Source organism: Salmonella sp. SAL04162, from assembly GCF_046551535.1.
Taxonomy (GTDB): Bacteria; Pseudomonadota; Gammaproteobacteria; order Enterobacterales; family Enterobacteriaceae; genus Salmonella; species Salmonella enterica.
Window position 1 is genome coordinate 565215 of record NZ_JBGDVX010000001.1, and the last position, 115343, is coordinate 680557.

Sequence of the window (115343 nt, forward strand, 5' to 3'; positions counted from 1 at the left end):
CTTTTAGAATAAGCGATTTAACAGAAAATGCTTTGCATTGTTATTAATAACAAGCGTGACTATCTGCGGCAATAGAAACGTTAATGCATTGTTTGTTGACATTTCTTTACATAAAGGCAGGGGAAATTGACGTGAAAACGCTAAATTTTTCGGCGTGATTAGGAGTTTTCTTAACAAAAATTGACTTCAGACTTTTTGAAAGCTGGACAGGGAATAACACCAAAAAGATTGATGATGTATGTCTGAATCGTGATTCTGGTTCGGCGCCAACCTCTCATTAAGCCGCCAGCGTTATGCTGACGGCTTAACCCGTTATGCGCGGCTGGCGGCTTTCATCGCTGAGACAAAGGACCTGAGCTCCGCCAACATCTGTTCGGGAGAAGCGTGGTTTTTCTCGATAATGTTGACAATGGCTGAGCCGGAGATAGCGCCAGCCGCCCCGGCACGCACGGCCGCAGACACCTGTTCCGGCGAGGAGATACCGAAGCCCTGTAACGCAGGCGCGGCGTGGTACTCTTTAAGCTTCTCAATGAGATGATGCAACGGCAATGCGCCACGGTTTTCCGCGCCGGTGACGCCCGAACGCGAAAGCAGGTAGGTGTAACCGCGGCCGTAAGATGCGACCTGGCGCAGAAGATCGTCATCCGCATTTGGCGGGCAGATGAAGATCGGCGCGATATTATGCCGTAACGCCGCCTGGCGGAAGGGGGCCGATTCTTCAACCGGGACATCTGCGACCAGCACGGAATCTACGCCAACCTGTTCACAACGGGCATAGAACGCATCTATGCCGTTATTGAACACCAGATTCGCGTACATTAGCAGGCCAATCGGAATGGTCGGGTGTTTTTCACGAATCAGCGCCAGCATTTCAAAACACTGAGCCGGCGTGACGCCAGCGGCGAAGGCGCGTAAGTTCGCATTCTGGATAGTAGGGCCATCGGCCAGCGGATCGGAGAAGGGAACCCCCAGTTCCAGAGCGTCGGCGCCAGCGTCAATCAGTGTGTCGATAATTTTCAGTGACTGTTCAATGCCAGGGTCGCCCAGAGTCACGAAGGGGACAAAAGCGCCTTCCCGGCGATCGTTGAGCTGTGCAAATAAATTTTCGTAGCGTTCCATCAGATTTCCCCTCGCGCTTTCAGGATATCGTGTACGGTAAAGATGTCTTTATCTCCGCGGCCAGAGAGATTGACCACCAGCAGTTGCTCTTTTTCCGGCTGCTCGCGCATCATTTTCAGAGCGTGCGCCAACGCGTGGGAGGATTCCAGCGCCGGGATAATTCCCTCATGGCGGCACAACGTTTTGAAGGCTTCCAGCGCCTCATCATCGGTAATGGAGACATAATCCGCGCGTCCGATGCTGTTCAGGTACGCATGTTGCGGCCCAACGGACGGGAAATCGAGCCCGGCGGAAATGGAATAGGACTCTTCAATTTGCCCGTCCGCTGTTTGCATCATCGGCGCTTTCATCCCGAAATAGATGCCAACGCGACCATGTTTAAGCGGCGCGCCATGCTCGCCGGTTTCAATACCGTGACCGCCAGGTTCAACGCCTATTAGCCCGACGCTGGTATCATTAATAAAATCCGCAAACATCCCGATAGCGTTTGAGCCGCCACCGACGCAAGCGATAACGGCATCTGGCAGACGGCCCTCTTTGTCGAGGATTTGCGCTTTCGTCTCTTCGCCAATCATGCGTTGGAACTCGCGAACGATGGTGGGATAGGGATGCGGTCCTGCCGCCGTGCCGAGCATATAGTGCGCGGTTTCGTAACTACCGGACCAGTCGCGCAGCGCCTCGTTACAGGCATCTTTTAGCGTAGCGGAGCCGCTATGAACCGGGATGACCTCAGCGCCCATCAGACGCATACGGAAGACGTTCGGCGACTGGCGCTCAACGTCTTTGGCGCCCATATAGATACGGCATTTCAGACCCAGCAGGGCGCTGGCGAGCGCAGAGGCGACGCCGTGCTGACCGGCGCCGGTTTCAGCGATAATCTCGCTTTTCCCCATCCGTTTGGCCAGCAGCGCCTGACCCAGTACCTGATTGGTTTTGTGCGCGCCGCCGTGCAGTAAATCTTCGCGCTTTAAATACAACGTGGTACGCGTACCGGCGGTAATGTTCTGGCATTTCGTCAGCGCAGTGGGGCGTCCCGCGTAGTTTTTTAGCAGATCGGCGAATTGCGCCTGAAATTCAGGATCTTTTTGCGCGCTGACGAAGGCCTCTTCAAGCTGGTTCAGCGCAGGCATCAGGATCTGTGGCACATACATGCCGCCGAATTCACCAAAGTAGGGGTTGAGAAGTGTTGTCATGTTTTTTCCTTAATATGCGCGCAGTGTCTGAAAAACCGAGGCCAGAAGACGAGCATCTTTGATGCCCGGCTGTGACTCCACACCTGAATTAAAATCGAGACCGGCACAGCCGACTTGCGCCGCCTGGACGCAGTTATCGGCCGCCAGCCCGCCCGCCAGTAACACATTATCCAGCGGTTGCCCCTGTAGCAGTGACCAGTCGAAGCGCTGCCCGCTGCCGCCTTGCCCATTGTCGAAAATGTATTTATCGACATGGTGGTAATCGCGTGCGGGAAGGGCATCGCTAACGCTCAGCGCCTTCCAGATTTGCACCTGTTTGGGCAACGCCTCGCGCAGCGCGTTGACATACGCCTGGTCTTCGCTGCCATGTAGCTGTACGGCAGAAAGCGGCAGGACGGCAGCTTTCTGGCAAACATCGGCGATATCAGCGTCCTGGAAAACGCCGACATACTGCAATGGCGCGGCGCTTATCACTTCTCGCGCCTGCTCAACGCTCACCGCGCGCGGAGATGAGGGTACAAAAATCAACCCGCCATATATTGCGCCAGCGTCACAGGCAGCTTTAGCGTCCTGGGCGCGGGTCAGGCCGCAGACTTTATTCTCGCCAAGCAGCACGCGACGGACGGCGGCGTTAAGATCGTCATGCGCCATTAACGCGGAGCCAATTAAAAAACCGTTGGCGAAGTGGCTCAGTTCGCGTACCTGACCATAGGTGTTAATCCCGGACTCGCTGATGACAGTCACGCCGTGGCCCAGTTTTGGCGCCAGCTGGCGGGTGCGATTCAAATCAATCGACAGATCGCGCAGATCGCGATTGTTGATACCTACCACTTTTGCGCCTAACGCTATCGCGCGCTCCCGTTCTTCGTCATTACTGACCTCCGTGAGCACGCCCATTTTCAGACTGTGCGCGACGGCGGAGAGTTGGCGATACTGTTCGTCATCCAGAACCGAGAGCATCAGTAAACAGGCATCGGCCTGATAGTAACGGGCAAGGTAGATCTGATAGGGATCGATAATAAAATCCTTACACAGAATCGGCTGCGGCGCGCTTTGGCTAACGACCGGCAGAAAATCGAAGCTCCCCTGAAAATATTTTTCGTCGGTGAGCACCGAGATTGCCGAGGCGTAATGTTGATAAATACTGGCAATACGCGCCGGATCGAAATCATCGCGAATCACGCCTTTTGATGGCGATGCTTTCTTACACTCCAGAATAAAGGCGGTACGCGCGCCCTGGAGCGCATCATAAAAATGGCGTGTACTTGGCTGGATCTCATTTTGAAAACTGGCCAGCGGCTGTTGCTGTTTGCGGGCTTCTACCCAAATCGCCTTGTCTGCGACGATTTTCGCTAAAACGGTTTGCATTATTTACCCTCTTGCCGCCAGTGCGGTGACTCTGTCATATGCGGTGCCGTTGCGCAGAACATCAAGCACGGTTTGCGCGTTGGCCTTGAGATCTTCCTGACCATGCAGACGCATCAGCATCGCCACGTTGGCGGCGACGGCGGCCTCATGCGCGGCATCGCCTTTACCTTGTAATAACCGCGTCAGAATGTCACGGTTTTCTTCCGGCGTGCCGCCAGCCAACTGATCCTGATGGTAAGGCGTCAGGCCAAAATCCTCCGCCGTAAGTTGATAGCTTTTAATTTCGCCGTCATGCAGCTCCGCGACAATCGTCGGCGCATGGAGCGAAACCTCATCCATGCCGCCGCTATGTACTACCGCCGCGCGCTGATAGCCCAGTACCCTTAAGGTTTCCGCAATCGGCAGCACCAGTTCCGGACTATAGACGCCAATCAATGCCAGCGGCGGATGCGCCGGGTTGATCAGCGGGCCGAGTACGTTGAACAGGGTTCGCGTTTTTAACTGTTGGCGAACCGGCATCGCGTGACGGAATCCGGTGTGATATTTCGGCGCGAACAGGAAACAGACGCCCAGTTCATCTAACGCCTGACGTGATTTATCGGCGTTCATATCCAGATTAATACCGAATGCCGCCAGCAGATCGGATGACCCCGATTTGCTGGACACGCTGCGGTTGCCGTGTTTCGCCACTTTCAGTCCACAGGCCGCCGCGACAAAGGCGCTGGCGGTAGAGATATTGATACTGTTACTGCCATCGCCGCCGGTACCAACGATATCCGCAAACAGATACTCCGGGCGCGGGAACGGGGCGGCATTTTCCAGCAACGCAGTGGCGGCGCCGGCAATTTCATTGGGATGCTCGCCGCGAATTTTCATGCTCACCAGCGCGGCAGCGAGCTGTTCAGGCTTAAGTTCGCCGCGGACGACCGCCGAAAACAACTGATGGCTCTCTTGTTGCGTCAGAGTTTGCGCCTGATAGAGTTTCTCCAGAATCGGCTGTAGGGTGTTGGTCGGTTCCAGCTTTTGCTGCGCCCAGGCTAATGTTTGCTCCAGCAGACGCGCGCCCTGTGTCGTCAGGATGGACTCAGGATGAAATTGAAAACCGCAAACGCGATCCGCATCATGACGTACCGCCATCACCATGCCGTTGAAATGGGCGTTAATGGTCAGCCCGGCAGGAACATTACTGCCGACCAGCGAATGATAACGCGCGACCGGTAGCGGATTCGCCAGCCCGCCGAACATCGCCTGACCGTCATGCTCAATGCTGGAGGCTTTGCCATGCAGGATTTCTCCCGCCTGACCGACATAACCGCCGTAAGCTTCGACAATCGCCTGATGCCCCAGACAAATGCCGATGATCGGTAACTTGCCGCGTAGTCGGGTCAGCAGCTCCGGCATACAGCCTGCCTCGCTGGGAACGCCCGGACCGGGGGAGAGCATTAGCACCGGATTTTTCATTGTCGCCAGGCGATCGATAAGCGTCTGCGCCGGAATATGGTTACGGTAAATCACCACGTTATGACCGTTGGTCCGTAGCTGATCTGCCAGGTTCCAGGTAAACGAGTCGATGTTATCGAGCAGCAGAATATCAGCCATCAGAAGGTCTCCTGTGCATGATGCGCGGTGGCGATAGCACGCAATACGGCGCGCGCTTTATTACGGGTTTCATCGGCTTCAGACTGCGGAACAGAGTCCAGCACGATTCCGGCGCCCGCCTGTACGGTGGCGATACCGTTCTCCACCAGCGCGGAGCGGATAACAATACAGGTGTCCAGATCGCCGTGGGCGGTGAAGTAACCGACAGCGCCGCCATAGCTGCCGCGGCGCTGTCCTTCCGCATCGGCAATCAACTGCATGGCGCGTACTTTCGGCGCGCCGCTCAGGGTGCCCATGTTCATGCAGGCGCGATAGGCGTGCAGCGCGTCGAGATCGTGACGCAGTTCGCCCACCACCCGGGAAACCAGATGCATCACGTACGAATAGCGGTCAACTTTTGTCAGATCGGCAACGTAGCGACTGCCCGGCGTACAGATGCGCGCCAGGTCATTGCGCGCCAGATCGACCAGCATCAGATGTTCGGAAAGCTCTTTATGGTCGGTACGCATGTCCAGCTCAATACGGCTGTCGAGATCTCTGTCCAGCGTACCATCGGCGCGGCGACCGCGTGGACGGGTACCCGCGATGGGGTAAATTTCAATCTGACGGCTGGTGGCGTCATATTTCAGCGAGCTTTCCGGCGACGCGCCGAAAAGCGTGAAATCATCATCCTGCATAAAGAACATATACGGGCTGGGGTTGCTCTTTTTCAGCACGTAGTAGGCAGCCAACGGCGACGGGCAGGGCAATGAAAAGCGGCGCGACGGCACCACCTGAAATATCTCCCCCGCGCGGATGGCTTTTTGCAACTGGCGTACCACCGCGCCGAACGCGTCATCGCTCTGATTACATTCGCAGCGCATGTCCGGCACCGGCGTCACCGGCAACGGCGGCGCAGGCTGGGTTAACTGTTGGCTAAGGTACGCCAGGCGGGCGTTCAGGCGCTGTTTTTCCCGGTCGCTGGCGGTGAACAGACTGGCCTGAATACGGGTGCTTTTTTTCTGATGGTCTATCACCATCAGCGTTTCCGCTAAATAAAAGCAGTAGTCCGGGCAGTTATTGCCAGCCTCAAGGTGTGGCAGCGCTTCAAAGCCAGCGACCAGGTCGTAGGCAAACAGACCGCCGAAAAACATAGCCTCCCGCTCTTGCGTCGGTATGTTCACCACTCCCTGTAACAGGCGGAACGCATCAAATACCGACAGAGAGCATAAACGGGCGTCTTCATCTAATAATGGGCTGACGGGCGGAAAGCGTAGAATGCGACCGGCAGGCAGGACTTCGTTCTCCACGCCAGCGGGGAGGGCGGTATCCAGTAGCGGTAATAACGAGGCGCCATTATCAGATAACGCCTGGATAGTGACAGTGTCACCTAGAGCGGTAATGCGCAGCGCACTATCTACCAGCAGCAGGCTTTTTAAATCGTCTTTACTGTCGATATCTGCGGACTCCAGCAGCAGCGTGGCCGGGCGATCGCCGCAGACCTGGTGAAAAAGCGCCGTTGGGTTTTCCCGGTAGGCGGCATCGCAGGTCAACAGTTCGAGCGTGGGTTTTAGTGTTTGCATGGTTATTCTCATTATTTTGTTCAAAAAAAAGCCCGCTTAACAGGCGGGCCGGGTATCGTTTGGCTGATTACAGCTGTTCATACACCGCCCGCTATCAGGAAGTGCGCCACCAACCGTGTAATGCAAATGTCGCTGCCATTTTAGATACCCTCTTCATGTGAACTTTCGTACTAGTTAACTAGTTCGATGGAATAATGTCAACACCTATTTCAGTATATTTGCCGGAACCGTTATGATGTACATGACATACCTTTATCTCTATGGGAGCCGCCTTGAGCGACACGAATTACGCAGTGATTTACGATCTGCACAGTCATACCACGGCGTCCGATGGACTGTTGACGCCAGAAACATTAGTACACCGTGCGGTAGAGATGCGAGTCGGCACGCTGGCGATTACCGATCATGACACCACAGCCGCGATTCCTGCGGCAAGAGAAGAAATTTCACGTTCCGGGCTGGCCCTGAATCTTATTCCCGGCGTGGAGATTTCAACGGTCTGGGAGAATCATGAGATTCACATTGTGGGTCTGAATATTGATATTGCGCACCCGGCAATGCGCGATTTTCTGGCGCAGCAGACACAGCGGCGTCAGGCACGCGGTCGGCTCATTGCGGAGCGTCTGGAAAAAGCCCATATTCCCGGCGCGTGGGAAGGGGCATTGAGACTGGCCAATGGCGGCGCGGTGACGCGCGGCCACTTCGCCCGCTTTCTGGTGGAGTGCGGCAAAGCCGCGACCATGGCGGAGGTTTTTAAAAAATATCTCGCGCGTGGGAAAACCGGTTACGTTCCGCCGCAGTGGTGTACAATAGAACAAGCTATTGATGTCATTCATCATTCTGGCGGTAAGGCGGTGTTGGCCCATCCGGGACGCTACGACCTTAGCGCTAAGTGGCTGAAAAGATTAGTGGCGCATTTTGCCGACCATCACGGCGACGCGATGGAAGTGGCGCAGTGCCAACAATCGCCCAATGAACGCACCCAACTGGCGACGCTTGCGCGTCAGCATCATTTATGGGCATCGCTTGGATCTGATTTCCATCAGCCCTGCCCGTGGATTGAGTTGGGGCGTAAACTCTGGCTGCCCGCTGGCGTTGAAGGCGTATGGCAGACATGGGAACAGCCGCAAATATCACAGTGAGGGAAGTATGAGCCAGTTTTTTTATATCCATCCGGATAACCCACAGCAACGGCTGATTAATCAGGCCGTCGACATTGTGCGTAAAGGCGGTGTTATTGTTTATCCAACCGATTCCGGCTATGCCCTGGGTTGTAAAATTGAAGACAAAGGCGCAATGGAGCGCATTTGCCGCATTCGTCATCTGCCGGACGGCCACAACTTCACGCTGATGTGCCGCGATTTGTCCGAGTTGTCGACCTACTCCTACGTCGACAACGTGGCGTTTCGTCTGATGAAAAACAATACGCCGGGTAACTACACCTTTATCCTGAAGGGGACAAAAGAGGTGCCGCGCCGTCTGTTGCAGGAAAAGCGTAAAACTATCGGCCTGCGCGTACCGTCAAACCCGATTGCGCTGGCGTTGTTGGATACGCTGGGCGAACCAATGCTCTCGACGTCGTTGATGCTGCCTGGCAGCGATTTTACCGAGTCGGACCCGGAGGAGATTAAAGATCGGCTGGAGAAGCAGGTGGATCTGATCATCCACGGCGGTTACCTCGGTCAACAGCCTACCACGGTAATCGATTTGACCAATGACTCCCCGGTGGTGCTGCGCGAAGGCGTCGGCGACGTTACACCTTTCTTATAAGGGCGTAAGTCTGTATACTACGCGGCCTTAAAATGGCGCGGCAACGCGCCGTTCATTCTCCTGTTCGACGCCTGTGAAGGCGACACCTGAAGGAAGCTCTATGAGCGAAAAGTTACAAAAAGTGCTGGCGCGCGCTGGCCACGGCTCTCGCCGTGAAATCGAATCCATTATTGAAGCGGGACGTGTCAGCGTTGACGGTAAAATCGCCACGCTTGGCGATCGTGTTGAAGTCACTCCCGGTTTGAAAATCCGTATCGACGGTCACCTGATTTCGGTGAAAGAGTCGGCGGAACAAATTTGCCGCGTTCTGGCCTATTACAAACCAGAAGGTGAACTGTGTACCCGCAATGACCCTGAAGGGCGGCCAACCGTTTTTGATCGCTTACCGAAACTGCGCGGCGCGCGGTGGATTGCGGTAGGACGTCTGGATGTCAACACCTGCGGGCTATTGTTATTTACCACCGACGGTGAACTGGCGAACCGCCTGATGCACCCTAGTCGTGAAGTTGAACGTGAATATGCCGTGCGCGTGTTCGGTCAGGTGGATGAATCGAAACTGCGTGATTTAAGCCGTGGCGTACAGTTGGAAGATGGTCCGGCGGCATTTAAGACCATTAAATTCAGCGGCGGCGAAGGCATTAACCAGTGGTATAACGTAACGCTGACGGAAGGGCGCAACCGCGAAGTTCGCCGACTGTGGGAAGCGGTAGGCGTTCAGGTCAGCCGTCTGATCCGCGTTCGTTACGGCGATATCCCGCTGCCGAAAGGCCTGCCGCGCGGCGGCTGGACTGAGCTCGACCTCGCGCAAACGAACTATCTGCGTGGTCTGGTAGAGCTCCCGCCGGAAACCTCGTCGAAGGTTGCCGTCGAAAAAGACCGTCGTCGTATGAAAGCGAACCAGATCCGTCGGGCGGTAAAACGCCACAGCCAGATAGCTGGCGGACGCCGCTCCGGTGGGCGTAATAACAACGGGTAATCTCTACCGCGGTCTATAGGCCGAGAATCATCAGACAAGAGGGTTTGTGCCGGATGGCGGCGCAAACGCCTTAATCCGGCCTACGGTTAATAATCAATTCCCATCTGGGCTTTTACGCCCGCGTCAAAAGCATGTTTAACCGGACGCAGTTCGCTGACGGTATCCGCAAGATCAAGAATATCCCGATGACAGCCGCGACCTGTAATAATCACCGTCTGGTGACCAGGGCGCGCGTTTAGCGCGCTTATGACCTCTTCCAGCGGCAAATAGTCATACGCCACCATATAGGTCAGCTCATCCAGTACTACCATATCAAGCAGCGGATCGGCCAGCATCCTTTTCCCATGCTGCCAAACGGCCATACATGCTGCGGTGTCTGCCTCGCGATTTTGCGTCTCCCAGGTAAATCCCGTTGCCATCACCTGAAATTCGACGCCATGCGGTTCCAGCAGATTACGCTCGCCGTTGGGCCAGGTGCCCTTAATAAATTGCACCACGCCTACGCTTTTACCGTGTCCTACGGCGCGGGCGGCAGTCCCGAAAGCCGCCGTGGTTTTGCCCTTACCATTGCCAGTAAACACGATAATAATACCGCGCTCTTCCTGTGCCTGGGCGACGCGGGCGTCAACCCGATCTTTTACCTTCTGCTGGCGCTGCTGATAGCGTTCATCACTCATTGGGCGATTCCTGGTTTACGGCCCGGTTGGGCGTCAAAGGTCATACCGGTTTTACGGCGACTGTCGTCGCCCATAAGCCACAGGTAAAGCGGCATAATATCGGCAGGCGTTTTTAATTTCTGTGGATCTTCCGTCGGAAAGGCGCTGGCGCGCATACCGGTGCGCGTGCCGCCCGGGTTAATGCAGTTAACACGTAGAGAACGGTTCTGGTATTCGTCCGCCAGCACCTGCATCATTCCTTCAGTAGCAAACTTCGAGGTGGCATAGGCGCCCCAGTTGGCGCGTCCCTGACGGCCAACGCTTGATGACGTAAAGACCAGCGAGCCGGCATCGGACTTCAATAATAACGGTAACAGCGCCTGGGTGAGCATAAAGGTGGCGTTAACGTTTACCTGCATGACATCCTGCCAGATCTGCGGATCTTGTTCGCTCATTGGACCGATTTCCCCCAGTAACCCGGCATTGTGCAGGACGCCATCCAGGCGGGGATAGTGCGCGGCGATGCGGTCGGCCACTTGCCGGCACTCTTCAGCGGTGCAGGTCAGCAGATCGAGCGTAAACCACTGTGGTTGAACATGTTGCTCGTCAGCAATGTGCTGCGCGACCCGACGCAGTTTCTCTTCGTTGCGTCCCAGCAGAATCACCGTTGCGCCGTAACGCGCATACGTAAGCGCGGCTTCCCGCCCAATGCCATCGCTGGCGCCAGTGACCAGAATAATGCGGTTTTGCAATAGATCTTGTTTCGGTTGGTAATGCATGGCTACTCCTCAACGGCGTGGTGCACCGTCCTGCCAGGTTGTCTTATCTTCGCGTTAACTTTTCGGGTTTATGCCTGAAAGCGCCTTTTTTTTCAATCAGACAGGGGCGATAACGCCGTAAAATGAACGTCTTGTCATACTTTTTCTTCCTCAACAGGCATACGGATGAAGAGAGACTGGCTTCGATGCCTGTTGTACACTGAGCGCAAGTCGCGTTATTTAATCAAGGTGGGAGTCGTGGAATTGTTGTCTGAATATGGCTTATTTTTGGCAAAAATCGTCACTGTTGTGGTGGCCATTGCCGTCATTGTGTTGCTGATCGTGAATGCTACGCAACGCAAACGTCAGCGCGGCGAGCTGCGCGTGACCAATTTGAGCGAGCAGTATCAGGAGATGAAGGATGACCTTGCTGCGGCGTTGATGGATGGCCATCAGCAAAAACTGTGGCATAAAGCGCAGAAAAAAAAGCATAAGCAGGAGGCGAAAGCCGCCAAAGCGAAAGCGAAGCTGGGGGACATTGCGACATCGGACAAACCGCGCGTATGGGTGATAGATTTCAAAGGCAGTATGGACGCTCACGAAGTTAATGCGTTACGCGAAGAGGTCACGGCGGTGCTGGCAGTGGCGAAACCCGGCGATCGGGCGGTTGTGCGTCTGGAAAGCCCCGGCGGCGTTGTGCATGGCTATGGCCTGGCGGCATCGCAATTGCAGCGCCTGCGCGATAAAAATATTCCGCTGACCGTGACGGTGGATAAAGTCGCGGCAAGCGGAGGCTACATGATGGCCTGCGTGGCGGAAAAAATTATTGCGGCGCCGTTCGCTATTGTGGGGTCAATTGGTGTTGTCGCGCAAATTCCGAACTTTAACCGCTTTCTCAAAAGTAAAGACATTGATATTGAACTGCATACCGCAGGGCAGTACAAACGTACCCTGACATTGTTAGGCGAGAATACGGAAGAAGGGCGGCAGAAGTTTCGTGAAGATCTCAACGAAACGCACCATCTGTTCAAAGAGTTTGTGCAACGGATGCGTCCGGCTCTGGACATTGAACAGGTCGCCACGGGCGAACACTGGTACGGTCAGCAGGCGCTGGAGAAGGGGCTGGTTGATGAGATTAACACCAGCGATGAGGTTATTCTCGGCCTGATGGAAGGGCGCGAGGTACTGAATGTGCGCTATATGCAGCGTAAAAAACTGATCGATCGTGTTACCGGCAGCGCGGCGGAAAGCGCGGATCGGCTGCTGCTGCGCTGGTGGCAGCGTGGACAAAAGCCGTTGATGTAAACCGCTATTGCCGGATGGCATTCAGTGCCATCCGGCATGGATTAATCAACCAGGTGATACTTCTCAGACAGCACATGCGCCAGGTGTTTAAACATGTTAAACACCGCGGTGCTTTTAGGGGTCGGTAACCCTTGCTCGTCTAAAAAGTAATCGCCGCTGAAAACCAGCACGCCATTTCTCTGCGTTACGCCGGTGGCGACAATACCTGCCATCGTGTCTTCATGTTCCCGAATAATTTTGTTGGCTTCAAGCAACAGTGTTTCGCGATCGATAGGTTGCGTCTCTTTATGCATTTTTTACTCCTTAAACAAGGAGATTAGTCTACGCTGAGCACTTCTGATGGGCAAATATTCTCACAGGAAATTGATGGATTTGTCATGTTGCGTTCACTGGCAAGATTTGTTTTTGCATGCTAATAAAGTTGCGTATCGAATTTTATCAGGTACAGTGTGACGCTTTCGTCAATCTGGCAACAGAATTGCTTGACATTCGACCAAAATTCCGTCGTGCTATAGCGCGTGTGTGCAAAAAAGCCTGTTAACTCAGTCACCTGAGGGTTACATTTCGTACACAAAGCCAGTACAAGGGGTTGATATCCGCAGACGCAGAGACCATATATCGTTGTCTCGTCGCCAGTGGAAGGTGAATCAACGTGCGACGCATTCCTGGAAGAATCAACTTAGGTAAAGGTGAATATGGGTAAAGCTCTTGTCATCGTTGAGTCCCCGGCAAAAGCCAAAACGATCAACAAGTATCTGGGTAATGACTACGTGGTGAAATCCAGCGTGGGTCATATCCGTGATTTGCCGACCAGTGGCTCAGCAGCTAAAAAGAGCGCCGACTCTACCTCCACCAAAACGGCTAAAAAGCCCAAAAAGGATGAACGTGGCGCTCTCGTCAACCGTATGGGGGTTGATCCGTGGCACAACTGGGATGCGCACTATGAAGTGCTGCCCGGTAAAGAGAAGGTCGTCTCTGAACTGAAACAGTTGGCGGAAAAAGCCGACCACATCTATCTCGCAACCGACCTTGACCGCGAAGGGGAAGCCATTGCATGGCACCTGCGGGAAGTGATCGGCGGCGATGACGCGCGCTACAGTCGCGTAGTCTTTAACGAAATAACCAAAAATGCCATTCGCCAGGCGTTTGAACAGCCGGGCGAGCTGAACATTAACAGGGTCAACGCCCAGCAAGCGCGCCGCTTTATGGACCGCGTGGTAGGCTATATGGTCTCGCCGCTGCTGTGGAAAAAGATCGCCCGTGGTTTGTCGGCAGGTCGCGTTCAGTCTGTCGCGGTCCGTCTGGTCGTTGAGCGCGAGCGCGAGATTAAAGCGTTTGTTCCGGAAGAGTTCTGGGAAATTGACGCTAATACGACGACGCCGTCTGGCGAGGCGCTACCGCTACAGGTCACGCATCAGAACGACAAGCCATTCCGGCCGGTAAATCGCGAGCAGACGCTTGCCGCCGTCAGCTTGCTGGAAAAAGCCAGCTATAGCGTGCTGGAGCGAGAAGACAAGCCGACCAGCAGCAAGCCAGGCGCGCCGTTTATCACCTCCACGCTACAGCAGGCGGCCAGCACCCGGCTGGGCTTTGGCGTGAAGAAAACCATGATGATGGCGCAGCGTCTGTATGAGGCGGGCTACATCACCTATATGCGTACAGACTCCACCAACCTGAGTCAGGATGCGGTCAACATGGTGCGCGGTTATATTGGCGATAATTTCGGCAAGAAATACCTGCCGGATAACCCGAACCAGTACGCCAGCAAAGAAAACTCTCAGGAAGCGCACGAAGCGATCCGTCCTTCCGACGTTGCTGTCATGGCGGAGTCGCTGAAAGACATGGAGGCTGACGCGCAGAAGTTGTATCAACTAATTTGGCGTCAGTTTGTCGCCTGTCAGATGACGCCAGCACAATATGACTCTACTACGCTTACCGTTGGCGCAGGCGAGTTCCGCCTGAAAGCGCGTGGGCGTATTTTGCGCTTTGACGGCTGGACAAAAGTGATGCCGGCGCTGCGTAAAGGCGATGAAGATCGCACATTGCCTGCCGTGAATAAGGGCGATGCGCTGACGCTACTTGAATTGACGCCTGCTCAGCACTTTACTAAACCGCCAGCCCGGTTTAGCGAGGCTTCTCTGGTTAAAGAGCTTGAGAAGCGCGGTATTGGTCGTCCGTCTACCTATGCGTCGATTATCTCGACCATTCAGGATCGCGGCTATGTTCGCGTTGAAAACCGTCGTTTCTATGCGGAAAAAATGGGTGAAATCGTCACCGATCGGCTGGAAGAAAACTTCCGCGAATTGATGAACTACGATTTTACCGCGCAGATGGAAGATAGTCTGGATCAGGTTGCAAATCACCAGGCCGAGTGGAAAGCGGTACTGGATAACTTCTTCAGCGATTTTACTCAGCAGCTCGATAAAGCCGAGAAAGATCCGGAAGAAGGGGGGATGCGTCCTAACCAGATGGTGCTGACCAGCATCGACTGTCCAACCTGTGGCCGTAAAATGGGAATTCGTACTGCCAGTACGGGGGTTTTCCTTGGATGTTCAGGTTATGCGCTTTCGCCGAAAGAGCGTTGTAAAACGACCATTAACCTGGTGCCGGAAAATGAAGTTCTGAACGTGCTGGAAGGCGACGACGCCGAAACCAACGCCCTGCGCGCCAAACGTCGCTGTCAGAAGTGCGGTACGGCGATGGACAGCTATCTGATCGATCCGAAGCGTAAATTGCATGTGTGTGGTAATAACCCGACCTGTGACGGCTACGAGATTGAAGAAGGCGAGTTCCGCATCAAAGGGTATGACGGCCCGATCGTTGAGTGTGAGAAATGTGGTTCCGAAATGCACCTGAAAATGGGGCGTTTTGGTAAGTACATGGCCTGTACTAACGACGAATGTAAAAATACCCGTAAGATCTTGCGTAACGGCGAAGTTGCGCCGCCGAAGGAAGATCCTGTTCCATTGCCGGAACTGCCGTGTGAAAAATCGGACGCGTACTTTGTGCTGCGCGATGGTGCCGCAGGGATATTCCTGGCGGCCAATACGTTCCCGAAATCACGCGAAACGCGCGCGCCATTAGTCGAGGAGCTATACCGGTTCCGCGATCGCCTGCCGGAAAAACTGCGTTATCTGGCGGATGCGCCGCAGCAGGATCCGGAAGGCAATAAAACCGTTGTTCGCTTTAGCCGCAAAACAAAACAGCAGTACGTTGCGGCGGAAAAAGACGGGAAGGCGACGGGATGGTCAGCGTTCTTCGTCGACGGCAAGTGGGTTGAAGGCAAGAAATAACCCCTGCCTGTCGTCACTATAGTCAAGCGGGCCGCGTAAGCGGCCCTTTTTTATATACCCTTCATATTTAAAGTGGCTTATGTGTTGGCTACGGATTACTCGGCCCATCCATGGGCCTCGTCCTGACGGGCCGTCGCACGCGACGTTCAAATCTGCTCCCGGCAGATTTGTCGCTCATCCCAGTCACCTTATGCTCCTGGGGACTCACTCTCTTGCCGCCTTTAAGCACTCGAATTATTTTGGGTATAGCGGCCTTATTATTTTATCGCGCTGGCTATACAGTTCAGATATAAATGATATAGTGGTTATAGTTAACACCTTTTTTATTATTAAATCGTATTAGCAGCCCGATTAAGTCTGCAGATAAACGATGGCCTGATGGCGCTAATCTGGATGATGTATTATGAAATTGCAGCAGCTTCGTTACATTGTTGAAGTGGTTAATCATAACCTTAACGTCTCCTCTACCGCTGAGGGGTTGTATACTTCCCAGCCGGGGATCAGCAAGCAGGTTAGGATGCTGGAAGATGAGCTTGGCATCCAGATTTTCGCCCGCAGCGGTAAGCATCTGACTCAGGTGACGCCCGCAGGACAGGAGATTATTCGTATTGCGCGTGAGGTGCTTTCCAAAGTCGATGCCATTAAGTCGGTCGCCGGCGAGCACACCTGGCCGGATAAAGGCTCGCTCTATATTGCCACTACCCATACTCAGGCGCGTTACGCATTGCCAGGCGTGATTAAAGGCTTCATCGAGCGTTATCCGCGCGTTTCGCTGCATATGCACCAGGGGTCGCCAACGCAGATTGCGGAAGCGGTATCGAAAGGGAACGCCGATTTCGCGATTGCCACAGAAGCGCTGCATTTATATGACGATCTGGTGATGTTGCCATGCTATCACTGGAACCGTTCGATAGTGGTGACGCCGGATCATCCATTGGCGGCAACGTCTTCCGTAACGATTGAAGCGCTGGCGAAGTATCCGCTGGTGACGTATACCTTCGGCTTTACCGGGCGTTCCGAACTGGATACCGCTTTTAATCGCGCAGGGTTAACGCCGCGGATCGTCTTTACAGCAACCGATGCGGATGTGATTAAAACGTATGTCAGGTTGGGGCTGGGCGTTGGCGTCATTGCCAGCATGGCGGTCGATCCGCTTGCCGATCCTGATTTAGTGCGGATTGACGCGCACGATATTTTTAGCCACAGCACCACAAAAATTGGTTTTCGCCGTAGTACTTTTTTACGCAGCTATATGTACGATTTTATCCAGCGTTTTGCGCCGCATCTGACGCGTGATGTGGTGGATACGGCGGTGGCGTTGCGTTCTAATGAAGAAATTGAAGCGATGTTTCAGGATATAAAGCTGCCTGAAAAGTAATAGCACCGTCGGTTTGTGTCGTAGTGGCATGGCAGACAAAGCCGCTTTTTGCAATATCCCTCAAAGTATTACGGGTAATGATCAGCAAAATAGTGTTGAATTACCCGTCCCGCCAGTTTCTTTTTCCAAATAGTTATCTTGAGTCAAAAGATTGATTTATTCACTGGCAACGATTCGTAAATTGACTGGATTTTTGACTAAAGTTTATTTAGGATTTGTCTCATCTGATGATTAATTGTACCGATTGTTTGGTGCTGAAATGATAAGTGATACCGATAGCATGAGGTTAGTAATGCCTTCTGAAAACCAGGAACCGCGCCGCGACCCTGAGCTCAAACGTAAAGCATGGCTGGCGGTTTTTGTGGGTTCTGCGTTGTTCTGGGTAGTGGTAGCGCTTGTTATCTGGCATTGGTGGGGCTAAGTGAGCATTACGTCGGAACGCGAGCGCGTGGTCGCGCCCCCGATTCAATCTTGTGACGATGATAACACCCCGGATACGACCGTTTTCCGGTCTGTTCCGCAACACTGGACGCTCACACCGCAGCAGCGGGCATTTATTGATGCTTTTGCTGACGAGGTGTCACAAAAATAATATTCGTCTTTTTATTGGCGTTACTGTTTTATTAACGCTGTCTTATTACACCGCAGCAACCGTGTGCTGAGCGCCTCTCAGTATTGATTAAACACAGTTGGTGTCGCCTATGTTAACGTCAAATATAAAGTATTGGTCATGGACTGGCGCGTTTATATTATCGCTACTGTTCTGGGCCGAGTTAATCTGGATTGCCGTCTAATCTCGTCAAAGCCCGATAATGCGCTATTTATCGGGCTTTTTCATCTTCGCTCCTCGCCTGTTAGGTTTCTCCTCTTTTAGCAATTTGGGTTGTTATCAAAACGTTACATTTTGTTTGTGTTATCTTTAATACAACCCTGTGGAGAATCAGGGTAACGCAACCCTGTCATTTAAGGAGGAGCTATGTCGTCAACCCTACGAGAAGCCAGTAAGGATACATTGCAGGCCAAAGATAAAACGTATCATTACTACAGTCTGCCGCTGGCTGCCAAATCCCTGGGCGATATCGCCCGTTTGCCCAAATCACTTAAAGTGTTACTGGAAAACCTGTTGCGCTGGCAGGACGGCGAATCTGTGACTGATGAAGATATTCAGGCGCTGGCCGGTTGGCTTAAAAATGCCCATGCCGATCGTGAAATTGCCTGGCGGCCCGCCCGTGTCCTGATGCAGGACTTTACCGGCGTGCCTGCCGTTGTCGACCTGGCGGCGATGCGTGAAGCCGTTAAACGCCTCGGCGGCGATACGTCGAAAGTGAACCCGTTATCGCCGGTTGATCTGGTTATTGACCACTCTGTGACGGTCGATCATTTCGGCGATGACGATGCGTTTGAAGAAAACGTGCGGCTGGAAATGGAACGTAACCATGAGCGTTATATGTTCCTGAAATGGGGAAAGCAAGCATTCAGTCGTTTCAGCGTGGTGCCACCCGGAACCGGCATTTGCCATCAGGTTAACCTGGAATACCTGGGTAAAGCCGTCTGGAGCGAATTACAGGACGGGGAGTGGATTGCTTACCCGGACTCGCTGGTGGGGACTGACTCCCATACGACCATGATTAATGGTCTGGGCGTATTGGGGTGGGGCGTGGGCGGTATCGAAGCGGAAGCGGCGATGCTTGGTCAGCCCGTGTCGATGCTTATCCCGGATGTCGTCGGCTTTAAGTTAACCGGTAAACTTCGGGAGGGGATCACCGCCACTGACCTGGTGCTAACCGTCACGCAAATGCTGCGTAAGCATGGCGTCGTGGGTAAGTTTGTTGAATTTTATGGTGATGGTCTGGATTCGCTGCCGTTGGCGGATCGCGCGACCATCGCTAATATGTCGCCGGAATATGGCGCCACCTGTGGTTTTTTCCCCATTGACGCCATCACCCTGGAATATATGCGATTAAGCGGGCGTAGCGACGATCTGGTCGAGCTGGTTGAAGCCTACGCGAAGGCGCAGGGAATGTGGCGCAATCCCGGAGACGAACCGGTATTTACCAGTACTCTGGAACTGGATATGGGCGATGTCGAGGCCAGCCTGGCCGGGCCGAAACGCCCACAGGATCGCGTGGCGTTAGGCGATGTGCCGAAAGCCTTTGCCGCCAGCGCCGAGCTGGAGCTGAATACCGCGCAAAGAGATCGCCAGCCGGTTGACTATACGATGAACGGACAGCCATATCAGCTTCCGGATGGCGCTGTCGTCATTGCCGCCATCACCTCCTGCACGAATACCTCGAATCCCAGCGTGCTGATGGCGGCGGGATTACTGGCGAAAAAAGCAGTAACGCTGGGGTTGAAGCGTCAACCGTGGGTCAAGGCTTCTCTGGCGCCGGGGTCAAAAGTGGTATCTGACTATCTGGCGCAGGCCAAACTTACGCCTTATCTGGATGAACTCGGTTTTAACCTGGTCGGTTATGGCTGTACGACCTGTATCGGGAACTCCGGTCCGTTGCCGGAGCCTATTGAGACCGCGATTAAAAAAGGCGATCTGACGGTAGGGGCCGTGCTTTCCGGTAACCGAAATTTTGAAGGGCGTATCCATCCGCTGGTGAAAACGAACTGGCTGGCGTCGCCGCCGCTGGTGGTCGCGTATGCGCTGGCCGGAAACATGAATATTAACCTCGCGACAGACCCGCTGGGGTATGATCGTAAAGGCGATCCGGTATACCTGAAGGATATCTGGCCTTCGGCGCAGGAAATTGCCCGCGCCGTTGAACTGGTATCATCGGATATGTTCCGTAAAGAGTATGCGGAAGTGTTTGAGGGCACGGAAGAATGGAAATCGATTCAGGTTGAATCGTCCGATACCTACGGCTGGCAGTCGGATTCAACCTATATTCGCCTGTCGCCTTTCTTTGATGAAATGCAGGCCCAGCCTGCGCCAGTCAAAGATATCCACGGCGCGCGTATCCTGGCGATGCTGGGGGATTCGGTAACGACCGACCATATTTCTCCGGCCGGCAGTATCAAGCCGGACAGTCCCGCCGGACGCTATCTGCAAAACCACGGCGTTGAGCGGAAGGATTTTAACTCTTATGGATCACGACGCGGCAACCATGAAGTGATGATGCGCGGTACGTTCGCCAATATTCGTATTCGCAACGAAATGCTGCCCGGCGTCGAAGGTGGGATGACGCGGCATTTGCCGGGTACGGAAGCGATGTCGATTTATGATGCCGCGATGCTCTACCAGCAGGAAAAAACGCCGCTGGCGGTGATTGCCGGGAAAGAGTATGGGTCGGGATCGAGCCGTGACTGGGCGGCAAAAGGTCCGCGGCTGTTAGGTATCCGCGTGGTGATCGCCGAGTCGTTCGAACGTATCCACCGCTCAAACCTGATTGGGATGGGGATCCTGCCGCTGGAGTTTCCACAGGGCGTAACGCGTAAAACGCTGGGACTGACCGGGGAAGAGGTGATTGATATCGCGGATCTGCAAAACCTGCGCCCTGGCGCGACCATTCCGGTGACGTTAACGAGATCGGACGGCAGCAAAGAAACGGTACCTTGTCGCTGTCGCATTGATACCGCCACCGAGCTGACTTACTACCAGAATGACGGCATATTGCACTATGTCATTAGAAATATGCTGAACTAAAGCCGTTTATCGGGCCTGCCGTAAACAGGCAGGCCCGCGCTTTAATACCGGTGGCTTACTTGCTTAGCAGGTGGCCCATTTTGGCGGCTTTAGTATCGAGATAATGCTCATTATTTGGATTACGACCCACAATGAGCGGAACGCGTTCCACGATATTAATTCCCGCCTCGGTCAGTATTTCGACTTTCTTCGGATTATTGGTCAGCAGGCGAACTTCATCCACGCCGAGTAATTTGAACATATCCGCGCACAGGGTGAAATCACGCTCATCGGCGGCAAAGCCGAGCTGATGATTGGCCTCCACCGTGTCATAGCCTTGATCCTGTAATGCATAAGCGCGAATTTTATTAAGCAGGCCAATATTGCGGCCTTCCTGACGGTGGTATATCAGAATTCCGCGTCCTTCTTCCGCAATATGCGTCAGCGCGGCTTCCAGTTGAAAACCACAATCACAGCGCAGACTAAAAAGCGCGTCCCCGGTAAGACATTCGGAATGAACGCGAGCCAGTACCGGCGTTTTACCTGAAATATCGCCAAAAACCAGCGCGGCATGGTCGTGTCCGGTTGCCAGTTCTTCAAATCCCACCATCAGAAAGTCACCCAATGGGGTTGGCAGTTTGGCTTCTGCCACACGTTTAAGCTGCATGTATTTCTCCAGATTATGCTGACGCCTGCGGTGTCGTCGCCTGTTGGCTTGTATCCCGCTATTTTGCCATAAGGCGGCGGACATCACCTAATCACTACCACGTAATTGCTCAGGAATGGCACAAATTTGTCAATTTTCCAGTCCGGCGAGAATTTTCAGTTATGATTGTGATACTTACTTATAAAAGGAGCATCCATGCTTTCAATTGCGAGGCGCACCGCGGCAGGAGCCGCCCTGTTGCTTATCATGCCGCTTGCCGTATGGGTATCAGGCTGGCAGTGGCAGCCAGGACATCAGGTCTGGTGGCTAAAAACGCTATTCTGGATAACGGAAACCGTGACCAAACCCTGGGGCGTTATCACGCATGTGATTCTTTGTGGATGGTTCTTATGGTGCCTGCGATTTCGCCTGCGCGCCGCCATTATGCTGTTTGCGATTCTCGGCGGGGCGATTATCGTCGGGCAGGGCGTGAAGTCATGGGTAAAGGAGCGCGTACAGGAGCCGCGGCCATTTGTGGTCTGGCTTGAAAAAACGCACCATATTCCCGTCGATGAGTTCTACACTTTAAAGCGTACAGAACGCGGACATTTAGTGAAAGAGCAGTTGGCCGGGCAACAGAACATCCCCGTTTTCCTGCGTCAGCACTGGCAAAAAGAGACGGGCTTTGCGTTTCCCTCCGGACACACCATGTTTGCAGCGAGCTGGGCGCTTTTGGCCGTGGGTCTGTTATGGCCGCGCAGACGGACTTTCACCATCGCGTTTTTGTTAGTCTGGGCGACCGGCGTAATGGGCAGCCGTTTACTTCTGGGAATGCACTGGCCGCGAGATTTAGTGGTCGCCACGCTCATCTCCTGGCTATTAGTTACCCTGGCGACCTGGCTGGCGCAGCGAATTTGCGGGCCGCTTATGCCGCCTCGTGAAGAAGCGCAAGAAATTGCTGAACGCGAGCAGGAAAGCTGACAACGGTTGATTTTCTGACTATTGCCCTTAAATCATCTGATGGCGGGCGCATTTCCATTTCGCGCGAGGCGGGAAAATGGTAATTTAGAAGGCTGGATGCGGTAAGTTGGACACGATTTATTCGCGCAAACCACATAACGGGAAGTAATGTGAAATATTTACTCATTTTCTTACTGGTATTGGCGATTTTTGTTATTTCGGTGACGCTGGGCGCGCAGAATGATCAACAGGTGACGTTTAACTACCTGCTGGCGCAAGGGGAGTATCGTATCTCCACGTTGCTTGCTGTGCTGTTCGCCGTCGGTTTTGCGATTGGCTGGCTGATTTGCGGCCTGTTCTGGCTGCGGGTCCGCGTTTCCCTTGCCCGCGCTGAACGTAAAATTAAACGACTGGAAAACAAGCTCTCGCCAGCAACCGACGTTGCGGTCCCTGCCGATTCGTCGGTTGTAAAGGAATAATCATTTATGTTGGAGTTGTTATTTCTGTTGTTGCCTGTAGCCGCTGCCTATGGGTGGTATATGGGTCGCAGAAGTGCGCAACAAACAAAACAGGATGAAGCTAACCGCCTGTCGCGCGATTATGTCGCAGGGGTTAACTTCCTGCTGAGTAACCAACAAGATAAAGCGGTGGATCTGTTCCTCGATATGCTTAAAGAGGATACTGGCACCGTTGAGGCTCATCTCACTCTCGGTAATCTGTTTCGCTCTCGCGGCGAAGTCGATCGCGCCATTCGTATTCATCAAACGCTCATGGAAAGCGCTTCATTGACCTATGAACAGCGTTTACTGGCTGTTCAGCAACTGGGGCGCGACTATATGGCCGCCGGTTTATATGACCGCGCGGAAGATATGTTTAACCAACTTACCGACGAAACGGAATTTCGCGTAGGCGCGTTACAGCAGCTCTTGCAAATCTATCAGCTAACCAGCGACTGGCAAAAGGCGATCGAAGTCGCAGAACGGCTGGTGAAACTGGGCAAAGATAAACAGCGTATCGAAATCGCCCACTTTTACTGTGAGTTAGCGTTACAGCAGATGGGCAACGACGACATGGATCGCGCGATGGCGTTGCTGAAAAAAGGTGCCGCCGCAGATAAAAATAGCGCCCGGGTGTCTATCATGATGGGGCGCGTTTATATGGCGAGAGGGGATTACGCCAAAGCGGTCGAAAGCCTGCAACGTGTGATCGTTCAGGATAAAGAGCTGGTCAGCGAAACGCTGGAGATGCTGCAAACCTGTTATCAACAGCTCGGTAAAAATGCCGAGTGGGCGGAGTTTTTACGTCGCGCCGTTGAGGAGAATACCGGTGCTGGCGCTGAGTTAATGCTTGCCGATATTCTGGAAGCGCGTGAAGGTAGTGACGCAGCTCAAGTCTATATCACGCGTCAGCTACAGCGACATCCTACCATGCGGGTGTTCCATAAGCTGATGGATTACCATCTCAATGAGGCGGAAGAAGGGCGAGCGAAAGAAAGCCTGATGGTACTGCGTGATATGGTTGGCGAGCAGGTGCGCAGTAAACCGCGGTATCGTTGTCAGAAATGCGGTTTTACCGCCTATACCTTGTACTGGCACTGTCCGTCCTGCCGGGCATGGTCGACCATTAAACCTATTCGCGGACTTGATGGGCAGTAGTATATAAAAAAAGCTTCACTTTAGTTACAACATACTTAATGACGTAAAACTAGAAACGACGCTGGCATCGGCAGGCAAGGCTTATCAGGTTATCAATCGAACCTGTTAATTTCCCTGCGCCGCAGGTAGAATGCACGCCGTTTATCCAATTTGCGCCACTTCCGGTGCCCATCATCAAGAAGGTCTGGTCATGACGTTTACTGCTTCATCTTCTTCCTGCGCTATTACTGAATCGCCTGTCGTTGTGGCGTTGGATTACCATGAACGCGATAAAGCCCTGGCGTTTGTCGATAAAATCGATCCTCGCGATTGTCGCTTAAAAGTAGGCAAAGAGATGTTCACGCTGTTTGGTCCACAGCTCGTTCGGGATCTCCAGCAGCGTGGGTTTGATGTCTTTCTTGATCTAAAATTTCATGATATTCCCAACACCACGGCCCGGGCAGTCGCCGCAGCGGCAGACCTGGGCGTCTGGATGGTAAACGTTCACGCGTCTGGCGGGGCGAGAATGATGGCCGCAGCGCGCGACGCGCTGGCGCCATTCGGTAAAGATGCGCCGTTGCTCATTGCCGTGACCGTGTTGACCAGTATGGAAACCAGCGATCTACGCGATCTGGGCGTGACGTTGTCACCGGCGGAACATGCGGAGCGGCTGGCGCGCCTGACGCAGCAATGCGGGCTGGATGGCGTGGTCTGTTCCGCTCAGGAAGCGGTCAGATTTAAACAGGCCTTTGGCGCTGCATTTAAGCTGGTGACGCCGGGCATTCGGCCCGCAGGCAGCGAGGCAGGCGATCAGCGACGCATTATGACGCCCGAACAGGCATTATCCGCCGGCGTCGACTATATGGTGATTGGCCGCCCGGTTACGCAATCGGTAGATCCGGCGCAAACGCTGAAGGATATTAACGCGTCACTGAAACGGGAGGCATAATGAGCGATTCCAATAGTCGTCTGGTTTATTCAACACAGACGGGGCGCATTGAAGAACCTAAAACGGCGCCGGTTCGTCCCAAAGGGGATGGTATCGTTCGCATTCAGCGTCAAACCAGTGGCCGTAAGGGTAAAGGCGTATGTTTGATTACCGGTATCGAGATGAATGATGCGGAATTAACCAAACTGGCGGCTGAACTGAAGAAAAAATGCGGCTGTGGCGGGGCAGTAAAAGAAGGGATTATTGAAATTCAGGGTGATAAACGCGACTTGATAAAATCATTGCTGGAAGCTAAAGGAATGAAAGTAAAATTAGCTGGCGGCTAATGAAAACGCCACGGTTGTAAATTACCGTGGCGTAAAAGTCAACTTTGTCTATTTTTGTAATCCAGACCTGAAAAGAATAAACGTATTATTTTGAGCCGTTCAATATTTAAACGTCTGGATTATTTTCCAACCTGGTGACCAATCACGCCGCCGACCGCCGCGCCGCCCAGGGTGCCTAATGTACTGCCGTCCGTTAACACTGCGCCGCCTAACGCCCCCGCACCTGCGCCAATAGCCGTGTTGCGATCGCGCTTGGACCAGTTTGAGCAGGCGCTCAGAGACATTGCTACGGTGATTGCCAGCACAGCAGCGGCCATTTTTTTGCTCGTCATAAACATAATACTCTCTCCTGAATTAACGATTCACGGAATTAAGCTCACTATAACTATAGTTAAAATAAAACCTGTTAAGAGATTTTCCGTAAAACCTGATTGCGCAGGGGTATATCACGCAGGTGATAGTCACTTCCTGTTATTTCGCTAATATTAATTTTACGACGTTACGCTCGTTACAACAGGTAAATAGTCTTAATTGGGATGTCAGAAAAGTCTTAGAGAGAGGATGATTTGCCATAGGGCAAACCATCGGGAAATATTTTAAACGGATGAGCCAATAACATTGACTAGCAGCCCTGCATGTTCTAACTGCATTTGATCGCTGGCGGAAATTCTGGAATCCGTAATGACACGATGGAAGCGAGAGAGCGGGCCCAGGGGATAGGGATGCACACAGCCAAATTTGGAGCTGTCGGTGAGGACAATCGCTTCTGAGCCTTTTTCCAGAACAGCGTTAACCACATCCGATCGCATCATATCGCGTCCGGTAAAGCCGGTATCAGCCTGCCAGCCATCAATACCGATAAATGCTTTGCTGAAATGCACTTGATGGATAAACTGTCGCGTCAACGGCCCTACCATGCTTTCACTTTTTTTCTGATAGATTCCACCGAGGAGAATGACTTCGCAAGGAGTTTCTTTGAGCAGATGCGCGATATAACTGCTCACGGTGATGATCGTGACATCTTTTTGTTCCGCCAACGTCCGGGCCAATAGCGCATTGCTGCTGCCATTTTCAATAAAAACGGATTCCCCTGGACTGACCAGCGAGGCGGCGAACTCCGCCAGTCGGCGTTTTAGCGTGTAGTTCGTCATCATGCGAGTCTCTACGTCATCGCTCTCAAGCGAAACGGCGAAACCGTGCGCACGGCGTAAATAGCTCTGCTTTTCCAGGGTATTCAGATCCTGACGAATCGTGACTTCAGATACGCCGGTAATTTTCGCCAGTTCAGCAACGCTCATCTGGCCTTTATCAACCACCATTTGCAAAATTGATTGTTGTCGGGAGTTCATAGTATTAATTTTATACGTTAAGAGGAGTCAACAGACAGTTAGAGAGCCGGGAAGGGCTAACGGCCATCCCGGACAAATTATCGCTATCAGATTTCCCAGGGCGACCCGGGAGCCTGGGATGGCGAGATACCGTCTTTAACCTGATCTAACAGCTCTGCTCTCAATATTTCAAGGTTATTGATGGCCGAGTGGTAATCGCCAGCAACAAGGATATCCAGCACGGTATCAATGCGTGCGGCAATTCGTTGTGCTTCGATATCAGACATGTTTGTCATCCTTAATGTCAGAAAAGGTTTCAATTCATGATGCAGAAATTAATCTGAAAAGAGAAGGGAAAAATAGGGCTATGCCTGTCTGCACAGGCTGTTCTCCCTATTATCGTCGCCATTAACGCATTTTTTTCGTCTGATAACGTTTGTACCAGCGTTCAAAAGAAACGGCGGGCATAGGTTTGGCGAATAAAAAACCCTGTCGTTCATTGACGCCGTTTTTTGTCAGGAAGGCATCTTCTTTAGCATTTTCTACACCTTCGGCAATCACTTGTAAATTTAGCGCCTGAGCCACCGCGACAATCGCCCTAACCAGAGATTGCGACAGCGGTTGCTTATGGATATCTCTGACGAAAGCCTGATCCAGTTTAACGGCATCAATAGGGAACCGGGCGAGTTGAGAAAGCGAAGAATACCCGGTGCCAAAATCATCCAGATGGATCTGAGCGCCGAGCTGACTAAATTGCTGGATAACCGATAGCGCCAGCGTGTCGTTTTCGATCAGGCAGCTTTCCGTTAGCTCGACATCGATCGGGCAATACTCAAAATTCAGATCGTACAAAGCCTGTTTAAGCGCAGTAAAAAGCGTCTGGTCGGCCAGTTGTCGCGCCGAAAAGTTAACGGCTACGCGCAAGTTAATCCCTTTATCGCGCCATTTCGCAATCTGGCGAACCACATCCAGAATCACCCAGCGGCCCAGCGGGACGATGAGTCCTGACTCTTCGGCGTATGAGATGAACTCCAGCGGCGGAATTAATCCGCGTTCCGGCGATTGCCAGCGTACCAGCGCTTCCAGGCTACGTACTTCGCCGCGCCAGGTAATTTTGGGCTGATAGTGAATAAGTAACTGGTCGTTTTCCAGCGCTTTTCGCAGGTTTGTATCCAGCCAGTGATAGTCAAATACGCGCTGATTCATTTCCGGCGAAAAAACGCAGAACTGACCGCGGCCGCCTTCTTTGGCGTTATACATTGCGGTGTCGGCAGTGCGAATGAGACTTTCGCTGTCCTGTCCGTGCCGGGGGGCCAACGAAATGCCAATGGCGCATCCCGTGTAAACTTCAATGAGTCCAATACGAAACGGTTGCCGCAGACGGGTAAGAATTCGTGAGGCTACTGCTTCCAGCGCGGCCTGAGACGTATGGGCAGCGAGGACAATGAATTCATCTCCCCCCAGTCTGGCCAGCAATTGATCTTCCTCCAGACAACTCAACAGCGCCAGCGAAACGGCCTGTAGGAGCTGATCGCCAAACATATGCCCATAGGCGTCATTAATTTTCTTGAAATTATCCAGATCGAGATAAACGATACCCACCTGCGACTCCCCAGCCGAGGCAATAGCATGATTAATAAATTCATGAATAGCATTGCGATTGGGCAGGCCGGTGACGGTGTCTGTATTCGCCAGTATGCGTAAACGCTCCTGAGCCCGCCTTTCTTCGGTGATATCCGTGCCTGCGCAGATCAGGAAAATTTCGTTTTTTCCGCTGCCGTTATGGACGAATTTATTACGAAATAAGAACAGGCGTTGGCCTTTACGGGTCTTTATCCAGCGTTCGATTTCATAGGCATTGCCATTGCGAAAAAAATTCTCAATGTAGTGCCGGGAGGCAACCGCCTCCCGGCGACTCATAAATAATTTAAAGACGCTTTGACCAATTACATCTCGCTCTTTTAAGCCCGTGTACTCTTCGCATGACTGATTAAATCGACAGATTTTTCCCTGACTATCCAGTATCGCAATGACTGAGTTGGCTTCTGATACGATTTGTTCGGCAAAAGAGAGCTCCTGCGCCTGCGTTGGCGCGACGGCAGGCGTATCAGGCCAGGTTGCCAGGCTGCCAGCCCATTCACGGTTATTAATCTTACGGCCTACCAGGTGTACTACGGTAACCTGTTTTTCTATCAACAACGTTATCAGCAGACTGGACGTAATCGCCGTTATTTCCCGGATACGCCCGGCTTGCTCCGGCGATAGCTCGACCGTTTTTTCTGTATCCGTTTCACCTGTCGGGGAGAGATACAGCACGTTGCGGTTATCAGCCAGACGCCAGTGAGAGTGAAGGGGACTTAGCGCCGTTTGTTCCTGAATCTGTTTCATCATGCATACCATCCCATTTAAGCGCCAGGTGCCCGAAAAGAAAGGTTAGCCATGTTATAAATAAGGGTAATTATGGCTGAACGTATTGTTTTATCTATGTATTCATATGTAATCCAGATTCTGGAAAAAGCATAGTCGCCAGCTAAAAATAACAAGAAATGGGGTGCTTGAATAAGATTAAACGCAGAGCATGACGGAAGGGAGAAGAAGAAAAGAAACGGCCTTTGCCTTCTCAGCAAAGGCCGTTGAGCGAGCTAAGCGTGGTTACGCTGCCGGTCGGGCAATAATGCTGCGGGTTTCCATGCGAACTTCCGCAATAGTGACATCAATGACATCCGTCACTTTATAAACCGTCTCACCTTTAATCTGTACCGTACCGTTTTCCTGGCTGCATACCAGTTCATCGCGAACGGCGTGCAGGAACGGGGCAGGGATAAAGGCGATAGCGCCGTTATCGACCAGTCGCACACGCATACCACCGCGGCTGACGTCAATAATTTCTGCCGCGAAACGGGTATTTGTCCCCGCCTTATCGTTAAGGAAGCGTGCATATAACCAGTCGCCGACATCGCGCTCCGCCATACGGTTCAGGCGACGGCGTTCCGCCATTTGCTGGGTGATATCTTCCTGCGGACGCGCAATAGCTTCCCCCTTGATGACCGCTTTCAGCAGGCGATGGTTAATCATATCGCCATACTTACGGATGGGAGAAGTCCAGGTGGCGTAAGCCTCAAGACCAAGACCGAAATGCGGCCCCGGCTCGGTGCTGATTTCCGCAAAAGACTGGAAGCGACGAATGCGGCTGTCAAGGAAACCGGAGGGTTGCGCATCCAGTTCGCGACGCAGTTTACAGAAGCCTTCCAGCGTCAGCACCTCTTCGGCATCGACATGCAGACCATGCGTTTTAAGCAGTGCGGCCAGCGCGTCGGCATTCGCGGGATCGAAGCCCGTATGTACGTTGTAAATACCGAAACCGAGCTTATCGCGCAGTACGCGCGCGGCGCAAAGGTTAGCGGCGATCATCGACTCTTCTACGATACGGTTAGCGATACGGCGCGGTTCCGCCACAATATCCAATACTTCGCCTTTTTCGCCAAGCACAAAGCGGTAATCCGGGCGGTCTTTAAAGACTAACGCATGATGATGACGCCACTCACTGCGGCTTAAACAAATACGGTGCAACAGACGAATTTGCTGGGCAATGCCTTCGTTATCCGGCTGCCAGGTGCCATTATTTTCCAGCCAGTCGGAGACATTGTCGTACGCCAGCTTGGCCTTCGATTCGATCGTGGCCGCAAAAAAGGCGATATCATCGTCAATGGTGCCGTCTGCGGCGATTATCATGCGACAGGCGAGCGCCGGACGCACTTCGTTGGCGCGCAGTGAGCACAGATCGTCAGACAGCTCACGCGGCAGCATAGGAATATTGAAGCCCGGCAGGTAGTTGGTGAAGGCGCGAATTTTCGCGGCGTTATCCAGCTTACTGCCTTCGGCAATCCAGGCGGTAGGATCGGCGATAGCCACCGTAAGCTGGAGTCTGCCGTCCGCTAATTCCTCAGCATAAAGCGCGTCATCCATATCTTCAGTGCTGGCGCTATCGATAGTGACGAAATTCAGCGCGGTCAGATCCTGGCGCTCCAGCCCTTCGTCCAGCATCTCCGTCGCTACGCCGTTCGGCGCTTCTTTTTCCAGGTTGTGGCGGGCAAGCGTAACCCACCAGGGAACAAAGTGATCGTCGGCAAAGGTGATGTACTGCGTTAAATCGGCGTAAAACGAACGGTCGCCTTTAAGCGGATGGCGGCGCATTTCAGCAACCGCCCAGTCACCTTCTTTGAACTCATGCTGAACGCCGCGCGCGGCGCGGCAGGGAATCGCGTCTTTCAGCAACGGATGATCCGGCACGATGGACAGGCGGTCATTTTTACCCTGAACTTTTCCCACAAAGCGCGTCAGGAACGGTTCGATCAGTTCTTCCGGCTCGGCAGACTCCCGTTCTTTTTCCGTGTGGATGACCGCGACGATACGATCGCCATGCATCACTTTTTTCATCTGCGGCGGAGGAATGAAATAGCTTTTTTGCGCGTCAACTTCAAGGAAGCCAAAGCCTTTTTCCGTGGCTTTTACGACCCCTTCAGCGCGCGGCGTCTGGGAATGCAGTTGCTGTTTAAGCTGCGCTAGCAGCGGGTTGTCCTGAAACATATTCGTCTATTTTCGTAGCCAAAAGAGCGGCTGACAGTTTTACGCGATTCTGCCTGGCGCAGCAAGCGCTCTTTCTGTAATGGATGAGTTAATAGGTTTCGCCCAACGCGATTTTTAAACGATTTAACCATCCGCACACGCCGCACCAGCCTAACATGTTAATGGCCTGCTCCGATGAAACACCCCTGGTGAGTAGCGGGAAAAAATGCGCGGCGCTAAAGCGATCGGGCGCTCTGGTGAGCCATTGTATCGCCTGTGTCAGCGCAGGCTCAAGTTCCCAACGAACGATGTCGTCGTCTTCCTGGCGTAACGTGATGACAGCGCGACGCCACGCGCCAGGTTGGGTTGCCTGTTCGTTAAAGCAGGCGGCGCTGCCGTTGATACGTGATGTGAGGAGCGTGATAAGTGGAAGTAAAGAAGGGGGCGACGCGGTGTGTAATGTGCTGGTCAGTATGCGTTCGAGTAACGCGAATGAAGACGGATCGCGGATGAGTACCGGCGCCATCATTTGGCATTGTGAAGACGAATATTGCCGCCGAACTTTGGTATGGGCGGGAGGATATTCTACCAGACTGGCGGCGGGCCGCCATGTCGTCTGGGGGTTTCGAAACCGCGCGGCCCTGGCAAAGCGCTGCATCTCCTGGCCGGGCAGCTCACGCACGGGCAGACGGCAAAACGCCTGAAATATCGCCGCTACCCGCGCCTGAAAACCGATAAACCCAATGATCTGATTGATGAGTACGGTATCCCGGGCGGTTAATCCCACCTCTGCAAGCTGTTCGCGGGCCCGCGTATTGATAACGGAGGGGGAGCCGGCAAGCTGACGAGCGTATTGCGTAATTTGCGCCAGCCGTTGATTGCTCTCTCTTGAGGCGTCAGGGCCAGGTAGCGGCGCCAGACGCGCGGCATAATAGCGGCACAAACGCTGAACCCCAAATACTTGAGCGGCGGTCAGCGCGGTGCTCATACGTTCATAGGCGCTAAACGTATGAAGCCGGTCGTTGAGAACCGTGCGGGGAAATAAGACATCCGCCAACTGGCGAGCGGGCTTTAACCATGGTTCAAAAGGCGTCAACGCGGTTTCTGCTACCGCTAAATCCAGTAAAAATCGATCGTTAACATACGCGGCTTCCGGCATTAGCGAAAGCGGGGTTTGTGACGACATAGTGGATTGTGTTTCATGATACCAGTGGCTTTTACCCGCTTTTCGGCATTGTTCCATAGGGTTTCCCGAGGATGAAATGGCGATCGATAATGATTCGGCGTCGGATCGTTTATGCTGGATTATCCTGGCGTATGCGGGAAAGGGATGAAAGATTGTTAGGTGATAACAAATATCAGAACGCTATATAACGAGATGAGCGGTGAGTGAGGGGAGTGGGGCAGCACAGCCGTGCCGCCCGCTAATAAACTTAATGCGCTTATTTGAGTTCCAGTTCATTCATTGCCGCAATGCTGAACCCGCCGTCAACATGGACGACTTCGCCAGAAATGCCTGCCGAGAGATCGGAACACAGAAACGCCGCTGAGTTACCCACATCTTCAATGGTCACGGTGCGACGAATTGGCGTAACGGCTTCACAATGCGCCAGCATTTTACGGAAGTCTTTAATACCGGACGCCGCCAGCGTGCGGATTGGACCCGCAGAGATGGCGTTGACGCGAACCCCTTCCGGACCCATAGCATTTGCCATATAACGCACGTTGGCTTCCAGAGAGGCTTTCGCCAGACCCATGACATTGTAGTTCGGGATGGCGCGTTCCGCTCCCAGATAAGACAAGGTCAACAGCGCAGAACCCGGATTCAGCATGGTGCGGCAGGCTTTCGCCATGGCAACAAAGCTGTAAGAGCTAATATCGTGAGCGATTTTAAAGCCTTCGCGGGTAACCGCATTAACATAATCGCCGTCCAGCTGATCGCCAGGCGCGAAACCAATTGAGTGTACGAAACCGTCAAATTTCGGCCAAACGTTACCCAGCTCCGCAAACATAGCGTCAATGCTGGCATCTTCAGCGACATCACACGGTAAAACGATGCTGGAACCCAGCTGGGCAGCAAATTCTTCTACGCGGCCTTTCAGTTTGTCGTTCTGGTAGGTGAACGCCAGTTCAGCTCCTTCGCGGTGCATCGCCTGTGCGATACCGTAGGCGATGGACAGTTTACTGGCCACGCCAGTGACCAGAATGCGCTTACCGGAAAGAAAACCCATAGCTTTAATCCTTATAGTCATTGCTTATTTTTTGCTTTTACGAACAATGGTTAACAGCAACTTTTCAACATTATTCGAAATTAGTCTGAAATTATATCTCACTCCTGACCCCGTGTGTCACGCTATTTTTCCGCCGCTATCTCCGGCAGGTGACGTTCTAAAACCACACGGTAACGAAGTCCCTGAGGATTTTGAGCACTCCCCAGGGCCAAACTGGCAAATCAAAGAGTCTAATGGGACAGGCCCTACGCTGCAGTATACCAGCTGGTGTAAGGTTCGCCTCATCCAACCAGAGACACCGGGACGGATAGCAAGTACGCATAGCGATGCACCTTCCACCAGACAAATAAAGGTTCTGTAGGAAGCCTGAATATTCATCCGAATGGTTTACCTCACCTATTAGCGATGTTATATACCCTTCATACTTCAAGTTGCTTATGTGTTGGCTACGCTCGCTCACCCCAGTCACATAGTTATCTATGCTCCTGGGGACTCACTCCCTTGCCGCCTTTAAGCAACTCGAATTATTTGGGGTATAGACATGTAATTTTAACCAGCAAATGCTTAACAAAAATAATTTCTTTTTTAGGCGCTGTAAGTTTTCTCTATTTATTGATGCAGAGTAATACTTAATATGGAAAATTTTGGAAATCAGGTGATTACAGTAGTTACAAATCGGGTTTTTATATGTTTGCATGTGTATTATAATAAATTTTCAGAGGATGAGACATATGCCATTTACATTTCAGATCGGAAATCATAGTTGCCAGATATCAGAAAGGTATTTAAGAGATATCATCGATAATAAAAAAGAGCATGTTTTTTCAACGTATGAGAAATTCATAGATTTTTTCAGGAATATATTTACCAGTCGAAGTTTAATCTCTGATTATAGAGAAATATATAATCTACTGTGCCAAAAAAACGAGCGTCCCGATATTACGAAGCCTTTCTCGCTACGACCATTTTCGAGGCGAGATGAAGACTGTACACGATGGCGCCCCCTTCTTGGATATATTAAACTGATTGATGCCTCCAGACCTGAAACAAGAGATAAATACACTGTAGAGGTATTAGCGTATCAAGAAAATACGTTACTACTAAAACTGTTTTACGATGGAGTATTAGTGACCGAGACGGAGTGTTCTGAGCGTTGCGTCGATTTTTTAAAAGAAACGATGTTTAATTATAATAATGGGGAAATTACGCTTGCCGCTTTAGATAATGATAACCAGCCGCCGAGCGAAGCAGGTAGTAATGGAATCTATGAGGCTTTTGAGCAACGTTTGATAGACTTCCTGACCACGCCCGCCATGGCGTCTGGTGATGAGAGCGGCGCTACTGATCAGACGGATGCATCACAACCAGCGGCAATAGAGGCGTTTATTAACTCGTCGGAGTTTAAAAAAAATATTCGCATGCGTGATATTGAAAAAAATAAAATAGGTAGCGGAAGTTATGGGACAGTCTATCTGTTAAATGATGAGTTTGTTGTTAAGATTCCAATTAATGAGCGGGGAATAAAAGTGGATGTTAACTCTCCGGAACATCGTAATTGTCATCCTGATCGTGTCAGTAAGTATTTGAACATGGCCAATGGCGACAAGGATTTTTCTCGTTCGGCCATCATGAATATTAATGGTAAAGACGTTACGGTTTTAGTTTCAAAATATATTCAAGGTCAGGAGTTCGATATTGAAGATGAAGATAACTATCGAATGGCGGAGGCGCTTCTTGAATCCCGGGGGGTTTATATGCATGATATAGATAACTTAGGTAATATTCTGGTTAAAGAGGGGGTACTTTTCTTTGTGGATGGCGATCAAATCGTGCTGTCACAAGAATCCCGGCAACAGCGAAGCGCTTCTCTTGCAACAAGGCAACTGGAAGAGCAAATTAAGGCCCGTTACCTGATAAAATTAAAGCAGGCCGAGACCGAAGGAAATACTGAAGATATTGAATATTATAAGTCACTTATTACAGAGCTTGATGAGTTAATCGGAGAGGAAGAACAGACACCTGCGTCAGGAAGACGTTTTAAACTAGCCGCGCCGGAGGAAGGGACTCTTGTGGCTAAAGTATTAAAGGATGAATTAAAAAAATAGCATTTAGTTCCGTTCTTTTCTGCGAATCGCCGGGGCTCATTCGCTACAGATTTGCCGATCAATTATTGAGAGTTGCTATTCGTTTAAAAGTCGTTCGGGGGATCTGGACAGCCTGCAGCGGAGATGCAACTCGCAAGTAGGGTTGGCGATGCCGCGCTGCCATAGTGGATGAAATGCCTCGCGATGGTGCAACAACATTAACTCGCCTTGATTTTTCCCCTCTACCTGGCAAGAAGACCCCGGCTTTACGGATGGTCTCATGCCGTCGTATTAGCGTTGTTCGGCGTAGTATGTAAATTTCCTTATAGCAATAGAAGAACATTCTCAAAACATAAAATTAGCAAGTTATCATGAAGTTAACATATATTGTTTTTTTCGATCATTTTTTATATATTGATCGTTTTTATTGATTGATTTGCGTTAAAAGCGCATTATCAGGGAGTTAAGATCAAGTGGAGTGGTCACATGCGCTATTTTTTTATGGCAGAGCCGATAAGGGCAATGGAGGGGGATTTACTGGGTGTCGAAATCACTACCCATTTTGCATCGTCGCCCGCTCGTCCGCTACACCCTGAGTTTGTTATCTCGTCATGGGACAATTCGCAGAAGCGCCGTTTTCTGCTTGATCTATTGCGGACAATCGCGGCCAAACATGGCTGGTTTCTACGCCACGGCCTGTTCTGTATCGTAAATATCGATCGGGGTATGGCGCAGCTTGTCCTTCAGGACAAAGATATTCGCGCATTACTACACGCCATGCTATTTGTGGAGCTGCAGGTCGCTGAACATTTTTCATGTCAAGATAACGTCTTAGTCGATCCTTTAATACACGCGCTTCATAAACAACCTAATCCATTATGGCTGGGCGACCTGGGCGTAGGGAACGCAACCGCTGCGCCATTAGTTTGCGGGTGTTTTAGCGGCGTAAAACTTGATCGCAGCTTTTTTGTCTCACAAATTGAAAAAATGACGTTTCCGCTGCTTGTCAAACATATCCGGCATTATTGTGACAAGATTGTGGTGGGTGGCCAGGAAAACGCACGCTATTTGCCGGCGTTAAAAACGGCAGGCATTTGGGCAACCCAGGGCACGTTATTTCCTTCCGTTGCGTTAGAAGAGGTTGAAACATTGCTGTTGGGCAGTCGCATGAACACCCTCAGAGAATCGAACTGAGGGTATTTGTTTCGCTTAGCGATCCTTTCGCCATGCGTCAGCGGTCAGCGCCTCGCCAAAATGGCCTGCGATTAAACGGCGGGTAAGCTCATGTAGCGGAGAGGCGAGCACATCGGCGGTGCTGCCGCGTTCAACCACTTCCCCCTGATGCATCACTAATACCTGATCGCTAATATGCTTCATCATGCCGATATGCTGCGTGACATAGATATAGGAGATGCCTTGTTTTTCCTGCAATTCAAGCATCAGATTGATGAGCTGCGAGCGCATGGACATATCAAGCGAAGCCAGCGCTTCGTCCGCGATAATGACTTTAGGGCGTAAAATCAGCGCGCGGGCCAGGCCCAGACGCTGTTTCTGCCCCGGCGCCAGCATATGCGGGTAGTAGCTCACGTGATCGGGCAATAGCCCCACCATACGCATCGTCTCGACAATCTGTTTGCGCCGCTGTTCCGGCTCCAGATCGGTATTAAGGCGCAGGGGGAAGTCAAGGATCTGTGAAATACGTTGACGTGGATTCAGTGACGTTGAGGGGTCCTGAAAAATCATTCGAATACGTTGGCTTCGAAACGAATAGTCGCCGTAATGCAGGGGATGATCGTCAATAAGAAGCTCGCCGCTGGTGGGTTCAATCATGCCGGCCAGCATCTTTGCCAGCGTGGATTTGCCGGAACCGTTTTCGCCGATAATGGCCAGAGTCTGACGCTCACGAAGCGTAAAGCTTAATGGTTTCACGGCGTCGACGGTCTGGCGGCGAAACCATCCTGTCCGGTAGCGAAAGGTTTTACTCAGGTTGCGCACTTCAAGCAGAGTTTCCACCATATCACTCTCTCTCCATATTCAGCGGAAAATGACAGGCATAGAGATGATTTTTCGCGCCGGTTAAGCGTGGCGTGATAATGCATTCTCGTTGCGCGTAAGGGCAGCGCGGCCCCAGACGACAACCTATCGGTAACTGCTCCAGTAGCGGGATCGCGCCCGGCAGCGTATTCAGACGGCTTTTATGCGGCATCGCACTGCCAAAATCCGGAATCGCGCGGATAAGCGCCTGCGTATAAGGATGATGTGGCGTCGTCACCAGATCTTTACTTGGCGCGGTTTCTACCGTCTGGCCGCAGTATAAAACGTTGATTTTGTCAGCCCACTGACTCAGCATTTGCAGGTCGTGGCTAATCAACAGAATGGTGGTATTACTGTTTTGATTCAGTCGGGTCAGCAGGCGAAAAATTTGCGCCTGCGTCGTTGGTTCCATTGAGTTGGTGGGTTCATCAGCGATCAGGAGTCGCGGTTGATTCGCCAGCGCGATAGCGATCATGACTTTCTGACACTCGCCATCGGTCAGTTCATAGGGAAAACTGCGCATCGCGTCTTTATGATCTTTAATTCCCACCCGGTGCAGTAATTCAATAGCACGCCGTTTACGCCAGCCTAAACGCTGCCACCAGCGGCCTTTATAGGTCCAGGCGGGAATATTTTGCATTAGCTGGCGGCCGACGCGTTCGGAAGGATCAAGGCACGACTGCGGCTCCTGGAAGATCATCGACACATTATGCCCGACCAGCTTACGCCGTTCACGAGAGGAGAGGCGCAGCAGATCGATATCATCAAAACGCATACGGTCGGCAGTGACTCGCCAGTTGTCTTTCGCGACGCCGCAAATAGCTTTAGCAATCAAGCTCTTTCCGGAACCCGATTCACCTACCAGGCCGCGAATTTCGCCTTCGCTTAATGTCATACTGACGCGATCGACCGCTTTTACCCAACCTTCGCTGGTTTTAAATTCAATGGTGAGATTGCGGATATCCAGTAACGGCATTATTCCACCCCCGCAATAATCGCACGACGAATCCCATCTCCGAGCAGGTTTACCAGTAAAACACTGAGCGTTATCGCCGCGCCGGGTAGCATAACGGTCCACGGCGCGACATAGATTAACTCCAGCGCATCCCCCAACATGGCGCCCCATTCAGGAGAGGGAAGCTGCGCGCCGAGATCTAAAAATCCCAGCGCGGCGATGTCCAGAATCGCCATCGACAGCGCCCGGGTAATTTCGGTGACCAGACCGGCGGTAATATTCGGTAAAATGGCGAACCACAGAATATTCAGTGTTGTCGCGCCATCCAGACGGGCGGCAATGACGTACTCTTTTTCCAGTTCATCATGCACCATGCTATAGACGGAACGTACCATTCGCGGCAACAGGGCCAGCCAGACGGCAAACATCGCGTGTGACAGATGTGGGCCGGCAAATGCCACGACGATAATCGCCAGCAAGAGCGAAGGGATGGAAAGCAGCGTGTCCAGAATATGGTTCAGTACGGCAGAGCGTAAACCGTGCGTCGCGCCTGCCACTACGCCGAGGACTAATCCACATAGCGTAGCCGCCAGCGTTACGATAAACGCGCCGCCGACTGTGGGTGCCGCGCCGCTTAACAGGCGGCTCAGCACATCGCGCCCCAGATCGTCAGTCCCCAGAAAAAAGGAGACTTCACCATAGCGTGACCAGGAGGGCGGCAGTAGCTGATAGCCCAAAAATTGCTGATCGATACCATAGGGCGCGATCCAGCCGCCAAAAATACACAACAACGCCAGACCGGCGCATCCATACAGACCCACCATCGCGGGCGCGTCGCTATAAAATTTACGCCAGGCAGTGCGCAGGGTGCCTGGCGGGCGCTTTTCGCTGTATACGCTATCGTAAGGCATACCATTCCTTATGTTTCAGAGGGTTAGCCATAGCACCCAAAATATCGGAAATCACATTGACCACAATAACCAGCGACCCAATGACCATCACGCCAGCGGAAATAGCGGCATAGTCCTGCTGACGAATGGCGTGAATTAACCATCGTCCCAGCCCTGGCCAGCTGAAAACCATTTCGGTAATCATCGCCAGCGTTAACATGGTTGAAAACTGCAGGCCAAGACGGGGAATGACCGGCGGCAGCGCATTATGCAACACGTGACGGCGTAAAATCGTAAAGCGCGACAAGCCGCGCGTGGCCGCCGCTTTAACGTAGTTCTGATCGTAGACCTCAATAGTGCTGATTCGCATCAGGCGGATCACTTCTGTGGTCGGCGCGACGGAAAGCGTGAGCACCGGTAAAACCATATGTCGTATGGCGCTCATCACCATTTCATCGCGCCACGGCGAATCTGAAATCCAGGCGTCAATGATGGCGAAACCGGTAACCGGTTTAACTTCATAAAGTAGGTCAAATCGCCCGGATACCGGCAGCCACCCCAGCGTGAGCGAAAAGAACAGTGTGAGCAGAAGCGCCAGCCAGAAAACCGGAATTGAGAAACCTAATAGCGCCAGCGCGCTGATAAAACGATCCGGCCATTTGCTACGCGTCACGCCAGCCAGCATCCCGACCGGGATGCCGACCATCAGCGCAAAACCAAAGGCGAGAATGCACAGCTCCATCGTGGCGGGAAACACCTCTTTAAGCTGTTCGGAGATCAGCTGGCCGTTAATGCTGGACACGCCAAAGTCCCAGTGCAGCAGACCGTTGAACCAGAAAACCCAGGCATTCCATAATGATGCGCCTTGTAGCGGCGCGTGCGGCGTAAAATAGCTCAGGCTAAAGCCGATAAAGGTAAGGAAGAATAGCGTCACCAGCAACAGCAATAACCGACGCAGGGTGAAGATAATCATGGTTTTTTCACCTCTTCGTGTTTTTCGCGGGAGACGCCGGCAAAAGACGCATTGCCGAACGGGCTTAACACCAGCCCTTTAATATCGTAGCGGTAAGCCTGCAGGCGTAGTGATGATGCCAGCGGCAGTATCGGCAGCTCTTTCTCCAGGATATTCTGCGCTTCCTCATACGCTTCTATGCGCGAAGCCAACTGCTGCGACGACAGTGCCTTACGCAGCACGCTGTCAAATTCAGGGTTACACCAGTGGGCGAAATTGGTTTGCGAATTGATGGCTGCACAGCTTAACAGCGGTCTGAAAAAGCTATCCGGATCGTTGCTGTCCGTGGCCCAGCCGGATAAGGTCAGATCGTGATTCATATCCATCAGGCGCGCCTCCTGGAAACGACCTTCAACCGGCACAATGACCACTTTTACGCCAACCTGCGCCATATCCGCCTGAATAAGCTCCGCCGTTTTTAGCGGACTTGGGTTCCAGGCCTGAGAACTAGTCGGCACCCAGAGATGCAGCGTAAGATTCTCAATGCCCAGCGCTTTTAGCTGTTCGCGCGATTTTTCCGGATTGTACTCCGTAATTTTGGCATCGTTATCGTAAGCCCATGAGGCTCTCGGTAAAATGGAGGCTGCGGTTTCTGCCGTGCCGTAATAAATCGACTGCATCAGGCGCTGGTTGTTGATCGATAAGGCCAGCGCATGGCGCACTGCGGGATTATTCAACGGCGGCTTATCGGTGTTAAAGGCCAGATAGGCGATATTCATCCCCGGGCGCAACGTCAGGCGCAAACGCGGATCGTCGCGTAAAATAGTTAGCTGGCTGGCGGCGGGCCAGGCCAGAACATCGCATTCACCGGTCAGTAATTTTGATAAACGCCCGGTACCGCCGGAGCCTAAATCCACTACTACTTGCGGCATCAGCGGTTTGCCGCGCCAAAAACCATCGTGGCGCTGGAGACGAATAAACTGCCCGGCACGGTACTCCGAAAGCTGGAAAGGCCCGGTGCCGACCGGTTGGCGGTCTAGCAGTTCCTGACGATCTTTTCGGCTAAGCTGCGCGGCGTACTCAGCGGACATGACGGAAGCGTAGTGTGTAGCCAGATGCCATAAAAAGGAGGCGTCTGGCTGCGTCAGGCGAAACTCAACGGTGTTATTGTCCAGCTTACGCACGCTTTTTACATTGTCGGCGAACTGTAGGCTATCAAAGTAGGGGAAGCTACTGCCGTTGATGTTATGCCACGGATGCCGACGATCAAAAATCCGCTGAAAGGTAAAGACAACATCATCAGCATTGAGTTTTCGGGTCGGCGTAAACCAGGCGGTTTTTTGAAAGGAAACGTCGCGGCGCAGGTGAAAACGGTACGTTGCCCCGTTATCCAGCACCTCCCAGCTTTCTGCCAGCTCTGGGACTAAACGATAAGTATAGGGATCGACATCCAACAGGCGGTCATATAACTGGGCGGCCAGGGTATCGACGATGAGGCCGCTGCTCGCTTTTTGCGGATTAAAGGTGTTGACCTGCCCGCTGACACAATACACAAAGCCGCTATCGCGAATATCTGCACTCGCAGTTTGTTCGGGCGCAGTCGCAGCCGTAGCCTGACTACTCAGTAGACCCGCTATCACGATCAGAGACGATAAAACCAGGCGCATAATAGTTAAGTTTTTGAAGTTCAATTTGCAAAGTGTATCGCACTTCGGCCCGCCACGTAAAAATGTCGGTGGATAACTGGCGTAAATGTCGTCAATTAGCCGGAGAAATAGCTAAAGCTGATGCTTTTTAAGCAAGGCGCGAAACTGGTGGTAGGTGAGTGCCAGCAAATCGGCGGCTCGTTTCTGGTTAAATTTCGCCTGCTGTAAGCTACGTTGCAGCAGCGCTTTTTCCTGTTGCAGTTGAAACTCCCGCAACTTGAGCGGCAGGTCGGGCGTGGCGGTTGCCGATGGCAGGGCGGGCGCGGGCGGTTCGGCGGGATGGCGTTGAAAAGGATCGATAACAATTTCATCCAAAGGATGTTCACTACTGCCGTGGCGATACACTGAACGTTCGACTACGTTTTTCAGCTCGCGGACATTACCCGGCCAGGCGTAATGCAACAACGTTTCTTTTGCCCGATCGGTAAAACCGGGAAATAAGGGCAGACGTAGTTCACGACACATCTGAATAGCAAAATGCTCGGCCATCAGCATGATATCGCTCTGGCGTTCGCGCAGCGGCGGCAGTTGTACAACATCAAAAGCCAGCCTATCGAGCAGATCGGCACGAAATGTCCCTTCCTTCACCATGGCGGGTAAATCGGCATTGGTGGCGCATACTAATCGCACATTAACCTGTAACGGCTGGCTGCCGCCGACGCGCTCTAGCTCGCCATATTCAATCACCCGCAGCAGCTTTTCCTGTACCAGCATCGGCGCTGTCGCCAGTTCATCCAAAAACAGCGTGCCGCCATCGGCGCGTTCAAAGCGACCGGGATGACGTTTTTGCGCCCCGGTAAAAGCGCCCGCTTCATGACCAAACAGTTCGGAGTCCAGCAGATTTTCGTTAAGCGCCGCGCAGTTAAGCGAGATAAGCGGCCCCTGCCAGCGTGAAGAGAGATAGTGCAGGCGATTGGCGATAAGTTCTTTACCCGTACCGCGTTCGCCAATAATCAGCACTGGCTTATCCAGCGGCGCGAGCCGGGAGACTTGTTCCAGTACTTCAAGAAAACGGTTTGCCTCGCCGAGCAGGTTATCTTTAAATTCAGCCATGATGAAAATCGCCACTTGTTAGTGTTTTTCACCACTTTATCCTTTTTTGCTGGCGAGGTAAAACGAAACAATTTCTTTATTATCAGTGATATGAAAAGTTGGCACGCAAATTGTATTAATCATGTAGCAGGGCATCGCCCGTTATCAGAACATTATGTGAGGATTGAATTATGGGTATTTTTTCTCGTTTTGCCGACATCGTGAACGCCAATATCAATGCGTTGTTGGAAAAAGCGGAAGATCCGCAGAAGCTGGTGCGCCTGATGATTCAGGAGATGGAAGATACGCTGGTGGAGGTTCGCTCGAACTCCGCGCGTGCTTTAGCGGAAAAGAAACAGTTATCCCGTCGTATTGAACAGGCTACGGCTCAGCAGGCCGAGTGGCAGGAAAAAGCGGAACTGGCTCTGCGCAAAGATAAAGACGATCTGGCGCGCGCCGCATTGATTGAAAAACAAAAGCTGACCGATTTAATTGCTACGCTTGAACAGGAAGTCACGCTGGTGGATGACACGCTGGCACGCATGAAGAAAGAGATTGGCGAGCTGGAAAACAAACTCAGCGAAACACGCGCTCGCCAGCAGGCGCTGATGCTGCGTCATCAGGCGGCGAGTTCTTCCCGCGATGTCCGTCGTCAGCTTGACAGCGGCAAACTGGATGAAGCCATGGCGCGGTTTGAATCCTTTGAACGTCGTATCGATCAAATGGAAGCGGAAGCGGAAAGCCATCGTTTTGGTAAGCAGCAATCGCTGGACCAACAGTTTGCCAACCTGAAAGCCGATGATGAAATCAGCGAGCAGCTGGCGCAGTTGAAAGCCAAAATGAAGCAAGATAATCAATAATGACAATGGCGGCGCCGATACGCGCCGTCGCTCATCAGCTTTAGGTGTAAGGAGAACGCATGAGCGCGCTATTTCTGGCCATCCCGTTAACCATTTTTGTGTTGTTTGTGTTACCGATTTGGCTGTGGCTGCATTACAGCAACCGCGCCGGTCGGGGAGAACTTTCGCAAAGCGAGCAGCAACGCTTACTGCAACTCACAGACGATGCGCAACGTATGCGCGAGCGCATTCAGGCGCTGGAAGACATTCTTGATGCAGAGCATCCGAACTGGAGAGAGCGCTAATGGGTGGAATCAATCTTAATAAAAAACTATGGCGTATGCCGCAAAAGGGCATGGTACGTGGCGTTTGCGCCGGGATCGCCGACTACCTTGATGTACCGGTAAAACTGGTGCGTATTCTGGTCGTGCTGTCGATTTTCTTTGGGCTGGCGTTTTTTACCGTAGTGGCCTATATCGTTCTGTCTTTTGTACTGGACCCTATGCCGGATAATCTGGCCGCAGGCAAACCGCAGCCGACCAGCGGCGAACTGCTGGATACCGTAGACAGAGAGCTTGCCGCAGGCGAAAAGCGTTTGCGAGAAATGGAACGCTACGTCACGTCAGATACGTTCACACTGCGTAGTCGTTTCCGTCAACTGTAAGTGATATATCGGGAAGGTGAAGATGAATACTCGCTGGCAACGCGCCGGGCAGAAGGTGAAGCCCGGCTTCAAAATAGCAGGTAAGCTGGTTCTGTTGACCGCGTTACGCTACGGGCCTGCCGGCGTGGCGGGATGGGCGGTAAAATCCGTCGCCCGTCGTCCGCTAAAAATGTTGCTGGCGTTTGCGCTGGAGCCAGTACTTCGTAAGGTGGCGAATAAAATTTCGCAGCGTTACAAATAGCGAGTCTGGTCATAATATTTCGTTAAGCTCTGGCGTATAGTGTGTGCGAAATACATTACGTGTCAGGACGGAAGTATGTTGAAAAAAGGAATATTTGCGTTAGCGCTATTCGTAGCCATGCCGCTTTATGCCGCAGAATACTGGATAGATGTCCGCATTCCGGAACAATATCAGCGTGAGCATATTCAGGGCGCGATTAATATCCCATTGAAGGAGATTAAATCTCATATCGAAACGGTAGTTCCAGACAGGAACGATACGGTAAAGTTATATTGCAACTCCGGGCGACAGTCGGGCATGGCAAAACAAATGTTGCTTGATATGGGGTATACGCACGCGATGAATATGGGCGGCATCAGTCGTCTTGATATGCCGAAAGTAAAAAAATAGATAATCTATTGCTCAATACTCATACTAACCGCGGCGCTTAATGCGCCGTTGTTGATCTCTCCGGGTAGTTGATAATAACGTTTTTGCACATATCTATAACGCAGGCTCGTTATTATTTTTTCTTCTCTTCAGGCTCAACAGGATGTCAATGAAGCGACTTAAAACTGAACTCAACGCGCTGGTCAATCGTGGGGTAGACAGGCATTTGCGTCTTGCCGTAACCGGGTTGAGCCGCAGCGGTAAAACAGCGTTTATCACGGCGATGGTTAACCAGTTGCTTAATGTCCACGCGGGCGCGCGCTTACCGTTGCTCAGCGCGGTACGCGAAGAACGCCTGCTTGGCGTAAAGCGCGTGCCTCAACGTGATTTTGGTATTCCCCGTTTTACCTACGACGAGGGGATACTTCAGCTTTATGGCAATCCTCCCGCATGGCCCACACCGACGCGCGGCGTCAGTGAGATTCGGCTGGCGTTGCGCTATCGCTCAAACGACTCGCTGCTGCGCCATTTTAAAGATACCTCGACATTGTATCTGGAGATTGTGGACTATCCAGGGGAATGGTTACTCGATCTGCCCATGCTGGCTCAGGATTATTTAAGCTGGTCCCGTCAGATGAACGGCTTGTTACAAGGACAACGCGCTGAGTGGGCCGCAAAATGGCGGCAACTTTGCGACGGGCTCGATCCGCTGGCGCCCGCCGATGAAAACCGGCTGGCGGAGATTGCCGCCGCCTGGACGGATTATTTGCATCAGTGTAAATCGCAGGGATTGCATTTTATTCAGCCTGGACGGTTTGTTTTGCCGGGCGATATGGCGGGTGCGCCAGCGTTGCAGTTTTTCCCGTGGCCGGATGTAGACGCCTTCGGCGAGTCAAAACTGGCGCAGGCGGATAAGCAGACCAACGCTGGAATGCTGCGCGAACGCTTTAACTACTATTGTGAAAAAGTGGTCAAGGGGTTCTACAAAAATCATTTTCTACGCTTTGATCGCCAGATTGTGCTGGTCGACTGTCTGCAACCGCTTAATAGCGGGCCGCAGGCGTTTAATGATATGCGTCTCGCTTTAACGCAGCTGATGCAAAGTTTTCACTATGGTCAGCGAACTCTGTTTCGCCGCCTGTTTTCGCCGGTGATTGACAAATTGCTGTTCGCCGCGACGAAAGCCGACCATGTCACCCTCGACCAACATGCCAATATGGTGGCCTTGCTCCAGCAGCTTATTCAGGATGCCTGGCAAAATGCCGCGTTTGAAGGCATTAGTATGGATTGCTTGGGGCTGGCGTCGGTACAGGCGACCACCAGCGGCGTGATTGAGGTCAACGGTGAAAAAATCCCGGCTTTACGTGGAAACCGTTTGAGTGACGGCGCGCCGTTAACCGTGTACCCCGGCGAAGTGCCTTCGCGTTTGCCGGGGCAAGCGTTTTGGGATAGTCAGGGTTTTCAGTTCGAAGCCTTTCGTCCGCAGGTGATGGATGTTGATAAACCGTTACCGCATATTCGTCTGGACGCTGCGCTGGAGTTTTTAATAGGAGATAAGCTGCGATGAGCGAACCGTTAAAACCGCGTATTGATTTTGCAGAACCGCTAAAGGAGGAACCTACGTCGGCCTTCAAAGCGCAGCAAACTTTCAGCGAAGCGGAGTCGCGTACATTTGCGCCTGCAGCTATCGATGAGCGCCCGGAAGACGAAGGCGTGGCAGAAGCGGCGGTCGATGCCGCGCTGCGTCCCAAACGCAGCCTGTGGCGTAAAATGGTGATGGGAGGGCTGGCGCTGTTTGGCGCGAGCGTGGTCGGGCAAGGCGTACAGTGGACAATGAATGCCTGGCAAACTCAGGACTGGGTCGCTTTAGGCGGCTGTGCCGCAGGCGCGCTGATCGTTGGCGCTGGCGTAGGATCGGTGGTCACGGAGTGGCGGCGATTATGGCGCTTGCGCCAGCGGGCGCATGAGCGGGATGAAGCGCGTGAACTGTTACATAGCCATAGCGTCGGGAAAGGTCGCGCATTTTGCGAAAAACTGGCGCAGCAGGCGGGGATTGATCAATCACATCCGGCATTACAACGTTGGTATGCCGCTATTCACGAAACGCAAAACGACAGGGAAATCGTCGGTTTGTATGCGCATCTGGTACAGCCGGTACTTGACGCGCAGGCGCGACGTGAGATTAGCCGTTTCGCCGCGGAATCGACTTTGATGATCGCCGTCAGCCCGTTAGCGTTGGTGGATATGGCGTTTATTGCCTGGCGTAATTTACGCCTGATTAACCGTATCGCAACGCTGTATGGCATTGAACTTGGTTATTACAGCCGCCTTCGTCTGTTCCGTCTGGTGTTGCTGAATATCGCGTTCGCGGGAGCCAGTGAGCTGGTGCGTGAAGTCGGTATGGACTGGATGTCTCAGGATCTGGCCGCACGCCTGTCCACGCGCGCGGCGCAGGGGATTGGCGCAGGTCTCCTTACTGCTCGACTGGGAATAAAAGCGATGGAGCTATGTCGGCCATTGCCGTGGATCGACAACGATAAACCACGTCTCGGTGATTTTCGTCGTCAGCTTATCGGTCAGCTAAAAGAGACGTTACAAAAGAGTAAGTCGTCGCCTGAGAAATGACCTTCCACAGGGCGCTGACTGCCTGGCTTTACGCCACAGCGCCCGTTTTTCCGTCATGCTGTCAATATTTGTTGACAGAATCCTTCCTGCCAGCCGAATAGTGGCTTATCATCTATTTAATGGTTCATTATTCAGGTGAAGGTTCCCATGCGTCTGGAAGTCTTTTGTGAAGACCGACTTGGTCTGACCCGCGAATTACTTGATTTACTGGTGTTACGTAGCATTGATTTACGCGGAATCGAGATTGATCCCATTGGGCGAATTTATCTTAATTTTGCTGAGCTGGAATTCACCGACTTCAGCAGCCTGATGGCCGAAATCCGCCGTATTTCCGGCGTAACGGATGTCCGTACCGTTCCCTGGATGCCGTCCGAGCGTGAACATCTGGCCCTGAGCGCGCTGCTTGAGGCGTTGCCGGAGCCGGTGCTCTCATTGGATATGAAGAGTAAAGTGGAGATGGCGAACCCGGCGAGTTGTCAGCTTTTTGCCCAGAGCCAGGAGCGAATGCGGCACCATACCGCCGCACAATTAATCAACGGCTTCAATTTTCAGCGCTGGCTGGACGGTAACCCGCAAAGCTCCCATAACGAACATGTCGTGATCAACGGGCAAAACTTCCTGATGGAGATTACGCCGGTACATTTACAAAACGAAAATGACGAATACGTGTTGACCGGGGCGGTCGTGATGTTGCGTTCCACGATTCGTATGGGGCAGCAGCTACAGAATTTGTCCACGCAGGATCTGAGCGCGTTTAGTCAGATCATTGCCGTGAGCGCAAAGATGAAGCACGTTGTTGAGCAGGCGCGCAAACTGGCGATGCTCAGCGCGCCGCTGCTGATTACCGGCGATACGGGAACCGGCAAAGATCTTTTCGCCTATGCCTGTCATCAGGCAAGCCCTCGTTCAGCGAAACCGTATCTGGCGCTCAACTGCGCTTCAATCCCGGAAGATGCGGTAGAAAGCGAACTATTTGGCCATGCGCCGGAAGGTAAAAAAGGCTTTTTTGAACAGGCGAATGGCGGCTCGGTGCTGCTGGATGAAATTGGCGAAATGTCGCCGCGTATGCAGGCGAAGCTGCTACGTTTTCTCAATGATGGTACGTTCCGTCGCGTCGGCGAAGATCACGAAATTCATGTTGATGTCCGCGTTATCTGCGCCACGCAGAAAAATCTGGTGGAGCTGGTGCAAAAAGGACTGTTCCGCGAAGATCTCTATTATCGACTTAACGTTCTGACGCTTAATTTGCCGCCGTTGCGCGATTGTCCGCAGGATATTATGCCGTTGACCGAACTGTTCGTGGCGCGTTTTGCCGACGAACAGGGCGTTCCGCGACCGAAACTGTCTGCCGATCTGAGTACGGTCCTCACTCGTTACGGCTGGCCGGGTAACGTTCGCCAGCTTAAAAATGCTATTTACCGGGCGCTGACGCAACTGGAAGGGTATGAGCTGCGTCCGCAGGATATCCTGCTGCCTGACTACGATGCCGCGACGGTGGCAGTCGGCGAGGATGCGATGGAAGGTTCGCTGGATGACATTACCAGTCGTTTCGAACGTTCTGTCCTGACCCAGCTTTATCGTAGCTATCCGAGTACGCGTAAACTGGCGAAACGGTTGGGGGTATCGCACACCGCGATTGCCAATAAGCTGCGTGAATATGGTCTGAGCCAGAAGAAGGGTGAAGAGTAGGAAAAAGAAGGCCTCTGGATAGAGGCCTTCTTGTGACAAAAGAGCACCGCCTGTAGCACTGACAAACGTAGCGCCAGCAGGCGCTGGCTTATGCCTTCAGGACATTAAGCGCGGCGTCGTAATCCGGCTCGTGGGTGATTTCATCCACCAACTGGCTGAAAATAACGTTGTCGTTTTCGTCAAGCACGATGACTGCGCGCGCCGCCAAACCTTTCAGCGGGCCGTCAACGATTTCGACGCCGTAGTTTTTCAGAAACTCGTTATTACGCAGAGTGGAAAGCGTAATAACGTTGCTCAGGCCTTCCGCGCCGCAAAAACGCGACTGTGCAAAAGGCAGGTCAGCAGAAACGCACAATACGACGGTATTCTCCACTTCTGTGGCCAGTTGATTAAACTTACGAACTGATGCGGCGCATACGCCAGTATCAATGCTTGGGAAAATATTCAGCACTTTGCGTTTGCCTGCATATTGGCTGAGGGAAACGTCAGACAAATCTTTTGCGACAAGAGTAAAAGCCTGTGCTTTGCTACCAGCCTGCGGAATAACGTTGGCAACGGTGACCGGGTTACCCTGGAAATGTACAGTCTGTGACATAATTATGTTCCTATTTACTTATAGTTAACGTCGAAATTCAGTTTAAGTCATTATTCATTAACACGGCAAATACTATTTGTAGCAAGCCGCGTCCGGCGCTATCAGAGGGGAAGAGATGAGATCTGTTAAGGTATATGAGGAAACCTGGCCGTTGCATACGCCTTTCGTTATTGCGCGTGGTAGCCGAAGCGAAGCGCATGTTGTCGTTGTCGAACTGGAAGAAGAGGGCGTAAAAGGCATCGGGGAATGTACGCCATATCCACGTTATGGTGAAAGTGATGCCTCGGTCATGGCGCAAATCATGAGTATTGTGCCTCAGTTGGAAAACGGGCTGACTCGCGAAGCATTGCAGAAACTGTTGCCGGCAGGCGCGGCGCGCAACGCGGTGGATAGTGCCTTATGGGATTTGCAGGCCCGCCAGCGGCAGCAAAGCCTTGCCGGGCTGCTCGGCGTGACGCTGTCCCCGGTTTTTACTACCGCGCAAACGGTAGTGATAGGCACGCCGGAACAGATGGCAGCCAGTGCGGCGGCACTATGGGAAAAAGGGGCGACGTTGCTGAAAATCAAACTCGATGCTCGTCTGATTAGCGAACGTATGGTGGCGATCCGCGCGGCGGTGCCGGAGGCGACGCTCATTGTGGACGCCAATGAATCGTGGCGTCCGGAGGGGCTGGCGGCGCGTTGCCAGTTACTGGCGGATCTGAATGTCGCGATGCTGGAGCAGCCGCTGCCCGCGCAGGATGACGCCGCCCTGGAAAATTTTATTCATCCGTTGCCCATCTGTGCAGATGAGAGCTGCCATACTCGCAGTAGTCTGAAAGCCCTGACGGGGCGCTACGATATGATTAACATTAAGCTGGATAAAACCGGCGGTCTGACCGAGGCGCTGGCGCTGGCAACGGAGGCGCGGGAGCAAGGATTCGGCCTGATGCTGGGCTGTATGCTCTGTACATCAAGAGCGATTAGCGCCGCGCTGCCGCTTATGCCGCAGGTGAGCTTCGCCGATCTTGATGGCCCAACATGGCTGGCGGTTGATGTTGAGCCCGCGCTACGCTTTACGACGGGTCAACTCCATCTTTAGGATGCCAGCGGAGCAGATTCGACATAGCCAGCAGGTATTTTTCGCTGGCTTCATCGGCAGAAACAGGGGGAAACTCGGCGGTAATGCAGTGCAGGTTGAGGTCGGCGCACCAGCTGCCAAACGAACCGGGCGTTTCGTAACCAACGCTGGTCACCAGCGGCAACGCAAACGCATCGGCCAGCCACTCGCCTAGCTCGCTGCGACGTGGATCTTCAATGCAGGCTAGCGGATCGTGAAAAGAGACGACCCAGGCGGGTTGGAGTCGATGTATTAACTGGCAAAGCGCCTGGGTTTCCGGTTCTGAGCCGGGATGGTCGCCGGTTAGCAGCACGACATCACGCTCTTGCGCGCGGCTATTCCAGCGATAAACTGTTTCACCCGCTTTCCAGTTGGCGGCGGGAAAGTTACGGTTTAAATCAATGCCATTTGCATTTGCCCTTAATCCCAGTTGACAGCCATCAGGATTAACGGCAAGTACGACATGATGACGGCGAAGGGAAGGATTTAAGGTGCGTAACGCACAGGAGAGCGTCACCACGGATGAGGTTTCATCCCCGTGGGTGCCAGCCAGTATCAGGCCGCTTTCGCGATCGGCGGCAGGCGCCGGAAACCAGATTAGCGGTGCGCCTAGTAGCGAACGTCCATAATGTTCAGTGCCTGGCGGAAATGCGCCGCGCTCGGCACGGGGGCGGGTGACAGTCATACATGTTTCCCGAAGCTGAGACCAGTAGGGTAATCATCGTAGTGTTGTGTAAAACCCGCCGATTATCAAATGGTTTCTATTTACCCTCTTGTATGGCGCGATATCAACTTTCTGGCGGAAGATAATTGCATTTCTTTCTGCTGAAACAAATAATTACGTTGTTATTTAACTCATCTTTGAGGAACTTCTATGAGGCATTCTGTTTCAGTAACCTGTTGTGCGCTGTTGGTTAGCAGCTTTTCCCTGGCATATGCTGCGGATGTTCCCGGCGGAACGGTACTGGCAGAGAAACAAGAACTGGTGCGTCATATCAAAGATGAGCCCGCTTCGTTAGATCCAGCGAAAGCCGTTGGGCTGCCTGAAATTCAGGTGATCCGCGATCTGTTTGAAGGGCTGGTTAACCAGAACGAAAAGGGTGAAATTATCCCTGGCGTCGCCAGCCAGTGGAAGAGCAATGATAATCGTATCTGGACGTTTACGTTGCGGGATAATGCGCAATGGGCCGATGGAACGCCGGTGACCGCCCAGGATTTTGTCTATAGCTGGCAACGTCTCGTTGATCCCAAAACGCTTTCCCCCTTCGCCTGGTTTGCCGCTCTGGCTGGCATCACTAATGCGCAAGCCATTATCGACGGTAAAGCCACGCCGGATCAGCTTGGCGTCAGTGCCGTGGACGCGCACACTTTGCGTATTCAGCTTGACAAGCCGTTGCCCTGGTTTGCCAGTCTGACCGCCAGTTTTGCCTTTTATCCGGTCCAAAAAGCGAATGTTGAAAGCGGTAAAGACTGGATGAAGCCGGGAAAACTGATCGGCAATGGCGCGTATGTGCTTAAAGAGCGCGTGGTAAATGAAAAACTGGTGGTCGTGCCTAATACGCATTACTGGGATAACGCGAAAACGGTACTGCAAAAAGTGACATTTTTACCCATTAACCAGGAGTCGGCTGCGACGAAACGTTATCTTGCCGGTGATATTGATATCACCGAATCTTTCCCTAAAAATCTGTACCAGAAATTATTGAAGGATATTCCAGGGCAAGTTTATACGCCGCCGCAATTAGGGACTTATTATTATGCGTTTAATACGCAGAAAGGGCCGACGGCGGATTCCCGCGTTCGTCTGGCGCTAAGTATGACCATTGATCGCCGTTTGATGGCGGAAAAAGTCTTAGGTACCGGTGAAAAACCGGCCTGGCATTTTACACCGGATGTCACGGCAGGATTTAAGCCCGATCCTTCACCGTTTGAACAAATGAGCCAGGAAGAACTTAATGCCCAGGCGAAAACATTGCTGCGTGCAGCAGGCTACGGATCGCAGAAGCCGCTTAAATTAACCCTGCTTTACAATACCTCAGAAAACCATCAGAAAATCGCGATTGCGGTGGCGTCAATGTGGAAGAAAAATCTGGGGGTGGATGTGAAATTGCAAAACCAGGAGTGGAAAACGTATATCGACAGCCGGAATACCGGTAATTTTGATGTTATTCGCGCCTCCTGGGTGGGTGATTACAACGAACCGTCGGCTTTCTTATCCTTATTAACGTCCACGCATACGGGGAATATTTCACGCTTTACTAATCCGACTTATGACAAAATCCTGACGCAAGCGACGATGGAAAATACCGCCGAAGCGCGTAACGCGGATTACAATGCAGCGGAGAAAATTTTAACGGAACAAGCGCCTATAGCGCCTATTTATCAGTATACCAATGGCCGGTTAATTAAACCGTGGGTAAAGGGATACCCCATTACTAACCCGGAAGATGTGGCCTATAGCCGTACGATGTATATCGTGAAGCACTGATGCGTACTGGTTGCCTTTTGATGAAAGGTAACCACTGCCAAACTCAGAACTGGCACGGCTTGCAGCGCCAGTTTCTTCTTCTGACCATCTCCTGCTAAAGTTGAAACTGTACTTTCCTGACAGTATTACTGGCGTATTCAAGGAAAAACGGTTGCACTAAATTACGGATAGTACCATCCATTTCCCCTAAAATGGCGGTAGCTTAGAGAAGAGATACCGTTATTTATTCGGCAGGTTGTCGTACACATCCAGTGCGCGTGCTGTGTAGGTGAGGGCTGCCCCAGTGTTCATTTTTATAGCCACGGACAATGCTTCAGAAATCTCTTCCCGGGTTGCGCCATGTTTCACGGCCGCATCGACGTGCACTGCCAGACAACCATCGCAACGGGTAGTAACCGCCACGGCCAGCGCAATCAATTCCTGTGTTTTGGGATCCAGATGCCCATTTTCTAAAGTCCCCTTGTCCATTTGCTGAAAGCCTTTCATGAACTCCGGCTGCAATGTGGCAAATTTACCAATGGCAGCCAGTAGGCCACTACGATACTCATTCCAGTTTGAAAGCATATCTGCTCCTGTTTTATATTAGAGGATTGTGTATTTAGATCACATAATAAATGCGAATATCTGGTGCCTGGTTCAGAAAAGGCTTCAATTCTTCCACAACGTCTTTTGTAAATAATTCACTGGTAAGATACGCCTGCGCTTGAGCAGTAGTTTCAAAGCCATGTAAAACTTGCACGTCTTCATCCCGAATAAGCAATTCTTTTGAGGTCGCTCCGGCAATGGTATTTAAAAATGGCGCTTTATATTTTTGATAAACATTTGCTGCGGCAGGGCGGTTGTGGTTGCTGATATTCAGGGTGATTTGTAAGTAAGCCATAGTATTCTCCTTCAAAAGGGACCGAGATAAGCAAAGTATTCACAGTCATTGACGAATGACAGTAGGGGAATTATCAACATGACCGTCTGTTCTAACAAATCACATATTCTTGTGTGGCGGAGAAGATTTTCTATGTTGTGTATTGTCCTGACGAGGACTTAATTCACCTGGGTGAGTCTGGAATATGGAGGTCTCATTAGAATATTTGTTTTGAATAAATCCCCCTGTATAGGCAATATTAGCGGTAGAGAGGTAGGTTTTTAGTATTGATTGATAACATTGTTTGCCACTTTGCCAGTGTTAAACTCGCCAGTTTTCCCAAAGCCAGATAAAAAGGATGTCCGGCATTCTCAATGAACACCTCGAGGAAACGGGATGACCATGGGAACAGATGCCATGCCAGTAACTGTTCACATTCGTTGTGTCGATTCTGCTCTGCAAGCCAGGCCACCATCAGCAATAAAAAACCAAAGTGATCTTCTGGCTCATTTTGCTGCATCTCGAACTGAATACTGTTTTCCCGCATCCACTGGCGCAGCACCAGTGTGGATTCACCAAATAAAACGTTCTCACGATCCAGCCAGACGGAGCCCCATGGCGGTGACGGTAAGGCATAAGGCCCGATAAATAAACGCTGAAAGGACTCAGTAAGAGAGTCATCGCCGCCACTTTTAAACATTCTTGCCAGTTGAGACAACTCCTCCGACGGCAGCGGCCATTGTGTTTGCCAGTCATCAGATGTGAATGCTGAAACCAGCGGAGAGGCTTCAGCACTCTCTGGCGCAAAGTAAAAGAGGGCGCCCAGTACGCGTGCCGTCATGGAAAAATTGTCACATTGTGTGAAATCAGTCATAAAACCATTCCGTAAAGTGCGGGTTCCCCCGCACTAATTTGTTAACCTGCCACTGCCATACCGACAGTCATATGTAGCCCATAAAACAGGCCGCGGCCTAAAATTTCGCCGCCAAGCACCAGGATAAGACCCAGTAGTAACCCAACGATATGTGGCTCTTTGCGACGTACCAATGGGCAGATCCAGCAGCCCAGGCCGATGACAAGAAGTGCCACACGGCAGACCTGCAATACAGCATAATCCGGTATCAGACTGCTGGCCTGCTGTACTGAGCTATGAATGCTGGCCAGAGCCATACCCTGTAACGCGATGACAGCAATACAGACCAATAGAGCAAGTAAGCTGATGCTGGAAAATATCGTGCTGTTAAAGGGGACTCTGGATGCCTGGAACAGGAGTGCGGCAAACAGTGGGCCGCCGAGGAATGCAGTCAGGAAAAAGGCGAGAGTCGTATACCCAGTATACCAGGCGGGGACGGTTTCAATGTGATAAACGCGGGTCATCGCCAGGATGAAGATGATACCGAGCACCATACTGATCAGCAGCCAGAGTTTACCAAGCGTTTCTGGCATTTTCCCCAGAACGGCCACCAGCCACCAGAAACCGCCGACAGCGAAAAAGATCGACCCTGCGGCAATTTCATTACTTAATCCGGACGCGCCGACGCGGTTGAGCGAGTTGAACGCCCGCATGGGTGAACCCAGATGCATGATTGACGCCAGAAAGCCCAGCCCCATCACCACCCAAAGAAAAAACATACCGCGTACAATACGCTGCCTGGCGGGCAGATCGTTTTTTTCCGCCAGCCAACCAAGTCCGCTGACAACCAGCGCACCCGCGACACACTGTCCCAGTACCGTAAACAGTACCAGCGGCCATTCATGCCATCCATTTCCCATTTTACACCTCCTTCGGATTGGCCAGATAGCCAGTGGTATCGCCGCACGGACGTGCATTGGCATTAGGTTTAATCACTATGCTCGGTTTGGTGAAGTGCGCACCCGGCAATGGCGCTACCGCCGCCAGCTCGCCGTGTTTCTTACGCAGCTCGTTAATCGGCCCGAAGTCCAGCGCGCGCAGCGGGCAGGATTCGACGCAAATCGGCTTCTTGCCTTCCGCCACCCGGTCGTGGCAGCCGTCGCACTTGGTCATATGACCTTTGGCGGCGTTGTACTGCGGCGCGCCGTACGGGCAGGCCATGTGGCAGTAGCGGCAGCCGATACAGACCTCTTCGTTCACCACCACAAAACCGTCTTCCCGCTTATGCATCGCTCCGCTCGGACAGACTTTGGTACAGGCCGGGTCGGCACAATGGTTGCATGAAATAGAGAGATAATAGGCAAAGACATTCTGATGCCAGACGCCGTTATTCTCCTGCCAGTCACCACCCGCATACTCATAAATGCGACGGAAGCTGACGTCCGGGGTTAAATCTTTGTAGTCTTTGCAGGCCAGTTCGCAGGTTTTACAACCGGTGCAACGGCTGGAATCAATAAAAAATCCATACTGGGTTGTCATCGGTTACTCCTTATGCCTTTTCGACCTGAACGAGATTACTGTGCGAAGGATTAGCTTTTGCCAGCGGTGAAGTGCGATGTGTTGTCAGGATGTTAATTGAGCCACCGTGGTCGACTTTGTCACCAAACATATCGGCATTCAGCCACATTCCCTCGCCCATAGCAGTAACGCCAGGCATGATACGTGGTGTGACTTTTGCGGGAATCAACGTCTGGCCATACTGATTAAATACCCGAACGGTGTCTCCGTTTTTGATTCCACGATCCCGGGCATCAATGGGGTTTATCCAAATCTCCTGTCGGCAGGCCTGTTTCAGAACATCAATATTGCCGTAGCTGGAATGTACGCGGCCTTTAAAGTGGAACCCGGTCATTTGCAATGGATACTTGCGACGGGCTGGATCTTCCCAGCCATTAAAGCCTGGAGTGTAAATGGGTAAAGGATCGATGACTTCATCAGGCTTCAATTCCCATGTTTTTGCGATATTGGCCAGTCGCTCAGAATAGATTTCTATTTTTCCCGATGGTGTTTTAAGGGGATTGGCAATAGGGTCTTTGCGAAAATCCTTATATGCGACAACATGCTCATCCGGACATTTAAGTTTATAAATACCTGCCGTTTTCATCTCTTCATAATCCGGCATATCGGGATGACGTTCTTTCGTTTTGGCGCAAAGATATTGAACCCATTCATGTTGTGTACGGCCTTCGGTAAAGGTCTGGTAAACATCAGGTCCAAGACGTTTTGCTATTTCACTCATTGTCCAGTAAATGGGCTTGCGTTCAAATTTTGGCGATGTTGATGGTTGCCCCAAAATAACATATGCCATATTCCCGGCCTCTTCATGCGGGATCAGATCTTCCTGCTCAGTAGGCATCAGGTCAGGGAGTAAAATATCGCTATATTTTGCTGAGGCGGTCATGAAATGGTCAATGCAGACAATCATTTCGCACTTATTTTCATTCTGCAAAATTTCATGTGTGCGACTAATATTGCTGTTCTGATTTATCAGCGTGTTGCTGGCGTAGCACCACATGAATTTTATTGGCACATCTAGTTTGTCTTTACCTCGTACGCCATCACGAGTAGAGGTCATTTCAGTTCCGCGCTCAATAGCTTCGGTCCAGGTAAAGGAGGATATTTCAGTTTTAACAGGATTTTTTAGAGGGGAAAACATTTCAACACCGAGATCAAAGGTGCCTTCTCGATCGCCAGAGTTGCCGCCAGAAATACCGACATTGCCGGTCAAAATGGCGAGCATTGCAATGGCTCTTGACGTTTGTTCTCCGTTTGATTGACGCTGTGGCCCCCATCCCTGGCAAATATAGGCTGGTTTCGCCTGGCCGATCTCACGCGCCAGCTTAATAATTTTGTCTGCCGGAATACCTGTGATTTGAGCTGCCCACTCAGGTGTTTTTGCTATACCATCCGGACCGTCGCCGAGTATATAAGCTTTATAATGACCATTTTTTGGTGCGCTTGCTGGTAACGTAACCTCGTCATAGCCTACACAATATTTATCAAGAAAAGGTTTATCGACCATATCTTCGGTGATGAGAACCCAGGCAAGTGCTGCAGCTAAGGCGGCGTCCGTTCCAGGACGAATGGGTAACCATTCATCTTCTCGTCCGGCTGCGGTATCGTTGTAGCGAGGATCGATAACGATCATCCGCGCATTGGAGCGTTCGCGCGCTTGTTCAACATAATAGGTAACACCACCGCCGCTCATACGTGTTTCGGCTGGATTGTTTCCGAACATTACAACCAATTTAGTATTAGCGATATCATCCGGGCTGTTTCCGCTTCTGCCACCATAGAGATAATTCATGCCCGCTGTGATTTGTGCAGTACTATAGGTACCGTAACGACCTAAAAAGCCACCGCAGGAATTCATCAGGCGGAAGGGCATTGATGATTTAGTAATATTTCCGCCAGCGACACCTGTGGCGTAAATAACATGTACTGCTTCATTGCCATAGTTTGCAATAATTCGTTTCAGATTATCCGCGATAGTATCCAGTGCTTCATCCCAGGATATCCGCTCAAATTTACCTTCACCACGCTTACCAACGCGTTTCATGGGATATTTCAATCGATCAGGATGATTCATACGACGACGAATGGAGCGTCCACGAAGGCAGGCCCGGACCTGATGGTTTCCGTACTCATCGTTGCCTGTGGTATCAGATTCTACCCAATAAACAGAATCTTCTTTTACATGCAATCGAAGCAGGCAGCGACTTCCACAGTTTACTGTGCAGGAACTCCAGACGGCCTTATCTTCGACGATAGCGGTTTTGTTCGCGGCTTGACTTGTGAAACTGAATGGTAATGATAATCCTCCCACTGCGGCCATTAGTCCTGTTGTTGCCCCAGCCTGAATTAGCTTTCTCCGGGAGACAGGAACTTCGATTAACCGTTCTTCCTCGCAACGATCCATTACGTTCACCTGTTATTATGACATTGTTTAAAAAGCATACAAAAATAGCCAGTGTTAAAATATGAATATTCATTTTTGTGTAATAATGAATGATATTAATTAACATTAGGCTGGCTTTTATATAATATATATGAGTTAAGGGCGAAGAAAGTTTGAGCTATTTACCTGACGGGTAAAATTCAAATTTTTCTCTATTCGGAAAACGAACCCTTTACTTCGTTGTGGGTATTATCGAAGTGGATAATGGCACGGGCAAGGGAGATAAACTTTAGTTGCAGTAAAGATTTTCTATCTTAAGTGTATGAAAAATAGCCTTTGATGGCTTTAGTCACTAAAATTAAAAGGATGACCTCCTGAAATTCAGGAGGTTGGGCTATTTTTAATCAAAATATCATTAATTAACCAGTCATGAAAAACTTTTACTTCAGGACGCATCACTGCTTTTTGTGGTGTAACAATGTAATAGGACCATGTTAGCGGCCAGCGTATATTTGGATGAAGTTGTATCAGTTGTCCTGTGGCAATTAACTGTTCAACCAGCGCACGGCGGACAATTGCCACACCCTGGCCGCTAAGCGTAGCCATAATAACCGCTGAGGTAGAGTTAATATGCAATCCTGTATAACGCGTAGCTGGAGCTTGCGTTGCGGCTAAGACTTCTTCCCATGAAGGAAAATTTGCACCAGGGTGCAGGGTATCATCATGGATGAGTTTTTGTTCTGCCAGCCATTCGCCGCACGTAATTTTCTCAGGCGGTACAATGCGTGGGCTGCATACCAGAACAGCTTCCTCATCCATTAACCATGTCTTATTTACCCCCGACCAGTCTCCTTTGCCACAACGAACACCAATATCTGCCTCTCCGTGAGCCACATCCATGAGTTTTTCCGTCACATTCAGGCGTAGCTCGATATTTTGATGCGTTTCGGAAAAACGATTTAATTTTTCCATTAACCAGTTCATCACCAGAACTTGTGAGGCCGTGAGAATGACGACGGATCGAGCCTGACGACCGCGCAGTTTATTAAGTCCTGACTCAAGGCTATCGAGCCCTTGAGTGATCTCTTTTAGCGCATCCTGAGCCTCAGTCACGAGCGTGAGCCTTTCTTTACCAGAACGTGTACGGTGTAAAAGGGGGTGGCCTACCCAGTCTTCAAGTGCCCGAACCAGTTGTCCTACGGCTGCCGGGGTGACGCCTAGCTCTTTGGCTGCACCTGTGAAGCTACCATGACGCGCAGTTGCTTCAAAAGCGTGCAGCCATTTCAAGCGATTAAGCGAACGCATTTTATTCTCCATCTCATACAATGGAACTAGTATACGTGATCGAGATAGATTTTCTTCCTCAATTTTCAATGTAAATACTCATGCGGAACCGGATAAACGTTGTTTTGCTTATCTTGAATAAGATAATAAGCTGATGATTTATTTCTTTGTTTATGATGATTTTTTCTGGCATCAGTGATGCCGATACAAAAATCTCTTTAGCGTGTTTTTTTTGCTCCGTCAAGGAATTTATTCTATTTGATGTTGAAATATTTTTTCATTGGTGTTCATTCATTAACAGTGACAGTATATTTAATGTAATAATTTTATATTTTAGGCGATATTATGGAATGGACTTCACTGAATATAGCGCACCATATCACCGCTCCGAATCCGTTAGCCATACGGAAAGAATTTATACCTGCAGCTCATTGTTTTCCTGAGCATAAGCATAAATGGCATCAGGTCGTTTATGCAACAGCAGGTGATTTAATGGTTAAAACAATTGAACAATCATTTTTGATTTCACCGAAATTACAGGCTGTCTGGTTGCCTGCGGGAACTCAACATCAGGTCGGCTCATCACAAGGGGCTTATTTTAATAGCTTATGGATAGCTAACGATGCTCATAATCAATTTGACATGTCGGAACCTACCATTTTTGATGTTTCCCCATTCCTTAAGGCGCTTATCTTAGAAATATCAGACAGAAGAATAAATGATGAAGTTTATATAGAGAAACTAATACAGTTAATTTTATACCATCTGGGAAATGTTCGTAGCGCTCAATTTATTTTACCCTGGCCTCAAAATCGATCATTGGTAAAAATATGTGAATCATTATGCGAAAACCCGTCGGATACACGATCACAGGAAGAATGGTGCCATGAACTGGGAATGTCGGGGCGTACATTATCAAGACGTTTTACTATCGAAACAGGAATGAGTTTACGTTCCTGGAAAAAACGCCTGCGATTAATGAAAGCTATTGAGTTACTCGACTGTGGTAAAGGAGTAACAGAAATAGCTATAGACTTAGGATATAGCTCGAGTTCTGCATTTGTTTATGCATTTCATCTTACTATGGGACATGCTCCTCTGGATTATATGAAGAGAAGGTATTAGTTTTATTTTATAAATGTGACTTACCTCACTCACTGAATAAGTATGTTAATTTTTATATTTTTCGCTGTAACATAAATGGCGGCTACTCTACATCATCTGTCTTTTTTTAGAAATGACAAAGTAGCTATCAGGCGTATAGAATTTTTCGGTACCAAATAATATATAAATGAAAGAACTTAGTAATAACAAAAGTCAGGGCGATAAATTCGGCCAGATGAGAAAATTTATCTAAAGGAGTTTTTAGAGTGAAGATTACGAAGATAGAAACACTTGAAATTGATCTGTCCGGGCAAAATGGACTTGATTTGTGGCGACCAATTTACGTGCGAATACATACTGATGAAGGAATCTCTGGTATGGGGGAAGCGAGCCTTGCTTATGGTACGGCATCAGAGGCTATTGCTCCGATGATTCGTATACTTGCTGAACGTTTTCTTCTGGGACAGGACCCTAATGATACTGAAACGCTATGGGAAATCATGCGACAGCGTTCATTTTGGGCCTTAGGGGGAGGCCCCGTGATATTTGGGGCTATGAGCGCTTTGGATGCGGCACTTTGGGATATAAAAGGCAGAGCCGCAGGCTTATCGGTTCATCGCCTGCTGGGAGCAAAAACACCAGCACCTTTGCGTTGCTATGCGAGCCAGCTTCATTTTGGTTGGACCGATGAATCATTGATGCTTAACGATCCTGCTGAATTTCGAGAAACAGCACAAATTGCGCGAGCTGAAGGCTATGATTGCGTGAAGCTTTGTCCTGTTTATGTTGATGCTAATGGGGAACGTATTCGTAAACGGGGAGTGTTTACTCCAGCCGAACGCAAACTGGCGCGTTCTCGTATGGAGGCGGTCCGTGAAGGAATTGGTGAGGAGTGTGACATCATTATCGAATGGAATTCACTTACTTCAACCTCCGGAGCGTTACAGCTAGCCGATTACTTTTCTGATTTAAATATTTTGTTCATGGAAGAACCTACCCACTACAATAGCCCAGAGGCGCAAATAAAAGTCTCCAGGGAGTCATCCATTCCTGTTGCAGCAGGGGAGCGATTATATACCCGATGGGGATTCCTGCCGTATCTACAACAAGGTGCCATCGACATGATTCAACCTGATATTGGCTTGGTTGGTGGTATCACAGAAGGTATGAAGATTGCTCATTTGGCACATGCTTTTGACGTCGGGGTTCAGGCGCATAATTGTGGTTCGCCACTTGCTATCGCGATTGCATTACAATTTGAAGCAGCTATTCCAAATTTTGAGATCCATGAGCACCACTCTTTTAATCTTAAATCTTGTAACCGGGAGTTGTTTGAAGAAGATTTACAGCCAGTAAATGGAAAAATTGCTGTTCCTGTAACACCCGGTTTTGGTATGACACTTAGAAAAGATGCTGAAAAACGGATGAATATAGTAACTATCTGTGAAAAATAATTATTGGTGAAATGAATTCTACTAACTAAATAGTATGGGGGAAATAGATCTGACAGCAGAATCTTTTCTTCCCATATGATCTAAGTAATAAGATCTAATATAAAGATTTGCCTACTGAACATCTGTCCTGGAGTTTATCAATAAATGAAACAAGAAATGGCATTAGACAATGTTAAGGAAAATGTTGGAAAAAATAAAATCCCATTTACTTCTTATGATGTCGGTTGGGTAATAATGTGTATCGGCATGGCAATTGGCTCCGGAATTGTATTTATGCCATTGCAAATGAGTGTTAAAGGTTTTTGGGCAACTGCGATTGCATTACTTATTACATATCCTATAGTTTATCTATTAACAAAATTGTATATTACCTCTCTTTCAGAAACGAAACAGACAGATTATGCGGGGACTATAACGCAATATTTAGGGAGAAACTGGGGGGCTTTTTTGAGCTTCCTCTATTTTTTTACAATATTGAAGGGGATGCTGGGTTATGCGGCTACTATAACTAATGATACTTCCAGTTATTTGCAGCGTTTTGGTGTTACTCAACATTCACTATCCGATACGTTATGGTTTCCTCTGGTATTGTTGGTAGCAATGGTTCTGGTTGCCTCCCGTGGGGAACGTTTGCTCTTTAAAATTTCCGGGCCATTTATTGTATTTAAACTCATGATTATAATTGTGTTAGGTGCATTGATGGTCCCTTATTGGAACATGAATAATGTCAGCATGGCAAGCCCTGACAGTTTAATTGATTTAATGAGAGATGTTTTGGTTTCTCTCCCTTTTGCATTATTTTCGATTGTATTTATTCAGGTTCTTAATCCAATGAATATTGCATTCAGGAAAATTGAATCAGACCCTAAAGTCGCAACATTTCGCGCTCTCAGGGCAAGTCGGATAGCATATATTATCCTTGTTGTGTCTGTTCTGTTTTTTGCGTTTTCATTTATGTTTTCAACCACCCCGGAACAAGCAAAGATGGGGATTTCTCAAAATACATCAGCGCTGGCGCTGATGGCAAAGATTATCCCTGAAAACACTGGCGGATTTATACCAGTACTTTCGGTTTTACTAAGCATTTCTGCTATTTTAACTTCTTTTTTTGGTATTTATCTCGGTTTTTACGATGCATTATCAGGAATTATTATTAATATTGCAGACCGCTTCATTGTACGTGGTAAGAAATTTAATAATTTTCTCCCTTATTTGGTTACACTTACTGCGATCGTGCTTCTTTGGGGATGGGTTGTTGCCGATGTGTCTACAATGGCATTACTCCAATGGACTGTGGGAACCTTTGGATTAGTTTCTTGCCTTATTCCGTGCTATCTGATCTGGCGAGTGCCATCTTTACAAAAATATAAATCCCCTGCGGTAATTTTCGTATCACTAATGGGCTTTATGCTGGTGGTATCGCCATTATTTAAGCTCCTTGAAAAATAAAGGTTTTACAAGTCATTAAACGGTATAACATCTAAGAGAGAATCTGGCTCTTAGATGTTGCTAATTGCGAGATAGATTTTCTTTAGCGGCCAGCAAAATCTTCTGATTCGTCAGTCCTCGTCGTTGAAGCCATCATTAGTTCACATAAAAGCAGTAATCAATTATTTAAGAGGTTAACGATGAGCGCATTATTTACAGGTAAAAAATTGTTAGTAGTAGGTGGTACCAGCGGTATGGGTTTCGAAACAGCGAAACGGGTATTGAAAAATGGTGGTAGCGTGGTGCTGATTGGCAATCGCCAGGACAAAGCAGAGCAAGCCCGTCAGGCTCTGGCGACAGAAGGTCAGGTTGCCATTATTGTTGCCGATTTGATGACAGAAGAAGGAATGAAACATGTGCTGGATACCATCAATGCGGAGCATAAAGACGTTAGCTTGCTGGTGAATGCGGCTGGCGTGTTCTTCCCAAAACCGTTTACCGAGCACGAACCTTCCGATTACGACATGTATATGAGCATTAACCGTGCCACTTTCTTCATTACCCGTGATGTTGTGCGCAATATGGTTGAGGCAGGTATCAAGGGATCTATCGTCAATATTGGCTCTATGTGGGCACAGCAAGCTATAGGCGCTACACCGTCTTCAGCTTACTCCATGGCAAAAGCGGGTCTTCATGCGTTGACTAAAAATCTGGCGATTGAGTTGGGCAGCAACGGGATTCGTGTGAACGCAGTTTCTCCTGCGGTCGTACATACACCGATTTACGAAGGTTTTATCCCTAAAGACGATGTGAAGGATGTAATGAACAGCTTTGATAGCTTCCATCCGATTGGTCGTGTGGGGACACCGGTTGATATAGCTGAAACGGTAGCATTCCTGCTGTCTGACAAGACAGGCTGGGTTAGTGGCGCGATTTGGGATATCGACGGTGGTGTGATGGCTGGTCGTAACGCCTGATAACAAGGCCACACGCGGACAACCGTGTGTGGTTATTAGGGAGCAGATTCAATCCTGTTCACATTATGTCATTGATGCGGATGAACCAGAAGTATTGGGCAGAGGAAGCATGATAAATTTATTCACCTGTTGCCAATCATACGCAGAAAATAACACTAACAAGATTAAGTACGTTATTCGTGTCTGTGGAAATATCCATTAGTTTGAGGAGAGCCATTACTGGGTTATTAATGCCTCACTAAATAGATAGTTTGTGACACAAAACATACATTGAAGGCGATTTAATTCCGAGCTGGGGCAAAGACGCACTTTACAGGCTAAAAGCAGGAAAGGAACGCTATCAAATTGTACTCGCCATGAATCAGGATAATTTAACTAATGACATTGGAACACACGCTGCCAGTAGCTGCGCAGAATAATAATATCATTCGCTTATCTTTAGCTCAGGCGCTTGCCGGGGCTAACTCTGTAGTCTTCTACGCCACCGGTGCCATTGTTGGTAATGCCATAGCTCCCAGTGGTGCTCTGTCCACACTCCCCATCACTATATTTGTCCTGGGCATGGCCGCCTGCATTCTTCCTTTTGGCGCACTGGCGAAAAAAAAGGGACGTAAAGCCGCATTTATGGTCGGGACGGGGGCCGGAGTGATTACTGGCTTGATTGCTGCCCTTGCGGTTTTTATTGGTTCATTTTTGCTATTTTGTCTTGCCGCTTTCCTGGGAGGGGCTTACGCTGCAGTGGCACTTAGTTTTCGCTTTGCTGCAACGGATGGAGTGACATCCGAAAGGCGAGCGCGTGCATTATCCCTGGTGATGGGGGGCGGTGTGGTAGCTGGTGTCATTGGGCCAATGCTGGTGACGGGAACAATGAATCTTCTGCCACCACACACATTTGTTATTACCTTTATAGCTCAGGCTCTGGTAGCAACCATTTCAGCCTTCATTCTTAAGGGCGTAATTCCTGCCGAGCCAGCCGTGGCAGCCAAATCAGGAGGGCGTTCTCTGAAGGAAATTGTTCGGCAGCCGGGTTTCCTGAAGACCGTGTTTAGCGGCGCGGTTGCGTATATGGTGATGAATTTCCTGATGACCGCCGCTCCCCTTTCAATGCATATGCATGGAATTTCTCAACAAGCCTCCAATCTGGGTATTCAATGGCACGTTATTGCTATGTATGGGCCTGGATTCTTCACCGGTAGGTTAATTAACCGTTTCGGCGCGCTGCGGATTTCCGCAACTGGATTGCTTATTACGGCAGGTTCTGTTCTTGCCGGGCTCAGCGGAACAGATATCTTTCACTACTGGCTCTCTTTGATATTACTGGGAGTTGGCTGGAATTTTGGCTTTACCGGCGCTTCAGCGAAGATCATTGATTATCATCGCCCCGAAGAGAAGACTCAGGTGCAGTCCCTGAATGATTTTGTGGTATTTGGCGTAATGATTGTCGGGTCGTTTTCATCCGGTGCGTTGCTGAATCTTTATGGCTGGAATGCCGTATTATGGGGGTCACTTATCCCTGTTGGCATTGCATTTCTGTGTATCTTAAAAAGGAGTCACAAGACAGTTGTCGTAAAGCATGAGTAATATTTACCTCAGTGTCAGGAAGGTAACCGGTGTAAGTTATGGCAAAATAAGAGGAACGACACCCGCAATCGCAATTCAAGCTGTGGCTTTTTAGTGTTTATCTCTGGGGTGATGAGAACAAGAGAGCACTTTAGTATCATTCTTTCCTTTATTCTTGAGGGCGCATTCAGTTTTGGGCCGGAACCGGAAGCTATTCGTGACGCTATCTCTATGGATTAAAGCGTTTTGTTAAAAGCATCGTTAGATCACAAAACGGAAAACTATTTTCCCTACGGTAAAAATGTCGGCATCAGTTTTTGCAGATAAGAAAAAAGCATTATCAGACATGGTGTTACAGCACGAGTACATAACTAGGCACTGATGCGTACTGGTTTCTTGTTAACGCAAGGTAGCCACGCCCGCCGCCTGATGCTGGCAGAAGGCATGGGGATTAAGCGAGCGCCTGATGCCGCCGTTCTCATTGCTGTGTTTTCAGCCAGGCGGCAATATCCTGTGTCGGCAGATGATGTTGTGCATTCCAGGTGTCACTCATCGGCCACCACATACCGTCACCACGCGCAAAGGCGACGCGATAGCGCAGCATTGGGTCATGCGGATGTAAACGGAGCTGCTCCTGTAAGTCAGGTAGCGTCAATACGCCTCGGGTAAAAGTTTGCTGCGTCACGCGTTCGACCGTTTCCGCCAGTTTTGCATAAGAGGTCGTTTCCCCCGCGACAAAGACGACTTCGTTAGTGATACGCGGCTGATGCAGATAAATTTCAGTGGTCAGGCGACCAATATCCGCAGGCGACGTGACGGTGACCTGCATTTCCCATCCGCCGAGGGCATTGATGGTTTTTTTGGCTAAGTTGACCACATCAAAGGCCGGTTCGAAGAGAAAAGAGGTAAATATACCGGTTGAAACAATCACCCACTCTGTGACGTTTTGCTCGCGCAAAAGCGTCCTGACGTCATACTGTTCGTCCCACACCGGCTGGCCGCTGCCTTTGCCGACCACATCGTAATTCACGCCAAACTGCCAGGGGAAATAGCGCTTAACGCCCGCCTCCAGTACCGCGCGGGTGATTTTTATCTGGGTACCCGCACCGGCGACAAACCCCATACAATTGATGATCGTATCAAAACCGCGGAATTGATCTTTTAACGCTGCAACCGAACTGCCCGCGATGTCGACCGGGATAAACCGCGCACCGGCATCCGCCAGTTGTTGATGAATGCTGGAACGTCGTTTGCTCTGTTTATCCCTGGATTGCCCTGACACAATAACGCTAACGGAACCATTACGCTGTGTGACCGCCGGAACCAACGACGCCAGCACTGACGCCCCCAGTTGTCCCGCGCCCAGCACCAATACTTTTTCACCCACCTGATTATTGGATTGTTTCATTTGCCCCTCTCTGTGTTGGTTCACCTGTAGATTAAAGATTACGTCAGGGTTCTGCGTTCGATAAGACGCCGAAGACGGGTTAGACTGTTCTGATAAATGGGATAATTGGCGGGGGGAAAATGGACAAGCTGGAAGCGATGCAGGTCTATGTTTGCGTAGTGGATACCCATAGTTTTATCAGAGCCGCCGAAGTGCTGGGCGTGCCGCGCTCAACGGTATCGCGGGTGGTTAAAGAACTGGAATCCTGGCTTAAGATTCAGCTTTTGCAACGTACAACCCGCAAACTTAGCGTGACCGCAGAGGGGCGGCGTTACTACGAAGAGTGCAAAAGAGTACTGGCAGATATCGCGGCCATGGAGTCGTCATTTCCCGGCCGGGCGGCACAACCCAAAGGGCGTTTTAAAGTAGGGATGCCGCAATCTCTCGCCCGGCATTGCATTATTCCCACGCTCCCGGCCTTTTTGCGCCAGTATCCGGAGCTGGAGCTGATACTTTGTTCCAGCGATAGCGTGGAGGATATTATCCTGCAAGGGTATGACTGCGTGATTCGGGCCGGCAGGATCGATGATTCCACCACGCTGGTTGCCCGTCCACTTGCCAGCTTTAACTGGGTGATAGCAGCATCGCCCACTTACATTGAGCGTTACGGTAGCCCTGAAAATTTAGATGATCTGCAAAAACACCATGCGGTCGGCTACCTGAACCACCGCACTGGGCGTACCACCGACTGGTTTTTTACGCGTGAGGGGAAGGATTACGCGATGCGGGTGCAGGAGACGCTGGTTGTCGATGATACGGACGCTTATATTCAGGCCGGAATACAGGGGCTGGGGTTAATTCGCGTCGCCAGCTATCTGGTTGCGCCGTATCTGCACAGCGGGGCGCTGGTGACCTGCATGGACAACCATTCTTATGATTTGCCGCTTGCGCTGGTCTATCCGCAAAACAGGTTTCTGCCGCCTACGGTACGCGCTTTTTATGACTGGTGCAAAACGGCGCTGAGCCAGCCGGAGTCTCTTCGCTAAAAAATATTATTCCGGATATCGCATTGCCTGTTTAGAAAACTTTTTCACAGACGGTCAAAATGACGGTACTGGTTTTGACGCATAAGTAAAAGGCATTATCAAACAGGTGCTACACGGCGAGGATATAGCAAGCACTGAACGTTTGGATGCAATAAAAAATCTGTACAACTGTTATTAATGAACTTTTTGTATAAAAATAATCGGATTTAACAATACTCATTGTACCTGTCTTTTGCTCTTATCATGGCGTCTTTACAACGAAAGGGTGCTTTAGCGTGGAATATTCAATATTAAGTAACAACCTTAAAATGCCTATGGTGGGTTTTGGCGTTTTTAAGGTAACCGACAAAGAAGAATGCCAGCAGTCAGTGTTAAGCGCTATTCGCAGCGGTTATCGTCTTATCGATACCGCTGCGGTATACGGCAATGAAGATGCCGTTGGTGACGCTGTTCGTGAAGCCATCGCGACAGGTCTGTGTACCCGTGAGGAGTTATTTATTACTTCTAAACTGTGGGTGCAAGATATGGCTAACTACGATCTGGCCAAAGCAGGTATTGACGCGTCGCTGAAAAAATCCGGGTTAGATTATTTTGATCTGTATTTATTGCATCAGGCCATGGGCGATTATTTTAGTGCGTGGCGCGCGCTGGAAGACGCTTATGAAGCCGGTAAACTAAAAGCCATTGGCGTATCCAACTTCTATGCGCATGTATTAGCCAACTTCTGTGAAACCGTCAGAATTACGCCAATGGTAAACCAGGTCGAATTGCATCCATACTTTGCACAACCCGCCGCGCTGGAAACCATGAAGCATTATAACGTTCAGCCTGAAGCGTGGGCGCCGTTAGGCGGCGGAAGACATAAACCGTATGAAAATGAAATGCTTCAAAGGATTGCCGATGCCCATCAAAAAACCATCGCTCAGGTTGTCCTGCGTTGGAACGTGCAGCGTGGTGTCACGGTTATTCCTAAATCCACTCGACAGGAACGTATTGAAGAGAACTTTGCCATCTGGGATTTCTCACTAACGGATAACGAAATGGCTCAAATCAACACACTTGATTTAGGCTATGTTGGCGAAGCGGTGAAGCATTTTAATCCCGAATTTGTTCGCGGTTGTCTTGGCGTTAAAATCCACGATTGATCGCGGCGCTTGCGGATGTTTTCTCGCATGAACAGCTTCTAACACGGTTGCCGGAGCGTAGACGGCAACCGTATGATATTCGCCTGGCCGTCAGGCGCCGAAGGCACCATCGATGGTGTGCATCGCGCCGGTGACGAAAGAGGCTTCCGGGCCGGCAAGCCATGCCACCATTCCAGCCACTTCTTCAGGTCTTCCGTGTCGTTTGATCGCCATGAAACTGTGCATCAGCTCTTTCATGGGGCCATCTTCCGGATTGATGTCGGTATCAATGGGGCCTGGCTGCACCACATTTATCGTAATCCCGCGGGGGCCAAAATCACGGGCCAGGCCGCGCGCCAGCCCTTGCAGGGCTGATTTACTGGCGGCGTACGCGGCCATTCCCGGTACGGGCATCCGATCGCCATTCACGGAACCGATAATAATAATGCGTCCACCTTCCGGCATGTTGCGGGCTGCTTCGACTGACGCATGGTAAGGCGCATGGATATTAATGCGGAACAAACGATCTATCGCATCGCTATCTTGTTCCAGCGCATCGCCGAAGAGAGCCACGCCCGCATTGACGACCAGAATATCCAGCGGTCCGTACTCACGCACGAGGCTGATGATGGCATCACGATCGGCGCTATCCGTCTGGATGGCGGTGCTACCGGTTTCTGCTGCCAGTTTTTCGGCGGCTTCACGCGATCCGGCGTAGCTGAAAACGACCGATGCGCCGTCAGCGCTAAAGCGTCGTACAATAGCCGCGCCGATACCACGACTTCCCCCTAAAACCAGTACAGATTTGTTGCGAAATAGCGTCATCAGGATGTCCTTTATGATATTGTAGTAACCACTATAATATGCGTAATGAAATCATGCCGTCAAGGAGTTATGTAGTAATGACTACAAAACATAGCCGAACGCCGGGTCGCCCTCGCCAGTTCGATCCGGAGCAAGCCATTGAAACCGCTCAACACTTATTTCATTCGCGCGGCTACGACGCGGTGAGCGTAGCGGATCTGACAAAAGCGTTCGGGATCAATCCTCCCAGTTTCTATGCGGCGTTTGGCAGCAAGCTGGGGCTGTATACTCGCGTATTAAAGCGTTACAGGATGACCGACGCGATTCCGCTCGGGGTGCTTCTGCGTCACGATCGCCCGACCGCGAAGTGTCTTATCGATGTGCTGATGGAAGCGGCAAGACGTTACGTTGCCGATCCTGATGCCACCGGATGTCTGGTTCTGGAGGGCGCTCATTGTAACGATAAACCGGCACGAGAGGCCGCCTGCGAGTTTTACATCGCTGCTGAAAACCTGATTCGCACTTATGTCGCCATGCGGTATCCGCAAGAGGCTGACCGGACGACGGACTTTATGGGGACGTTAATGGCGGGACTTTCCGCCAAGGCGCGAGCGGGGTATAGCCTGGAGCGTCTTCAGGAGAGCGTACTTCTGGCTGGAGATGTGCTGGAGCGATTACTGCCGGATTAACGCAGCGCATCAAAAAACCTGAGTCAATCAGATATGGGCAAACATGGAGCAATAGCCCTAATCATCCATCTTGCTGTTGCGGTATTCGGTAAAGTACATCAAAAATAGAGGTGTCAGGGAAACAAGAAATACAAAAATGTAGTCTTATTACGGTACTTAGCTTATCAGTGTTGATGCTAGCCGGATGTACAACGACCTATACCATGACGACCCGGACGGGAGAGATTATTGAAACGCAGGGTAAGCCGGAGGTTGACACCGCAACCGGAATGACGAAATACGCTGATGCTTATGGTTATCATCGCGTCATTAAAACCAGTGAAATAGTGCAGACGACAGAAGGCGCATCGAAACTGGACTGGTAATGCGCTAAAGCAGTTGGGAGGCCGTGTCCTGTATGGGTACCGGACAGTTTCTGGGCCTGAATTGAATAGAGTGCCTGTATAGCCGAATTCCGGGTCTCAGCTTGATTTGTGTCGTCAGTTATTTGGTTGTTCCCTGTATATTGAAGGTAAACAGTACTCATGGCTAACGGTCTGTTTTGGATTGCTAACTATCCCGGATTCTGCGCGTTTTATTTAGTCACAACCATGGTTAAGAATATTTTGGGTCAGACTTACACGCCGGGTATTAAGATAATCCGTCGCATAGAGAGCTTGATCGGCATCATTCGGTTCAAGAAGAAACGGCGTGACTTTAGGTATGAGATCAGCAAACAGGTTATATTGATCCACAGAAGCAAAATGCTGGGTAGCGCTGGCCCAGGGCATTCGCATCAGCTCCGCGTAAGAAGGGGATAGTTGAACAGGCAAATCAAATTCTTTCAGATTAGCAAGCATCTCCTTACTCATATAAAATGTGACCCTGTTTCGCGAAAAGGTGTTAAGCACTGCCTTCAGTCGTTTAACTTTTGCTTCTTTACTCATGCTATTATCAAAAAAACGTGGTGAAAGCATAATAGCAATCGATGCGTTTGATGAAATAACATTATGTAGTGGTTTCAGAGCTACAACAATCTGATCGTTTGTGAAGATACGCTGCGTACCAAAGGAGGTAGTATAGTTTCCACCCAGCCAGATCACATAATCTGTTGTTTTGAGGGGAAGGGCTTTTTCCGGTATATTACCCCTGTCAGGTGCCACCGTTTCAATTGCTAGTGAGTCTTGTCCCCAGACATTATTTATTTTAGAACTCAAAAAATTATATTCTGAAATGTTCCTTAGTTTTAGTAGAGTTATCTGTGAACGGGTAAAAAAGAGATTGAATCTCACTTTGTTCTGCAATTGCCGAAGTAATCTGAGCGTGTTCTGATCGATCAGATGAGTATACAGACCAACAGTTTTTCCGGAAAGTATTGCTGAGGCATTGTTCGCAAGAAGCATTTCTTTTATAGCTCCTTGCCCAATAATCAGTACGCAACTGTATTTTTCTGGTCTGATTTTATCTATGGAGATATCGGTAAGATTGACCAGGTCAGGAGTGCCATGCCGCCAATTATCATGAATGACTGTGGCTCCGGAGGCGTCTCCTCCGGCTCCCCTGGTGATAATAAGAGGAGGGTGGGTACTGGCATGTGCGATATACGAAAAACAAGCTACCATTGCTAGCGCTGAGTTTCTGATGGTTGTATACATATCGTCTGCCCTGATTTCGAAAATATGAATAATGTCTCCTCTTATAATGTACATCAAAAAGAGAACATTTTAATTAAACGTTATCTCAACGAGATAAAAGGTTAGCACAGGAAAGTATAGAGAGAATGTAATCATACCAACATTATAGATGTGGGAGTATGAAGGCCCCGCAGGCCGCCCGGCCAGCATACTCCCATTAATAGTTAAAGTATGGACTTTGCTTTTACCGTAAACTGTAGCCAATATTACCTGATCACTACACCGTACAGTACTGTCAGAAACCTGGCTCCGGTGTTGCGTGACAACAAGTTATTTTCTCAATCCTTTCAAAATGTTAACTTATTTAATAGTCACTTATTTTATCAGAATCAATACTGAGAGTTTTATTACCGCTCTGAAAAGAGAAGGCTTTTCAGATGAAATACGTGGATGGTACGAAGTCATTACAGTACAGGGATATAATAATAAAGATCGACAATGGATTCATTATTCTGTTGCTTTTGGACGGATGCCAAATGGAAGTATTCAATATCTTCTCCTTCTCTCCTGATAAGATTCAGTTTTGGCAATATACACATATATATTGTATTGGAAAATTGTTGATATTTTTCCTTATGACCAACGAAATGGAATTTTGCATATTTACCACATTTTATTACCCTCGACATGGGTATTTTGCCTCCATCGACGGAATTATGTTCCATACCAAAAAAACTGCTTACGGCGATGACCTGGTCATTGGTATTATCCGGCTTAAAAGACGAGAGACAATACACATTTTCGCCCCACGTTCTGAGCGTCTCATGAATGATTTTCCATTTTATAGGCGACGCTTTTTTAGGAAGGTCATTTGTTGCGATCTGATGAGATGTTTGAAATCCGAAAATTTCTTTTGACGTAAGCTGACAAATTTCGAACTGATAATGCTCATCACAGTCAAGCCAGTAGGGAGGCCGTAGGTTTCTGAGATCCCAGAAATCAGCCTTGCGATAGTTATTGGGATTGACACCAAATGTCTTTTTGAACTCTCGACTATAGGACTGCACTGAATCAAACCCCATTCTGAACGCGATATCTGTGACCGACTGAGAGGTTAGCTTTAGCAGAGTGGCGCTTCTGCTCAACTTGCGTTGTCTGATATATTTTCCGATAGAGACTCCACACTTTTCTTTAAAAAAATCCTGCAAACTCCTTCGCGAATAACCTGTTATAACAACCAGCTTTTCAATATCAATCCTCTCTTCAATATTTTTTTCTATTTGCTCTAATACTGAGATTATTATGGCTTTTTTCATCATCATTCCTCTTTATTGAAGCCGAAAATATAAACATTTAAGGTATTTGACATACTGTGTTATTAAACTAGTGGGGTTGTTAGCTTTTCTGGCAAAACAAGAAATATTTAAATTGCTTGACGTTTTTGAATAAACTTTACACTTGGAGATCGGTTTTTGCCAGTAAAGCTAAGTAATTAGCATGGCGAAGGGCATAATTTCACAGGGGGTTAAAATGATTGAATAACCCTGAATTTTTAGCTCGTGAGATTATAAATCTCGTAATTATTTCTAATGATTTAATAAAAGGGAATTGTTTTGTACTTCAAAAAATCTTTATTAGCGTTAGCGATTTGTGCATCCGTGGTCTCAGTAGAGGCGGTGGCGAATACCAGAGCCAATGATATGGCTTCTTCTGCTACACCTGCTTCTGTTGGTCACCGTCCTGTGGCAACTACTAATGCAAAAAAGATAGAAGTGTCTGGGGAATTGACGACCGGTTCAACCCTCCAGATAGCGGATGTTTTTATTAGGGATGAGGATGGGGATCTCTTATCGCTGGATAAAATGAATAATGCCGACGATATTAAATGGTACCTGGTGGATAATGAGGCTGCCGATCCTTCTGGAACCCCGGCGGCAACCGGGACGGCTTTTACCATTCCTGCTGATGCAGGCGGTAAAAAAATTAAAATCGTTTACCGGATTAAGACGGCAACGGGGACGCCGGATAGTGCATTCTTGCCTGCCACTGTCTTATTAACTTCTTCATCTTCTGGCGTGGGCGGCGACTCCGCCGCAGACGGTACGATTTCTAATAAGCTACGTTCTGTCACTATCAATGTGGTGAATGAAAGTGGTAAACCGACTGATGAACTCAACGGTACCAATGACGCCAACACTCCAGTGGTGGGCGGCACCCTTGAAGCGGTACTGGAATGTGCCGCCACAGCGGCGGCTGAGTGTGAGGTCAGTAATTATAACTTTACCTGGCAGATGGCGGATGCCGGGACACCAAATAAGTTCACCGATCTGAATAATACCAACGCTGAAAAGCATAAATATATTATTAAGGGAACTGAGCAGAATAAACTGTTCCGTGTCCACGTTACGCCTAAAACGACGAAAGCCACGCCGGAGAATAAACGCGCTATCCGTCGCTGATGGTTATCGCTAAATAAACCTCTTATTTAAATACTCCCTCTGCCAGGCAGGGGGATATAGCAGGAGACAATAAAGTGGTTTTTTCTAAAAAACCCATTACTAAATATATAACCTGGGCCATTGTTACCAGTCAGATTCCACTCCCGGTCATTGCTGATAGCGATAATGAAATTCAGTCGTGGATTGCGGGGACGGCATCGTCTATTTCTCCGCATCTGCAGGAGGGGACGCTGGAGGATTATGCCAAAGGAAAAATAAAGGCATTACCAGGGCAAGCCGCTAATCATTTGGTGAACGAGGGGATGAAGAGCGCTTTTCCGGAGATTATTTTCCGTGGTGGCGTCAATCTTGAAGACGGCGCGAAATATCGTTCATCAGAGTTCGATATGTTTATTCCCGTCCAGGAAACGACATCGTCTTTACTCTTTGGCCAGCTTGGCTTTCGCGACCACGACAGCAGCAGTTTCGATGGCCGCATCTATGCTAACGTTGGTGTGGGTTATCGCCAGGAGGTCAATGGATGGCTGCTCGGCGTCAATACGTTTCTGGATGCCGACATCCGTTATTCCCACTTACGTGGCGGCATTGGCGGGGAAGTCTATAAAGACAGTCTGGCCTTTTCCGGCAACTATTATTTCCCTCTCACCGGCTGGAAAACGTCAGCAGTTCATGAATTACATGATGAGCGTCCGGCATATGGCTTTGATCTGCGAACAAAAGGCACGCTTCCCGATTTTCCCTGGTTCAGTGGCGAGCTGACATATGAACAGTATTACGGGGATAAAGTTGATCTATTGGGTAACGGTACATTAAGCCGGAATCCCCGCGCCGCAGGTGCGGCTCTGGTCTGGAATCCTGTCCCCTTGCTTGAGGTCAGAGCAGGATATCGGGACGCCGGTAACGGCGGCTCGCAGGCAGAGGGCGGTCTGAGAGTCAACTATTCCTTCGGTACGCCGTTACATGAACAGCTTGATTACCGCAACGTTGGGGCGCCGTCAAATACGACTAATCGGCGTGCCTTTGTCGATCGTAATTACGATATCGTCATGGCGTATCGGGAGCAGGCCAGTAAAATCCGCATTACGGCAATGCCGGTGTCAGGCCTGTCCGGGACGCTGGTGACATTAATGGCGACGGTAGATAGCCGTTACCCGATTGAGAAAGTTGAGTGGTCGGGTGATGCGGAGCTTCTCGCCGGACTCCAGCTTCAGGGGAGTCTGGGCAGCGGCCTTATCCTTCCACAACTTCCGCTGACGGCGACCGACGGTCAGGAGTATAGCCTTTATTTAACGGTGACTGACAGCCGGGGTACTCGCGTGACCTCCGAGCGTATCCCGGTAAGGGTGACACAGGATGAGACCAGTTTCCGTTCCTGGATAAATGTTATCAATGACGATGTTCAGGTTGAGGACGGCAACTTTGTTATCAGTACGCCGCTTCCTGCCGGAGAAGAGGGGAAGGTTATTGAGTGGCACTACGTGCGCGAGCGTTCTGAAGAGGAGTGGGCATCGCTCAAACCACGTAATATTAAGTATCAATCAGATATGCCGGGTCTGGCATTTAAAGCGCTCGGTGGTACAGAGCGTGACGGCCATTGGGTTGAACGGGTTCTGGTGACCCATATCGGCGATGATGCCCGCTCGCTCAAATTACATATTGAAGCAAGCGGACCAGACGATAAACATCCGGTGAAGGGTACCGTACTACTACAAGCGCAGTCAGACAGTATTGCGCAGAAGGTCACTTCTGTGGAGGTGCTTTTTACGCCGGGTACTGAAGAAGCCAACGGAAGCGTTACTGCGCCAGTCGTCGGAACAGAAATGCGAGCCAGAACGCTTTGTGTAAATAACACGGACTGTACTGATGCGTTTAATTATCAGTGGGAAATCTCGGATGAAATGAAATCCTGGCAATCCGTACCGGGGGCGACAAAAGCCACCTGGCTTCTTCCTTATAGTCTTAATGGGGAATCGCTTCAGAATAAATATATCCGGGTCAGAATTATTTCTGATAAGGAAAATGCCAAGAGTTCTACCGCAGCATCTGATGCGAATTAATGTTTTAAAAAGGATCAACAGTGCGTATGTCGAAACATAATCTTATTATCTATAGCCTGCTTCTGGCGGCTGCGCCGATAAGCGTCTTGGCGGATTCGTCGACAACGTCCGCGGCAACCGTCGGGATGTTTTCTCCTCCTACGGCGCCGAGCGTTGGGCACAGGCCTAGTTCGCCGTTGAGTGATTATGGGTTGGAATTGAATGGGTATTATGGATATTTTGAATCATATATACCTATACCAGGCATGCTTTTAAAAGCAAGAATGGTTGGGAGAGTCAGTGATCTTGATTCTGAAAAATATCAAGCTAATGAAACGGCTACCACAGTATGTACATATTATCGCGTTGAGAAAGATGACTCACAGCATGAGCTTCTACGTGAAAAGCCGTGTAAATATGAAATTGTTATCAGCGAGGATAATGTAGGTTCGAAGATAAGAATTGAGCATTATAACGAAACAGATATGGTCTCAGCACCAGGATATACGCCTGTGCCGATGGTTTCTGAACTCCATTCTATTGAAACAAAACGTATAGTTAAATTGAGTAAAGATTTATCTGTCATTAGTGCAGATAAATCTTTACTGATGCCAGGAGAGAGTGCTGTTGTGAAAATTATTGTTAAAGATATAAATAATAACCCCATATCTAATCTCAATCTCCAGTGTGGGCATTTTTCAACAGGAAGTTGGAATAGTCGATGCGATATCAAAGCCGGGGGTAATCCCGGAGAGTATCTGCAGACGGTAACTTATAATGGAGGTTCAAATGGAGAGTTGAAATTGACATATAAATATTTTGGGGAATTGATTAAAGATAAATTTACTATCTCCGGGACAATAAAAAAGTAGAGTAAAAACAGCAATGAATAATGGGTTGGCTTTTATTTCACTGCTCTTATTATGGATGTTGACTTGGTTCTTTAGTAGATTGCTAAATAATTATTATGGCTAAAATAATACAAACGTTAAAAGGAGAACTTTTTATGACACCAGCAACAACACAAGATTATATCTCATTGGGTCAGGAACACGCTGTCACCTTTGGCAAAACGCAGCTGACCCTCAAACCCGGTATACTGGCTGAAGGCAAACCATTACCCTGCACAAAGGGGCTGGTGAGCCATAATTTATTACCGGGTTACTGTATCCCGGGGATAAAAAAGCGGATTATTGTCGTCCCGTCACTGGATACGCCGGTTTGTGAATGGCAGGTAAAAGACTATAGTGACCGCCTTAAATCAGCGGGTAGCCACTCAAACCGGGCGGTATATGTGCTGAGTATGGATACGCCATTTGCTCAGGCCCGTTTTATTCGGGAACATGATATTCATCCCGGCATAACCTTTGTTTCTGACTACGCTTGCCGCCAGTTTTTGGATAATTCCGGGCTGAAAATTAATGAGCTCAGTATTTTTGCCAGAGCGTTGATAGAGTGCGATGAAAACAATGTGGTTACGCGTGTTATTGTACCACGAGATATCACTCATCTTCCTGTTTACTAATCACTTATATCAGCACCGTCCCTGCACAGAGAACCGAATAACCGGCAATGCAGGGGCGCAGACATCCTCCTGTAGTGCCCCCACATTTAACACATATACTATTGCATCACGCATAAGGAACTGAAAATGATGCCAGCGGATGGGGCAGGTTAACGTTATGGCACCCCTGAATTTCTGCAATAATCGTCTGGTAACCGGAAAGCCACTTATGACTTTGTGATTTGGCCTGCTGGTGCTGTAAATTATTTATCAATAGCTCCATTGATTCGCGGGTCTGCCAGTAATAATTATTAACCATTCTTCCGCTGGCGGCATCGGTATAGCTTTCCATCCCAATATAGCCATCAATAGACTGCGTATAGCGCTCAATCCAGCCATCCAGTTGATAAAACTCTTCGTCGTACTCTTTTTTTTCGAAAATAAAACTTGTCAGAAACAGCGACATGGTATTTCTCCTGTTACGCAATATCAATCAGACACCCATCAACGTGGATTCAAAACGTAAACCTGGCATCATTTTTTCAAGGCCGTCAGTCAGCATGTTTCCTGCCGCGTACAATTCATCAACCGGCATTTCCGGCAAGCTTTCAAGGATAAACCACATCGCTTTATCTGAAGCGCTTAGTCGGGTACGTACTCCCTGACGCCAGTTCCAGCGCCGACAGGTGACGCCTCTGTCATCGCGCCAGATAACTTCGCCCGGTTCTGGCGACTCGGTGACGGGTTGTCCTTCTTTCAGGGTATCAAATGTTTCACTTCCGTCTGCGAAAACCAGCCGCGGCGATCCACAATAAGCCGCGCTATTTTCGCCGCCTACCGGTACGGCATAGCGCAGGCTCACCGCGTTATAAAGATCAACGACCGGATCCAGCGCCGCCATTGTTCCATCCTTCAACACGCGTTTTCGTAGCGCTTCAGCCGAGCAGGGGGTGCGCTTTGGTTTTGCGCCGAATGCTTTAAACACCGCATTCCAGGCGTCTATATGCGCCTGTGCCCACGTCGGTTGGCCGTTAATTACGGCCTGACAGGCCTCTTTTAGCGCGATTTCTCCGACCTGCGCATCGCGAATCGGAGCGGCAATAACATTAATACTTAATGCACGAAAGCCGGGAGCGATACGGGCCAGTTCCGGGCTGATTGACGGTAACATAGAAGACATCGCATAATCCTGTAATGACTATTTTATTCTATGATATCGACCAATGACCAAAAAAGTCAACTTATCGACCACGGCGGGCGCTGACGTCAGCACGATAAATGAAGCTGTTTCCCAACGTATCAAACAATTTCGTAGCCAAAAAAAGATGTCGCTGGATGAGCTTGCGCGGCGTTCCGGCGTCAGTAAAGGAATGCTGGTGGAAATTGAAGGCTGTAAAGCCAATCCAAGCATTGCGCTGTTATGTAAGATCGCGGCGGCAATGGGAGTGTCCGTGGCGGATGTTGTCAACGTCGCCAGCGAGCCGATGGTCCATCTTATCGACCGGGATGCTATTCCGGTGTTGTGGCGCGGCGAGAAAGGCGGCAGCGCAAAACTGATGGCGGGAACCAGCGGGCCGGATATGCTGGAACTCTGGCAATGGATAATGCATCCTGGTGAACAGTTTGAATCGGCAGGGCATCCGGCAGACACCTGTGAATTACTGTTTGTTAATCAGGGAACACTGACATTAACAGTCGACGGTAGACGCTTTATTATTCGGGAGGGCTGCTCCGCTGTAGCCAGAACCGACATGCCTCATGCCTACGTTAACGACACTAATGAGGTGCTTGAATTTACCATGACGGTGAATGAAAAGAGCCGTTGATCACCGTAAGGCGCTAACAACCCGCCATCCGGACAGGGAAGCCTCGGTGCCCGATAACACTTATCGGGCACCGGCTATCTTTTATTTTGTCGCAGGCGCGGCCTCCGGGTCATCGATATAGAGCGTCTGGCTTGGGAAGGCGAAGTCAGCGCCGTTTTCCTGGACAATCGCAATAATTTTCAGGTAAACATCCTGCTGTACGGCAAGCCATTCCTGCCATACTGTTGTTTTGGTAAAGCAATACACCATAATATTCAGCGAAGAGTCGGCGAATTCATTAAAATAGACCAACAGCGTCTGTTTCTGATCGATATCTCTGTGCGCCTGCAACATGTTTCTGATAGCGTCAACAATGAGGCCAATTTTGTCGGCATCTTCGTAACGTAACCCAATAACCGTTTTTATTCGACGGTTGGTCATCCGTCCCGGATTCTCAACGCTAATGGATGAAAAGACGGAATTAGGCACGTACAACGGGCGGTGGTCGAATGTGTTAATTCGCGTAATTCGCCAGCCGATTTCGGCGACCGTACCTTCGATATTTCTGTCAGGAGAACGAATCCAGTCTCCGATACTGAAGGGGCGATCGAAATAGAGCATAATACCGGAGAAAAAATTGCTCAGGACATCTTTGCCCGCCATACCAACAGCGATACCGCCGATACCGCCAAAGGTCAGCAGACCGGACAGACTCATGCCAAAATGTTCTCCATACAGTAAGACAATCGCGACAATAATAGTTATTTTTATGACCCGTGCCAGAATACGGGTACTGGTGACATCTCTACCTTTATTGACCTGTGCTTTTTCAAATTGGTTAATAATCAGGAAAAGTTTTATCGTCAGAATAAGCGCAATGAGCGAGGTGCAGATAAAATCAATGACCCCGGAAGAGATAAAACGCAAATTATAATCTTCAATAGCATTATTCAGGATGCTCCCGATGGTCCCAATAATAATTGCATAAATAAAAAACTGTGCCGCATGGAACGTGAATCCTTTCTTCCACTGTACGTTACGGCTGAGCCAAAATCTCACGACCAGCAACGCCATACCGCAACTGAAAAGTATCGCCAGATTAAATGCGTTTTTGAGAAAAAATTCAGTGAACATTATTGTTTTCCGCTCCTTCCTACGATAACAGCTCAGAATGACCTGATTAACAGGTATTTTACCCAGGATAAACGCGTAGATCATCGATAAGTAAAAAGAAGAAATAGTGCTATCAGCTTTAATCTCAGCGGTTTACTTTTTATGTAAATACAATGTCACGTTTTATAGGGCAGACATCGCGTGATTGTCATGGTATTGTTGCTATCAGGTAACAAAGCCATCTGTAAAGGACAATACTATGATCATGATGAAGCTGAAATCGGCGAAGGGGAAAAAATTTCTGTTATGCCTGCTGGCAGTGTTTATCGTTGCGGCATCGGTGGTAACGCGCGCGACTATCGGCGGTGTGATTGAGCAATATCATATTCCACTGTCCGAGTGGACAAGCTCTATGTATGCCATTCAGTCGGCAATGATTTTCGTTTACAGTCTGGTGTTCACTATTCTGCTGGCGATTCCTTTGGGGATCTATTTCCTCGGCGGAGATGAGTAACAGGAATAGGGTATTGGCCGGATGGCAGTGCCATCCGGCAGGACGCAAGAGGGATTAATCGTCCTCGTCGTCCAGTTCAACCGGTGTTTGATACTCATCAGGCTTAATGACTAACAGGTCGCAGCGCAGATGGTCAATGACCTGTTCGGCCGTGTTCCCCAGAAACGCGGCCGAGAGTCCGGTACGTCCAACGGTGCCAAGCACAACGATCCCCGCCTGGAGATGTTCGGCAAGATCCGGGATAACTTCTTCCGGCAAGCCTTTTTCTACATGCGTAACTTTTTCATCAATGCTGAATTTCTGGCGCAGCGCTTTCATCGCCAGTAAATGCTGGCCTCTGATGGCGTCGTTATACACGCTGGGATCAAATTCCGGCAGCTCAATGGCGATATTGATTGGCGTAACGGGGTAGGCGCCGACCAGGTGTACTTCGGTATGATTAACCTGCTCCGCCAATTGTAAGGTCTCTTTTACCAGCTTTTCGTTGAGAGCATTGTGATAGGGCTCTTCGCTTGCCAGGTTCACGGCGACCAGGGCTTTGCCGCCTTCTGGCCACGGCTGATCTTTGACCATCCACACGGGGCTTGGGCATTTACGCAGCAAATGCCAGTCGGTAGGGGTAAAAATGACCGCTTCCAGTCGATCGTGCTGATGCGCCATTTTCAACACCAGATCGTGACTGCCGGCGATAACCTCCTGGATGATGGCCTCAAAGGGACGATTGTGCCAGACCACTTTAATTTCAATGGGGACACCGGCTTCAAGATAATATTTCGCCTGCTCACGTATCCAGGCTGTGCGTTGACTTATTACGCCCTGACGCATTGCGGTGCGTTCGTCAGGAGAAAGCAGGGTGGTCATCTCATACGAGAAATCGTAAATAGGCAGGAAAGCTTTAATTTTGCCGCCAATCCGTTGATGCAAATAAACTGCTCGCCGTAATGCGGGTTGGTCGTCCTGATTGGGATCGATGACCACCAGCATATTTTGATACATAGCCATACAGGGTCTCCTTACAACTGTCATCGCAGTTTGTAACTAAAGAGTAACTCAAATATGGTGAATGAAACAGAGGAAGCGCTTCTGCCAGATCAATAAATGAGAAAAATTTAACGATATGGCAGAAGATAACATCAATGGTTTAGCTGACGTTTAAGCGACGTTGCGGGTATGACCGGCGAGGGCCGCCAGCGCATCGCTGTTTTCAATAGTAATATACTTACCTTTCACCGCCAGCATACCGCTTTTCTGGAAACGCCCCAGCAGACGGCTAATGGTTTCGACCGTTAAGCCAAGATAGTTGCCGATATCGCCGCGGGTCATCGTCAGGCGGAATTCACGCGGTGAAAAACCACGCTGCGCAAAGCGGCGGGACAGGTTGTAAATAAACGCAGCCAGACGTTCTTCGGCGTTCTTCTTCGACAATAACAGGATCATATCCTGATCGCCTTTAATTTCACCGCTCATCAGACGCATCATTTGCTGACGCAGGTTAGGCATTTTGCCGGACAGGTCATCCAGTGTCTCAAAGGGTATTTCACATACCATTGAGGTTTCCAGCGCTTGTGCAAAGCTCGGATGATGACCGCTGCCAATGGCGTCAAAACCCACCAGGTCGCCTGCTAAATGGAATCCAGTAATCTGCTCATCGCCTTGCTCGGTAATGGTGTAGCTCTTAATCGTTCCGGAGCGGATAGCATAGAGCGATTTCAATTCATCACCTGCTTTAAACAGAGTTTGCCCTTTCTGAATGGGCTTTTTGCGCTCGATGATATTATCAAGCTGATCAAGCTCATGCTCGTTAAGTGTGAACGGGATGCAAACCTGGCTGATACTGCAATCCTGGCAATGGATAGCACAACCGCCAGACTGAATGCGCCGTATAATTCGCTTTTCCGGGATCATAGGTCTGCTCAAGCCGTAATTGATATTTGTCAATTTTAACATCTTTTTGGTGAGCGCGTAAGTCTGAGCTATCCCGGAGAAGGAATAATTCAAGTATAAGTTTGATGAATACTTTTATCTATTTGAAAATACGTAATTTATTTGTTGTTGCTTTACATAAAAGTGTGACCGATAAGGCACTTTTTGCCTGTATATTCATAATAAAAGATAGCCTTCATGGCGTAATAGCCACTCTTTTCGCTGCACGCCACCGGCGTATCCGGTCAGAGTGCCGTTACGCCCGATGACGCGATGGCAGGGAACAACAATACTGATGGGGTTAGCGCCATTCGCAGCACCGACTGCGCGTGCGGCGCCCGGTCGTCCCAGTTGCGCCGCCAGTTGACCATAGTGCATCACCTGCCCGCAGGGGATAGCGCGCAACGCCTGCCATACTTCCCGTTGAAAAGGTGTGCCCCCCGTTGCGGTTTCCAGAGTATCAATTACGGCGAGATTGCCTGCAAAATAATCTGCAAGCTTATCGCTGAGTCCACCGGGGTTAGTCGCAGAAAGGCGTTCATAGCCTTCGTGACGGTAGTGGATATTTAGCAGTTGCTCCATACGATCGCGGTACTGTTCCCACTCAATGGCCCGCAGTCGAAACTGCTCATCGCAAACCACCCATAACGGTCCTAATGGCGTGGCTATCTTCTCTTCAAGTAATCTCAGCATCCGTTCTCTCACATCGTCTTAATCTAACGTAAGAGACAAGATATCATGCCAGGAATACCCGCAACCATACTCCTTAAAAGATAGTCAGGGATAACACATTTAGCGACAGTAATATCGTTGGCGGAGAAAAAGGGAGCCGGGCGAGGCGGTTAATTGCCTGACATTGTCGCTGTTATTGGAAATAACTGTAAACCGTTGTCGGTATAACAGGGCACGGTTATGATAACGGCAGTCGCAAAAACGCTGGAGGATGAACCATGAACCTTGACGATAAAGCGCTGTTTCTTGACGCCATGGAGGATGTCCAGCCGCTGAAACGCCATACTGATGTACACTGGCAGCCAACGCGTAATCTTAAAACGCCCCAGCGTATCGACACGCTTCAGCTTGATAATTTCCTGACGACGGGCTTTCTGGATATTCTGCCGCTGAATGAACCGCTGGAGTTTCGTCGGGAAGGATTGCAGCAGGGTGTCATCGACAAGTTACGCAGTGGGAAATATCCTCAGCAGGCCAGCCTCAATTTGTTACGCCAGCCGGTCGAAACGTGCCGAAAGATGCTGTTTCGTTTTATCCTGGAGGCGCAAAAGGAGGGGTTGCGTAATGTCCTGATCATTCATGGTAAAGGGCGAGAGGCGAAGTCGCATGCCAATATCGTCCGAAGCTATGTGGCCCGCTGGTTGACAGAGTTTGAGGATGTACAGGCTTATTGTTCGGCGCTGCCGCACCATGGCGGCGGCGGGGCATGTTATGTCGCGTTACGTAAAACGGTGCAGGCTAAACAGGATAACTGGGAGCGCCATGCGAAGCGTAGTCGGTAAATCGTTGCCGCTGGCGGGCAGGACCGCCAGCGCAAGCTCGCGCGAACCCGATTTTATGCCTGATATAACGCCTCATCCAAACGCTAAGGATTCTGCAAGAGAACGGGCGATAACGCTGTCCGCGGTAATAACACGCAGAAACAGTCATTCGCTTATTTAAGCGTCTATTAAAATATACTGGCTTTCGACTTAACTATTAAGCAGAAAATGGTGATAAGTACATCACTTGTCAATATGGATGGATGAATATCCTGGCATAGCGAATATAGGTAATTTTATCTGTTGCACTAAGGGAAATGGCGATGGTCTGGTATTGAATATGGAGAATGTCAAAGAAACGAATGGCAATAGATATCTGAAATGCTATAAAAATAAAACCTGTCTCCTATCCTGGTTGTAGGCCGTCAAAAATGTTGAGAAATATCAGCGTCAGGACATGCATTATTCTATTTATGGTATGTACGTTTCTTTTGGTGGATACTTTACAAATAGCTTTTCTGCACGATCTCCCTATTTTAATTACGTGTAATATCATTTATCTGATCTCGGCATTACTGCTTTGGTGGTATATGACCTGCTATCTGGTAGTGCCGATTAATACCGTGAAGAAAAGTATTGAAGAGGTCGCAGCAGGAAACTTGTCTATTCATATCTCCGAATTTGGCAATAATTGCGCCGGACGACTCATCCCCGGGATTAATAGCCTGTCGGAGAATATTTCCGCGCTGGTACGTGAAATCAGATCCTCTTCGCAAACGGCAATGACCCTTTCCGAACAACTGGCGGCGCGCAGTATGTCGCTATCCGTAAAGACGGAACAGCAGTCGGCCTCGTTAATTCAAACTGCCGCCAGTATGGATGAAATGGCGGCGAGTACCAAAAACAATGCGGATAATACCCGAATGGCGAGCATACAGGCGGATTGTGCAACCCAATGCGCCCGTAAAGGCGGTGAATTAATGGGGCGGGTTACAGAAAATATGCGTTCTATTACCGACTGTGCCTCGCAGATGACGGAGATTATTTCATTGATTGACGGTATCGCATTCCAGACTAATATTCTGGCGCTTAACGCGGCGGTAGAGGCTGCGCGGGCGGGCGATCATGGAAAAGGTTTCTCCGTGGTGGCCGGGGAAGTGCGTAATCTGGCGCATCGTAGCGCCGAGGCGGCAAAAAGCATCAAGGCGCTGATCGACGTTACGCATGACAATGTGCGGCAGGGGGCCGCCATAGTGCAGGAGGCTGAAAAAAATATGCAGGAGATTGTTGGCGGCTCCGGGCAATTAAACGTGCTGATGAATGAAATTTCCACCACCACGCGGGAGCAGGAAAAGGGCATTAACCAGATAACCCTGGCGTTGAGCGATCTGGAAAGCGCAACCCATAGCAATGTCTTAATGGTTGAAGCGCTATCTGCTTCTTCGGATGTTTTAAAGGCGCAGGTGATCGAGTTACAGACTAAAACCGACAAATTTCGTTTAAGCCAGCCGGGTTACAGTGAACATGCGCTGACGCGCTCTCATGTATCATCTCTTTCGACCATCACCAGGCGCGGCCAGGCCTGATAATACATGTTTGGTAAGCGCCTGTTGCTAAGGCGCTTTTTCCGCACGTTCCCGTCATTCTTTTTGCGCAATGAGAAAATGAGAGATTGCTTAACCTTTCCCGAAAGCTAGACTAACGGCATGAGAGTTGTAACGTGGAGGCTCTGTGGAAGCCATTAAGGGATCGGATGTGAACGTGCCGGATGCCGTTTTCGCATGGCTACTGGATGGTCGTGGTGGAGTAAAACCGCTCGAAGATAATGATGTGATCGATAGTCAGCATCCCTGTTGGCTACATCTTAATTATACCCACCCGGACAGCGCCCGCTGGTTGGCTTCAACGCCTTTACTCCCCAATAACGTGCGTGATGCGCTGGCTGGTGAAAGCTCGCGCCCGCGCGTAAGTCGTTTGGGGGAAGGGACGCTCATTACGCTGCGCTGTATTAATGGCAGTACTGACGAGCGCCCGGATCAATTAGTGGCAATGCGTTTATATATGGACGAGCGATTCATTGTGTCTACCCGTCAGCGAAAGGTTCTGGCGCTGGACGATGTGGTCAGTGATTTGCAGGAGGGCACCGGGCCCGTAGATTGCGGCGGCTGGTTAGTGGATGTGTGCGATGCGTTAACCGATCACGCCAGTGAATTTATTGAAGAGCTACACGATAAAATTATCGATCTGGAAGATAATCTTCTCGACCAGCAAATCCCACCGCGCGGTTTCCTCGCATTGCTACGTAAACAGCTAATTGTTATGCGTCGCTATATGGCGCCGCAGCGCGACGTCTATGCCCGGCTTGCGAGTGAACGGCTGCCGTGGATGAGCGACGATCACCGGCGCAGAATGCAGGATATCGCCGACAGGCTGGGAAGGGGGTTGGATGAAATTGACGCTTGTATCGCGCGTACTGGCATCATGGCGGATGAAATTGCCCAGGTGATGCAGGAGTCTCTGGCGCGCAGAACTTATACCATGTCGCTTATGGCGATGGTTTTTCTGCCCAGCACCTTTTTAACAGGGTTATTTGGCGTTAACCTGGGCGGTATTCCTGGCGGCGGATGGCGGTTCGGCTTTTCTCTGTTTTGTATTCTGTTAGTTGTCCTGATCGGTGGTGTTACTTTATGGTTGCATCGCAGTAAATGGTTGTAACAAAAGCGCTTTTCAGACCATTTCGTATGAAAAAACGCCGAGAAATTTGAGCGAAGTCAATAAACCATCTACCTATTCGGGGCAATATCTCTCTCGCAGGTGAATGCAACGTCAAGCGATGGGCGTTGCGCTCCATATTGTCTTACTTCCTTTTTTGAATTACTGCATAGCACAATTGATTCGTACGACGCCGACTTAGATTAGTCGGCTTTTTTTTGCCTGTAGAATATCTGCGTCTACCCTTTAAGAGTCTGAATGACATTCTGGAGGGTAATATGAGCTGTCTTTTGACCTTATTATATCTACACTCGTCCTTGTCGGACCCGATTCCCACTGACCCTGTTCCCATTCCTGAGCCGCTTCCCCGTCCTCAGCCGATGCCCGACCCGCCGCCGGACGAAGAACCGATTAAAATGTCGCATCAAACGCGCGGATCTGCGAGGATACGCGCCTGCTGACTATGAGTCGTTACCGCGAGAGTAAATTGTGACCGCTTTTTCAACCCTGAATGTTTTGCCCGCCGCCCAGCTCAATAACCTTACTGAGCTGGGCTATCTTGAGATGACGCCTGTTCAGGCCGCAGCATTACCCGTCATTCTGGCGGGAAATGATGTGCGTGTGCAGGCCAGGACCGGTAGCGGCAAAACGGCGGCGTTTGGTCTTGGGCTCTTGCATCGAATTGATGTCACTCTGTTCCAGACACAGGCATTAGTGCTGTGTCCGACGCGGGAGCTGGCGGATCAGGTTGCCGGAGAGTTACGTCGCCTGGCCCGTTTTCTGCCAAATACCAAAATTCTGACCTTGTGTGGCGGGCAACCCTTTGGCGCACAGCGCGACTCGCTTCAGCACGCTCCGCATATCATTGTCGCGACGCCGGGGCGCCTGCTGGATCATTTACAAAAAGAAACCGTATCGCTGGATGCGCTGCACATTCTGGTAATGGATGAAGCAGACCGAATGCTGGACATGGGATTCAGTGACGCCATTGATGAGGTGATCCGCTTTGCGCCTGAGACGCGCCAGACGTTATTGTTTTCAGCAACCTGGCCTGACGCCATTGCGGCGATTAGCGGTCGTGTACAGCAGCAGCCAATACGTATTGAAATCGATACGGTAGATGCGCTACCGGCTATCGAACAACAGTTCTTCGAAACGTCTGCGCATGAAAAAATTTCGCTGCTACAAACGTTGCTTAGCCAGCATCAGCCAGCGTCCTGCGTGGTGTTTTGCAATACCAAAAAAGATTGTCAGGCCGTTTGTGATGCGCTTAATGCGGTAGGACAAAGCGCGTTGGCGCTCCACGGCGATCTGGAACAACGCGACCGCGACCAGACGTTGGTGCGTTTTGCAAATGGCAGCGCGCGCATTCTGGTTGCCACCGACGTTGCCGCGCGAGGGTTAGACATTAAATCGCTCGAACTGGTGGTTAACTATGAGCTGGCCTGGGACCCGGAGGTGCATGTCCATCGTATTGGCCGTACGGCGCGCGCGGGAAGCAGCGGCCTGGCGATCAGTTTCTGCGCGCCGGAAGAGGCGCAGCGGGCGAATATTCTTTCAGAAATGCTGCAACTTAAGCTGAACTGGCTGAATGCGCCCGCCCGGCAGCCGTTACTCCCTCTGGCCGCAGAGATGGCTACCCTATGCATTGACGGCGGCAAAAAAGCGAAAATGCGTCCGGGAGATATTTTGGGCGCGCTGACCGGCGATATTGGATTAGACGGGGCGGATATTGGCAAAATTAACGTGCATCCAATGCACGTTTACGTCGCCGTACGTCAAGCAGTAGCGCAAAAAGCCTGGAAGCAGTTGCAAAACGGGAAGATCAAAGGCAAGTCATGCCGGGTACGGCTATTAAAATGATCGATAGCATGGCGTCTCAGCGGAGTGCTGAGACGCCTGCAGATTATTTCACTTCGATAACATCAAGCCGCAACGCCTCTAAGGCGGTGTCATCTTCTTCCGGCTGCCAGCCAGCGGGCTGCAAGGGAATCTCTTCACGATCGAACGCTAAATCGCCGCCGTCGACGACCTCGGAACCGTGAGTGATCCCTTTGAAATCGAACAAGTTAGTGTCACAAAGGTGAGACGGCACGACATTCTGCATGGCGCTAAACATCGTCTCGATCCGTCCAGGATAGCGCTTATCCCAGTCGCGTAGCATGTCGGCAATCACCTGGCGTTGCAGGTTGGGTTGCGAACCGCACAGATTACAAGGAATGATAGGGAAGGCTTTGGCCTCAGCAAAACGGATAATATCTTTCTCGCGGCAGTAAGCCAGCGGGCGGATCACGATATGTTTGCCGTCATCGCTCATCAGCTTCGGCGGCATCCCTTTCATTTTTCCGCCATAGAACATATTCAGAAACAGGGTTTGCAGAATATCGTCGCGATGGTGGCCCAGGGCGATTTTGGTCGCGCCCAATTCAGTCGCCGTACGATACAGGATACCCCGACGTAAACGCGAGCACAGCGAGCAGGTGGTTTTTCCTTCCGGAATCTTCTCTTTCACAATGCCGTAGGTGTTTTCTTCGACGATTTTATATTCTACGCCCAGCTGCTCAAGGTAGGCTGGCAGGATATGCTCCGGAAAACCTGGCTGCTTTTGATCGAGGTTGACGGCGACCAGTGAAAAATTGATCGGAGCGCTTTGCTGCAAATTACGTAAAATTTCCAGCATCGTATAGCTATCTTTGCCGCCAGAAAGGCAAACCATAATGCGATCGCCTTCTTCAATCATATTAAAATCGGCAATCGCTTCGCCAACGTTACGGCGCAGGCGCTTTTGCAACTTGTTCAGGTTGTATTGTTCTTTCTTTGTATTCTTTTGAATTTCTTGCATTATTTCAGTTCTCTGGTACTAAATGGGGCAAATTGGGGGCAAACTTTGCAACTACGATAACCGCACATTCAACATCGCTACTTGTTCGTCGTTCATGTCATCAATCTACATACCGTAAATTTCATACACCATCTGTGCAGTTTCATGCCCCATTTGGCTGGCGATAAATGCCGGGTTCGCTCCTGCCGTCAACAGCCAGCAGGCAAAAGTATGTCGCGTATGGTACGGATTACGGCGACGAATGCCAGCACGTTTTTATGGCAAGATACGCAATGGTTCAAAAGCGTCTTTATTCTGTCATCCGTATTACTTAAGATATCATCACGACCCGAAAAATATTGGAACGAAGAGATGTATGACTAAAGAAGCTGTAATCTTTCTATTTATCGCCATCGTGGTAGAAGTTATCGCCACGATCTCATTAAAATTATCAGATAGTTTTACGCGTCTGGTACCGAGCCTCGTTACTATCATCGGATATTGTATTGCGTTCTGGTGTCTTACCATCCCAATGCGAACCATCCCTGCGGGTATCATTTATGCTATTTGGTCTGGGGTAGGGATTGTTCTTATTGGATTGATAGGATGGTTATTTCTCGGCCAAAAACTGGATATGCCGGCTATTATTGGCATGTTGCTTATCATCTGCGGCGTAATCGTAATCAATCTGTTTTCAAAAAGTGTCAGTCACTAGGCGATGATGATTGATTTGAGCCCGCACTCTCTTATGCGGGCTCGGGTATTTAGCGTACCACCAGTACGGAGCATTCCGCATGACGCACAACGGCTGCGGCGTTGGAACCCAACAGATAGGTAGTAATATCCGGGCGATGCGAGGCGATAATCACCATATCGGCCGGTAATTTTTTTGCCATTTCCAGAATCTTATCTTTAGGAGAGCCTTCTGCAACGTGAGCCTGCACGCGGTCCGCAGGAAGGTTGAATTTCTTGATAATCGCTTCCAGTTGAGATTTGGCTTCGGCTTTCAAATCGTCCATTGCGGGAAGCTCTGCTGAATAAGCCAGTCCCAGTGAAGCGTAATAGGGCAAAGACGGGATTACAGTCAAAAAGTGCACTTTAGCGTCGTCAATCTTTGCTTCAGCTTCAACATGCGAAATCACGCGTTGAGTTAATTCTGAATCTGAAATATCGATGGGTACAAGAATCGTTCTGTTCATAAAACCTCCTGTTTAAGTATCCACTGAAATTCTACTCCCTAAAGGCACTTTATGTACAATGACATACGTCACATTTTAGGTGCTGCTCCACGATACTCTGCGGGGACTACCAACAGGGGAGGACGGCGTAATATTAAGCGCATTCCCCGTAAATAATCAGCGAGTTGACGTTAAAACGTTATTTATGCCTTGTCAGGAAAGACCTAAAAAGAGATGTTACCGTTTAATTCAATAATTAATGAAATAATTCGCAGTGAAATAGATATAATTTATACGAATGCTTTTGGGGGTATTATACGAAATAAAAATTATACAATATCATTCGGTTACGATATTCTACGCCTGTTATATGCCTTTATTGTCACATATTCATTTTGTCGCTGGGCCATTGCGTTAACCTTTGCTTTCCAGCGTATAAATTGACAAGCCCGAACGGATGTTCGGGCTTTTTTTGTTTCCAGGTTAATCCTTAGAATATTTTTTAATCTGCGCCGGGTTTTTCCGCTTTTCCTGCCAGCAAGGCAAGAAAGTCATAGCGTTTTTGCAAATCCAATGCGGCATCTTGCCATAATTGTTCAGCTACTTCAGGCTGTTGCGCATTCAGGCGACGGAAACGCTGTTCATTAAGCAACGTTTCCGCCAGGGCATCTGACGGTGGTCGAGAGTCCAGAGCCAGCGGCGGCTTGCCTTCATCCGCACGGCGGGGATCAAAGCGGTATAACGGCCAGAAACCGGTCGCCGTTAACTGACGCATCTGGTCATGGCTTAGCGCCAGATCGTAACCATGTTCCTCACAGGGGCTATAGGCAATGATCAGCGACGGTCCTGGCCAGGCTTCGGCTTCCTGGATGGCTTTCACCGTCTGGTTTAACTGCGCGCCCAGCGAAATTTGCGCGACATAAACATGACCATACATCATCATGCTGACGCCAAGATCTTTACGGGCTTTACGCTTGCCATGTTCGCCAAATTTAGTGACGGCGCCAAGCGGCGTCGCCTTCGACGCCTGGCCGCCAGTATTGGAATAACACTGCGTATCCAGAACCAGAATATTGACATTCTCCGTCAGGCTTAACACATGGTCTAAACCGCCAAAGCCGATGTCGTATGCCCAACCATCGCCGCCAATCAGCCAGATTGATTTTTCTACCAGCGCATCAGCATCCTTTAACAGTTCCTCTGCGCCCGCAACCGATTTCAGATGTTGGCGTAATGCGGCGACCTGTTCACGCCGAACGTCAGGCGTTGCTTCGGTATGCAGAGCATCGTTTAATTCCGCCGGAATGCGATCGGCGAATTGCGCCAGTAAACGCATGACGCGCGCCCGGTGCTGATCCACGCTCAGACGGAAACCGAGGCCAAATTCCGCGTTATCTTCAAATAACGAATTCGCCCATGCCGGGCCGCGTCCGTTGGCATCGGTGGTATAAGGCGTTGAGGGTAAGTTACCGCCGTAAATAGAGGAACACCCCGTGGCGTTAGCGATTAACATTCTGTCGCCATATAACTGAGTCAGCAGTTTAATATACGGCGTTTCACCGCAGCCGGAACAGGCGCCGGAATATTCAAACAGCGGCGTAATGAGCTGCGATGTGCGGATATCAATTCGTTCCAGTTTGCTGCGATCGATTTCCGGTAAGTCGAGGAAAAAGTCATAATTCACTTTCTCTTCTTCCACATGCTCAAGGCGCGACATCATGTTAATCGCCTTGATCTGTGGATTTTGCCGATCTTTAGCCGGGCAGACCTCTACGCATAAATTACAGCCAGTACAGTCTTCCGGCGCGACCTGCAGCACATATTTCTGGCCGCGCATATCGCGGGACTTCACGTCCAGCGAATGCAGACTGGCTGGCGCGTTCTCCATCGCCTGCGGGGAAACGACTTTCGCACGAATTGCCGAGTGAGGGCAGGCGGCGACGCAGTGATTACATTGTGTACACAGTTCCTCTTTCCAGACAGGAATCTCTTCGGCGATATTGCGCTTTTCCCAGCGGGTGGTGCCCATCGGCCATGTTCCGTCCGGCGGCAGGGCGGAAACAGGCAGTGCGTCGCCGAGGCCCGCCAACATGGCGGCGGTAACGGTTTTCACGAAATCCGGCGCGGCGTCGGAGACGACCGGCGGGCGATGCGCGCTGTGCGGATTAACCGCCTGCAACGGCACTTCCGCCAGCGATGCCTGCGCCAGCGCCAATGCCTGCCAGTTACGCTCAACCAGATCCTGACCCTTGCTGCTATAGCTTTTGGCAATCGCGCCCTGCAGCTCAACCAGGGCGCTATCGCCCGGAAGAATATGCGTCAGGTGGAAGAAAGCCATTTGCATGACGGTATTGATGCGGGCGCCAAGTCCACATTCGCGGGCGATTTTCGCCGCGTTAACCACGTAAAAACGCGCCTTTTTCTGATTCAACACCGCCTGAACTTCTTGCGGCAGACGCGACCAGACCTCGTCGGCGCTGTACGGCGTATTAAGCAGAAAGATTCCGCCTGGCTTCAGACGTTCCGCCATCTGATATTTATCGATAAACTGTAATTGATGGCAGCCGACAAAATCCGCCTGAGCAATTAAGTAAGCGGAACGAATGGGTTTTTCGCTGACGCGCAGGTGCGATACCGTGAGCCCGCCAGCTTTTTTAGAGTCATAAACGAAATAACCTTGCGCATACCACGGCGTAGAATTACCGATAATTTTAATATTATTTTTCGTGGCGGATACGCTGCCGTCGCTTCCCAGACCGTAAAATAACGCTTCAAGTTTAGCGCTGCCGGGCAGGGTATTTTCCGGTAATGGCAGCGAGAGATTAGTGACGTCATCATAAATGCCCACCGTAAACCGTGGTTTGGGTTTCGCGCGGCTGAGTTCATTAAAGACCGCCAGTACGCACGCCGGGCCGAACTCTTTGGATGATAGCCCATAACGGCCGCCAATGGTGCGCGGTAATGTTTCGCGCTCGCCATTATTAAAGGCCTCCGCCAGTGCGGTCATCACGTCCAGATAAAGTGGCTCGGCCTGCGCGCCAGGCTCTTTGGTGCGATCGAGCACGGCGATAGCGCGAACGGTTTCCGGTAATGCCTGTAACAAATGTTTGGCGGAGAAGGGGCGGAACAGACGGACTTTCAGAACGCCGACCTTTTCTCCGCGTATCAGTAGCTCGTCCACGACCTCTTCGCAAGTGCCGAGGGCGGAGCCCATCATAATGATGACCCGTTCAGCCTGGGGATGGCCATAATATTCAAATGGCTGGTACTGACGGCCTGTAGCATCGCCAAATGCCTTCATCGCCTCTTCAACATGATCATAAACGGCGTTGTACCACGGGTTGGTCGCTTCGCGAGACTGGAAGTAGGTATCCGGATTCGCTGAAGTTCCACGAATCACCGGATGTTCCGGATTCAGCGCGCGGGCGCGGTGAGCGTCGATCTCCGCCTGCGGCATCAGGTTCAGAATGGTTTCATCCGTTAGCGGTATAATTTTGTTGATTTCATGCGATGTACGGAAGCCATCAAAAAAATGAATAAACGGAATGCGGCTTTTCAGCGTAGCCCTGTGCGCGATCAGCGCAAAATCCTGCGCTTCCTGAACGCTGGCGGCGCATAACATCGCGCAGCCTGTCTGGCGGACCGCCATCACATCGGAATGGTCGCCAAAAATAGAAAGCGCGTGTGTGGCGACGGTACGTGCGGCAACGTGCAGTACAAACGGCGTGAGTTGCCCCGCCAGTTTATACAGCGTTGGAATCATCAGCAGCAGCCCCTGCGATGATGTAAATGACGTAGAAAGCGAACCGGTTTGTAACGCACCGTGAACGGCGGCGATCGCGCCGCCTTCCGACTGCATCTCTACCACACGCGGCGTATCGCCCCAGACATTTTTAAGCCCATTACCGGCCCAGGCATCCGCTTGTTCAGCCATTGTTGAACTGGGCGTAATCGGGTAAATGGCGATAACCTCGCTGGTACGGAACGCCACCGACGCTACTGCGCCATTACCGTCAATTGTTTGCATATGACACCCTTACATTGCGCAAAAAAGAGGGACACGCATAATCGTGAGCGCATCCTGTAGTTATCCTTTTATTTTAGCAAAGCCCTTCAAGCCCCATTTTCGCTTTTGTGTCCCTGGCGGGAGGAGAATGGCGATTTCTTGCCGGAAAGACGTAAAAAATTGCCAATAAATGTTAATGAAGCGCATAAATGCGCGCTTTGCCTCTCGACGCGTCAGTTTCTGCTGCCTATTATTTAGGGCGGTGTCGTTTGGATGAATAAACAGAGGGGAGAGAAATGCGCGCAGCGTTTTGGGTGGGGGGAGCCGCGTTATTATTGTCGGCTTGCAGTAGCGAACCTGTTCAGCAGGCAACCGCGGCGCATGTTTCGCCAGGGATGAAAGCGGCGATGTCCAGCGCCGGCGAAGCGAATTGCGCTATGATTGGCGGTTCGCTTTCAGCGGCCCGACAGCTTGATGGTTCAGTAATTGGTATGTGCGCGCTACCCAACGGCAAACGTTGTAGTGAACAGTCGCTTGCCGCCGGAAGCTGCGGGAGTTATTAAGCGCGGCGTTTCGCCTGACGCGTATAACTTTTCACTTAATGGCTTAGTGCGCTAAATCCGCCAGTTTATACATTAGCGTTGTTTCTGCCGTCGCCAGCGTTAATTGGTTCGCGGTTAAATCGACCTGTGCGCCTTTGCTGAAGAGCTCGCTGAGGGTACCGTCCAGCGCATTAAGCTGCGGATCGGCGCACATCATTCGGGTCATCGCTAAATTTTTCACTTTTAATTCGCCGTCCGACAGTTTTCCTTCGCCGGTGAATTGATTGCACATTTTGCCAGATACCGTCATGTCCTCGCCAAAGCTGAGCTCCGGGCCGGTGACCGTTTTACCGTTTACGCTTTCCAGAACAAAGCGGTGGTGCTCCAGTTGCTCGCGTTTGACGGACACTTTTCCACTGCTCACGCACCCTGTGATTATGATGCTCAGGGCGACCAGCGTGACGATTTTCTTCATTGATATTCTCTGTAATCTGATAGTTAACACTGACTATAGTAATAATATGACCGGATAGATCTTCAGGGGTTATCCGAAAATGCTCCCCTGAGCGCAGGGGAGCGACAGGATTAGAACAGCGCGTTCGGGCAGGCTTCGCCCTTCTCAAGCTGGCTTAAGTTTTGTAACGTGGTTTCAGAGATGCTGATCAGCGCTTCTGCGGTCAGGAATGCCTGGTGCCCCGTAAACAGTACGTTATGGCAGGCCGACAGACGGCGGAAAACATCATCCTGGATAACATCGTTTGACTTATCTTCAAAGAACAGGTCGCGTTCGTTTTCATACACATCCATCCCCAGCGAGCCGATTTTCTGATTCTTCAGAGCTTCGATAGCCGCCTGGGAATCAATCAGCGCGCCACGACTGGTATTAATGACCATAACGCCATTTTTCATTTGATCGAATGCCGCATGGTTCAGTAAATGGTAGTTTTCCGGCGTGAGCGGGCAGTGCAGGGAAATGACATCCGATTCGGCAAACAACGTTTGCAGATCCACATACTCGACGCCGAGGTCAAGCGCGGCGGTGCTGGGATAGGGATCAAACGCCAGTAAACGCATTCCGAAGCCTTTCAGGATACGCAGCGCGGCGACGCCGATTTTACCGGTACCAATGACGCCAGCGGTTTTTCCGTGCATGGTAAAGCCGGTCAGCCCCTCAAGGGAAAAGTTAGCGTCGCGGGTGCGTTGATAAGCGCGGTGAATACGGCGGTTCAATGTCATCATCATGCCAATCGCATGTTCAGCGACGGCTTCCGGAGAATAAGCCGGTACGCGCACCACCTGCAAACCGAGTTCTTTAGCGGCATCCAGGTCGACATTATTAAATCCGGCGCAACGCAGCGCGATGTATTTCACGCCGTGTTTTTTCAGCTCTTCCAGTACCGGTCGGCTCCCGTCGTCATTCACGAAGATACAAACTGCTTCACATCCATTGGCGGTTTTCGCCGTTTTCTCGGTTAGCAGAAAATCAAAAAACTCCAGTTCAAAACCGAACGCTTCGTTCACTTGCTGTAGATATTTCTTGTCATACTGTTTGGTACTATAGACGGCGAGTTTCATATGACCTTCTCCAGTGATGTTAGAATCACACAAATATACTTAAAATTATCTTACAAAAAATCAAAAATAATTGATAGTCATACATATAATGAATAATTTTAGGTTATCATTCTCCACAACGCCTCAAATAGCCGGAGGGCGCCCCTGCAACATGAACTATTAGGCTATGTACGGGCAATCATGCCAAAATAAAGAGATAGCCGACTGAATTTTTCGTTAAATCAGGAAATTAATGGCCCATGAAGGGTAAATATAAAGCCGCCCTTGCGCTACTGTTACTGCTGATTCTTGTCCCTCTGACGCTACTGATGACCCTCGGGCTGTGGGTTCCCACTCTGGCGGGAATTTGGCTACCCGTCGGTACCCGTATCGCTCTGGAACAAAGTCCACGCCTGACACGTCATGGGTTAGTGATTCCCGATCTTCGCTATCTGGTCAATGATTGTTCGTTAGCGCATATTACCCAGGCGGAACTGACGCATCCCAGCCGTTGGTTGCTGAATATTAAAAGCCTCAAACTGGATGCCGCATGCCTGGCGAAACTGCCCGCTACGGAAGCTTCTCCCGCCGCGCCGCGTACGCTGGCGCAGTGGCAGTCAATGCTGCCCAATACCTGGATTAACATTGATAATGTCATTCTCGCGCCCTGGCCGGAATGGCAGGGCAAGCTGGCGATCTCCATGACGCCGCTCATTCAGCAGATACGTTATCAGGGCGAAAAAGTAAAATTTCAAGGGCAGTTACGCGGTCAGGCATTGACGGTGAGCCAACTGGAGATCGCCGCGCTGGCCAACCAGCCTCCCGTTAGCCTGGCGGGGGAGTTTATGTTGCCCCTGGTACCGGATGGCCTGCCGGTCAGCGGTCATGCGGCAGCGACCTTGCGTCTGCCGCAGGAACCGTCGCTGGTGGATGCGGAACTGGAGTGGCGTGATAACGCCGGACAGCTCATCGTGATGGCGCGAGGTAATCCTGACCCGATTCTCGATCTCCCCTGGGCGGTAACGCGTCAGCGGCTTACCATCAGCGATGGCCGCTGGAACTGGCCATATCAGGGATTCCCCTTGAGCGGACGTCTGGCTTTTAATATCGATAACTGGCAAGCCGGGCCGGATAATGCACGAGTCAGCGGACGCCTGAATATTCTGACCCAGGGCGATGCCGGTAAAGCGAACGCTGTACTGACTATCGGCCCGGGAAAACTCAGCATGGATAGCAGTGAGATGCCTCTACAGCTTACCGGCGAGGCTAAACAGAAGGATTTAATCTTTTATGCCGTATTGCCCGCTATGTTCCGCGGCAGTCTGGCCGATCCGCAGCTCACCTTTGCACCTGGCGCATTGCTACGCTCGCGCGGACGGGTGATTGATGCGTTAGATATTGATGAAATTCGTTGGCCGCTGGCGGGCGTTAAGGTGACGCCGCGCGGCGTTGATGGTCGATTACAGGCTATTTTACGGGCGCACGAAAATGAGATGGGCGATTTCGTTCTTCATCTTGATGGCCTGGCGAATGATTTTCTCCCTGATGCTGGTCGCTGGCGTTGGCGCTATTGGGGGCAAGGAAGCTTTACACCAATGCGCGCCCGCTGGGATATTGCCGGACAGGGCGAATGGCATGATAACACCATCAGGTTGACCAGTTTGTCCACCGGCTTTGATCAGTTGCACTATGGCGCAATGACCGTCACATCGCCAAGACTGGCGCTGAATAAACCTATTGTCTGGGTTCGCGACGCCACAACGCCGTCGCTACAGGGCGCGCTGTCTCTGGAGGCGGGAAAAACCGTATTTACCAGCGGGAGCGTGCTGCCGCCTTCTACCATTAATTTTAGCGTTGAAGGGCGCGAGCCAACCCTGTTCCAGTTTAAAGGCGACCTTCGGGCGGGGGCGATAGGGCCGGTACGGCTGAATGGGCGCTGGGATGGCGAACGCCTTCGCGGACAGGCCTGGTGGCCGAAGCAGTCGCTTATCGTTTTCCAGCCGTTGCTTCCACCAGACTGGAAAATGACGCTGCGCGAAGGCTCACTGTATGCGCAGGTGGCTTTTTCCGCCGCACAGGGGCAGGGGTTTGAAGCAGGTGGACACGGCGTGTTAAAAGGCGGTAGCGCCTGGATGCCGGATAACAAAATCAACGGCGTCGATTTCATTCTGCCATTTCGCTTCCACAACGGCGCGTGGCAATTGGGGACGCGCGGGCCCGTCTCGCTGCGTATTGCCGGGATAGTCAACCAGGTCACGGCGAAAAATATCACTGCTGATTTACAGGGCGGTTATCCCTGGAGCGAGTCGAATCCATTACTGCTAAGCGATGTCAGCGTAGACGTGCTGGGCGGTCAAATCATTATGAAACAGTTGCGAATGCCGCAGCACGACCCGGCGCTTTTGCGGGTGCAAAATATTTCATCCAGCGAATTGATTAGCGCCATAAATCCAAAGCAATTCGCCATGTCTGGTCCGGTTAGCGGCGCGCTGCCGCTGTGGCTGAACAATGAAAAATGGATAATCAAAGATGGCTGGCTTACGAATCCCGGGCCAATGACGTTGCGCATCGATAAAGATACTGCGGATGCGGTGGTGAAGGATAATGTCACGGCAGGCTCGGCGATCAACTGGTTACGTTATATGGAGATTACGCATTCGTGGACGAAAATTAACGTTGATAACCTGGGCGTACTAACGATGCAGGCGGCCATTACCGGCAAAAGCCGGGTAGATGGTAAAACCGCGATCGTTAACTTGAACTATACCCATGAAGAAAATGTGTTTACGCTGTGGCGCAGTTTGCGTTTTGGCGACAATTTACAGGCATGGCTTGAACAAAATACAGCGTTGCCGCAACCTCCTTGCCGGAAAGACAAGGACTGTGAGGATAAATAATGAAAATGAGTATTGCCATGCTGTCAGCGCTTGCGCCATTTATCGTGGTGGGCTGCACGCCACGTATTGAAGTCGCCGCGCCGGAACAGCCGATTACCATCAACATGAATGTAAAGATCGAGCATGAAATACATATCAAAGTCGATAAAGATGTTGAAGAACTCCTGAAATCACGCAGCGATCTATTCTGAGGCCATAATGAAAAAGTATTTAATGCTATGGGTGCTGACGCTGAGCTTGCTCACACCTTCTGTGTGGGCCTTAACCCTGGACGAAGCGCGCACGCAGGGCCGGGTTGGGGAAACGCTGAATGGCTATCTGGTGGCCTTAAAGAATGATGCCGAAACCCAGAAACTGGTGCTTGATATTAATCATGCCCGTCGCGCCAGTTATCAGCAGTTAGCGGATAGCAATCATCTTCCCGTGGATGAGGTGGCGAAGATGGCAGGGCAAAAACTGGTTGAGCGCGCCAGGCCGGGAGAATATGTCCAGGGAATTAATGGCAAATGGATGCGTAAATAACCGCTTTTCGACAATTTTTTTACCGCAAAATGCATTTTTATATGGGTAATTTCTGAATATGAAGGTCGTATTTATATTAGGCGAACCGGAAACGCCATTTCTATACTGTTGACTGGTATCACTATTCGCGAGAGTAACCAGGTATGACGTCTGAAAAATTATCTGCTGCCTGCCATTGTGGCAGCGTCGTGTTTACCGTTCAACTTAGCGATGGCTTTCATACCGCCAGGCGCTGCAACTGTTCGTTTTGCCGGATGCGCGGAGCGGTGGCAGTGTCTGCGCCGCTATCGGGTATTAAAGTGCTAAAAGGGCAGGATAAGCTTACCGAATATCGCTTCAATACGGGCAAGGCGGTGCATTTTTTCTGTTCGGTATGCGGGATATATACTTTTCATCAACGTCGATCCAATCCCGATCAATATGGGGTCAATGTGGCGTGCATCGAAAATGTGTCGCCTTTTGATTTCGCCTGCGTTGAAGTCAATGATGGGGTAACGCATCCCAGCGATGGCGGCAGTAGCGGCGTGGTAGGATATTTGCGCTACGAACCTAAGAAGTCACCTCCCGTCGAAACGGGAGGCAAAAATATTTAAGCGGCCACTACGCTGTCAATCGCGGCTTTTGCATCGGCCTGAGCTTTAGCCGCCACTTCCGGCCCGTAGGCGATGCCTTCGGCAAAAACAAAATTCACGTCGGTAATACCGATAAAACCAAGGAACACTTTCAGGTAAGGCGCAATCAAATCCGTCGGGGTGTCTTTATGGATACCGCCGCGACTGGAGAGAACCACCGCGCGTTTACCGGTTACCAGACCTTCCGGGCCTTTTTCGGTATAGCGGAAAGTGATACCGGCGCGGGCAATCAGATCAAAATAGTTTTTCAGCTGCGTCGGAATATTGAAATTGTACATCGGTGCCGCAATAACGATGACGTCGTGGGCTTTCAGTTCAGCAATGAGCTCATCAGACAGCGCCAGAGCGTCCTGTTGACGTGGCGTTAAAGGCGCATCGCCCGGACGCATCGCGCCCACCAGCTCGCCATCCAGCACCGGAATAGGGTTGGCCGCCAGATCGCGGACAGTAATTTCATCTGCGACGTGTTTTTCGCGCCATTGTTCAATAAAATAGTCAGTCAACTGACCAGACTGAGAGTACCCTGCCAGAATACTGGATTTAAGAACTAATACCTTGCTCATGGGTGTTTCCTTTTATGTGTTTGAAGGGGCGTGCCCCGTTGCTTGTTGACACTTTATTCACAAATATGTCGCAGGGATAGCGCAATATATCGAACCCTTTGTTCGAAATTATTGAACAACACAAAAAAAGCCCCAATGTGGTACTCTATACCTATCATTTAAAACGATTTTAAACAGGCAGAATGCTGCCCAAGAGCTTTATGACTGAACAATCTACGTTGACGCTTCAGGTGTTACAGCAGCGGCTGGATGCACTGATGCTGCGCGACAAACAGCGCTTTGCTCGCCGCCTGCATGGCGTAAAGAAAGTAAAAAATCCTGATGCGCAACAGGCTATTTTCCAGACGATGGCGAAAGAAATTGAACAGGCTGCGGCGCAGGTCGCTCTACGCGAAGCGGCGCGCCCCTCAATCACTTATCCGCAAAATTTACCTGTTAGCCAGAAAAAACAGGACATTCTGGAAGCGATCCGCGATCATCAGGTGGTGATCGTGGCAGGGGAAACCGGTTCCGGTAAAACCACCCAGTTGCCGAAAATTTGTATGGAACTGGGACGCGGAATTAAAGGACTTATTGGACATACTCAGCCGCGTCGCCTGGCGGCGCGCACCGTTGCTAACCGCATTGCCGAAGAGTTGCAAACGGAGCCTGGCGGCTGCATCGGCTATAAAGTTCGTTTCAGCGATCATGTCAGTAGCAACACCATGGTCAAACTGATGACGGACGGTATCCTGCTGGCGGAAATCCAGCAGGACAGGCTATTGATGCAGTATGACACCATCATTATTGATGAAGCGCATGAACGCAGCCTGAATATTGACTTCTTGCTCGGCTATCTGAAAGAGCTTCTGCCGCGTCGCCCCGATCTGAAAGTGATTATTACCTCTGCGACCATCGACCCGGAACGTTTCTCGCGCCACTTTAATAACGCGCCGATTATCGAAGTCTCTGGCCGAACGTATCCCGTAGAAGTTCGTTATCGCCCTATCGTGGAAGAGGCTGACGACACTGAACGCGATCAGCTACAGGCAATTTTTGACGCTGTTGATGAACTGGGGCGTGAAAGTCCCGGCGATATCCTGATTTTTATGAGCGGAGAGCGGGAAATCCGCGATACCGCCGACGCCCTGAACAAGCTGAACTTACGGCATACCGAAGTGTTGCCGCTGTATGCACGCTTGTCGAACAGCGAACAGAACCGCGTTTTCCAGTCGCACAGCGGACGCCGTATCGTGCTGGCGACTAACGTGGCGGAAACCTCGCTGACGGTGCCGGGTATCAAGTATGTGATCGATCCTGGCACTGCGCGCATCAGCCGCTACAGCTACCGCACTAAAGTGCAGCGCCTGCCGATTGAACCGATCTCACAGGCTTCCGCCAACCAGCGTAAAGGGCGTTGCGGACGCGTATCGGAAGGGATCTGCATTCGTCTGTATTCGGAAGATGACTTTTTGTCACGTCCGGAATTTACCGACCCGGAAATTCTACGTACCAACCTGGCGTCGGTTATTTTGCAGATGACCGCCCTGGGGCTGGGTGACATCGCTGCCTTCCCGTTTGTCGAAGCGCCGGATAAGCGCAATATTCAGGATGGCGTGCGTTTGTTGGAAGAGCTGGGGGCGATTACCGCCGACGAACAGCAAACGGCATATAAGCTGACGCCGCTGGGCCGACAATTATCCCAGTTGCCGGTCGACCCGCGCCTGGCGCGTATGGTTCTGGAAGCGCAAAAGCATGGCTGTGTGCGCGAAGCGATGATCATTACTTCCGCACTCTCTATTCAGGATCCGCGCGAGCGCCCAGTGGACAAGCAGCAGGCTTCCGATGAGAAACACCGGCGCTTCCATGATAAGGAGTCCGATTTTCTGGCGTTTGTTAACCTGTGGAATTACCTCGGCGAGCAACAAAAGGCCCTGTCGTCGAATCAATTCCGCCGTCTGTGTCGCACCGACTATCTGAACTATTTACGCGTGCGTGAGTGGCAGGATATCTATACCCAACTGCGTCAGGTGGTCAAAGAACTGGGGATTCCGGTAAACAGCGAACCCGCAGAGTACCGGGAAATTCACGTTGCGTTGTTAACGGGGCTGTTGTCGCATATCGGGATGAAAGATGCCGATAAACAAGAGTACACCGGCGCGCGTAACGCCCGATTCTCTATTTTCCCCGGTTCCGGTTTATTCAAAAAACCGCCGAAATGGACAATGGTCGCAGAACTGGTGGAGACCAGCCGTTTGTGGGGGCGTATCGCTGCCCGCATTGAGCCAGAATGGGTGGAACCGGTAGCCCAGCACCTGATTAAACGTTCATATAGCGAACCGCACTGGGAGCGGGCGCAAGGCGCGGTGATGGCGACGGAAAAGGTTACTGTCTACGGTCTGCCGATTGTCGCCGCGCGCAAGGTGAATTACAGCCAGATTGACCCGGCGTTGTGTCGCGAGTTGTTCATCCGCCATGCGCTGGTGGAGGGGGACTGGCAAACCCGTCACGCCTTCTTCCGTGAGAATCTAAAATTGCGTGCGGAAGTCGAGGAACTTGAGCACAAATCTCGCCGCCGCGATATCCTGGTGGATGACGATACCCTGTTTGAGTTTTATGACCAGCGTATTAGCCATGACGTTATTTCCGCCCGCCACTTTGATAGTTGGTGGAAAAAAATCAGCCGCGAGACGCCGGATCTGCTCAACTTTGAAAAAAGTATGCTGATTAAAGAAGGCGCGGAAAAAATCAGCAAACTGGATTACCCGAACTTCTGGCACCAGGGCAATCTCAAGCTGCGTTTGAGCTATCAGTTTGAACCGGGCGCGGATGCTGACGGCGTGACCGTCCATATTCCGTTGCCGCTACTTAACCAGGTTGACGAGAGCGGTTTTGAATGGCAGATCCCAGGGCTGCGCCGTGAATTAGTGATTGCGCTGATTAAATCGTTGCCAAAACCGGTACGTCGCAACTTTGTTCCGGCGCCAAACTATGCTGAAGCGTTTTTAGGTCGCGTAACGCCGCTGGAGCTGCCGCTGCTGGACGCTCTGGAGCGTGAACTGCGCCGGATGACCGGCGTCACGGTCGACCGGGAAGACTGGCATTGGGATCAGGTGCCCGAGCATCTGAAAATCACGTTTCGCGTGGTGAATGACAAAAACAAGAAACTGCAGGAAGGGCGTTCGCTCGCCGAGCTTAAAAATGCGCTGAAAGGCAAAGTGCAGGAGACGCTCTCGGCGGTGGCGGATGACGGCATTGAGCAGAGCGGGCTGCATATCTGGAGTTTCGGCGAGCTGCCGGAAAGCTACGAACAGAAACGCGGTAATTATAAAGTGAAGGCGTGGCCGGCGTTAGTGGATGAGCGTGACAGCGTCGCTATCAAATTGTTTGATAATCCGCTGGAACAACAACAGGCGATGTGGTGCGGTTTACGCCGTCTGCTGTTGCTCAACATTCCTTCACCGATTAAGTATCTGCATGAGAAATTGCCGAATAAAGCCAAGCTGGGGCTGTACTTTAACCCGTACGGCAAAGTACTGGAGTTGATTGATGACTGTATCGCCTGCGGGGTAGATAAGCTGATAGATGCCAACGGCGGACCGGTGTGGAGCGAAGCAGGTTTCACCGCGCTGCACGAAAAGGTACGCGCCGAGCTGAATGATACTGTGGTGGATATCGCGAAGCAGGTTGAGCGCATCCTGACGACCGTATTCAATATCAATAAGCGTCTGAAAGGGCGGGTGGATATGAGCATGGCGTTGGGGCTTTCCGATATCAAGGCGCAGATGAGCGGTCTGGTATACCGTGGTTTTGTGACTGGCAACGGCTTTAAACGTCTCGGCGATACGCTGCGTTATCTGCAGGCAATTGAAAAGCGGCTGGAGAAACTGGCTGTCGATCCGCACCGCGATCGGGCGCAAATGCTGAAAGTCGAAAGCGTCCAGCAGGCGTGGCAACAATGGATAAATAAATTGCCTCCAGCGCGTCGCGAAGATGATGATGTTAAAGAGATCCGTTGGATGATTGAAGAACTGCGTGTCAGTTATTTCGCCCAACAGCTCGGTACGCCTTATCCTATTTCCGATAAGCGTATTTTACAGGCCATGGATCAGATTACGGCCTAAAAAGCCAGGCGACGATGTCTTTCAAAGAGATCCGGTACAAGTTCGGAACAAAAAGGAGGAATTATGAATACAACGCCATTTCCGGTGCTCTCTGCGGAAACATTGCTGGCGGTGAATACCGTCGGACAGTGGCTGGCGCAAAATGATTTTTCCGGCGAACAACCTTATTCGTCGGATTGTGTCGTCCTGGCGGGCAATGCGGTGATCCCCACTATCGACGCTGCCTGTCGCATCGCCAAAGCGCAAGACGTTCCTTTACTGATTAGCGGCGGTATAGGTCATTCAACGCCGTTTTTGTACGCCGTGATTGCCCGGCATTCGCGCTACCACACTATTCGCACAAGCGGACGCGCTGAAGCCGCTATCCTCGCGGATATCGCGAACCAGTTCTGGCATATTCCGGCTGAGAAAATTTGGCTGGAAGATCGGTCAACTAATTGCGGCGAAAATGCCCGTTTCTCTTGCGCACTGATCCGTCAGGCGAAAGAAAACATTAACACGGCTATCGTTGTGCAAGACCCCACCATGCAGCGGCGCACTATCGCGGCGTTTCGGCGCGTGACAAACGACGACACCGATGCGCCGCGCTGGCTGAGTTTTCCTGGTTTTGTTCCGGTACTGCGCCACCTTAATGGCGGTACACGTTTTGCCAATGTTGAAGAGGGCATCTGGACGGTGGAGCGTTATTTGTCTCTGATTGCCGGCGAGCTACCACGTTTGCGTGACGATGAAACAGGGTATGGACCGCGCGGTAAAGATTTTATCATTCACGTTGATATCCCACGTGATATTGAAAACGCATGGCAGGTATTGCAGGCAGATACTACGCTGCGCAGTGCGTTAGAACAGAGAGCTTTACGCTAAAAATCGCCCGTTTGCGAGGGTGAACGGGCAAGTGCGACCACCATCTCATAAATTTGATGAATTATTTATAAAAGCTGGTTATGTTGTCGCTTTACGGTTTTCATTCAGGACGCGCTATGGGCAATAAGTATTCCGGCCTGCAAATTGGTATTCACTGGTTAGTCTTTTTTCTGGTTATTGTGGCTTACGCCGCGATGGAGCTACGCGGTTTTGCGCCGCGTAGTTATCGGCCCTGGTTTAATATGACGCACGTTTCATGTGGTATCACTATTTTGCTTTTAATGGTGGCACGCTTGTTTATTCGGCTGAAATATCCCACGCCGCCCATTGTTCCTCGTCCAAAACCGATGATGACCGGAATGGCGCATTTAGGACATCTGGTGATTTACCTGTTATTTATCGTGCTGCCTGTTCTTGGTCTGGTCATGATGTATAACCGCGGCAATCCCTGGGTCGCATTTGGCATTACTATGCCCCATGCCGCCGAGGCTAACTTTGAACGCGTAGATATGCTGAAATCCTGGCACGTCACGCTGGCGAATCTGGGCTATTTTGTTATTGGACTTCATGCCATCGCTGCTTTGATGCATCACTATTTCTGGAAAGACAATACGCTGTTACGGATGATGCCGCGTAAGCGTGACTGACCGTCCTGTATGACGTTTGCTACAGGCGGGGTTAACCGCTTTAGGCAAACAAGGCATCTATCAGAGGGGATGGTGTATTCCATACAGAAAACGCCTGCGTCGAACCAGGACCCGTGACGCAGGCGAAGGAGGACGGGTCTACATCGGAAGCGGGTATTATACTTATTTGTATGACAAATAAAATAAGCAATTGCTATTCCGTAATCCAATGTTTAATCAACGGGTTAAACCCACATGATCGCGCTGCCCGACCGCCCGGAAGTGCCTACACTTACGATGAACGTGGCATAGTGGCGGAAAATAGCGCAACGGCGCCATGTTGCTCCAAAGTCACCTTAGCAAAATGTTCGTCCAACACGCTGCGTAACGTATCGGCTGAATCATTGGTATTACTGAATATTCCTTTCTTGTTATAAACAGCCATCAATTTCTTGCCAAAAGCATTGTGAGGAACCTCTTTGCCCAGAATCGTGGCACCAAAAAGTGTGCCGCCGGGTTTAAGCGCCATACCGGCATTTTTAATTGCCTTCGCTTTTGTTGTCATCTCACCAGGTAAGCAGTGCAGAAGATAGTACATCGAAACGGAATCGAAGCGCCCGTGCCAGTCCGCCGGGAACGTGTCGAAAACATCGTGTTGTAGTGTGGCGCGGATTTTCGTATTACCCACTCGGCTGGCGGCTATTTTCAGACTATCCGGATTTAAATCCATCAGCGAAATGGCATGAGTCGCAGGTGCATGCTTCAGGTAATAACCTGTACCTACGCCAATATCCAGGTGAGTCTCGCCCATATGATGCAGGAAGAAAGGAAGTAGTCGCGTATCAGTAGGACACTTCCAGGCATATTTGTTTGAGATATTGAGTACCCACCAGTCATATAAGCTAAGCGTGAATGGGTTATAGACTTTTGCGCCTGATTGTTGTGTATGCTTCATTGTTCTCTCACTAAATAATTTCGCGCTGGAATTAAAACAACGAAGCAATCGTTAGGCAAGCATTAATCAGGTGAGTGAGTAATTTAATGCGATGAATAAAGGCGATATTATGAGTTAAGCGGTTATCTTAAAGAAGATAGAGGATAATAATAGCTGGCAAATGAATTGGACAGTTATATTATTATAAGCTGATAATTAATAATCGTTAATATACACATATTAAGCCCTATGATAATAGTAATGCAATTAAATGCAGGAGGAACAATATTTATTCATACACATAAAGCGATTATTGCACATTAATTGATATTTTAAATGTTACGATGAGATAGCCATCGTGATTTAATATCACCTACCCGGAGGCGATATGATTGAGGTTTTTGAAGCGTTTGGCTGGACCTTACTTTTAGGCGGTCTGGCAGTGGCAGTACTGTTTATCACTGCACTGGATAAAAAACGGTAATCATTGCATTTGATGCGCCTGTTGAGTCGGTATTACAAATAATTGTACCTGAAATCTACCACTTCTGAATTTTGCGATATTTTGCCATTCTGACGGCAAGGGGTAATCCTGACTAAAGTTACCGCCGCTTATCAACCAGACACGATGGTGACTTTTTGAAAGCGTTGTCAGAGTATCAATATATGTCTGGTCGGCTTGCGCATAAAACAGTGAACCAAAGCCATAGGCATTCGGTCTGCCTGATGTTCCGTGTGCGTTAGGTGGTGTATAAAGAAACGCACGATAATCTCGCTTATTATAATACACATAACTTAAATAATCGAACATTTTACTGACTACCACGGCATCATTAGGCTGGTGACGGGTATTAATATAGTTTACCAATGGTTTAAACTCGTCTATGTGCTCAGGATTATTATGATATGAACCATAGCCGAATAATAAGGTGAATAAGATAAAACCGAAGCCACAAACCGCTTTTTTTGCGCGGGTAAGTAATACCGCGAGCAGGGGAGGAATGCTCAGCGATGAGAAGAAGAAATAACGATCGATAAATAACGGCATCCACCAGGAAATGATGAAGACCAGCATTACAGGGATGACCAGATTACAAAATAATATCAGCTGATATCTTTCATATTCTCCGTTGCATAAAGATATTCGCCCCACAGTACCGATAAAACTTCCCACAGCCAGCCACAGAATGATCGACGGAAAACCCTGTCCGTTGTTTCCGGTAAAGAAATGCCAGTACATTGCAGGCAGATCACGCCATGTTACGGGGGGAATCCAACCGATATCATTACCGGCTCTCAACTGCGCCAGATGAGTCAGTAAATTAAACAATACGGGCAACCAGGGGAGATAAGCGACAGCAATCGCCAGGTTAGCAAACCACCAGCCAGGAAGTTTAAGGTAGCAGGCCGTTTTATGGCTTTGGCAGGATAATATTGTTACTGCGATCCAGTGGGCAATAAGTGCAAATAGGGTGAAATAATGGGTGTAAAAACTGAACGTCATAAGTAAAGCATACGCGACAAGATAGCGATTATGGGTGGGTGTTTTTATCCACATCATCAATGCTAACGCGGCTGCGAGCGTTAGCATTCCCATTAACGCGTACATGCGCGTTTCTTGACTGTAATGGACTGCCATCGGCATCAGGGCGGCAAACCATCCTGCCAATAAGGCTGTACGCTCATTTGCCAGCCATCGCGTAAGCGCGATAACCAGCACAACTGTCAGGATCCCAAAGAGTAGACTGAGAGAGCGTACCGCTGCAATGCTATCACCCCATAATATGATCCAGTCATGCAGTAACAGATAATAAAGCGGGGGATGCACGTCAAAAGCGGCATGGAAGAGCAGATTATCTACGCTATGTCGACTAATCAGCACGCTGGACGCTTCGTCACACCAAAGGTAGCGGTCAGTTATAAACAGCAACCGTATAAGGACGGAGAATATGACAATGAGACAAACATGATATTTATACTTTATTTTTCTTAACCCATCGCCGGGCTGCCATATTGATAGTTGTGGTAGCGCCATAATATCCTCAATGGAGTAAGACTTAGACCAGAATGGACACCTAACGCAATAATGAAGGTTAAAATCTTAACCAACACTAAATAAAAATAACTTTGATAATGTCAGCGATGAATTAATCAGAATAGTGCAGTGCAACTCAGTAATCCTGACCGTAATGGCGAAGCAGTCTATGCTCTAAAAACCGGGTCAAACCGACAATAAAGGTAACGCCAATAAGGTACACTATGGCGGCAAAAAGGTAAGCATGGAAGAATTTAAAGCTGGTTGCAGCAACCTCCTGAATTCGCGCGAAAAACTCAGTATATTGGATAAGAAAAACGATGGTGCTGTCTTTAAGGTTATTAATCACCTGATTCGTTAAGGCTGGAATGGAAGACAGCAATACCTGAGGCAGTATAATCCACAAAAAGACCTGCCGTTTGTTCAACCCCTGAACGACTGCGGCCTCCGTTTCATATTTATTCAATGCGTTATAGGCCGTTGTCATGTACGCGGCATTATATGCGCCGACGTTTAAAGTAAACCCTGTAACCGCCACGGTAAAAGAGGACAGGTGAATGCCAGATTGAGGTAAACCATAATAGATAACAAACAGAATAAGAATGAGTGGCGTACCGATAAAGAAATCCATGTACAGTCGAGTTATGGCTTTTACCACGGGGCGATGGCTCAGGCTCAGAAAGAAAATAATAATTCCCCACAAAAAACCGGTGATGGAAACAATCAGCGCAAGTTTACAGGTTTCTTTAATACCGTCCACAACAAGTGGCAGTTGTTCAGTCAGGTCATTAAAGAAGAGAGACCAGCCAGCGATCATCGTTGTGCCTCGCTAAAAAAACAGTGGATATCTGGATCCGTTTCTCGTAAAGCAAGATCGGTAAAAGCGCCTTCTGCACGAATTTTGCCATGATTAAGAAACGTTACGTTATCGCTTAGTAATCTGGCGAGGCGAATATCATGAGTGACGCATAATATAGTGACGCCATTGTCGTGAAGTTGCTTGATCAACATTCCGACTTCATGAGTCATGAGCGGATCAAGCGCAGACGTCGGCTCATCAAAAATAATGAGTTCTGGGTCGGTGACCATTGTACGGGCCAGGGCGACGCGCTGTTGCTGCCCGCCCGATAATTGCGAAGGGTATTTCGCGCTATGCGAGACCATATCAAGTTTTTGTAGCTCATGTAAGGCTTTCTCCCGGGCTAGTTGTCCCGGCATGCCAAACACCTTACATAGGGCAAGGGTAATATTATCCATGACGTTAAGATGGCGATACAAAGCGTAATTCTGGAAGACACAACCAACTTTTTTTCTGAACTCAAGAATAGTAAATTCCTTGTCATAAATATTTCTCCCGTGAAAATAAATATCACCATAATCAGGCTCTTCTAATCGAAGCAGACAGCGTAAAAGCGTCGTTTTTCCACAACCCGATGGCCCCATGACTACTTTCATGTCTCCCGATTGAATTTTCAGACTAACCGTATCAAGAACCTTTTTTCCTGAATATTCCTTACTTATCTCTTTTAGTTCCAGTAAAGCCATGAGTATCACCTCTATTTTTATGCTTCAACTGATGCGATATTTTTTCTCAAACACTCCGGCCAGAAGAGTAAAAACTTTATAAATAATGAAATATAATACCCCGGCAAGAGTATAGATCTGCAATCCGTTCAGCGTGATGGCTGTCAGTGACATTGCCTGCTTCGTTATTTCAGCGATGCCGACAGTATAAGCAAAGGGCGTCGCTTTTAATACAGAAGAAAACTCATTGATAATACCGGGCACAGAAAATCGCAACATCTGTGGCAGTTCAATATTTACTATAACCTGTAATTGACGCATTCCTGCTACTTTCGCTACCGTTATTTCGAATGGCTCAACTAATTTAAGCGCCCCTCTGAACACCTCGGCAAGATAACTCCCGCTGATTAAGCCGACGCTGAGGTTCATGGCCACCAGAGGTGAAACATATATGCCAATCGCTGGCAATCCAAAATAAACAAGAAAAACAGCAATAAGTATTGGAATTCCCCGAAGAATAAAGACCAGTACGTCGAGTATCTTCTGTAGTGGAAGGGGGGATAGTCGCCGTAATACGGCGACTGTAAGCCCGGTAAAAAACGCTGAGAGAAAACAGGTAAAGGTTACAAGCAGCGTATTACCAATCCCTTCCAATAGGAAATAAAAGATAGCCAGCATATTACCTGATGACATAGCTTACTATTTCATCCAGTTATCGACGATGCCAGATATTTTTTGTGGCCCTTGCTCTTTAAGCCATAAGTTGAAATCATCGCGCACGGGAGAGCCTTTCTTAAAGGCAATGCCAAGTTGATCAACATTCTTGAAAACATAACGGCTTTCTATCGGCATCTTTTTCTTATTTTTGAAGGTAAAATAAACCGGCTCTTCTATAAAAGCCAGATCAAGATTACCATTTTTTAGATCAGCCATCGTCTCATTATATGTTGGATATAATTTTACTTTACTTAACGAGTAGTATCCTTTGGGCTCCAGATCGTTTTTGATAAGGTCGGAGTAAGCCATTCCTCGAGGGTATCCAATAGAATATTGATTTAATTCATTGAGGTTATTGAGCGTTATTTTATGATTAGCCATACTGACCAGATAAAAAGAGTTGATGTAATAAGGTTCAGAAAAATCAATAACTTTCTTACGTTTATCTGTGATTGAAATTCCCGAAAATGCGACATCTGCCTGACCACTCGCCACTGCGCCAAGCATTCCATCCCAGGCATATTCGGTGATGTTTAGCTTACAATGCCGTGACTGACAGTAAGACGAAAAAAGCTCCAGATCTATCCCCTGCAATTTGCCATCAGCACTTTTAAAT

111 protein-coding genes, 3 pseudogenes and 1 other annotated feature (1 of these 115 only partly in view) are annotated in these 115343 nt (G+C 50.1%); of the genes and pseudogenes, 56 read left to right on the plus strand and 58 right to left on the minus strand.

From position 1 onward, the window contains the following. Positions 1-312: 312 nt before the first annotated feature. The 6 genes from trpA to trpL form a co-directional block, all read right to left on the minus strand. Positions 313-1119, minus strand: coding sequence for a tryptophan synthase subunit alpha (gene trpA, locus ACLJRH_RS03065; protein WP_000443031.1), 807 nt, complete (start codon positions 1117-1119; stop codon positions 313-315). After that, positions 1119-2312, minus strand: a complete 1194-nt coding sequence (trpB, locus tag ACLJRH_RS03070) for a tryptophan synthase subunit beta (protein WP_000209485.1) — start codon at positions 2310-2312, stop codon at positions 1119-1121. The genes trpA and trpB overlap by 1 nt, the downstream gene beginning before the upstream one ends. Positions 2313-2321: 9 nt before the next feature. After that, the gene (trpCF, locus tag ACLJRH_RS03075) at positions 2322-3680 is read right to left on the minus strand and encodes a bifunctional indole-3-glycerol-phosphate synthase TrpC/phosphoribosylanthranilate isomerase TrpF (protein WP_001195293.1); all 1359 of its coding nucleotides are present in this window, start codon (positions 3678-3680) and stop codon (positions 2322-2324) included. A 3-nt stretch (positions 3681-3683) separates the two neighbouring features. After that, on the minus strand, positions 3684-5279 hold the full coding sequence (gene trpD / locus ACLJRH_RS03080) for a bifunctional anthranilate synthase glutamate amidotransferase component TrpG/anthranilate phosphoribosyltransferase TrpD (protein WP_023137494.1): 1596 nt from the start codon (positions 5277-5279) through the stop codon (positions 3684-3686). Further along, positions 5279-6841: an anthranilate synthase component I gene (gene trpE, locus ACLJRH_RS03085; protein WP_001194069.1), complete on the minus strand. Its 1563-nt coding sequence runs from the start codon at positions 6839-6841 to the stop codon at positions 5279-5281. Before trpE ends, trpD begins: the two co-directional genes overlap by 1 nt. 22 nt (positions 6842-6863) lie before the next feature. Next, positions 6864-6959, minus strand: a sequence feature (Trp leader region). Further along, positions 6936-6980: a trp operon leader peptide gene (gene trpL / locus ACLJRH_RS03090; RefSeq protein WP_010989026.1), complete on the minus strand. Its 45-nt coding sequence runs from the start codon at positions 6978-6980 to the stop codon at positions 6936-6938. (Overlaps the previous feature by 24 nt.) A 121-nt stretch (positions 6981-7101) precedes the next feature. Between trpL and rnm the strand changes: the two genes are divergently transcribed. From rnm to rluB, 3 genes are all read left to right on the plus strand, one after another. Further along, the gene (gene rnm, locus ACLJRH_RS03095) at positions 7102-7983 is read left to right on the plus strand and encodes an RNase RNM (RefSeq protein WP_000500452.1); all 882 of its coding nucleotides are present in this window, start codon (positions 7102-7104) and stop codon (positions 7981-7983) included. Positions 7984-7990: 7 nt separating this feature from the next. Next, on the plus strand, positions 7991-8611 hold the full coding sequence (locus ACLJRH_RS03100) for an L-threonylcarbamoyladenylate synthase (RefSeq protein WP_000077250.1): 621 nt from the start codon (positions 7991-7993) through the stop codon (positions 8609-8611). 100 nt (positions 8612-8711) lie between these two features. Continuing rightward, positions 8712-9587: a 23S rRNA pseudouridine(2605) synthase RluB gene (gene rluB, locus ACLJRH_RS03105; protein ID WP_001291233.1), complete on the plus strand. Its 876-nt coding sequence runs from the start codon at positions 8712-8714 to the stop codon at positions 9585-9587. An 86-nt stretch (positions 9588-9673) separates the two neighbouring features. Here rluB and cobO read toward each other — a convergent pair whose 3' ends face one another. Both cobO and ACLJRH_RS03115 read right to left on the minus strand, forming a co-directional pair. Next, a complete protein-coding gene (cobO, locus tag ACLJRH_RS03110; RefSeq protein ID WP_001278865.1) occupies positions 9674-10264 on the minus strand; it encodes a cob(I)yrinic acid a,c-diamide adenosyltransferase in 591 nt (196 codons plus the stop codon). Next, positions 10261-11022 carry a YciK family oxidoreductase gene (locus tag ACLJRH_RS03115; RefSeq protein WP_000559309.1) on the minus strand — a complete coding sequence of 254 codons (762 nt, stop codon included), beginning with the start codon at positions 11020-11022 and terminating at the stop codon, positions 10261-10263. Before ACLJRH_RS03115 ends, cobO begins: the two co-directional genes overlap by 4 nt. Positions 11023-11259: 237 nt before the next feature. Here ACLJRH_RS03115 and sohB point away from each other — a divergent pair, with 237 nt between their 5' ends. Then, the gene (gene sohB / locus ACLJRH_RS03120) at positions 11260-12306 is read left to right on the plus strand and encodes a protease SohB (RefSeq protein WP_000422082.1); all 1047 of its coding nucleotides are present in this window, start codon (positions 11260-11262) and stop codon (positions 12304-12306) included. Between the two features lie 41 nt (positions 12307-12347). Here sohB and ACLJRH_RS03125 read toward each other — a convergent pair whose 3' ends face one another. Further along, positions 12348-12599, minus strand: coding sequence for a YciN family protein (locus ACLJRH_RS03125; protein ID WP_000548616.1), 252 nt, complete (start codon positions 12597-12599; stop codon positions 12348-12350). Positions 12600-13001: 402 nt separating this feature from the next. Between ACLJRH_RS03125 and topA the strand changes: the two genes are divergently transcribed. From topA to acnA, 6 genes are all read left to right on the plus strand, one after another. Beyond that, complete coding sequence (gene topA, locus ACLJRH_RS03130) at positions 13002-15599, plus strand: type I DNA topoisomerase (RefSeq protein WP_000513597.1); 2598 nt, start codon at positions 13002-13004, stop codon at positions 15597-15599. A 403-nt stretch (positions 15600-16002) separates the two neighbouring features. After that, positions 16003-16977 (plus strand): HTH-type transcriptional regulator CysB, encoded by a 975-nt coding sequence (cysB, locus tag ACLJRH_RS03135; RefSeq protein ID WP_000776232.1) that lies wholly within the window; start codon positions 16003-16005, stop codon positions 16975-16977. A 280-nt stretch (positions 16978-17257) separates the two neighbouring features. Continuing rightward, positions 17258-17398 carry a YmiA family putative membrane protein gene (locus ACLJRH_RS03140; RefSeq protein ID WP_213083417.1) on the plus strand — a complete coding sequence of 47 codons (141 nt, stop codon included), beginning with the start codon at positions 17258-17260 and terminating at the stop codon, positions 17396-17398. Beyond that, positions 17399-17569 (plus strand): hypothetical protein, encoded by a 171-nt coding sequence (locus ACLJRH_RS03145; protein ID WP_000029025.1) that lies wholly within the window; start codon positions 17399-17401, stop codon positions 17567-17569. It abuts the gene before it with no gap. Positions 17570-17678: 109 nt separating this feature from the next. Continuing rightward, the gene (gene ymiC, locus ACLJRH_RS03150; protein WP_223148964.1) at positions 17679-17771 is read left to right on the plus strand and encodes a small membrane protein YmiC; all 93 of its coding nucleotides are present in this window, start codon (positions 17679-17681) and stop codon (positions 17769-17771) included. Between the two features lie 182 nt (positions 17772-17953). Further along, positions 17954-20629, plus strand: coding sequence for an aconitate hydratase AcnA (acnA, locus tag ACLJRH_RS03155; RefSeq protein WP_000099470.1), 2676 nt, complete (start codon positions 17954-17956; stop codon positions 20627-20629). 55 nt (positions 20630-20684) lie between these two features. Here the strand turns inward: acnA and ribA are convergent, their stop codons facing one another. Beyond that, entirely contained in the window at positions 20685-21275 is a 591-nt protein-coding gene (gene ribA, locus ACLJRH_RS03160) for a GTP cyclohydrolase II (protein WP_001176284.1), read from the minus strand. Positions 21276-21470: 195 nt separating this feature from the next. Here ribA and pgpB point away from each other — a divergent pair, with 195 nt between their 5' ends. The 5 genes from pgpB to yciH all read left to right on the plus strand — a co-directional run bounded on the left by pgpB (position 21471) and on the right by yciH (position 25123). Then, the gene (pgpB, locus tag ACLJRH_RS03165; protein ID WP_000948651.1) at positions 21471-22235 is read left to right on the plus strand and encodes a phosphatidylglycerophosphatase B; all 765 of its coding nucleotides are present in this window, start codon (positions 21471-21473) and stop codon (positions 22233-22235) included. Positions 22236-22384: 149 nt separating this feature from the next. Further along, the gene (locus ACLJRH_RS03170; RefSeq protein ID WP_000876301.1) at positions 22385-22693 is read left to right on the plus strand and encodes a LapA family protein; all 309 of its coding nucleotides are present in this window, start codon (positions 22385-22387) and stop codon (positions 22691-22693) included. Positions 22694-22699: 6 nt separating this feature from the next. Further along, on the plus strand, positions 22700-23869 hold the full coding sequence (lapB, locus tag ACLJRH_RS03175) for a lipopolysaccharide assembly protein LapB (protein ID WP_000891378.1): 1170 nt from the start codon (positions 22700-22702) through the stop codon (positions 23867-23869). Positions 23870-24059: 190 nt separating this feature from the next. Next, positions 24060-24797 carry an orotidine-5'-phosphate decarboxylase gene (gene pyrF, locus ACLJRH_RS03180; RefSeq protein WP_001537903.1) on the plus strand — a complete coding sequence of 246 codons (738 nt, stop codon included), beginning with the start codon at positions 24060-24062 and terminating at the stop codon, positions 24795-24797. Then, positions 24797-25123 (plus strand): stress response translation initiation inhibitor YciH, encoded by a 327-nt coding sequence (gene yciH / locus ACLJRH_RS03185; protein WP_001285199.1) that lies wholly within the window; start codon positions 24797-24799, stop codon positions 25121-25123. Before pyrF ends, yciH begins: the two co-directional genes overlap by 1 nt. A 119-nt stretch (positions 25124-25242) precedes the next feature. Here yciH and osmB read toward each other — a convergent pair whose 3' ends face one another. From osmB to ACLJRH_RS03230, 9 genes and pseudogenes are all read right to left on the minus strand, one after another. Next, complete coding sequence (osmB, locus tag ACLJRH_RS03190) at positions 25243-25461, minus strand: osmotically-inducible lipoprotein OsmB (RefSeq protein WP_000481166.1); 219 nt, start codon at positions 25459-25461, stop codon at positions 25243-25245. A 258-nt stretch (positions 25462-25719) separates the two neighbouring features. Further along, a complete protein-coding gene (locus ACLJRH_RS03195; protein ID WP_001088594.1) occupies positions 25720-26472 on the minus strand; it encodes a DNA-binding transcriptional regulator YciT in 753 nt (250 codons plus the stop codon). An 86-nt stretch (positions 26473-26558) separates the two neighbouring features. Continuing rightward, positions 26559-26738, minus strand: coding sequence for a hypothetical protein (locus tag ACLJRH_RS03200; RefSeq protein WP_001279854.1), 180 nt, complete (start codon positions 26736-26738; stop codon positions 26559-26561). Between the two features lie 121 nt (positions 26739-26859). Next, positions 26860-28842, minus strand: a complete 1983-nt coding sequence (gene pdeR, locus ACLJRH_RS03205; RefSeq protein ID WP_000977609.1) for a cyclic di-GMP phosphodiesterase — start codon at positions 28840-28842, stop codon at positions 26860-26862. Positions 28843-29103: 261 nt separating this feature from the next. After that, positions 29104-31038 (minus strand): exoribonuclease II, encoded by a 1935-nt coding sequence (locus ACLJRH_RS03210; protein ID WP_000485041.1) that lies wholly within the window; start codon positions 31036-31038, stop codon positions 29104-29106. Between the two features lie 244 nt (positions 31039-31282). Then, positions 31283-32260 (minus strand): annotated as a pseudogene (locus ACLJRH_RS03215) (CMD domain-containing protein); the annotation flags it as partial. 199 nt (positions 32261-32459) lie between these two features. Next, complete coding sequence (gene fabI / locus ACLJRH_RS03220; protein ID WP_000506501.1) at positions 32460-33248, minus strand: enoyl-ACP reductase FabI; 789 nt, start codon at positions 33246-33248, stop codon at positions 32460-32462. Positions 33249-33365: 117 nt separating this feature from the next. After that, positions 33366-33660 (minus strand): annotated as a pseudogene (locus ACLJRH_RS03225) (hypothetical protein). 81 nt (positions 33661-33741) lie between these two features. Continuing rightward, positions 33742-33945 carry a hypothetical protein gene (locus ACLJRH_RS03230; RefSeq protein ID WP_031604531.1) on the minus strand — a complete coding sequence of 68 codons (204 nt, stop codon included), beginning with the start codon at positions 33943-33945 and terminating at the stop codon, positions 33742-33744. Positions 33946-33979: 34 nt separating this feature from the next. Between ACLJRH_RS03230 and steC the strand changes: the two genes are divergently transcribed. Together steC and ACLJRH_RS03240 are read left to right on the plus strand one after the other, a co-directional pair. After that, positions 33980-35353, plus strand: a complete 1374-nt coding sequence (gene steC, locus ACLJRH_RS03235; protein ID WP_024147826.1) for an SPI-2 type III secretion system effector kinase SteC — start codon at positions 33980-33982, stop codon at positions 35351-35353. A 465-nt stretch (positions 35354-35818) separates the two neighbouring features. Then, on the plus strand, positions 35819-36526 hold the full coding sequence (locus ACLJRH_RS03240; RefSeq protein WP_001268408.1) for an EAL domain-containing protein: 708 nt from the start codon (positions 35819-35821) through the stop codon (positions 36524-36526). A gap of 15 nt (positions 36527-36541) precedes the next feature. On the opposite strand, the gene sapF is transcribed toward ACLJRH_RS03240, so the two are convergent. The 6 genes from sapF to pspF all read right to left on the minus strand — a co-directional run bounded on the left by sapF (position 36542) and on the right by pspF (position 42922). Next, positions 36542-37348, minus strand: coding sequence for a peptide ABC transporter ATP-binding protein SapF (gene sapF, locus ACLJRH_RS03245; protein WP_000230462.1), 807 nt, complete (start codon positions 37346-37348; stop codon positions 36542-36544). Between the two features lies 1 nt (position 37349). Next, positions 37350-38342, minus strand: a complete 993-nt coding sequence (sapD, locus tag ACLJRH_RS03250) for a peptide ABC transporter ATP-binding protein SapD (RefSeq protein ID WP_001128869.1) — start codon at positions 38340-38342, stop codon at positions 37350-37352. Next, positions 38342-39232 (minus strand): peptide ABC transporter permease SapC, encoded by an 891-nt coding sequence (gene sapC, locus ACLJRH_RS03255; RefSeq protein ID WP_001146150.1) that lies wholly within the window; start codon positions 39230-39232, stop codon positions 38342-38344. The genes sapD and sapC overlap by 1 nt, the downstream gene beginning before the upstream one ends. Beyond that, complete coding sequence (gene sapB / locus ACLJRH_RS03260; protein ID WP_000583298.1) at positions 39219-40184, minus strand: peptide ABC transporter permease SapB; 966 nt, start codon at positions 40182-40184, stop codon at positions 39219-39221. The genes sapC and sapB overlap by 14 nt, the downstream gene beginning before the upstream one ends. Then, a complete protein-coding gene (gene sapA / locus ACLJRH_RS03265) occupies positions 40181-41830 on the minus strand; it encodes a peptide ABC transporter substrate-binding protein SapA (RefSeq protein ID WP_001241628.1) in 1650 nt (549 codons plus the stop codon). The genes sapB and sapA overlap by 4 nt, the downstream gene beginning before the upstream one ends. Before the next feature lie 111 nt (positions 41831-41941). Further along, positions 41942-42922 (minus strand): phage shock protein operon transcriptional activator, encoded by a 981-nt coding sequence (gene pspF, locus ACLJRH_RS03270; RefSeq protein ID WP_001543112.1) that lies wholly within the window; start codon positions 42920-42922, stop codon positions 41942-41944. 170 nt (positions 42923-43092) lie between these two features. Here pspF and pspA point away from each other — a divergent pair, with 170 nt between their 5' ends. From pspA to tyrR, 8 genes are all read left to right on the plus strand, one after another. After that, positions 43093-43761 (plus strand): phage shock protein PspA, encoded by a 669-nt coding sequence (gene pspA, locus ACLJRH_RS03275; RefSeq protein WP_023223270.1) that lies wholly within the window; start codon positions 43093-43095, stop codon positions 43759-43761. Positions 43762-43820: 59 nt separating this feature from the next. Next, the gene (gene pspB / locus ACLJRH_RS03280) at positions 43821-44045 is read left to right on the plus strand and encodes an envelope stress response membrane protein PspB (RefSeq protein ID WP_001274953.1); all 225 of its coding nucleotides are present in this window, start codon (positions 43821-43823) and stop codon (positions 44043-44045) included. Continuing rightward, positions 44045-44404 carry an envelope stress response membrane protein PspC gene (gene pspC, locus ACLJRH_RS03285; protein WP_000508938.1) on the plus strand — a complete coding sequence of 120 codons (360 nt, stop codon included), beginning with the start codon at positions 44045-44047 and terminating at the stop codon, positions 44402-44404. Before pspB ends, pspC begins: the two co-directional genes overlap by 1 nt. Positions 44405-44426: 22 nt before the next feature. Continuing rightward, positions 44427-44645 (plus strand): phage shock protein PspD, encoded by a 219-nt coding sequence (gene pspD, locus ACLJRH_RS03290; RefSeq protein WP_001097608.1) that lies wholly within the window; start codon positions 44427-44429, stop codon positions 44643-44645. 75 nt (positions 44646-44720) lie between these two features. Further along, positions 44721-45035, plus strand: a complete 315-nt coding sequence (pspE, locus tag ACLJRH_RS03295) for a thiosulfate sulfurtransferase PspE (protein ID WP_000913432.1) — start codon at positions 44721-44723, stop codon at positions 45033-45035. Positions 45036-45183: 148 nt separating this feature from the next. Beyond that, positions 45184-46581 carry a YcjX family protein gene (locus ACLJRH_RS03300; protein WP_000825860.1) on the plus strand — a complete coding sequence of 466 codons (1398 nt, stop codon included), beginning with the start codon at positions 45184-45186 and terminating at the stop codon, positions 46579-46581. After that, a complete protein-coding gene (locus ACLJRH_RS03305) occupies positions 46578-47639 on the plus strand; it encodes a TIGR01620 family protein (RefSeq protein ID WP_001294472.1) in 1062 nt (353 codons plus the stop codon). The genes ACLJRH_RS03300 and ACLJRH_RS03305 overlap by 4 nt, the downstream gene beginning before the upstream one ends. Before the next feature lie 147 nt (positions 47640-47786). Beyond that, positions 47787-49328: a transcriptional regulator TyrR gene (tyrR, locus tag ACLJRH_RS03310; RefSeq protein ID WP_001235493.1), complete on the plus strand. Its 1542-nt coding sequence runs from the start codon at positions 47787-47789 to the stop codon at positions 49326-49328. A gap of 88 nt (positions 49329-49416) precedes the next feature. On the opposite strand, the gene tpx is transcribed toward tyrR, so the two are convergent. Further along, entirely contained in the window at positions 49417-49923 is a 507-nt protein-coding gene (tpx, locus tag ACLJRH_RS03315) for a thiol peroxidase (RefSeq protein ID WP_000084401.1), read from the minus strand. A 115-nt stretch (positions 49924-50038) separates the two neighbouring features. Here tpx and ycjG point away from each other — a divergent pair, with 115 nt between their 5' ends. Continuing rightward, positions 50039-51004, plus strand: coding sequence for an L-Ala-D/L-Glu epimerase (ycjG, locus tag ACLJRH_RS03320; RefSeq protein ID WP_001258075.1), 966 nt, complete (start codon positions 50039-50041; stop codon positions 51002-51004). Here the strand turns inward: ycjG and mpaA are convergent. After that, positions 50979-51707, minus strand: a complete 729-nt coding sequence (gene mpaA / locus ACLJRH_RS03325; RefSeq protein WP_000219104.1) for a murein tripeptide amidase MpaA — start codon at positions 51705-51707, stop codon at positions 50979-50981. The two genes, ycjG and mpaA, sit on opposite strands and share 26 nt — an antisense overlap. A 189-nt stretch (positions 51708-51896) precedes the next feature. On the opposite strand from mpaA, the gene ACLJRH_RS03330 reads away from it, so the two are divergent. Then, a complete protein-coding gene (locus ACLJRH_RS03330; protein WP_001527810.1) occupies positions 51897-53510 on the plus strand; it encodes an ABC transporter substrate-binding protein in 1614 nt (537 codons plus the stop codon). 219 nt (positions 53511-53729) lie between these two features. Here ACLJRH_RS03330 and ACLJRH_RS03335 read toward each other — a convergent pair whose 3' ends face one another. The 7 genes from ACLJRH_RS03335 to ACLJRH_RS03365 form a co-directional block, all read right to left on the minus strand. Next, positions 53730-54074, minus strand: coding sequence for a carboxymuconolactone decarboxylase family protein (locus ACLJRH_RS03335; protein WP_000950636.1), 345 nt, complete (start codon positions 54072-54074; stop codon positions 53730-53732). 34 nt (positions 54075-54108) lie between these two features. Beyond that, positions 54109-54390, minus strand: coding sequence for a hypothetical protein (locus ACLJRH_RS03340; RefSeq protein WP_000323820.1), 282 nt, complete (start codon positions 54388-54390; stop codon positions 54109-54111). Positions 54391-54628: 238 nt separating this feature from the next. Further along, on the minus strand, positions 54629-55243 hold the full coding sequence (gene dmsD / locus ACLJRH_RS03345; RefSeq protein WP_023137145.1) for a Tat proofreading chaperone DmsD: 615 nt from the start codon (positions 55241-55243) through the stop codon (positions 54629-54631). Positions 55244-55284: 41 nt separating this feature from the next. After that, positions 55285-56142 (minus strand): dimethyl sulfoxide reductase anchor subunit family protein, encoded by an 858-nt coding sequence (locus ACLJRH_RS03350; protein ID WP_023137144.1) that lies wholly within the window; start codon positions 56140-56142, stop codon positions 55285-55287. A gap of 1 nt (position 56143) precedes the next feature. Next, positions 56144-56761: a DMSO/selenate family reductase complex B subunit gene (locus ACLJRH_RS03355; protein WP_000213088.1), complete on the minus strand. Its 618-nt coding sequence runs from the start codon at positions 56759-56761 to the stop codon at positions 56144-56146. A 10-nt stretch (positions 56762-56771) separates the two neighbouring features. Continuing rightward, positions 56772-59201 carry a DMSO/selenate family reductase complex A subunit gene (locus ACLJRH_RS03360; RefSeq protein ID WP_024147825.1) on the minus strand — a complete coding sequence of 810 codons (2430 nt, stop codon included), beginning with the start codon at positions 59199-59201 and terminating at the stop codon, positions 56772-56774. Between the two features lie 360 nt (positions 59202-59561). Continuing rightward, entirely contained in the window at positions 59562-60485 is a 924-nt protein-coding gene (locus ACLJRH_RS03365) for a LysR substrate-binding domain-containing protein (RefSeq protein WP_001257182.1), read from the minus strand. Positions 60486-60809: 324 nt separating this feature from the next. Here ACLJRH_RS03365 and ACLJRH_RS03370 point away from each other — a divergent pair, with 324 nt between their 5' ends. The 5 genes from ACLJRH_RS03370 to ACLJRH_RS03390 all read left to right on the plus strand — a co-directional run bounded on the left by ACLJRH_RS03370 (position 60810) and on the right by ACLJRH_RS03390 (position 67008). Beyond that, positions 60810-61589: an AraC family transcriptional regulator gene (locus ACLJRH_RS03370; protein WP_001649234.1), complete on the plus strand. Its 780-nt coding sequence runs from the start codon at positions 60810-60812 to the stop codon at positions 61587-61589. A gap of 245 nt (positions 61590-61834) precedes the next feature. Beyond that, on the plus strand, positions 61835-63022 hold the full coding sequence (locus ACLJRH_RS03375) for a mandelate racemase/muconate lactonizing enzyme family protein (protein ID WP_023137142.1): 1188 nt from the start codon (positions 61835-61837) through the stop codon (positions 63020-63022). A gap of 144 nt (positions 63023-63166) precedes the next feature. Beyond that, the gene (locus tag ACLJRH_RS03380) at positions 63167-64471 is read left to right on the plus strand and encodes an aromatic amino acid transport family protein (protein ID WP_000807034.1); all 1305 of its coding nucleotides are present in this window, start codon (positions 63167-63169) and stop codon (positions 64469-64471) included. A gap of 179 nt (positions 64472-64650) precedes the next feature. Continuing rightward, positions 64651-65427, plus strand: coding sequence for an SDR family NAD(P)-dependent oxidoreductase (locus tag ACLJRH_RS03385; protein ID WP_023137141.1), 777 nt, complete (start codon positions 64651-64653; stop codon positions 65425-65427). A 378-nt stretch (positions 65428-65805) separates the two neighbouring features. After that, the gene (locus ACLJRH_RS03390; protein ID WP_023137140.1) at positions 65806-67008 is read left to right on the plus strand and encodes an MFS transporter; all 1203 of its coding nucleotides are present in this window, start codon (positions 65806-65808) and stop codon (positions 67006-67008) included. Between the two features lie 457 nt (positions 67009-67465). Here ACLJRH_RS03390 and ACLJRH_RS03395 read toward each other — a convergent pair whose 3' ends face one another. Further along, positions 67466-68395, minus strand: coding sequence for an aromatic alcohol reductase (locus ACLJRH_RS03395; protein ID WP_023137139.1), 930 nt, complete (start codon positions 68393-68395; stop codon positions 67466-67468). A gap of 119 nt (positions 68396-68514) precedes the next feature. Between ACLJRH_RS03395 and ACLJRH_RS03400 the strand changes: the two genes are divergently transcribed. Then, a complete protein-coding gene (locus ACLJRH_RS03400) occupies positions 68515-69420 on the plus strand; it encodes a LysR family transcriptional regulator (RefSeq protein WP_000359206.1) in 906 nt (301 codons plus the stop codon). A 275-nt stretch (positions 69421-69695) separates the two neighbouring features. Further along, positions 69696-70565: an aldo/keto reductase gene (locus ACLJRH_RS03405; RefSeq protein ID WP_023137138.1), complete on the plus strand. Its 870-nt coding sequence runs from the start codon at positions 69696-69698 to the stop codon at positions 70563-70565. A gap of 90 nt (positions 70566-70655) precedes the next feature. On the opposite strand, the gene bdcA is transcribed toward ACLJRH_RS03405, so the two are convergent. After that, the gene (gene bdcA, locus ACLJRH_RS03410; RefSeq protein WP_000171958.1) at positions 70656-71369 is read right to left on the minus strand and encodes an SDR family oxidoreductase; all 714 of its coding nucleotides are present in this window, start codon (positions 71367-71369) and stop codon (positions 70656-70658) included. Between the two features lie 77 nt (positions 71370-71446). On the opposite strand from bdcA, the gene ACLJRH_RS03415 reads away from it, so the two are divergent. Beyond that, positions 71447-72037, plus strand: a complete 591-nt coding sequence (locus ACLJRH_RS03415) for a TetR/AcrR family transcriptional regulator (RefSeq protein WP_023137137.1) — start codon at positions 71447-71449, stop codon at positions 72035-72037. Between the two features lie 128 nt (positions 72038-72165). After that, the gene (locus ACLJRH_RS03420) at positions 72166-72402 is read left to right on the plus strand and encodes a YgdI/YgdR family lipoprotein (RefSeq protein WP_001168016.1); all 237 of its coding nucleotides are present in this window, start codon (positions 72166-72168) and stop codon (positions 72400-72402) included. A 213-nt stretch (positions 72403-72615) separates the two neighbouring features. Here ACLJRH_RS03420 and ACLJRH_RS03425 read toward each other — a convergent pair whose 3' ends face one another. Continuing rightward, entirely contained in the window at positions 72616-73725 is a 1110-nt protein-coding gene (locus ACLJRH_RS03425; RefSeq protein WP_023137136.1) for a hypothetical protein, read from the minus strand. 389 nt (positions 73726-74114) lie between these two features. Next, a complete protein-coding gene (locus tag ACLJRH_RS03430) occupies positions 74115-74972 on the minus strand; it encodes a GyrI-like domain-containing protein (RefSeq protein ID WP_077909923.1) in 858 nt (285 codons plus the stop codon). Between the two features lie 291 nt (positions 74973-75263). Between ACLJRH_RS03430 and zirU the strand changes: the two genes are divergently transcribed. From zirU to ACLJRH_RS03450, 4 genes are all read left to right on the plus strand, one after another. After that, positions 75264-76109, plus strand: a complete 846-nt coding sequence (gene zirU / locus ACLJRH_RS03435; protein ID WP_023137135.1) for a two-partner-like secretion system exoprotein ZirU — start codon at positions 75264-75266, stop codon at positions 76107-76109. A 74-nt stretch (positions 76110-76183) separates the two neighbouring features. After that, a complete protein-coding gene (gene zirT / locus ACLJRH_RS03440) occupies positions 76184-78166 on the plus strand; it encodes a two-partner secretion translocator ZirT (RefSeq protein WP_023137134.1) in 1983 nt (660 codons plus the stop codon). A gap of 26 nt (positions 78167-78192) precedes the next feature. After that, positions 78193-79017 (plus strand): ZirS family two-partner secretion-like system exoprotein, encoded by an 825-nt coding sequence (locus ACLJRH_RS03445; protein WP_001527813.1) that lies wholly within the window; start codon positions 78193-78195, stop codon positions 79015-79017. Positions 79018-79112: 95 nt separating this feature from the next. Then, positions 79113-79670, plus strand: a complete 558-nt coding sequence (locus ACLJRH_RS03450; protein WP_001062620.1) for a redoxin family protein — start codon at positions 79113-79115, stop codon at positions 79668-79670. A 106-nt stretch (positions 79671-79776) separates the two neighbouring features. On the opposite strand, the gene ACLJRH_RS03455 is transcribed toward ACLJRH_RS03450, so the two are convergent. Both ACLJRH_RS03455 and ACLJRH_RS03460 read right to left on the minus strand, forming a co-directional pair. Then, positions 79777-80115, minus strand: a complete 339-nt coding sequence (locus tag ACLJRH_RS03455; protein ID WP_000051812.1) for an antibiotic biosynthesis monooxygenase family protein — start codon at positions 80113-80115, stop codon at positions 79777-79779. Positions 80116-80142: 27 nt separating this feature from the next. After that, entirely contained in the window at positions 80143-80829 is a 687-nt protein-coding gene (locus ACLJRH_RS03460) for a B3/4 domain-containing protein (RefSeq protein WP_000097255.1), read from the minus strand. 43 nt (positions 80830-80872) lie between these two features. On the opposite strand from ACLJRH_RS03460, the gene ACLJRH_RS03465 reads away from it, so the two are divergent. Then, a complete protein-coding gene (locus ACLJRH_RS03465) occupies positions 80873-81475 on the plus strand; it encodes a helix-turn-helix domain-containing protein (protein ID WP_000163371.1) in 603 nt (200 codons plus the stop codon). Between the two features lie 81 nt (positions 81476-81556). Here ACLJRH_RS03465 and ACLJRH_RS03470 read toward each other — a convergent pair whose 3' ends face one another. Beyond that, the gene (locus ACLJRH_RS03470; RefSeq protein WP_000493665.1) at positions 81557-82588 is read right to left on the minus strand and encodes a mechanosensitive ion channel family protein; all 1032 of its coding nucleotides are present in this window, start codon (positions 82586-82588) and stop codon (positions 81557-81559) included. Positions 82589-82826: 238 nt separating this feature from the next. Between ACLJRH_RS03470 and ACLJRH_RS03475 the strand changes: the two genes are divergently transcribed. Beyond that, positions 82827-83081, plus strand: a complete 255-nt coding sequence (locus ACLJRH_RS03475) for a DUF2534 family protein (RefSeq protein WP_000605645.1) — start codon at positions 82827-82829, stop codon at positions 83079-83081. Between the two features lie 54 nt (positions 83082-83135). On the opposite strand, the gene uspE is transcribed toward ACLJRH_RS03475, so the two are convergent. From uspE to ogt, 3 genes are all read right to left on the minus strand, one after another. Further along, entirely contained in the window at positions 83136-84083 is a 948-nt protein-coding gene (gene uspE, locus ACLJRH_RS03480) for a universal stress protein UspE (protein ID WP_001262138.1), read from the minus strand. 150 nt (positions 84084-84233) lie between these two features. Beyond that, positions 84234-84986, minus strand: a complete 753-nt coding sequence (fnr, locus tag ACLJRH_RS03485; RefSeq protein ID WP_139767244.1) for a fumarate/nitrate reduction transcriptional regulator Fnr — start codon at positions 84984-84986, stop codon at positions 84234-84236. A gap of 195 nt (positions 84987-85181) precedes the next feature. Continuing rightward, positions 85182-85697 carry a methylated-DNA--[protein]-cysteine S-methyltransferase gene (ogt, locus tag ACLJRH_RS03490; protein WP_000945034.1) on the minus strand — a complete coding sequence of 172 codons (516 nt, stop codon included), beginning with the start codon at positions 85695-85697 and terminating at the stop codon, positions 85182-85184. A gap of 257 nt (positions 85698-85954) precedes the next feature. On the opposite strand from ogt, the gene smrA reads away from it, so the two are divergent. From smrA to dbpA, 4 genes are all read left to right on the plus strand, one after another. Beyond that, the gene (smrA, locus tag ACLJRH_RS03495) at positions 85955-86518 is read left to right on the plus strand and encodes a DNA endonuclease SmrA (RefSeq protein ID WP_001046799.1); all 564 of its coding nucleotides are present in this window, start codon (positions 85955-85957) and stop codon (positions 86516-86518) included. Between the two features lie 410 nt (positions 86519-86928). After that, positions 86929-88083, plus strand: a complete 1155-nt coding sequence (locus ACLJRH_RS03500) for a methyl-accepting chemotaxis protein (protein WP_000945613.1) — start codon at positions 86929-86931, stop codon at positions 88081-88083. A gap of 145 nt (positions 88084-88228) precedes the next feature. Beyond that, positions 88229-89212: a zinc transporter ZntB gene (zntB, locus tag ACLJRH_RS03505; RefSeq protein ID WP_000387370.1), complete on the plus strand. Its 984-nt coding sequence runs from the start codon at positions 88229-88231 to the stop codon at positions 89210-89212. Positions 89213-89698: 486 nt separating this feature from the next. Further along, positions 89699-91072 carry an ATP-dependent RNA helicase DbpA gene (gene dbpA, locus ACLJRH_RS03510; protein ID WP_000123693.1) on the plus strand — a complete coding sequence of 458 codons (1374 nt, stop codon included), beginning with the start codon at positions 89699-89701 and terminating at the stop codon, positions 91070-91072. A 43-nt stretch (positions 91073-91115) separates the two neighbouring features. On the opposite strand, the gene ttcA is transcribed toward dbpA, so the two are convergent. After that, positions 91116-92051: a tRNA 2-thiocytidine(32) synthetase TtcA gene (ttcA, locus tag ACLJRH_RS03515; RefSeq protein WP_001156208.1), complete on the minus strand. Its 936-nt coding sequence runs from the start codon at positions 92049-92051 to the stop codon at positions 91116-91118. Between the two features lie 105 nt (positions 92052-92156). Further along, a pseudogene (locus ACLJRH_RS03520) lies at positions 92157-92306 on the minus strand (tyrosine-type recombinase/integrase); the annotation flags it as partial. On the opposite strand from ACLJRH_RS03520, the gene ACLJRH_RS03525 reads away from it, so the two are divergent. Both ACLJRH_RS03525 and ACLJRH_RS03530 read left to right on the plus strand, forming a co-directional pair. Next, positions 92262-92414 (plus strand): hypothetical protein, encoded by a 153-nt coding sequence (locus tag ACLJRH_RS03525; RefSeq protein WP_000089155.1) that lies wholly within the window; start codon positions 92262-92264, stop codon positions 92412-92414. The pseudogene ACLJRH_RS03520 and the gene ACLJRH_RS03525 sit on opposite strands and share 45 nt — an antisense overlap. Then, complete coding sequence (locus ACLJRH_RS03530) at positions 92407-92745, plus strand: SMR family transporter (RefSeq protein WP_000159240.1); 339 nt, start codon at positions 92407-92409, stop codon at positions 92743-92745. The genes ACLJRH_RS03525 and ACLJRH_RS03530 overlap by 8 nt, the downstream gene beginning before the upstream one ends. Before the next feature lie 49 nt (positions 92746-92794). On the opposite strand, the gene uspF is transcribed toward ACLJRH_RS03530, so the two are convergent. The 3 genes from uspF to ACLJRH_RS03545 form a co-directional block, all read right to left on the minus strand. Then, positions 92795-93229, minus strand: coding sequence for a universal stress protein UspF (gene uspF, locus ACLJRH_RS03535; RefSeq protein WP_001082296.1), 435 nt, complete (start codon positions 93227-93229; stop codon positions 92795-92797). Between the two features lie 481 nt (positions 93230-93710). Continuing rightward, the gene (nifJ, locus tag ACLJRH_RS03540; RefSeq protein ID WP_023223283.1) at positions 93711-97235 is read right to left on the minus strand and encodes a pyruvate:ferredoxin (flavodoxin) oxidoreductase; all 3525 of its coding nucleotides are present in this window, start codon (positions 97233-97235) and stop codon (positions 93711-93713) included. 60 nt (positions 97236-97295) lie between these two features. Beyond that, positions 97296-97607, minus strand: a complete 312-nt coding sequence (locus ACLJRH_RS03545) for a hypothetical protein (RefSeq protein ID WP_031604532.1) — start codon at positions 97605-97607, stop codon at positions 97296-97298. On the opposite strand from ACLJRH_RS03545, the gene ACLJRH_RS03550 reads away from it, so the two are divergent. After that, positions 97511-97777, plus strand: a complete 267-nt coding sequence (locus ACLJRH_RS03550) for a DUF333 domain-containing protein (protein WP_001200684.1) — start codon at positions 97511-97513, stop codon at positions 97775-97777. The genes ACLJRH_RS03545 and ACLJRH_RS03550 overlap by 97 nt on opposite strands. Positions 97778-97820: 43 nt before the next feature. Here the strand turns inward: ACLJRH_RS03550 and hslJ are convergent, their stop codons facing one another. Both hslJ and ldhA read right to left on the minus strand, forming a co-directional pair. Then, complete coding sequence (gene hslJ, locus ACLJRH_RS03555; RefSeq protein WP_000725238.1) at positions 97821-98231, minus strand: heat shock protein HslJ; 411 nt, start codon at positions 98229-98231, stop codon at positions 97821-97823. Between the two features lie 110 nt (positions 98232-98341). Then, positions 98342-99331, minus strand: a complete 990-nt coding sequence (gene ldhA / locus ACLJRH_RS03560) for a D-lactate dehydrogenase (protein ID WP_000762206.1) — start codon at positions 99329-99331, stop codon at positions 98342-98344. Positions 99332-99570: 239 nt separating this feature from the next. Here ldhA and ACLJRH_RS03565 point away from each other — a divergent pair, with 239 nt between their 5' ends. The 4 genes from ACLJRH_RS03565 to ACLJRH_RS03580 all read left to right on the plus strand — a co-directional run bounded on the left by ACLJRH_RS03565 (position 99571) and on the right by ACLJRH_RS03580 (position 103322). Continuing rightward, entirely contained in the window at positions 99571-102207 is a 2637-nt protein-coding gene (locus tag ACLJRH_RS03565; protein WP_023136364.1) for a YdbH family protein, read from the plus strand. Next, the gene (locus ACLJRH_RS03570; protein WP_023891972.1) at positions 102207-102398 is read left to right on the plus strand and encodes a YnbE family lipoprotein; all 192 of its coding nucleotides are present in this window, start codon (positions 102207-102209) and stop codon (positions 102396-102398) included. The genes ACLJRH_RS03565 and ACLJRH_RS03570 overlap by 1 nt, the downstream gene beginning before the upstream one ends. Before the next feature lie 7 nt (positions 102399-102405). Beyond that, positions 102406-102729, plus strand: a complete 324-nt coding sequence (locus ACLJRH_RS03575; RefSeq protein ID WP_000760414.1) for a YdbL family protein — start codon at positions 102406-102408, stop codon at positions 102727-102729. A gap of 143 nt (positions 102730-102872) precedes the next feature. After that, positions 102873-103322 carry a GFA family protein gene (locus tag ACLJRH_RS03580; protein ID WP_001518898.1) on the plus strand — a complete coding sequence of 150 codons (450 nt, stop codon included), beginning with the start codon at positions 102873-102875 and terminating at the stop codon, positions 103320-103322. Here the strand turns inward: ACLJRH_RS03580 and azoR are convergent. Next, complete coding sequence (azoR, locus tag ACLJRH_RS03585; protein ID WP_023136362.1) at positions 103319-103924, minus strand: FMN-dependent NADH-azoreductase; 606 nt, start codon at positions 103922-103924, stop codon at positions 103319-103321. The two genes, ACLJRH_RS03580 and azoR, sit on opposite strands and share 4 nt — an antisense overlap. Before the next feature lie 200 nt (positions 103925-104124). On the opposite strand from azoR, the gene hrpA reads away from it, so the two are divergent. From hrpA to cybB, 3 genes are all read left to right on the plus strand, one after another. After that, positions 104125-108027, plus strand: a complete 3903-nt coding sequence (gene hrpA / locus ACLJRH_RS03590; protein WP_001550139.1) for an ATP-dependent RNA helicase HrpA — start codon at positions 104125-104127, stop codon at positions 108025-108027. 63 nt (positions 108028-108090) lie between these two features. Continuing rightward, positions 108091-108891, plus strand: a complete 801-nt coding sequence (locus ACLJRH_RS03595) for a YdcF family protein (protein ID WP_023136768.1) — start codon at positions 108091-108093, stop codon at positions 108889-108891. A 116-nt stretch (positions 108892-109007) separates the two neighbouring features. After that, the gene (gene cybB, locus ACLJRH_RS03600; protein ID WP_023136769.1) at positions 109008-109538 is read left to right on the plus strand and encodes a cytochrome b561; all 531 of its coding nucleotides are present in this window, start codon (positions 109008-109010) and stop codon (positions 109536-109538) included. 271 nt (positions 109539-109809) lie between these two features. Here cybB and ACLJRH_RS03605 read toward each other — a convergent pair whose 3' ends face one another. From ACLJRH_RS03605 to ACLJRH_RS03630, 6 genes are all read right to left on the minus strand, one after another. Next, positions 109810-110472 (minus strand): class I SAM-dependent methyltransferase, encoded by a 663-nt coding sequence (locus ACLJRH_RS03605; protein ID WP_001611673.1) that lies wholly within the window; start codon positions 110470-110472, stop codon positions 109810-109812. A gap of 463 nt (positions 110473-110935) precedes the next feature. Further along, entirely contained in the window at positions 110936-112486 is a 1551-nt protein-coding gene (locus ACLJRH_RS03610) for a glycosyltransferase family 39 protein (RefSeq protein ID WP_001555933.1), read from the minus strand. Between the two features lie 136 nt (positions 112487-112622). Further along, positions 112623-113303, minus strand: coding sequence for an amino acid ABC transporter permease (locus ACLJRH_RS03615; protein WP_000560165.1), 681 nt, complete (start codon positions 113301-113303; stop codon positions 112623-112625). Continuing rightward, a complete protein-coding gene (locus ACLJRH_RS03620) occupies positions 113300-114031 on the minus strand; it encodes an amino acid ABC transporter ATP-binding protein (RefSeq protein WP_001634043.1) in 732 nt (243 codons plus the stop codon). The genes ACLJRH_RS03615 and ACLJRH_RS03620 overlap by 4 nt, the downstream gene beginning before the upstream one ends. Positions 114032-114055: 24 nt before the next feature. After that, on the minus strand, positions 114056-114703 hold the full coding sequence (locus ACLJRH_RS03625) for an amino acid ABC transporter permease (protein ID WP_023213809.1): 648 nt from the start codon (positions 114701-114703) through the stop codon (positions 114056-114058). A gap of 6 nt (positions 114704-114709) precedes the next feature. Further along, positions 114710-115343: the 3' portion of a transporter substrate-binding domain-containing protein gene (locus ACLJRH_RS03630; RefSeq protein WP_001527895.1), read on the minus strand. It continues 128 nt past the right edge of the window; the window shows 634 of its 762 coding nt (coding positions 129-762); its start codon lies beyond the right edge, outside the window — the gene reads right to left on this strand; it ends in the stop codon at positions 114710-114712.

Bases quoted from the DNA above. Each gene is read 5' to 3' on its own strand.
- pspD (WP_001097608.1), top strand. From the start codon at position 44,427: ATGAATACTCGCTGGCAACGCGCCGGGCAGAAGGTGAAGCCCGGCTTC.
- ACLJRH_RS03335 (WP_000950636.1), bottom strand. From the start codon at position 54,074: ATGCTTTCAAACTGGAATGAGTATCGTAGTGGCCTACTGGCTGCCATT.
- trpB (WP_000209485.1), bottom strand. From the start codon at position 2,312: ATGACAACACTTCTCAACCCCTACTTTGGTGAATTCGGCGGCATGTAT.
- ACLJRH_RS03470 (WP_000493665.1), bottom strand. From the start codon at position 82,588: ATGTTCACTGAATTTTTTCTCAAAAACGCATTTAATCTGGCGATACTT.
- trpCF (WP_001195293.1), bottom strand. From the start codon at position 3,680: ATGCAAACCGTTTTAGCGAAAATCGTCGCAGACAAGGCGATTTGGGTA.
- uspE (WP_001262138.1), bottom strand. From the start codon at position 84,083: ATGGCTATGTATCAAAATATGCTGGTGGTCATCGATCCCAATCAGGAC.
- ACLJRH_RS03210 (WP_000485041.1), bottom strand. From the start codon at position 31,038: ATGTTTCAGGACAACCCGCTGCTAGCGCAGCTTAAACAGCAACTGCAT.
- nifJ (WP_023223283.1), bottom strand. From the start codon at position 97,235: ATGCAAACAATTGACGGTAATGGCGCAGTAGCGTCGGTGGCGTTCCGT.
- ACLJRH_RS03340 (WP_000323820.1), bottom strand. From the start codon at position 54,390: ATGGCTTACTTACAAATCACCCTGAATATCAGCAACCACAACCGCCCT.
- dmsD (WP_023137145.1), bottom strand. From the start codon at position 55,243: ATGACTGATTTCACACAATGTGACAATTTTTCCATGACGGCACGCGTA.
- ACLJRH_RS03300 (WP_000825860.1), top strand. From the start codon at position 45,184: ATGAAGCGACTTAAAACTGAACTCAACGCGCTGGTCAATCGTGGGGTA.
- ACLJRH_RS03395 (WP_023137139.1), bottom strand. From the start codon at position 68,395: ATGAAACAATCCAATAATCAGGTGGGTGAAAAAGTATTGGTGCTGGGC.
- pspC (WP_000508938.1), top strand. From the start codon at position 44,045: ATGGGTGGAATCAATCTTAATAAAAAACTATGGCGTATGCCGCAAAAG.
- fnr (WP_139767244.1), bottom strand. From the start codon at position 84,986: ATGATCCCGGAAAAGCGAATTATACGGCGCATTCAGTCTGGCGGTTGT.
- ACLJRH_RS03355 (WP_000213088.1), bottom strand. From the start codon at position 56,761: ATGACAACCCAGTATGGATTTTTTATTGATTCCAGCCGTTGCACCGGT.
- pgpB (WP_000948651.1), top strand. From the start codon at position 21,471: ATGCTTTCAATTGCGAGGCGCACCGCGGCAGGAGCCGCCCTGTTGCTT.
- ACLJRH_RS03350 (WP_023137144.1), bottom strand. From the start codon at position 56,142: ATGGGAAATGGATGGCATGAATGGCCGCTGGTACTGTTTACGGTACTG.
- fabI (WP_000506501.1), bottom strand. From the start codon at position 33,248: ATGGGTTTTCTTTCCGGTAAGCGCATTCTGGTCACTGGCGTGGCCAGT.
- ACLJRH_RS03525 (WP_000089155.1), top strand. From the start codon at position 92,262: ATGTCGCGTATGGTACGGATTACGGCGACGAATGCCAGCACGTTTTTA.
- steC (WP_024147826.1), top strand. From the start codon at position 33,980: ATGCCATTTACATTTCAGATCGGAAATCATAGTTGCCAGATATCAGAA.
- sapC (WP_001146150.1), bottom strand. From the start codon at position 39,232: ATGCCTTACGATAGCGTATACAGCGAAAAGCGCCCGCCAGGCACCCTG.
- ACLJRH_RS03385 (WP_023137141.1), top strand. From the start codon at position 64,651: ATGAGCGCATTATTTACAGGTAAAAAATTGTTAGTAGTAGGTGGTACC.
- pyrF (WP_001537903.1), top strand. From the start codon at position 24,060: ATGACGTTTACTGCTTCATCTTCTTCCTGCGCTATTACTGAATCGCCT.
- bdcA (WP_000171958.1), bottom strand. From the start codon at position 71,369: ATGACGCTATTTCGCAACAAATCTGTACTGGTTTTAGGGGGAAGTCGT.
- topA (WP_000513597.1), top strand. From the start codon at position 13,002: ATGGGTAAAGCTCTTGTCATCGTTGAGTCCCCGGCAAAAGCCAAAACG.
- yciH (WP_001285199.1), top strand. From the start codon at position 24,797: ATGAGCGATTCCAATAGTCGTCTGGTTTATTCAACACAGACGGGGCGC.
- ACLJRH_RS03400 (WP_000359206.1), top strand. From the start codon at position 68,515: ATGGACAAGCTGGAAGCGATGCAGGTCTATGTTTGCGTAGTGGATACC.
- ACLJRH_RS03370 (WP_001649234.1), top strand. From the start codon at position 60,810: ATGGAATGGACTTCACTGAATATAGCGCACCATATCACCGCTCCGAAT.
- azoR (WP_023136362.1), bottom strand. From the start codon at position 103,924: ATGAGCAAGGTATTAGTTCTTAAATCCAGTATTCTGGCAGGGTACTCT.
- ACLJRH_RS03415 (WP_023137137.1), top strand. From the start codon at position 71,447: ATGACTACAAAACATAGCCGAACGCCGGGTCGCCCTCGCCAGTTCGAT.
- ACLJRH_RS03100 (WP_000077250.1), top strand. From the start codon at position 7,991: ATGAGCCAGTTTTTTTATATCCATCCGGATAACCCACAGCAACGGCTG.
- ACLJRH_RS03620 (WP_001634043.1), bottom strand. From the start codon at position 114,031: ATGGCTTTACTGGAACTAAAAGAGATAAGTAAGGAATATTCAGGAAAA.
- ogt (WP_000945034.1), bottom strand. From the start codon at position 85,697: ATGCTGAGATTACTTGAAGAGAAGATAGCCACGCCATTAGGACCGTTA.
- cybB (WP_023136769.1), top strand. From the start codon at position 109,008: ATGGGCAATAAGTATTCCGGCCTGCAAATTGGTATTCACTGGTTAGTC.
- ACLJRH_RS03460 (WP_000097255.1), bottom strand. From the start codon at position 80,829: ATGTCTTCTATGTTACCGTCAATCAGCCCGGAACTGGCCCGTATCGCT.
- ACLJRH_RS03425 (WP_023137136.1), bottom strand. From the start codon at position 73,725: ATGTACATTATAAGAGGAGACATTATTCATATTTTCGAAATCAGGGCA.
- rluB (WP_001291233.1), top strand. From the start codon at position 8,712: ATGAGCGAAAAGTTACAAAAAGTGCTGGCGCGCGCTGGCCACGGCTCT.
- ACLJRH_RS03125 (WP_000548616.1), bottom strand. From the start codon at position 12,599: ATGCATAAAGAGACGCAACCTATCGATCGCGAAACACTGTTGCTTGAA.
- ACLJRH_RS03625 (WP_023213809.1), bottom strand. From the start codon at position 114,703: ATGTCATCAGGTAATATGCTGGCTATCTTTTATTTCCTATTGGAAGGG.
- ACLJRH_RS03445 (WP_001527813.1), top strand. From the start codon at position 78,193: ATGTCGAAACATAATCTTATTATCTATAGCCTGCTTCTGGCGGCTGCG.
- uspF (WP_001082296.1), bottom strand. From the start codon at position 93,229: ATGAACAGAACGATTCTTGTACCCATCGATATTTCAGATTCAGAATTA.
- ACLJRH_RS03305 (WP_001294472.1), top strand. From the start codon at position 46,578: ATGAGCGAACCGTTAAAACCGCGTATTGATTTTGCAGAACCGCTAAAG.
- sapD (WP_001128869.1), bottom strand. From the start codon at position 38,342: ATGCCGTTACTGGATATCCGCAATCTCACCATTGAATTTAAAACCAGC.
- ACLJRH_RS03430 (WP_077909923.1), bottom strand. From the start codon at position 74,972: ATGATGATGAAAAAAGCCATAATAATCTCAGTATTAGAGCAAATAGAA.
- tyrR (WP_001235493.1), top strand. From the start codon at position 47,787: ATGCGTCTGGAAGTCTTTTGTGAAGACCGACTTGGTCTGACCCGCGAA.
- pspF (WP_001543112.1), bottom strand. From the start codon at position 42,922: ATGGCTGAATTTAAAGATAACCTGCTCGGCGAGGCAAACCGTTTTCTT.
- ACLJRH_RS03595 (WP_023136768.1), top strand. From the start codon at position 108,091: ATGAATACAACGCCATTTCCGGTGCTCTCTGCGGAAACATTGCTGGCG.
- ACLJRH_RS03230 (WP_031604531.1), bottom strand. From the start codon at position 33,945: ATGCAAACATATAAAAACCCGATTTGTAACTACTGTAATCACCTGATT.
- sapA (WP_001241628.1), bottom strand. From the start codon at position 41,830: ATGCGCCTGGTTTTATCGTCTCTGATCGTGATAGCGGGTCTACTGAGT.
- ACLJRH_RS03530 (WP_000159240.1), top strand. From the start codon at position 92,407: ATGACTAAAGAAGCTGTAATCTTTCTATTTATCGCCATCGTGGTAGAA.
- pdeR (WP_000977609.1), bottom strand. From the start codon at position 28,842: ATGATGAAACAGATTCAGGAACAAACGGCGCTAAGTCCCCTTCACTCT.
- ymiC (WP_223148964.1), top strand. From the start codon at position 17,679: ATGTTAACGTCAAATATAAAGTATTGGTCATGGACTGGCGCGTTTATA.
- ACLJRH_RS03360 (WP_024147825.1), bottom strand. From the start codon at position 59,201: ATGGATCGTTGCGAGGAAGAACGGTTAATCGAAGTTCCTGTCTCCCGG.
- ACLJRH_RS03610 (WP_001555933.1), bottom strand. From the start codon at position 112,486: ATGGCGCTACCACAACTATCAATATGGCAGCCCGGCGATGGGTTAAGA.
- ACLJRH_RS03465 (WP_000163371.1), top strand. From the start codon at position 80,873: ATGACCAAAAAAGTCAACTTATCGACCACGGCGGGCGCTGACGTCAGC.
- ACLJRH_RS03605 (WP_001611673.1), bottom strand. From the start codon at position 110,472: ATGAAGCATACACAACAATCAGGCGCAAAAGTCTATAACCCATTCACG.
- ACLJRH_RS03240 (WP_001268408.1), top strand. From the start codon at position 35,819: ATGCGCTATTTTTTTATGGCAGAGCCGATAAGGGCAATGGAGGGGGAT.
- lapB (WP_000891378.1), top strand. From the start codon at position 22,700: ATGTTGGAGTTGTTATTTCTGTTGTTGCCTGTAGCCGCTGCCTATGGG.
- ACLJRH_RS03615 (WP_000560165.1), bottom strand. From the start codon at position 113,303: ATGATCGCTGGCTGGTCTCTCTTCTTTAATGACCTGACTGAACAACTG.
- cobO (WP_001278865.1), bottom strand. From the start codon at position 10,264: ATGAGTGATGAACGCTATCAGCAGCGCCAGCAGAAGGTAAAAGATCGG.
- ACLJRH_RS03390 (WP_023137140.1), top strand. From the start codon at position 65,806: ATGACATTGGAACACACGCTGCCAGTAGCTGCGCAGAATAATAATATC.
- ACLJRH_RS03580 (WP_001518898.1), top strand. From the start codon at position 102,873: ATGACGTCTGAAAAATTATCTGCTGCCTGCCATTGTGGCAGCGTCGTG.
- ACLJRH_RS03200 (WP_001279854.1), bottom strand. From the start codon at position 26,738: ATGTCTGATATCGAAGCACAACGAATTGCCGCACGCATTGATACCGTG.
- hrpA (WP_001550139.1), top strand. From the start codon at position 104,125: ATGACTGAACAATCTACGTTGACGCTTCAGGTGTTACAGCAGCGGCTG.
- hslJ (WP_000725238.1), bottom strand. From the start codon at position 98,231: ATGAAGAAAATCGTCACGCTGGTCGCCCTGAGCATCATAATCACAGGG.
- ACLJRH_RS03365 (WP_001257182.1), bottom strand. From the start codon at position 60,485: ATGCGTTCGCTTAATCGCTTGAAATGGCTGCACGCTTTTGAAGCAACT.
- sapB (WP_000583298.1), bottom strand. From the start codon at position 40,184: ATGATTATCTTCACCCTGCGTCGGTTATTGCTGTTGCTGGTGACGCTA.
- ldhA (WP_000762206.1), bottom strand. From the start codon at position 99,331: ATGAAACTCGCCGTCTATAGTACCAAACAGTATGACAAGAAATATCTA.
- sapF (WP_000230462.1), bottom strand. From the start codon at position 37,348: ATGGTGGAAACTCTGCTTGAAGTGCGCAACCTGAGTAAAACCTTTCGC.
- cysB (WP_000776232.1), top strand. From the start codon at position 16,003: ATGAAATTGCAGCAGCTTCGTTACATTGTTGAAGTGGTTAATCATAAC.
- ttcA (WP_001156208.1), bottom strand. From the start codon at position 92,051: ATGCAAGAAATTCAAAAGAATACAAAGAAAGAACAATACAACCTGAAC.
- smrA (WP_001046799.1), top strand. From the start codon at position 85,955: ATGAACCTTGACGATAAAGCGCTGTTTCTTGACGCCATGGAGGATGTC.
- ACLJRH_RS03330 (WP_001527810.1), top strand. From the start codon at position 51,897: ATGAGGCATTCTGTTTCAGTAACCTGTTGTGCGCTGTTGGTTAGCAGC.
- ACLJRH_RS03115 (WP_000559309.1), bottom strand. From the start codon at position 11,022: ATGCATTACCAACCGAAACAAGATCTATTGCAAAACCGCATTATTCTG.
- trpA (WP_000443031.1), bottom strand. From the start codon at position 1,119: ATGGAACGCTACGAAAATTTATTTGCACAGCTCAACGATCGCCGGGAA.
- ycjG (WP_001258075.1), top strand. From the start codon at position 50,039: ATGAGATCTGTTAAGGTATATGAGGAAACCTGGCCGTTGCATACGCCT.
- ACLJRH_RS03450 (WP_001062620.1), top strand. From the start codon at position 79,113: ATGGCTAAAATAATACAAACGTTAAAAGGAGAACTTTTTATGACACCA.
- pspE (WP_000913432.1), top strand. From the start codon at position 44,721: ATGTTGAAAAAAGGAATATTTGCGTTAGCGCTATTCGTAGCCATGCCG.
- trpD (WP_023137494.1), bottom strand. From the start codon at position 5,279: ATGGCTGATATTCTGCTGCTCGATAACATCGACTCGTTTACCTGGAAC.
- ACLJRH_RS03550 (WP_001200684.1), top strand. From the start codon at position 97,511: ATGCGCGCAGCGTTTTGGGTGGGGGGAGCCGCGTTATTATTGTCGGCT.
- pspA (WP_023223270.1), top strand. From the start codon at position 43,093: ATGGGTATTTTTTCTCGTTTTGCCGACATCGTGAACGCCAATATCAAT.
- ACLJRH_RS03475 (WP_000605645.1), top strand. From the start codon at position 82,827: ATGATCATGATGAAGCTGAAATCGGCGAAGGGGAAAAAATTTCTGTTA.
- ACLJRH_RS03380 (WP_000807034.1), top strand. From the start codon at position 63,167: ATGAAACAAGAAATGGCATTAGACAATGTTAAGGAAAATGTTGGAAAA.
- mpaA (WP_000219104.1), bottom strand. From the start codon at position 51,707: ATGACTGTCACCCGCCCCCGTGCCGAGCGCGGCGCATTTCCGCCAGGC.
- ACLJRH_RS03575 (WP_000760414.1), top strand. From the start codon at position 102,406: ATGAAAAAGTATTTAATGCTATGGGTGCTGACGCTGAGCTTGCTCACA.
- ACLJRH_RS03565 (WP_023136364.1), top strand. From the start codon at position 99,571: ATGAAGGGTAAATATAAAGCCGCCCTTGCGCTACTGTTACTGCTGATT.
- trpE (WP_001194069.1), bottom strand. From the start codon at position 6,841: ATGCAAACACTAAAACCCACGCTCGAACTGTTGACCTGCGATGCCGCC.
- acnA (WP_000099470.1), top strand. From the start codon at position 17,954: ATGTCGTCAACCCTACGAGAAGCCAGTAAGGATACATTGCAGGCCAAA.
- tpx (WP_000084401.1), bottom strand. From the start codon at position 49,923: ATGTCACAGACTGTACATTTCCAGGGTAACCCGGTCACCGTTGCCAAC.
- ACLJRH_RS03570 (WP_023891972.1), top strand. From the start codon at position 102,207: ATGAAAATGAGTATTGCCATGCTGTCAGCGCTTGCGCCATTTATCGTG.
- pspB (WP_001274953.1), top strand. From the start codon at position 43,821: ATGAGCGCGCTATTTCTGGCCATCCCGTTAACCATTTTTGTGTTGTTT.
- osmB (WP_000481166.1), bottom strand. From the start codon at position 25,461: ATGTTTATGACGAGCAAAAAAATGGCCGCTGCTGTGCTGGCAATCACC.
- rnm (WP_000500452.1), top strand. From the start codon at position 7,102: ATGGGAGCCGCCTTGAGCGACACGAATTACGCAGTGATTTACGATCTG.
- ACLJRH_RS03140 (WP_213083417.1), top strand. From the start codon at position 17,258: ATGAGGTTAGTAATGCCTTCTGAAAACCAGGAACCGCGCCGCGACCCT.
- ACLJRH_RS03500 (WP_000945613.1), top strand. From the start codon at position 86,929: ATGTTGAGAAATATCAGCGTCAGGACATGCATTATTCTATTTATGGTA.
- ACLJRH_RS03195 (WP_001088594.1), bottom strand. From the start codon at position 26,472: ATGAACTCCCGACAACAATCAATTTTGCAAATGGTGGTTGATAAAGGC.
- ribA (WP_001176284.1), bottom strand. From the start codon at position 21,275: ATGCAGCTTAAACGTGTGGCAGAAGCCAAACTGCCAACCCCATTGGGT.
- ACLJRH_RS03455 (WP_000051812.1), bottom strand. From the start codon at position 80,115: ATGTCGCTGTTTCTGACAAGTTTTATTTTCGAAAAAAAAGAGTACGAC.